Annotated in this window: 96 protein-coding genes, 1 tRNA gene and 1 pseudogene (1 of these 98 running past the window's edge); 52 read left to right on the forward strand and 46 right to left on the reverse strand. The window is 62.9% G+C overall.

Annotation, left to right across the window (positions count from 1 at the left end):
• Positions 1-145: 145 nt before the first annotated feature.
• A complete protein-coding gene (locus AC0L2Z_RS08125) occupies positions 146-973 on the reverse strand; it encodes a MurR/RpiR family transcriptional regulator (protein ID WP_473627455.1) in 828 nt (275 codons plus the stop codon).
• A gap of 135 nt (positions 974-1,108) precedes the next feature.
• Between AC0L2Z_RS08125 and AC0L2Z_RS08130 the strand changes: the two genes are divergently transcribed.
• From AC0L2Z_RS08130 to AC0L2Z_RS08195, 14 genes are all read left to right on the forward strand, one after another.
• A complete protein-coding gene (locus AC0L2Z_RS08130) occupies positions 1,109-1,939 on the forward strand; it encodes an N-formylglutamate amidohydrolase (RefSeq protein ID WP_473627456.1) in 831 nt (276 codons plus the stop codon).
• 18 nt (positions 1,940-1,957) lie between these two features.
• Complete coding sequence (locus tag AC0L2Z_RS08135; RefSeq protein ID WP_292410106.1) at positions 1,958-2,470, forward strand: TRAP transporter small permease subunit; 513 nt, start codon at positions 1,958-1,960, stop codon at positions 2,468-2,470.
• The gene (locus AC0L2Z_RS08140) at positions 2,467-3,792 is read left to right on the forward strand and encodes a TRAP transporter large permease (protein WP_473627458.1); all 1,326 of its coding nucleotides are present in this window, start codon (positions 2,467-2,469) and stop codon (positions 3,790-3,792) included. Before AC0L2Z_RS08135 ends, AC0L2Z_RS08140 begins: the two co-directional genes overlap by 4 nt.
• Before the next feature lie 112 nt (positions 3,793-3,904).
• Positions 3,905-4,972, forward strand: a complete 1,068-nt coding sequence (locus AC0L2Z_RS08145; RefSeq protein WP_473627459.1) for a TRAP transporter substrate-binding protein — start codon at positions 3,905-3,907, stop codon at positions 4,970-4,972.
• A gap of 67 nt (positions 4,973-5,039) precedes the next feature.
• Positions 5,040-6,410 carry a glutamine synthetase family protein gene (locus AC0L2Z_RS08150; RefSeq protein ID WP_473627461.1) on the forward strand — a complete coding sequence of 457 codons (1,371 nt, stop codon included), beginning with the start codon at positions 5,040-5,042 and terminating at the stop codon, positions 6,408-6,410.
• A gap of 87 nt (positions 6,411-6,497) precedes the next feature.
• Positions 6,498-7,886, forward strand: a complete 1,389-nt coding sequence (locus tag AC0L2Z_RS08155) for an aldehyde dehydrogenase family protein (RefSeq protein ID WP_473627462.1) — start codon at positions 6,498-6,500, stop codon at positions 7,884-7,886.
• 18 nt (positions 7,887-7,904) lie between these two features.
• The gene (locus tag AC0L2Z_RS08160) at positions 7,905-9,077 is read left to right on the forward strand and encodes an iron-containing alcohol dehydrogenase (RefSeq protein ID WP_473627463.1); all 1,173 of its coding nucleotides are present in this window, start codon (positions 7,905-7,907) and stop codon (positions 9,075-9,077) included.
• A gap of 243 nt (positions 9,078-9,320) precedes the next feature.
• A complete protein-coding gene (locus tag AC0L2Z_RS08165) occupies positions 9,321-10,427 on the forward strand; it encodes an ABC transporter substrate-binding protein (RefSeq protein WP_473627464.1) in 1,107 nt (368 codons plus the stop codon).
• A gap of 160 nt (positions 10,428-10,587) precedes the next feature.
• On the forward strand, positions 10,588-11,577 hold the full coding sequence (locus AC0L2Z_RS08170; RefSeq protein WP_027153284.1) for an ABC transporter permease: 990 nt from the start codon (positions 10,588-10,590) through the stop codon (positions 11,575-11,577).
• A complete protein-coding gene (locus AC0L2Z_RS08175; RefSeq protein WP_473627465.1) occupies positions 11,574-12,365 on the forward strand; it encodes an ABC transporter permease in 792 nt (263 codons plus the stop codon). Before AC0L2Z_RS08170 ends, AC0L2Z_RS08175 begins: the two co-directional genes overlap by 4 nt.
• A 29-nt stretch (positions 12,366-12,394) precedes the next feature.
• Positions 12,395-13,459, forward strand: a complete 1,065-nt coding sequence (locus AC0L2Z_RS08180) for an ABC transporter ATP-binding protein (protein ID WP_287176393.1) — start codon at positions 12,395-12,397, stop codon at positions 13,457-13,459.
• A gap of 201 nt (positions 13,460-13,660) precedes the next feature.
• Complete coding sequence (locus tag AC0L2Z_RS08185) at positions 13,661-15,211, forward strand: cation:proton antiporter (protein WP_473627467.1); 1,551 nt, start codon at positions 13,661-13,663, stop codon at positions 15,209-15,211.
• 121 nt (positions 15,212-15,332) lie between these two features.
• Complete coding sequence (locus AC0L2Z_RS08190; protein WP_473627468.1) at positions 15,333-16,247, forward strand: endonuclease/exonuclease/phosphatase family protein; 915 nt, start codon at positions 15,333-15,335, stop codon at positions 16,245-16,247.
• A gap of 7 nt (positions 16,248-16,254) precedes the next feature.
• A complete protein-coding gene (locus tag AC0L2Z_RS08195; RefSeq protein WP_473627469.1) occupies positions 16,255-17,100 on the forward strand; it encodes an EamA family transporter in 846 nt (281 codons plus the stop codon).
• Between the two features lie 104 nt (positions 17,101-17,204).
• On the opposite strand, the gene AC0L2Z_RS08200 is transcribed toward AC0L2Z_RS08195, so the two are convergent.
• The 14 genes from AC0L2Z_RS08200 to AC0L2Z_RS08265 form a co-directional block, all read right to left on the reverse strand.
• A complete protein-coding gene (locus AC0L2Z_RS08200) occupies positions 17,205-17,519 on the reverse strand; it encodes a Dabb family protein (protein WP_473627471.1) in 315 nt (104 codons plus the stop codon).
• Between the two features lie 10 nt (positions 17,520-17,529).
• Positions 17,530-19,158, reverse strand: a complete 1,629-nt coding sequence (locus AC0L2Z_RS08205) for a GMC family oxidoreductase (RefSeq protein WP_473627472.1) — start codon at positions 19,156-19,158, stop codon at positions 17,530-17,532.
• 12 nt (positions 19,159-19,170) lie between these two features.
• Positions 19,171-19,932, reverse strand: coding sequence for a 3-ketoacyl-ACP reductase (locus AC0L2Z_RS08210; protein ID WP_473627474.1), 762 nt, complete (start codon positions 19,930-19,932; stop codon positions 19,171-19,173).
• Entirely contained in the window at positions 19,929-21,431 is a 1,503-nt protein-coding gene (locus tag AC0L2Z_RS08215) for a GMC oxidoreductase (protein ID WP_473627475.1), read from the reverse strand. The genes AC0L2Z_RS08210 and AC0L2Z_RS08215 overlap by 4 nt, the downstream gene beginning before the upstream one ends.
• A 5-nt stretch (positions 21,432-21,436) precedes the next feature.
• Complete coding sequence (locus AC0L2Z_RS08220) at positions 21,437-22,552, reverse strand: ABC transporter ATP-binding protein (protein WP_287343843.1); 1,116 nt, start codon at positions 22,550-22,552, stop codon at positions 21,437-21,439.
• Between the two features lie 4 nt (positions 22,553-22,556).
• Positions 22,557-23,501 carry a carbohydrate ABC transporter permease gene (locus AC0L2Z_RS08225; RefSeq protein WP_091600410.1) on the reverse strand — a complete coding sequence of 315 codons (945 nt, stop codon included), beginning with the start codon at positions 23,499-23,501 and terminating at the stop codon, positions 22,557-22,559.
• Positions 23,498-24,454 (reverse strand): carbohydrate ABC transporter permease, encoded by a 957-nt coding sequence (locus AC0L2Z_RS08230; protein ID WP_236392586.1) that lies wholly within the window; start codon positions 24,452-24,454, stop codon positions 23,498-23,500. Before AC0L2Z_RS08230 ends, AC0L2Z_RS08225 begins: the two co-directional genes overlap by 4 nt.
• 164 nt (positions 24,455-24,618) lie before the next feature.
• Positions 24,619-25,872 carry an ABC transporter substrate-binding protein gene (locus AC0L2Z_RS08235; protein ID WP_473531556.1) on the reverse strand — a complete coding sequence of 418 codons (1,254 nt, stop codon included), beginning with the start codon at positions 25,870-25,872 and terminating at the stop codon, positions 24,619-24,621.
• 59 nt (positions 25,873-25,931) lie between these two features.
• Positions 25,932-27,443 (reverse strand): aldehyde dehydrogenase family protein, encoded by a 1,512-nt coding sequence (locus tag AC0L2Z_RS08240; protein WP_473627476.1) that lies wholly within the window; start codon positions 27,441-27,443, stop codon positions 25,932-25,934.
• An 18-nt stretch (positions 27,444-27,461) separates the two neighbouring features.
• Positions 27,462-28,238 carry an enoyl-CoA hydratase/isomerase family protein gene (locus AC0L2Z_RS08245; RefSeq protein ID WP_473627477.1) on the reverse strand — a complete coding sequence of 259 codons (777 nt, stop codon included), beginning with the start codon at positions 28,236-28,238 and terminating at the stop codon, positions 27,462-27,464.
• A complete protein-coding gene (locus AC0L2Z_RS08250) occupies positions 28,231-29,832 on the reverse strand; it encodes an acyl CoA:acetate/3-ketoacid CoA transferase (protein ID WP_473627478.1) in 1,602 nt (533 codons plus the stop codon). Before AC0L2Z_RS08250 ends, AC0L2Z_RS08245 begins: the two co-directional genes overlap by 8 nt.
• Entirely contained in the window at positions 29,829-30,845 is a 1,017-nt protein-coding gene (locus AC0L2Z_RS08255) for a Gfo/Idh/MocA family protein (protein WP_473627479.1), read from the reverse strand. Before AC0L2Z_RS08255 ends, AC0L2Z_RS08250 begins: the two co-directional genes overlap by 4 nt.
• Positions 30,842-31,885: a LacI family DNA-binding transcriptional regulator gene (locus AC0L2Z_RS08260; protein ID WP_473627481.1), complete on the reverse strand. Its 1,044-nt coding sequence runs from the start codon at positions 31,883-31,885 to the stop codon at positions 30,842-30,844. The genes AC0L2Z_RS08255 and AC0L2Z_RS08260 overlap by 4 nt, the downstream gene beginning before the upstream one ends.
• 68 nt (positions 31,886-31,953) lie before the next feature.
• Positions 31,954-32,133, reverse strand: a complete 180-nt coding sequence (locus tag AC0L2Z_RS08265; RefSeq protein WP_473627482.1) for a hypothetical protein — start codon at positions 32,131-32,133, stop codon at positions 31,954-31,956.
• Between AC0L2Z_RS08265 and AC0L2Z_RS08270 the strand changes: the two genes are divergently transcribed.
• Both AC0L2Z_RS08270 and fcl read left to right on the forward strand, forming a co-directional pair.
• A complete protein-coding gene (locus AC0L2Z_RS08270) occupies positions 32,126-33,280 on the forward strand; it encodes a dihydrodipicolinate synthase family protein (RefSeq protein WP_473627484.1) in 1,155 nt (384 codons plus the stop codon). The two genes, AC0L2Z_RS08265 and AC0L2Z_RS08270, sit on opposite strands and share 8 nt — an antisense overlap.
• Before the next feature lie 141 nt (positions 33,281-33,421).
• Entirely contained in the window at positions 33,422-34,384 is a 963-nt protein-coding gene (gene fcl / locus AC0L2Z_RS08275; protein ID WP_473627486.1) for a GDP-L-fucose synthase, read from the forward strand.
• 304 nt (positions 34,385-34,688) lie between these two features.
• Here the strand turns inward: fcl and AC0L2Z_RS08280 are convergent.
• Positions 34,689-34,763 (reverse strand) — tRNA-Val (locus AC0L2Z_RS08280).
• 118 nt (positions 34,764-34,881) lie between these two features.
• On the reverse strand, positions 34,882-35,244 hold the full coding sequence (cpdR, locus tag AC0L2Z_RS08285; protein WP_006199474.1) for a cell cycle two-component system response regulator CpdR: 363 nt from the start codon (positions 35,242-35,244) through the stop codon (positions 34,882-34,884).
• Between the two features lie 146 nt (positions 35,245-35,390).
• On the opposite strand from cpdR, the gene AC0L2Z_RS08290 reads away from it, so the two are divergent.
• The 3 genes from AC0L2Z_RS08290 (at position 35,391) to AC0L2Z_RS08300 (ending at position 38,272) form a co-directional block, all read left to right on the forward strand.
• Positions 35,391-36,347 (forward strand): N-formylglutamate amidohydrolase, encoded by a 957-nt coding sequence (locus tag AC0L2Z_RS08290; protein WP_287175681.1) that lies wholly within the window; start codon positions 35,391-35,393, stop codon positions 36,345-36,347.
• Positions 36,348-36,835: 488 nt separating this feature from the next.
• Positions 36,836-37,609 (forward strand): histidinol-phosphatase, encoded by a 774-nt coding sequence (gene hisN, locus AC0L2Z_RS08295; RefSeq protein ID WP_473627487.1) that lies wholly within the window; start codon positions 36,836-36,838, stop codon positions 37,607-37,609.
• A 120-nt stretch (positions 37,610-37,729) separates the two neighbouring features.
• Positions 37,730-38,272, forward strand: coding sequence for a DUF1579 domain-containing protein (locus AC0L2Z_RS08300; RefSeq protein ID WP_287175678.1), 543 nt, complete (start codon positions 37,730-37,732; stop codon positions 38,270-38,272).
• Positions 38,273-38,386: 114 nt separating this feature from the next.
• Here AC0L2Z_RS08300 and AC0L2Z_RS08305 read toward each other — a convergent pair whose 3' ends face one another.
• On the reverse strand, positions 38,387-39,361 hold the full coding sequence (locus AC0L2Z_RS08305) for an alpha/beta fold hydrolase (RefSeq protein WP_473627488.1): 975 nt from the start codon (positions 39,359-39,361) through the stop codon (positions 38,387-38,389).
• Between the two features lie 561 nt (positions 39,362-39,922).
• Between AC0L2Z_RS08305 and AC0L2Z_RS08310 the strand changes: the two genes are divergently transcribed.
• Positions 39,923-40,387, forward strand: a complete 465-nt coding sequence (locus tag AC0L2Z_RS08310; RefSeq protein ID WP_077380347.1) for an Hsp20 family protein — start codon at positions 39,923-39,925, stop codon at positions 40,385-40,387.
• 71 nt (positions 40,388-40,458) lie between these two features.
• Here the strand turns inward: AC0L2Z_RS08310 and AC0L2Z_RS08315 are convergent, their stop codons facing one another.
• Entirely contained in the window at positions 40,459-41,511 is a 1,053-nt protein-coding gene (locus AC0L2Z_RS08315) for a threonine aldolase family protein (protein ID WP_473627489.1), read from the reverse strand.
• A 576-nt stretch (positions 41,512-42,087) separates the two neighbouring features.
• Between AC0L2Z_RS08315 and gltB the strand changes: the two genes are divergently transcribed.
• Complete coding sequence (gltB, locus tag AC0L2Z_RS08320) at positions 42,088-46,836, forward strand: glutamate synthase large subunit (RefSeq protein WP_473627491.1); 4,749 nt, start codon at positions 42,088-42,090, stop codon at positions 46,834-46,836.
• Positions 46,837-46,979: 143 nt separating this feature from the next.
• A complete protein-coding gene (locus AC0L2Z_RS08325; RefSeq protein WP_023798073.1) occupies positions 46,980-48,434 on the forward strand; it encodes a glutamate synthase subunit beta in 1,455 nt (484 codons plus the stop codon).
• Between the two features lie 170 nt (positions 48,435-48,604).
• On the opposite strand, the gene AC0L2Z_RS08330 is transcribed toward AC0L2Z_RS08325, so the two are convergent.
• Together AC0L2Z_RS08330 and AC0L2Z_RS08335 are read right to left on the reverse strand one after the other, a co-directional pair.
• On the reverse strand, positions 48,605-49,840 hold the full coding sequence (locus AC0L2Z_RS08330) for an SGNH/GDSL hydrolase family protein (protein WP_419694634.1): 1,236 nt from the start codon (positions 49,838-49,840) through the stop codon (positions 48,605-48,607).
• A 110-nt stretch (positions 49,841-49,950) separates the two neighbouring features.
• Positions 49,951-51,174 carry a lytic murein transglycosylase gene (locus tag AC0L2Z_RS08335; RefSeq protein ID WP_128247070.1) on the reverse strand — a complete coding sequence of 408 codons (1,224 nt, stop codon included), beginning with the start codon at positions 51,172-51,174 and terminating at the stop codon, positions 49,951-49,953.
• A gap of 212 nt (positions 51,175-51,386) precedes the next feature.
• Between AC0L2Z_RS08335 and galU the strand changes: the two genes are divergently transcribed.
• A complete protein-coding gene (galU, locus tag AC0L2Z_RS08340) occupies positions 51,387-52,292 on the forward strand; it encodes a UTP--glucose-1-phosphate uridylyltransferase GalU (protein WP_023798070.1) in 906 nt (301 codons plus the stop codon).
• A 70-nt stretch (positions 52,293-52,362) separates the two neighbouring features.
• Here the strand turns inward: galU and AC0L2Z_RS08345 are convergent, their stop codons facing one another.
• A complete protein-coding gene (locus AC0L2Z_RS08345; RefSeq protein WP_128247071.1) occupies positions 52,363-54,093 on the reverse strand; it encodes an outer membrane beta-barrel protein in 1,731 nt (576 codons plus the stop codon).
• Positions 54,094-54,255: 162 nt separating this feature from the next.
• On the opposite strand from AC0L2Z_RS08345, the gene AC0L2Z_RS08350 reads away from it, so the two are divergent.
• Positions 54,256-55,257, forward strand: a complete 1,002-nt coding sequence (locus AC0L2Z_RS08350) for a KpsF/GutQ family sugar-phosphate isomerase (RefSeq protein ID WP_023798068.1) — start codon at positions 54,256-54,258, stop codon at positions 55,255-55,257.
• 76 nt (positions 55,258-55,333) lie between these two features.
• On the opposite strand, the gene AC0L2Z_RS08355 is transcribed toward AC0L2Z_RS08350, so the two are convergent.
• From AC0L2Z_RS08355 to AC0L2Z_RS08385, 7 genes are all read right to left on the reverse strand, one after another.
• On the reverse strand, positions 55,334-55,804 hold the full coding sequence (locus tag AC0L2Z_RS08355; RefSeq protein ID WP_023798067.1) for an NfeD family protein: 471 nt from the start codon (positions 55,802-55,804) through the stop codon (positions 55,334-55,336).
• A 4-nt stretch (positions 55,805-55,808) separates the two neighbouring features.
• Positions 55,809-56,759 carry an SPFH domain-containing protein gene (locus AC0L2Z_RS08360; RefSeq protein ID WP_023798066.1) on the reverse strand — a complete coding sequence of 317 codons (951 nt, stop codon included), beginning with the start codon at positions 56,757-56,759 and terminating at the stop codon, positions 55,809-55,811.
• Between the two features lie 149 nt (positions 56,760-56,908).
• Positions 56,909-57,973: a ferrochelatase gene (hemH, locus tag AC0L2Z_RS08365; RefSeq protein WP_473627493.1), complete on the reverse strand. Its 1,065-nt coding sequence runs from the start codon at positions 57,971-57,973 to the stop codon at positions 56,909-56,911.
• A gap of 136 nt (positions 57,974-58,109) precedes the next feature.
• Positions 58,110-60,137, reverse strand: coding sequence for a bifunctional metallophosphatase/5'-nucleotidase (locus AC0L2Z_RS08370; RefSeq protein WP_128170929.1), 2,028 nt, complete (start codon positions 60,135-60,137; stop codon positions 58,110-58,112).
• A gap of 176 nt (positions 60,138-60,313) precedes the next feature.
• On the reverse strand, positions 60,314-60,685 hold the full coding sequence (omp10, locus tag AC0L2Z_RS08375; RefSeq protein WP_473627577.1) for an outer membrane lipoprotein Omp10: 372 nt from the start codon (positions 60,683-60,685) through the stop codon (positions 60,314-60,316).
• Positions 60,686-60,883: 198 nt separating this feature from the next.
• Positions 60,884-62,329, reverse strand: a complete 1,446-nt coding sequence (locus AC0L2Z_RS08380; RefSeq protein ID WP_473627495.1) for a homospermidine synthase — start codon at positions 62,327-62,329, stop codon at positions 60,884-60,886.
• A 184-nt stretch (positions 62,330-62,513) separates the two neighbouring features.
• Positions 62,514-62,687 (reverse strand): hypothetical protein, encoded by a 174-nt coding sequence (locus AC0L2Z_RS08385; RefSeq protein ID WP_287227824.1) that lies wholly within the window; start codon positions 62,685-62,687, stop codon positions 62,514-62,516.
• A gap of 438 nt (positions 62,688-63,125) precedes the next feature.
• On the opposite strand from AC0L2Z_RS08385, the gene aztC reads away from it, so the two are divergent.
• The gene (aztC, locus tag AC0L2Z_RS08390; RefSeq protein ID WP_473627497.1) at positions 63,126-64,109 is read left to right on the forward strand and encodes a zinc ABC transporter substrate-binding protein AztC; all 984 of its coding nucleotides are present in this window, start codon (positions 63,126-63,128) and stop codon (positions 64,107-64,109) included.
• 83 nt (positions 64,110-64,192) lie between these two features.
• Entirely contained in the window at positions 64,193-65,404 is a 1,212-nt protein-coding gene (gene aztD, locus AC0L2Z_RS08395; RefSeq protein WP_306454936.1) for a zinc metallochaperone AztD, read from the forward strand.
• A gap of 110 nt (positions 65,405-65,514) precedes the next feature.
• Here the strand turns inward: aztD and AC0L2Z_RS08400 are convergent, their stop codons facing one another.
• The 4 genes from AC0L2Z_RS08400 to AC0L2Z_RS08415 form a co-directional block, all read right to left on the reverse strand.
• Positions 65,515-66,177: an aminotransferase class IV family protein gene (locus AC0L2Z_RS08400; RefSeq protein WP_031254538.1), complete on the reverse strand. Its 663-nt coding sequence runs from the start codon at positions 66,175-66,177 to the stop codon at positions 65,515-65,517.
• Positions 66,126-67,271, reverse strand: coding sequence for an aminodeoxychorismate synthase component I (locus AC0L2Z_RS08405; protein WP_473480220.1), 1,146 nt, complete (start codon positions 67,269-67,271; stop codon positions 66,126-66,128). The genes AC0L2Z_RS08400 and AC0L2Z_RS08405 overlap by 52 nt, the downstream gene beginning before the upstream one ends.
• Before the next feature lie 171 nt (positions 67,272-67,442).
• On the reverse strand, positions 67,443-68,264 hold the full coding sequence (locus AC0L2Z_RS08410) for a proton-conducting membrane transporter (protein ID WP_473627499.1): 822 nt from the start codon (positions 68,262-68,264) through the stop codon (positions 67,443-67,445).
• A 359-nt stretch (positions 68,265-68,623) separates the two neighbouring features.
• A complete protein-coding gene (locus AC0L2Z_RS08415; protein ID WP_473627501.1) occupies positions 68,624-70,462 on the reverse strand; it encodes a M3 family oligoendopeptidase in 1,839 nt (612 codons plus the stop codon).
• A gap of 470 nt (positions 70,463-70,932) precedes the next feature.
• On the opposite strand from AC0L2Z_RS08415, the gene AC0L2Z_RS08420 reads away from it, so the two are divergent.
• Positions 70,933-72,456, forward strand: coding sequence for a sigma-54-dependent transcriptional regulator (locus AC0L2Z_RS08420; RefSeq protein WP_027153233.1), 1,524 nt, complete (start codon positions 70,933-70,935; stop codon positions 72,454-72,456).
• A gap of 377 nt (positions 72,457-72,833) precedes the next feature.
• Positions 72,834-74,720 carry a peptidoglycan L,D-endopeptidase MepK gene (mepK, locus tag AC0L2Z_RS08425; protein ID WP_473627503.1) on the forward strand — a complete coding sequence of 629 codons (1,887 nt, stop codon included), beginning with the start codon at positions 72,834-72,836 and terminating at the stop codon, positions 74,718-74,720.
• Positions 74,721-74,873: 153 nt separating this feature from the next.
• Here mepK and AC0L2Z_RS08430 read toward each other — a convergent pair whose 3' ends face one another.
• Positions 74,874-75,512, reverse strand: a complete 639-nt coding sequence (locus AC0L2Z_RS08430) for a 2-dehydro-3-deoxy-phosphogluconate aldolase (RefSeq protein ID WP_287246109.1) — start codon at positions 75,510-75,512, stop codon at positions 74,874-74,876.
• Between the two features lie 191 nt (positions 75,513-75,703).
• On the opposite strand from AC0L2Z_RS08430, the gene trhO reads away from it, so the two are divergent.
• The 3 genes from trhO (at position 75,704) to AC0L2Z_RS08445 (ending at position 78,691) form a co-directional block, all read left to right on the forward strand.
• Entirely contained in the window at positions 75,704-76,627 is a 924-nt protein-coding gene (gene trhO / locus AC0L2Z_RS08435) for an oxygen-dependent tRNA uridine(34) hydroxylase TrhO (protein ID WP_473627505.1), read from the forward strand.
• A gap of 247 nt (positions 76,628-76,874) precedes the next feature.
• Positions 76,875-77,657, forward strand: a complete 783-nt coding sequence (locus AC0L2Z_RS08440; protein ID WP_473627506.1) for a tellurite resistance TerB family protein — start codon at positions 76,875-76,877, stop codon at positions 77,655-77,657.
• Positions 77,658-77,935: 278 nt separating this feature from the next.
• Positions 77,936-78,691: an SDR family oxidoreductase gene (locus tag AC0L2Z_RS08445; RefSeq protein WP_236378388.1), complete on the forward strand. Its 756-nt coding sequence runs from the start codon at positions 77,936-77,938 to the stop codon at positions 78,689-78,691.
• 192 nt (positions 78,692-78,883) lie between these two features.
• On the opposite strand, the gene AC0L2Z_RS08450 is transcribed toward AC0L2Z_RS08445, so the two are convergent.
• Complete coding sequence (locus AC0L2Z_RS08450; RefSeq protein ID WP_287246116.1) at positions 78,884-79,264, reverse strand: YciI family protein; 381 nt, start codon at positions 79,262-79,264, stop codon at positions 78,884-78,886.
• Positions 79,265-79,298: 34 nt separating this feature from the next.
• Positions 79,299-80,483: a pyridoxal phosphate-dependent aminotransferase gene (locus AC0L2Z_RS08455; RefSeq protein WP_473627508.1), complete on the reverse strand. Its 1,185-nt coding sequence runs from the start codon at positions 80,481-80,483 to the stop codon at positions 79,299-79,301.
• A gap of 83 nt (positions 80,484-80,566) precedes the next feature.
• On the opposite strand from AC0L2Z_RS08455, the gene AC0L2Z_RS08460 reads away from it, so the two are divergent.
• From AC0L2Z_RS08460 to denD, 4 genes are all read left to right on the forward strand, one after another.
• Positions 80,567-81,253, forward strand: coding sequence for a GNAT family N-acetyltransferase (locus AC0L2Z_RS08460; protein WP_473627509.1), 687 nt, complete (start codon positions 80,567-80,569; stop codon positions 81,251-81,253).
• A gap of 187 nt (positions 81,254-81,440) precedes the next feature.
• Positions 81,441-82,406 carry a cation diffusion facilitator family transporter gene (locus AC0L2Z_RS08465; RefSeq protein ID WP_473627511.1) on the forward strand — a complete coding sequence of 322 codons (966 nt, stop codon included), beginning with the start codon at positions 81,441-81,443 and terminating at the stop codon, positions 82,404-82,406.
• Positions 82,407-82,468: 62 nt separating this feature from the next.
• Positions 82,469-82,675 carry a hypothetical protein gene (locus AC0L2Z_RS08470; protein ID WP_027153224.1) on the forward strand — a complete coding sequence of 69 codons (207 nt, stop codon included), beginning with the start codon at positions 82,469-82,471 and terminating at the stop codon, positions 82,673-82,675.
• 1 nt (position 82,676) lies between these two features.
• Complete coding sequence (denD, locus tag AC0L2Z_RS08475; RefSeq protein WP_473627512.1) at positions 82,677-83,648, forward strand: D-erythronate dehydrogenase; 972 nt, start codon at positions 82,677-82,679, stop codon at positions 83,646-83,648.
• A gap of 143 nt (positions 83,649-83,791) precedes the next feature.
• Here denD and AC0L2Z_RS08480 read toward each other — a convergent pair whose 3' ends face one another.
• From AC0L2Z_RS08480 to AC0L2Z_RS08495, 4 genes are all read right to left on the reverse strand, one after another.
• Entirely contained in the window at positions 83,792-84,874 is a 1,083-nt protein-coding gene (locus AC0L2Z_RS08480) for a nickel/cobalt transporter (RefSeq protein WP_473627578.1), read from the reverse strand.
• A 58-nt stretch (positions 84,875-84,932) separates the two neighbouring features.
• A complete protein-coding gene (locus AC0L2Z_RS08485; protein WP_023798037.1) occupies positions 84,933-85,601 on the reverse strand; it encodes a DUF1007 family protein in 669 nt (222 codons plus the stop codon).
• Between the two features lie 84 nt (positions 85,602-85,685).
• Positions 85,686-86,585: a LysR family transcriptional regulator gene (locus AC0L2Z_RS08490; RefSeq protein WP_027153220.1), complete on the reverse strand. Its 900-nt coding sequence runs from the start codon at positions 86,583-86,585 to the stop codon at positions 85,686-85,688.
• A 1-nt stretch (position 86,586) separates the two neighbouring features.
• Positions 86,587-87,786: an amidase gene (locus AC0L2Z_RS08495; RefSeq protein ID WP_473627514.1), complete on the reverse strand. Its 1,200-nt coding sequence runs from the start codon at positions 87,784-87,786 to the stop codon at positions 86,587-86,589.
• Between the two features lie 544 nt (positions 87,787-88,330).
• Between AC0L2Z_RS08495 and odc2 the strand changes: the two genes are divergently transcribed.
• Both odc2 and AC0L2Z_RS08505 read left to right on the forward strand, forming a co-directional pair.
• Positions 88,331-89,464, forward strand: a complete 1,134-nt coding sequence (gene odc2 / locus AC0L2Z_RS08500) for an ornithine/lysine decarboxylase (RefSeq protein ID WP_473627516.1) — start codon at positions 88,331-88,333, stop codon at positions 89,462-89,464.
• Between the two features lie 161 nt (positions 89,465-89,625).
• A pseudogene (locus AC0L2Z_RS08505) lies at positions 89,626-90,273 on the forward strand (GNAT family N-acetyltransferase); the annotation flags it as partial.
• An 85-nt stretch (positions 90,274-90,358) separates the two neighbouring features.
• On the opposite strand, the gene AC0L2Z_RS08510 reads toward AC0L2Z_RS08505, so the two are convergent.
• Positions 90,359-90,643: an SCP2 sterol-binding domain-containing protein gene (locus AC0L2Z_RS08510; protein ID WP_473517363.1), complete on the reverse strand. Its 285-nt coding sequence runs from the start codon at positions 90,641-90,643 to the stop codon at positions 90,359-90,361.
• A 388-nt stretch (positions 90,644-91,031) separates the two neighbouring features.
• Here AC0L2Z_RS08510 and AC0L2Z_RS08515 point away from each other — a divergent pair, with 388 nt between their 5' ends.
• Positions 91,032-92,453, forward strand: coding sequence for a coiled-coil domain-containing protein (locus tag AC0L2Z_RS08515; protein ID WP_473627580.1), 1,422 nt, complete (start codon positions 91,032-91,034; stop codon positions 92,451-92,453).
• 193 nt (positions 92,454-92,646) lie between these two features.
• Here the strand turns inward: AC0L2Z_RS08515 and AC0L2Z_RS08520 are convergent, their stop codons facing one another.
• Both AC0L2Z_RS08520 and AC0L2Z_RS08525 read right to left on the reverse strand, forming a co-directional pair.
• Positions 92,647-93,513 (reverse strand): alpha/beta fold hydrolase, encoded by an 867-nt coding sequence (locus AC0L2Z_RS08520; protein ID WP_473627517.1) that lies wholly within the window; start codon positions 93,511-93,513, stop codon positions 92,647-92,649.
• Complete coding sequence (locus tag AC0L2Z_RS08525) at positions 93,510-94,112, reverse strand: TetR/AcrR family transcriptional regulator (RefSeq protein WP_091594828.1); 603 nt, start codon at positions 94,110-94,112, stop codon at positions 93,510-93,512. The genes AC0L2Z_RS08520 and AC0L2Z_RS08525 overlap by 4 nt, the downstream gene beginning before the upstream one ends.
• 108 nt (positions 94,113-94,220) lie before the next feature.
• On the opposite strand from AC0L2Z_RS08525, the gene AC0L2Z_RS08530 reads away from it, so the two are divergent.
• A complete protein-coding gene (locus tag AC0L2Z_RS08530) occupies positions 94,221-95,222 on the forward strand; it encodes an NADP-dependent oxidoreductase (protein ID WP_473627518.1) in 1,002 nt (333 codons plus the stop codon).
• Positions 95,223-95,323: 101 nt separating this feature from the next.
• Here AC0L2Z_RS08530 and AC0L2Z_RS08535 read toward each other — a convergent pair whose 3' ends face one another.
• A complete protein-coding gene (locus AC0L2Z_RS08535) occupies positions 95,324-96,967 on the reverse strand; it encodes an MFS transporter (protein ID WP_473627519.1) in 1,644 nt (547 codons plus the stop codon).
• A 409-nt stretch (positions 96,968-97,376) separates the two neighbouring features.
• On the opposite strand from AC0L2Z_RS08535, the gene AC0L2Z_RS08540 reads away from it, so the two are divergent.
• From AC0L2Z_RS08540 to AC0L2Z_RS08550, 3 genes are all read left to right on the forward strand, one after another.
• The gene (locus tag AC0L2Z_RS08540) at positions 97,377-97,721 is read left to right on the forward strand and encodes an ArsR/SmtB family transcription factor (protein ID WP_128183512.1); all 345 of its coding nucleotides are present in this window, start codon (positions 97,377-97,379) and stop codon (positions 97,719-97,721) included.
• On the forward strand, positions 97,718-98,644 hold the full coding sequence (locus AC0L2Z_RS08545) for an SRPBCC family protein (protein WP_473627521.1): 927 nt from the start codon (positions 97,718-97,720) through the stop codon (positions 98,642-98,644). The genes AC0L2Z_RS08540 and AC0L2Z_RS08545 overlap by 4 nt, the downstream gene beginning before the upstream one ends.
• Before the next feature lie 226 nt (positions 98,645-98,870).
• Positions 98,871-99,419, forward strand: a complete 549-nt coding sequence (locus AC0L2Z_RS08550; protein ID WP_473627522.1) for a dihydrofolate reductase family protein — start codon at positions 98,871-98,873, stop codon at positions 99,417-99,419.
• A gap of 155 nt (positions 99,420-99,574) precedes the next feature.
• On the opposite strand, the gene AC0L2Z_RS08555 is transcribed toward AC0L2Z_RS08550, so the two are convergent.
• Complete coding sequence (locus AC0L2Z_RS08555) at positions 99,575-100,606, reverse strand: histone deacetylase family protein (protein WP_473627523.1); 1,032 nt, start codon at positions 100,604-100,606, stop codon at positions 99,575-99,577.
• 169 nt (positions 100,607-100,775) lie between these two features.
• On the opposite strand from AC0L2Z_RS08555, the gene AC0L2Z_RS08560 reads away from it, so the two are divergent.
• The 8 genes from AC0L2Z_RS08560 to AC0L2Z_RS08595 all read left to right on the forward strand — a co-directional run bounded on the left by AC0L2Z_RS08560 (position 100,776) and on the right by AC0L2Z_RS08595 (position 111,633).
• Positions 100,776-102,443, forward strand: coding sequence for an amidohydrolase (locus AC0L2Z_RS08560; RefSeq protein ID WP_287064627.1), 1,668 nt, complete (start codon positions 100,776-100,778; stop codon positions 102,441-102,443).
• A gap of 125 nt (positions 102,444-102,568) precedes the next feature.
• Positions 102,569-103,663 (forward strand): ABC transporter ATP-binding protein, encoded by a 1,095-nt coding sequence (locus AC0L2Z_RS08565; protein WP_473627525.1) that lies wholly within the window; start codon positions 102,569-102,571, stop codon positions 103,661-103,663.
• The gene (locus AC0L2Z_RS08570) at positions 103,663-104,583 is read left to right on the forward strand and encodes an ABC transporter permease (protein ID WP_128173737.1); all 921 of its coding nucleotides are present in this window, start codon (positions 103,663-103,665) and stop codon (positions 104,581-104,583) included. Before AC0L2Z_RS08565 ends, AC0L2Z_RS08570 begins: the two co-directional genes overlap by 1 nt.
• A complete protein-coding gene (locus AC0L2Z_RS08575) occupies positions 104,576-105,382 on the forward strand; it encodes an ABC transporter permease (RefSeq protein WP_128173736.1) in 807 nt (268 codons plus the stop codon). Before AC0L2Z_RS08570 ends, AC0L2Z_RS08575 begins: the two co-directional genes overlap by 8 nt.
• A gap of 13 nt (positions 105,383-105,395) precedes the next feature.
• A complete protein-coding gene (locus AC0L2Z_RS08580; protein ID WP_128173735.1) occupies positions 105,396-106,430 on the forward strand; it encodes an ABC transporter substrate-binding protein in 1,035 nt (344 codons plus the stop codon).
• A 67-nt stretch (positions 106,431-106,497) separates the two neighbouring features.
• On the forward strand, positions 106,498-107,694 hold the full coding sequence (locus AC0L2Z_RS08585; RefSeq protein WP_128173734.1) for a serine hydrolase domain-containing protein: 1,197 nt from the start codon (positions 106,498-106,500) through the stop codon (positions 107,692-107,694).
• Positions 107,695-107,775: 81 nt separating this feature from the next.
• Complete coding sequence (locus tag AC0L2Z_RS08590) at positions 107,776-108,957, forward strand: serine hydrolase domain-containing protein (protein WP_473627526.1); 1,182 nt, start codon at positions 107,776-107,778, stop codon at positions 108,955-108,957.
• A gap of 369 nt (positions 108,958-109,326) precedes the next feature.
• Positions 109,327-111,633 (forward strand): Tex family protein, encoded by a 2,307-nt coding sequence (locus AC0L2Z_RS08595; RefSeq protein ID WP_473627528.1) that lies wholly within the window; start codon positions 109,327-109,329, stop codon positions 111,631-111,633.
• On the opposite strand, the gene AC0L2Z_RS08600 is transcribed toward AC0L2Z_RS08595, so the two are convergent.
• Positions 111,634-112,530 (reverse strand): LysR family transcriptional regulator, encoded by an 897-nt coding sequence (locus AC0L2Z_RS08600; RefSeq protein ID WP_473627529.1) that lies wholly within the window; start codon positions 112,528-112,530, stop codon positions 111,634-111,636.
• 182 nt (positions 112,531-112,712) lie between these two features.
• Here AC0L2Z_RS08600 and AC0L2Z_RS08605 point away from each other — a divergent pair, with 182 nt between their 5' ends.
• Positions 112,713-113,918, forward strand: a complete 1,206-nt coding sequence (locus tag AC0L2Z_RS08605; protein WP_473627531.1) for an acyl-CoA dehydrogenase — start codon at positions 112,713-112,715, stop codon at positions 113,916-113,918.
• Positions 113,919-114,041: 123 nt separating this feature from the next.
• On the forward strand, positions 114,042-115,343 hold the 5' portion of the coding sequence (locus AC0L2Z_RS08610) for a transglutaminase family protein (RefSeq protein WP_473627532.1). It continues 2,076 nt past the right edge of the window; only the first 1,302 of its 3,378 coding nucleotides appear in the window; the start codon lies at positions 114,042-114,044; its stop codon lies beyond the right edge, outside the window.

The following is a 115,343-nucleotide window of genomic DNA, read 5'->3' on the forward strand; positions in this document are numbered from 1 at the left end:
AGGTCACAGGTTCAAATCCTGTCCCCGCAACCAAATCCACAAAACGGCCCGCATCACGCGGGCCGTTTTGCGTTTGCGGCCTGCTGGCCGCCTTCTCCGGCATGGAAGCGATCATGCGGTCGAGTTCAGGCCGCGTCCCTATTCCCTACCGCAGGCTTTCCAGCTCGCGGATGCGTTTGGCGCCGTCGGCCTCGAGCTGCCGGGTGACGGCGCCGATCAGCGTTTCGGCCACGACGAAAAGGGCCGCCGAGGAGTCCCAGGCCGAGGGCACCGCAGTGCGCCCGGCTATGACATGGCGGGCGAAGCGGGCGATCGGCGACAGCCACTGGTCGGTGAACAGCACGATCTGCACGCCGCGCTGGTGCGCCGTCTCGGCGAAGCGGACCAGGCTGTCCTGGTAGCGCCTGATGTCGAAGATCACCAGCACGTCGCGCTTACCCATGTCGATCAGCCGGTCGCGCCAGACGCTTTCCTGTCCGGCGAGGTGAAAGACATTGGGCTGGATGATGGCGAGGTGAGCGGCCATGTAGCGCGCCAGCGGATCGGTGAAGCGGCCGCCGATCAGGAAGGTTTTGCCGCGTCGGTCGGCAAGCTTTGCGACGATGTCGGCAAGCTGCTTTTCAGACAAGTGCCTGAACGTCTCGCGCATGTTGTCGAGCGTCGCCTCCAGCATCGGCGACACCGTGCCGCCGTTCGGCGATGGCGGATTGAGCGTGCGCGACGCCGGCGACTGCAGTTGCGCCGCCAGTTCGTCCTGCAGCGCCGACTGGAACTCCGGGTAGTTCTGGAAACCGAGCCGGGCGACGAAACGCAGGATGGTCGGCGAGGAGACACCGGCGGCAGCTGAGAATTCGGCGACCGTCTTCAGACCGATCAGCGGATAGCTGGCGATCAGCGTCTGCGCTGCGCGGCGCTCGCCCGCCGGCATCGTGCCGATGCGGTCCGAGATCAGTTCGGCAATGCTCGAAATCATCTTTTCCCCACCCTTGGCCGCTTTGCCGAAATCGCGTTTGACAAAGCCTGACAAACTGTATGAAATCATCCACAGGGACGCAATGAGGCAAAATACGTAACATACGATACAGCGCTCCCCGGGGACGACAGGATAATGGAGACAGCACGGCCCGCCAGCCTTGCATCGCCTGAAACCGTAGGGGTGACGAACCCCGGCGGATCGAGCCCTTTCGTGTTGACCTGCGACCACGCCTCCAACTTCCTGCCGCCGGAATTCGGAACGCTCGGCCTTGCTGCCGAAGAGCTTTCCCGCCACATCGCCTGGGATCCCGGCGCGCTGCCGGTGGCCCGCCGCATGGCCGAGGCGCTTGACGCGACGCTGGTCGAGACTCGCATTTCGCGGCTTGTCATCGACTGCAATCGCCCGCTCGACGCACCCGATCTGGTGCCGCCGGTCAGCGAGAGCACGGCCATTCCGGGCAATGCCGGCCTGTCGCAGAAGCAGCGCACCGCGCGCATCGCTCTGTCCTGGCAACCCTTTCATGATGCGGTCGCTGACATCATCGACACAAGGCTGGCGCGCGGGCTCGAGACGCGGCTGGTTTCAATCCATTCCTTCAACCCGGTCTACAACGGCAAGAGCCGGCCCTGGCACATCGGCGTCATCCATGACGAGGATCGTCGGCTGGCAGCGCCGCTTGTCGCCGCGTTGCAGCGGCTCGCCGGCGTCACAGTCGGCGTCAACGAACCCTATTCGCCGGCCGACCGCGTCTATTTCACGCTGGAACGGCACGCGCGCCCGCGGGGGTTACCCTGCGCGATGATCGAAATCCGCAACGACGAAATATCCGACGGAGCCGGGCAGCGAAAATGGGCGGATCTGCTCGCGGGCATCTTCGTTGGCATTCACACGCCGGAACCATCAATGGGTCCCGATTCCCTGCCGCGGCGCGGCAGGCCGATCCCGGCCCATCCGATCCGATAATTCGACAGGAAGAGACCATTGCCCCAAGCCGCACAGCTTTTTGTCCGCTACGTTGACGCGATAAACTATCGCGTCGGACGCGTCGCCATGTACCTGCTGTTCGTCATGGGCGCGATCCTGCTCTACTCGACGCTGTCGCGGATCATTTTCGGCGTGCCGATCAACTGGGTGCTGGAAATGTCGCAGTTCCTGCTCTCCGCCTACTATCTGGTAGGTGGCGCCTATGCCCTGCAACTCGATCAACATGTGCGGATGGACCTCTTCTATAGCCGCCTCAATGCAAGGAAGCGTGCGATCACCGACGCCATCACCATCCTTTTTGTTATCTTCTTCCTGGTCGTGCTTCTCGGCGGTGGCCTGTCGAGCACAAACTACGCCATCCAATACAATCAGAAGAACTACTCGGCCTGGTCTCCCGTGCTCTGGCCGATCAAGGTGGTGATGACGACGGGCGTCTTCCTGATGTTGCTGCAGTGCATCTCGACCTTCATCAAAGACGTAGCCATTGCCCGCGGGAAGCCGATCGCATGAGTTCCGAGGCGATCACCCTTTTCATGTTCGGAACCATGATGGTGCTGCTCTTCACCGGACAGCGCGTCTTTGGCGTCATAGGCTTCGTCGGTTCGGCGGCGGCCCTGTGGCTGTGGGGGCAGGGATCCTTCGAGATGCCCTTCAACGCCTCCTTCCAGGTATTGAACTGGTACCCGCTGATCACCGTGCCCTTCTTCATCTTCATGGGCTACATGCTGTCGGAATCCGGCCTGGCGGGAGACCTCTACCGGATGTTCCACGTCTGGTTCGGGCCGGTGCGCGGTGGGCTGGCGCTGGGCACGATCGGCCTGATGGTGCTGGTTGCCGCGCTCAACGGCCTGTCGGTGGCCGGCATGGCGATCGGCGCGACGATCGCTCTGCCGCAGTTGCTGCGCCACGGCTACGACAAGTCGATGGTCACCGGTGTCATCCAGGCAGGTTCCTCGCTCGGTATCCTGATACCGCCGAGCGTCGTCCTGGTGCTCTACGCCATGATCGCCCGGCAGCCGGTGCTGGACCTTTGGCTGGCCGGGGTTGGCCCTGGCCTGCTGATGGCGCTGATCTTCGGCGTCTATGTCTATCTACGCTGTCTCATCCAGCCGGAAGCCGGCCCGGCGCTGCCGGCCGATGAGCGCGCGCTGATCACTCGCGCCGAAAAGTTCGCCCTGCTCAGGGAAGGTCTGCTGCCGATTGCCATTTTCGGCGTCATGATGGGCATGTTCATGACCGGAGTGACGAGCCTCGTGGAAAGCTCGGTCGTGGGGGCGGTGCTGGCAACGCTCGGCGCCTGGTGGGCGGGAAACCTGAACCGGAAATCCTTCGAGACGGCTACGCGTAACACGCTTGGCATCAGTTGCATGTTCCTCTGGATCATCCTCGGCGCGCTATGCTTCAGCTCGGTCTATGACGGGCTGGGCGCGGTAAAGGCGGTCAAGGCGCTGCTGATCGACACATGGGAGTTCAGCCCGTGGACCATCCTGGTGCTGATGCTCCTCTCCTTCATCGTCATGGGAATGTTTCTCGACGACACCGCGATGCTGGTCATCGTCGCGCCGCTCTACATCCCGCTGGTTATCAGCCTCGGCTTCAATCCGATCTGGTTCGGCATCCTCTACACGATCACCTGCCAGATCGCGTACATCACACCGCCCTTCGGCTATAATCTGTTCCTGATGCGCGCAATGGCGCCGCCCGAGATCACGTTGGCCGACATCTATCGCTCCATCGTGCCATTCTTCTTCCTGATGGTGCTGTCGCTGATCATCATCATGATTTTCCCGCAGATCGCGCTGTGGCTGCCAAGCCTCTATTCGGGACGATAGGCAACTGGAAATGGGTGATGCGTCGAGGAAAGAACCAAAAGAGGAAGAATGAGCTTCCCAGGAAATAGTGGACCTGCACGCATGCAGGAGTGTCGAAGAGGAGAACGGAACGATGACTGAGCAAACAAGAAAAATAAACAAACGCGATTTCCTGCGAAAAGCGGGATTGACGACCGCGGGCGCGGTCGGTGCGTCCACGCTGGCCATGCCCTACGTCAAGGCACAGAGCCCGATAACATGGCGCCTGCAGACCTATGCCGGTCCGGCCTTGGCCGAGCACGTCATCAAGAACTCGATCGACTGGTTCAACAAAGCCGCCAATGGCGAGATGGTGATCGAGCTCTACACCGCAGATCAACTCGTCCCGCATGGCGAGCTGTTTCGTGCTGTCCAGTCGGGCACGATCGATGCGGCCCAGAGCGACGACGATTCGGCCGCCGCTCCGGTCGACGTCAAGGTGTTCGGCGCTTATTTCCCGCTCGCCGCGCGTTATTCCCTCGATGTGCCGGCGCTGTGGCACTGGCACGGTCTGAAGGAGATCTGGGAAGAGGCCTATGCCGAGATTCCCGACGTGACATGGCTCTCCACCGGCGCCTGGGACCCCTGCAACTTCGGCACGACGAAGCCGATCAAGTCCCTCGCCGACCTGCAGGGCTTGCGCGTCTACACCTTCCCTACCGGCGGCCAGTTCCTGTCGCGCTTCGGAGTGGTGCCGGTGTCGCTTCCCTACGAGGACGTGCAACCCGCCATGCAGACCGGAGAACTCGACGGTGTGTGCTGGTGCGGCATCACAGAGATGCATACCGTGGGCTGGGCCGACGCGCTGAAATACTACCTAACGAACCCGCTGTCGGGCGCCTGGGCCGGCTCCTACTTCGTCAATACCGGGAAGTGGAAGGCTGTGCCCGAGCATCTGCAGCAGCTCTTCCGCCTGGCAATCGATGCCTCACACTACTATCGCCAGCATTGGTACTGGGCTGGCGAAGCCAACTACCGCAACACCGGCAAGCTTGAGCTCACCACCATTCCGGATGCGGAATGGTCGAAGGTCGAGGAAGAGGCAGTAAAGTTCTGGGACGAGATCGCCGCGCAGAGCGAGCGCAGCGCAAAGGTCGTCGACATCATCAAGAAGTACAACGAATCGATGAGGAAGGCCGGGGCGCCCTATCGCTACGGCTGATTGAGACTGCGAACAAGGCCGCCCGCTTCGGCGGGCGGCTTTGCGAACCTGGACGCTGGAGTTTTAAATGGCCGGAAATTTTTCGTTCGATCAGTTGAAGAAAGCGGTCTCCAGCGGCGAGGTCGACACCGTGCTGGCGTGCATTGTCGACATGCAGGGGCGGCTGGCGGGAAAGCGGTTCCTGGCACAGTATTTCGTCGATTCCGCCCATGACGAGACGCATGGCTGCAACTATCTCCTGGCCGCCGACATCGATATGGAACCGGTGCCCGGCTACAAGGCGGCGAGCTGGTCGAAAGGCTATGGCGACTTCGTCATGAAGCCGGATCTGTCGACGCTGCGGCGCATTCCATGGCTGGAAAAGACGGCGGTGGTGATCTGCGACGTGCTCGACCACCACACCCATGACGACCTGCCGCATTCGCCGCGCGCCATCCTGAAGAAGCAGGTCAAGCGGCTGACCGAGCGCGGCTATCTCGGCTATTTCGCCTCCGAGCTCGAATTCTATCTGTTCAGCGAAACCTACGATTCCGCCCGCAAGAAGCACTGGCAGGGCCTCGACACAGCCTCGCCCTATATCGGCGACTACCAGATCGGCATCACCACCAAGGAAGAAGGCGTCATGCGCCGGCTGCGCAACGAGATGCAGGCAGCCGGCATTCCGATCGAGAACTCCAAGGGCGAGTGGGGTCCGGGCCAGGAAGAAATCAATGTCCGCTATGCCGAGGCGCTCGAGATGGCCGACCGCCACGTCATCCTGAAGAACGGCGCCAAGGAAATCGCTGAGTCCGAAGGCAAGGCGATTTCGTTCATGGCCAAGTACAATTACGGGCTGGCCGGCAATTCCAGCCATATCCACAATTCGCTGTGGAGCGCCGACGGCGAGACGCCGCTTTTTTACGACAGAAAGGCCGAATGGACACTGTCGACGCTCGGCCAGCAATGGGCGGCGGGCCAGCTCAAATATGCCAGAGAATTCACCTGGTTCCTGGCGCCCTACGTCAACTCCTACAAGCGCTTCCAGGCCGGCACCTTCGCGCCGACCAAGATCATGTGGAGCGAGGACAACCGCACCGCCGGTTTCCGCCTGTGCGGCGAGGGCACCAAGGGCATCCGCATGGAATGCCGCATCGGCGGCGCCGATCTCAACCCCTATCTCGCCTTCGCCGCGCTGATCGCGGCCGGCCTGGCCGGCATCGACGAAAAGCTTGAACTGCAAAAACCCTTCGTCGGCGATGCCTATCAAGCCTCGCAGCTGCCGGAAATTCCGAAGACCCTGCGTGACGCCACCGAGACGCTGGCAAAATCGGAGATGCTGAAGCAGGCGCTCGGCGACGGCGTGCTCGAGCATTATGTCCATACGGCGCACTGGGAGCAGTTCGAATACGACCGCCGCATTACCGATTGGGAACTGCACAGGGGGTTTGAGCGGTACTAAACTACGCCAGCGTCGCCGTTCAGCTTTGCTGCCGGACGGGCGGGCGGCTCAAAACCGAGATTGTCGTAAATTGCGAGGACCCAAGGAATGACCGAAACGGTCAAGATAAAATCTCCCGTCGATGGTTCGATCTATGCCGAGCGGCCTGTGGCCACGGACCAGGCGATCAATGCGGCGGTCGAGCGTGCCAAGGCGGCGCAGGAGAAATGGGCTGAGACGCCGATCGTCGAGCGCGGCAAGTACATGCTCGGCATGCTGGAAGCGCTGGTCGCCATGACCGACGAGATCGTGCCGGAGATCGCCTGGCAGATGGGCCGCCCGGTGCGCTATGGCGGCGAGTTCGGCGGCGTCAGGGAACGCACCAGCTATATGGTCGAGATCGCCGAAGCGGCACTCAAGCCGGTGATGGCCTCCAATCCGAAGGACGGGTTTCGCCGCTATGTGAAGAAGGTGCCGCTCGGCGTGGTCATGGTGATCGCGCCGTGGAACTACCCCTATCTCACCGCCGTCAACACCATCGTGCCGGCGCTGATGGCCGGCAGCGCCGTCATCCTCAAGCATGCGGCGCAGACGCTGCTGGTCGGCGACCGCTTTCAACAGGCGTTCGACAAGGCAGGCCTGCCCAAGGGTCTGTTCCAGAACCTCGTCTTGAACCATGCGCAGACCGAAAGACTGCTCGGCTCGGGCAAGATCGACCATGTCAATTTCACCGGCTCGGTCGCCGGCGGCCGCGCCATCGAAAAGGCCGCAGCGGGCACCTTCATGACGCTCGGCCTTGAACTCGGCGGCAAGGATCCGGCCTATGTCCTGGCCGATGCCAAGATGGACCACGCCGTCGCCAACCTGGTCGACGGCGCCTTCTACAATTCCGGCCAGTGTTGCTGTGGCATCGAGCGCGTCTATATCCACGAGAAGGTCTATGACGAGTTCGTCGAAGGCTTCATCGCCGAAACCAGGAACTACGTCGTCGGTAACCCGCTCGACCAGGCGACGACGATGGGACCGATGGCACAGGCGCGCTTTGCCGACCTGATCCGCGAGCAGAAGGCCGAGGCGCTGCGCAAGGGTGCCAGGGCGCACATCAACATGAAGCTGGCCAATGACGAGCAAGGCTCGCCCTATCTGGCGCCTGAAGTGCTGACCGGGGTCGATCACCAGATGAGTGTCATGCGCGAGGAGAGCTTTGGGCCAATCGTCGGCATCATGAAGGTGCGCAACGACGAGGAGGCGATCGCGCTGATGAACGACAGCCCCTACGGGCTGACGGCCTCGATCTGGACGCGCGACACCGACCATGCGGCGGCGATCGGTGATCGCGTCGAGACCGGCTCCGTTTTCATGAACCGCTGCGACTATCTCGACCCGGCGCTGGTCTGGACCGGCGTCAAGGACACTGGCAAGGGCGCCGCACTCTCGGCCATCGGCTACGACAATCTGACGAGGCCGAAATCATATCATCTGCGTGAAGCCATCTGATTTTTTCGAAAGACAGAAATGACAAAATTGATTTCCAAATGGAACTATCCGACAACCGTGCGCTTCGGCGCGGGGCGCATCAAGGAATTGCCTGATGTGCTTGATGCCACCGGCATCAAGCGGCCGCTGTTCGTCACCGATCCAGGGCTGGCCAAGCTGCCGGTCGTCGCTTCTACGTTGAAGATCCTCGACGACGCCAAGGTGCCCTATGGCGTGTTTTCCGAGGTCAAGCCGAACCCGGTGGACTCCAACCTGACCGCCGGCATTGCCGTGTTCAAGAAAGGCAAGCATGACGGCGTCATCGCCTTCGGCGGCGGCTCGGCGCTCGACCTCGGCAAGCTGATCGCCTTCCAGGCCGGCCAGACGCGGCCGGTCTGGGATTTCGAGGATATCGGCGACTGGTGGACGCGCGCCAACTCCGACGCGATCGCACCGATCGTCGCGGTGCCGACCACGGCCGGCACCGGCTCGGAGGTCGGCCGCGCCGGCGTCATCACCAATGAAGCGAGCCACACCAAGAAGGTCATCTTCCATCCGAAACTTTTGCCGGCGATCGTCATCGCCGATCCGGAACTGTCGGTCGGCATGCCCGGCTTTATCACCGCCGGCACGGGCATGGATGCACTTGCTCACTGCCTCGAAGCATATTGCGCGCCGGGGTATCATCCGATGGCCGATGGCATCGCCGTCGAAGGCGTGCGGCTCGTCTTGGAAAACCTGCCGAAAGCCTATGCCAACGGCAAGGATCTCGTCGCCCGCGCCCACATGATGAGCGCGGCAGCGATGGGTGCTGCCGCCTTCCAGAAAGGGCTGGGCGCCATCCACTCGCTGTCGCATCCGATCGGCGCGCTCTACGACACTCATCACGGCATGACCAACGCCGTGTTCATGCCTTACGTGCTGGCCTTCAACCGCGATGCAATCGAGGCGCGCATCACCCGGCTCGCGGCTTATTGCGGCATCAAGGGCGGCTTCGACGGTTTCGCCAAGGCCGTCATCAAGCTGCGCAAAGAATTGAAGGTGCCGCACGCGCTGCCGAGCCTGATCAACGGGCTCGACATGGACAAGAAGCGCAGGGGCCTGATCGCCGACATGGCGGTGGTCGATCCGACCGCCGGCGGCAACCCGGTCAAGCTAACCAGGAAGGCGGCGCTGACGCTGCTCGACAACGCCATTGCCGGCACTGTCTGAGACAGTATTCGCGCCGGAGATCGATTTGGGAAACAAAGGCAAAGAAAGGGGGAAAGATGAAAGGCAAGACCGAAACTTATTAGCCGGAAAAATAGTCGTGAAGCGATTGCTACAGCCGGTTAAAAAGAGTTTACTTTTTCATACTGCAGGGCATCGCTTTCACAAACCATTCATCGGGCCGTCACACGAAAACGATACCGCATCGCAGGCGTCCAAACGGCGTCAGTTCAACGGAGAGAACACATGTTCAAATTCACGGGAAAAGTGCTTTCCCTTACGGCCGTCGCCCTGATGGCGACCTCTGCCATCTCGTCGGCGCAATCCATGGATGAACTGGTCGCCGCCGCCAAGGCGGAAGGCCAGCTCACCACCATAGCGCTGCCGCATGACTGGTGCGGCTATGGCGCGGTGATCGCCGGATTCAAGGCGAAATATCCGGAAATCACTGTAAACGAGCTCAACCCCGATGCCGGCTCCGGCGACGAGATCGAGGCGATCAAGGCCAACAAGGACAATAAGGGCCCGCAGGCGCCCGACGTCATCGACGTCGGCCTGTCCTTCGGCCCGACCGCCAAGGCCGACGGCCTGATTCAACCCTACAAGGTGTCGACCTGGGACACGATCCCCGACAGCGCCAAGGATCCCGAAGGCTACTGGACCGGCGACTATTACGGCGTGCTGGCGATGATGGTGAACAAGGATCTGGTCAAGGAAGTGCCGACTGATTGGGCCGATCTTCTTAAGCCGGAATACGCCAACGCCGTCGCGCTCGCCGGTGATCCACGCGCCTCGAATCAGGCAATCCAGGCGGTCTACGCCGCTGGTCTTTCAAGCGGCGCCGCGGCCGGTGAAGCCGCAGGTACTGCCGGCCTCGAGTTCTTCAAGAAGCTCAATGCCGCCGGCAATTTCGTTCCGGTCATCGGCAAGCCGGCGACGCTTGCACAGGGTCAGACACCGATCCTGATCAACTGGGACTACAACGCGCTTGCCGGCCGCGACACGCTGAAAGGCAATCCGCCGGTCGACGTCGTCGTGCCGAAGACCGGTGTCGTCGCGGGCGTCTACGTGCAGGCGATCAGCGCCTACGCGCCGCATCCGAACGCTGCCAAGCTCTGGCTGGAATATCTCTATTCCGACGAAGGCCAGATTGGCTGGCTGAAGGGCTATTGCCACCCGATCCGCTTCAACGATCTCGCCAAGAACGGCAAAATCCCGGAGGACGTGATGGCCAAGCTGCCGCCGGCCGCATCCTATGAGGCCGCGGTGTTCCCGTCGCTCGAAGAGCAGGGCAAGGCCAAGGAAGTCATCACCAAGAACTGGGACGCCGTCGTCGGCGCCAACGTTCAGTAAGGTTGAAAACCGCCGGGCGGCTTCACCGCCGCCCGGTATTCCCGCTAGAGCGACGCGCGTCGGACGCACAAAGTACGCTCTAGAACTCAAATTTCCGCATCGTGCTTTCCGAAAATCGAGTTCGATTTTCGGGCCGATGCGATTAGACGGTAGCCGGCGCATGACCGATCTCTCGCTTTCCGATCACGCGATTGCCGGGAAGACGGCGCCGCCCAGCGAGGCGCGCGCGTTTCGGCTGCCGACGCAATGGCTGGGCGTGGCGCCGTTCTTCATCTTCGCCATCATGTTCCTGGTCCTGCCCACACTCTATCTGGTGCTTGGCGCCTTCCAGAACGCTGCCGGCACGTTCACCTTCGACAACATTGTCGGTATCTTCGACCCACCCAATCTGTCGAACTACATACAGTGCCAATATGATTCCTGGATCTCCTGGGTCGACGGAAACTGCAGGCTGCCCACTATCCTTGCCGCCTACTGGATCTCGATCAAGATCAGCCTCGCTTCGTCGCTCATCGGGGCATTTGCCGGTTTGGCCATTGCCATTGCCATCGTGCGCGGCGGCCTGCCGAACTGGATACGTTCGGCGACGCTGACCTTTTCCGGCGTGGCTTCGAATTTCGCCGGCGTGCCGCTAGCCTTTGCGTTCCTCGCTACGCTCGGCCGGCTCGGCCTCGCGACGGTGATCCTGAACACCGTGTTCGGCCTCAACATTTACGCCCACGGCTTCAACATCCTGTCGTTCTGGGGCCTGACGCTGACCTATGTCTATTTCCAGATCCCGCTGATGGTGGTCATCATCACGCCGGCGATCGACGGACTGAAGAAGGAATGGGGCGAGGCGGCCGCGACGCTTGGCGCCACCACGGCGCAATACTGGCGCATGGTCGTCATCCCAGTGATATGGCCGAGTTTTCTCGGCACCGTCATCCTGCTGTTTGCCAACGCCTTCGGCGCTATCGCCACCGCCTATGCGCTGACCGGCTCGTCGCTCAACATCATTCCCATCGTGCTTTACGCACAGATCCGCGGCGACGTGCTGCACAACCCGCATCTCGGCTATGCCATTGCCTTCGGCATGATCGTCATCACCGGCCTCGCCAACGTCTTCTACATCTGGTTCCGGACGCGCAGCGAAAGGTGGCTCAAATGAAGAGCGGACGTTTCTGGGCCTGGGTCGTCTTCGCGCTGGGCGCGGCCTATTTCTTCATTCCGCTGATCGCGACCGTGGAATTCTCGATGCGCATGCGGCGCGGGGTCTATTCCTTCGACGCCTACGAGGTCGTGCTAGGCGACCCCCGCTTCCAGGCGACCTTCGGCTATTCGGTGCTTGCCGCCATCTTCACCATCATCCTCGGCGTGCTCATTGTTGTGCCCACCGCCTACTGGATCCGGCTACGGCTGCCGCAACTGAGACCGGTCGTCGAGTTCATCACTCTGCTGCCGCTGGTTATCCCCGCCATCGTCATCGTCTTCGGCTACATCAGAATGTACGGATCGAACTCGCCGCTGCCGTTCCTGGCGAGCGACACGGGCAGCAACGCCTTGCTGGTCATCGGCTATGCGACGCTGGCGCTGCCCTATATGTACCGCGCCGTCGACACCGGGCTTCGCACTATCGACGTGCGCACGCTGACGGAAGCGGCGCAGATCCTCGGCGCCGGCTGGGGCACGATCATCGCCCGTGTCATTCTGCCCAATGTGCTGATCGCGGTATTGTCGGGCGCCTTCCTTACCTTCGCTATCGTCCTCGGCGAATTCACCATGGCCAGCCTGCTCAATCGGCCGGCCTTCGGTCCCTACCTGCAGAACATCGGCGCCAATCGCGCCTATGAGCCGGCGGCACTTGCCATCATCGCCTTCGCCATTACCTGGGGCTGCATGTCGCTGATCCAGATCCTGTCGCGTTTTGCGCCGCGATCGGCGAACCGGCCAAACTGATCGAAAAAGTACTGACCGAAAGAAAAGCCATGGCCGAGCCATTCCTCTCCATCCAGCAGGTTCGAAAATCCTTCGGCGCCACCACCGTCGTCCAGGATTTCAACCTCGACGTCGAGCCGGGCGAATTCGTCTCCTTCCTCGGGCCGTCGGGCTGCGGCAAGACGACGGTGCTGCGTATGGTCGCCGGCTTCGAGGAGCCGAGCGCCGGCAAGATCGTCGTGGCCGGCAAGGATATCACCCGGCTCAAACCCAACCAGCGCAATGTCGGCATGGTGTTCCAGGCCTATGCTCTGTTTCCCAACCTGACCGTGGCGCAAAACATCGGCTTCGGGCTTAAGGTCGCGGGCATGCCAAAGGCCGATGCCGACAGGCGCGTTGCCGAGATGCTCGACCTCATCAAGCTGCCGCAGATGGGCGACCGTTATCCCTATCAGCTCTCCGGCGGCCAGCAGCAGCGTATCGCGCTGGCGCGGGCGATTGCGCCGAAGCCGAAGCTCCTGCTGCTCGACGAGCCGTTATCGGCGCTCGACGCCAAGGTGCGCGTGTCGCTGCGCGAGGAAATCCGCTCGATCCAGAAGAGGCTCGGCATCACCACAATCTTCGTCACCCACGACCAGGAAGAGGCGCTGTCGATCTCCGACCGCATCGCCGTCATGTATGGCGGCAAGGCCGAGCAGGTCGGCACGCCGTTCGAGATCTACAACCGGCCGGCAACCAAGTTCGTCGCCAATTTCGTCGGCACGCTGAACGTGCTCGAAGGCACCGTCACCGATGCAGCCTCGGGCAAGGTGCGCGTCAATTCGCAAGAGGTCTCGCTGCAGGGAAAGCTGAACGGCTCCAAGTCCGGCGACACGCTGTCGTTGGCGCTGCGGCCCGAGGCGATTTCGCTCGGCCGCCATCCCGGCCGCGACTCCAGTCTTTCGGGCGAGATCACCGAAGTGCACTTCCTCGGCTCGGTCATCCGGGTTCGCGTCGGCATCGGCGGCAGCACGGTGTCGCTCGACACGTTCAACAGCCCGGCCGCGCCGCCGCCCGCTGTCGGCGAGAAGGCCGAGATTTCGTTCTCGTCGGGCGACATGCTGGTGCTGCATTAGGGGAAGAGTGAATGGTGAAATGGTGTATAGTGAATAGTGAGTAGCAAGAAGGCACTTTACGCGGCGAAATTTCTTTGCAACCGACCATTCACCATTCACCATTCACCATTCACCATTCACCATTCACCATTCACCATTCACCAGCCGAGCCATCGCCGTTTTTGCAGTGCCAATCGCCCGGCTTCACCGCTACGATGAGGCATGGCGCTTTTCGAGCTGACCCTTGTTCTCCTGCTGATCGCCGTCGCGCTGACGGCGTTGTCGCGGCGTCTCCAGGTTCCCTATCCGTCGTTGCTGGCGCTGGCAGGCGCGGGCATCGCCTTCTTGCCGTTTGCGCCGACCATCGAGATCGATCCCGAACTGGCGCTCGCCTTGTTCATCGCGCCGGTGCTTCTCGACGCGGCCTACGACACGTCGCTGCGCGATCTCAATCGCTACAGGCTGCCGCTTGTCCTGCTGGCACTGGGCGCCGTCGTTTTCACCACCGCTGTCGTGGCGTTCGTCGGATGGACAATGGCAAGCCTGCCGATCGCTGCGGCCATTGCCCTTGGCGCGATCGTGGCGCCGCCCGATGCCGTGGCGGCGTCGGCCGTGCTTGGACAGTTCAAGGTGCCGCACCGCGTCACCACGATCCTGCAAGGCGAAAGCCTGCTCAACGACGCCACGGCACTGCTGATCTACCGCATGGCGGTTTCCGCAACTGCCGGCTCCATCCTGCTGAGCAGCGCGGTTCCGATGATCTTGCTGTCGACAGTCGGCAGCCTCGCCGCGGGCTATGTGCTCGGCCGATTGTCTCTCGTCACCCTCAGTCGCATCAGAGATCCTGCAAGTGGCACGGTGGTGCAATTTGCCGGGACGTTCGGCGTCTGGATCCTGGCCGACAGGATCGGGCTCTCCGCCATCATAACGATCGTCGTCTATGCCATGACCATCGCACGTACCGCGCCGCGCCGCATGCCGGCCAGAAATCGCGTCAGCTCCTACTCGGTCTGGGAGACGGCGGTGTTCGTGCTCAACGTGCTGGCCTTCGTCCTGATGGGACTTCAGGCACGGTCGATCGTCGGCCGGCTTGCCGAGCAGGGGAAGATCGAAGCGTTCGTCTTCGCCGCAGCCGTGCTGGCTGTCGTCGTCGTCTCGCGCCTCGTCTGGGTGCTGGGATGCGGTGCGATCATGAGGTGGCTTGCCAGCTTCGGTGACGCGGACCGGCAGGCCGAGGCGCCGTCGTTTCGCGGCGGCGTGCTGATCGGCTGGTGCGGCATGCGCGGTCTGGTTACGCTTGCGGCAGCGTTTGCCTTGCCGGCTGACTTTCCCGGCCGCGACCCGATTGTGCTCGCCGCTTTCTCAGTCGTGCTCGGCACCCTGGTGCTGCAAGGCATCAGCCTGAAGCCGCTGCTGCGCTTGCTTCGTCTCGATCCGGACGAAACTGTCGACCGCGAGGTCGCGCAGGCACGCGTCGCCATCATGCAGGCAGCGCTGGACGTGTTGAGCGGCAAGACATCGAATGCCGCGGCCGTGGTCCGCGAGCAATTTGCCGCGCAGCGCGTGATCGCCGAAAATCCTGACGACGCCCAGGCTGCAACCGAGTACGACAGGTTGCGCCTCTATGCCATCAAGAGCCAGCGTGACGCGCTGGAGCAATTGCGCATCGACGGAACGATCGGCGACGAAGCGTATCATCGCCTGGAGGAGGAAATCGACTGGTCGGAATTGGCCGCTTCTCCGCCCGGACGATTCCAGCCGTTGACGACTTAGAGCGGCGGGCTTTCAAATCGAATCGTACCGCCGCTCTATCTCTTCGTTTGAACATCCGGCTGCACATTGCAGCCGATCAGCCCAACGGCTACTGCTTTCAGGGAATTGAGCCGGGTAAGCAATGAAGCTGGTCAGCTACAACATCCAGTACGGGTTCGGCGGCGACGGTCGCTACGATCTCTCGCGCTGCGCCAGGATCGTCGCCGGCGCCGACATCATCGCCTTGCAGGAGGTGGAACGGCACTGGCTGCGCAGCAACGAGGACGACCAGCCGGAACTTCTTTCGCGACTGCTGCCCGAACATTATTGGGTTTATGGGCCGGCCTTCGACATGGACGCCAGCGAACGGCGTGACGGCCGCATCGTCAACCGTCGGCGGCAATTCGGCACCATGCTCCTGTCCAGGCTGCCGATCGTTTGGTCGCGCCTGCACACGCTGCCGCTGCGCCGCACCGTGCGTCCGCTCAACACCCGCAACGCAGCGCTCGAATGCATGATCCACACCCCTGCCGGTCCGGTGCGGGTGCTGTCGCTGCATCTGGCGCATATCGCCGCCGAAGAGCGGCTGGAGCAGATCGACTATCTGCTCGCCGAGCATCGCCGCGCGCCGTCCGAGGGCGGCCCGTGGAGCGGCGCCGACGATGAGCCCGTGCGCAACTGGAGCAATGGCGAGCCGGAGCCGGAAAACCCGCTGGCGGCGATCTGGATGGGCGATTTCAACATGGAGCCGGGCAGCGCCGAGTACCGGCGCATCGTCTGCAGCACGCCGTACCATCGCGGTGCTGCCTATCTCAACGGTTTTGTCGATGCCGCCGCCGTCGCCGGCGAACCGACGGCGGATTTCCACACCCATGTGAAAACCATCGACGGCAGGCTGGCAAAGCGACGGCTCGACCACTGCTTCGTCGGTGGCATGTTGGCGGGACGGGTGCGCTCGGCCAGTGCCGATATCGGCGAAATCGCCTCCGACCATTTTCCGCTGCGGGTCGACATCGACCTGGAAACGCCGTTCGCGACGGGGGCCGAAGGCGCATGAGCCGCCGATGACTTTGTCCGTCTTCTTCGCGGTGCTTGCTGCCGCCGCCATGCACGCGATCTGGAACGCGGTGGTCAAGGTCCATCTCGACCGCTTCCTGTCGATCACGCTGATGACGCTCGGCATGGGCGCCGTGGCGCTTCTGGCGCTGCCATTTGTCGAGGTGCCGAAAGCGGAAGTGTGGCCGTACATCATCGCCTCGGTGATCTTCCACATGGGTTACAGGACGTTCCTGATAGGCGCCTACAAGGCCGGCGATTTCGCCCAGACCTATCCGCTGGCGCGCGGCACGGCACCGCTGCTGGCTGCACTTGGCGGCATTGTGGTCGTCGCCGAAGTTCCGGCGCCGCTCGCCATTGTCGGCATTGTTCTCTTGTCGGCCGGGACGCTGGTGCTGTCGTTTCGCGGCGGCGCGCATCTGGAAAGGCTGAACCTGCGCGCCGTCGGCTTTGCGCTGGGCACCTCGATCTTCATTGCCGGCTATACGCTGTCCGACGGCAGCGGCGCGCGGCTGGCCGCGACGGCGTCGAGCTATGCCGCATGGCTGTTCGTCTGCGATGCGCTGTGGGCGCTGGTGCTGTGCCTGATCTTCCGCGGACCAAAGGCGCTGCCGGTCCTGGCGCGCGACTGGAAGGCGGGCGTGTACACCGGCGTGCTCAGCGGCGCTGCCTACTGGATCGTGATGTGGGCGATGACCAAGGCGCCGATCGCCTCGGTCGCGGCGCTGCGCGAAACCTCGATCCTGTTCGCCATGATGATCTCGGTGTTTGCGCTCGGCGAGAAGATGACGGCGTGGCGCGGTGCCGCCGTGCTCAGCATTGTTGCCGGCGTCGTCGCGCTGAGGCTTGGATAGGCTAAAGCGCGTCGCGTTCGACCGACCTCACGCGACGCGCTTTAGATTGTTGTTTTATGCATGCCGTTAACGCAAAACCGCTGCACACCTTTGCGCGACATGCATTAAGCGCCTATCTCGAGGTCGAACACCATCAGCCCGTCGGTTCCGCCTTCAAGCGCCGCGACCAGCCCAGCGCCGGCTCGGCTGTGAGCCTCATGCACCAGATAGGCGTCGCGTGCGGCGGCATCGCGGAAGTCGATGGTGAAGCCGTGCGTGAAGCCGCGCGCGAACGGTTCTGGGCTGACATTGGCGCTGAATTCGACCTTGCCCATACCGTCGATCACCCGCCGCAGCGCCTCAAGATCGGCATGGATTGCCGCGCGCTCTTCGTCGGTGATGTCATTGCGGAATCGAGCTAAAACACAATGCCTGATCATTCTTGGAATCTCATGCCGCTTGGTTGGTGGAAAACACGGCCGGCGGCAGCGGGACGCGGCCAAGGATCAGATCGGCGCCTTTTTCGCCGACCATGATGGTTGGCGCATTGGTGTTGGAGGATGGGATGCGCGGCATCACCGACGCGTCGCAGACGCGCAAGCCCTCGATACCACGCAGCCTGAGATCGGGCGTCACCACGCTCATCGCATCATGACCCATGCGGCAGGTGCCGACAGGGTGGTGGTCGGTCTTGGAACTGCGGCAGGCATAGTCGAACAGCTCGTCGTCACTGGTGAGTGTCGGTCCCGGCAGCACCTCGCGCAGCACGTAGGGGGCCAGCGCTTTCTGCCGCATGATCTCGCGTGCCAGCCTGAGGCCCTTGATCGACATGTCGCGGTCGTAGGGATCGGACCAGTAGTTCGGGTCGATCAGCGGGTGGTCGGCGGGGTCGGCGCTGTTCAGCCGGACCGTGCCGCGCGATCGAGGGCGCAGGAAGGCCGAGTTCAGCGTCACGCCCGGATTTTTCAGTTTTTCGACACCGGCCTCGATGCCGGAGCCGAGGCCGAGATGCAGCTGGATATCGGGCGAGGCGGCGGTCGGGTCGGCGTACCAGAAGCCGCCGGTCTCGAACAGGCTGGAGGCAACCGGACCATTTTTCAACAGCAGGTACTGCAGGCCGGCCCACACCGTCCGGTGCAGCTTGGCGTAGTTGTCGTAGGTGTGGTCGCCGGTGCATTCGGCAATGACGAACAGGTCGAGATGATCCTGCAGGTTGGAGCCGACGCCGGGCAGGTCGTGCACCGGCGTCACGCCGACCGACTTCAGATGGTCGGCCGGGCCGATGCCCGACTGCATCAGCAGCTTCGGCGAGCCGATGGCGCCGGACGAGACGATCACTTCGCGCTCGGCGCGCAGGGTTTTCTTCTCGCCGCCCGGCCTGTCGACGATCTCGACACCGACGGCGCGGCCCTTGTCGATGACGATGCGCGTGACCAGCACATCGGTCCTGACGGTCAGGTTTTTTCGTGCGCGGATCGGCCTGAGATAGGCGACCGAAGCAGAGGAGCGTCTCGCGTCCTTCTGGGTCAATTGATAATAACCGACGCCTTCCTGGGCTACCCCGTTGAAGTCCGGATTGAAGGGAATGCCCATCTCCTGTCCGGCGCGGAAATAAGCCTCGCAGATCGGCAGCGCCGCAATCGGGTTCGACACGCCGAGCGGACCCTGGTCGCCGTGAAAATCGTTGGCGTAGCGCTGGTTGTTCTCGGCCCGCTTAAAATAGGGCAGCACGTCGCGATAGCCCCAGCCGGCAAGGCCCTCTTGCTTCTCCCAGGCGTCGTAGTCGCGGGCATTGCCGCGCGTGTAGATCTGGGCGTTGATGGAGGAACCGCCGCCGATCACCTTGGCCTGCGTGTACCGGAAGACGCGGTCCTTCATGTGCTTTTGCGGCACGGTCGACCAGCCCCAGGCGGCGATGCCCTTGGTCATCTTGGCGAAGCCGGCCGGCATGTGGATCAGCGGATGCCAGTCCTTGCCGCCGGCCTCGAGCAGCAGCACCTGATGCGACGGATCTTCGCTCAGCCGGTTGGCCAGGACGCAGCCGGCCGGGCCGGCGCCGACGATGATGTAGTCGGTCATGGCGTCACCTGTTCACAGTCTCGGCACCGACAGCGCGCCGTCGACATTGATGATCGAGCCGGTCGAAAAGCCGAGCTTGCCGCCGGCGAGTGCGGCAACGGCGGCGCCGACATCGGCGGCTTCGCCCCAGCGCTTTGCCGGCACCAGCCCGCCGTCGATCAGCGCGTCGTATTTGGCCATTACCCCTGACGTCATGTCGGTGCGGATGATGCCCGGCCGCACCTCGAACACGCCGATGTTTTCGGCGGCGAGGCGCAGCGCCAGGGCTTTCACCCACATCGAAAGTCCGGCCTTGGAGATGCAGTAGTCGGCACGTTCCGGCGAGGCCATTTCGGCGCTGACTGAGGTGATGGTGATGATCGATTTCGGGTGATCAGCCGGCGCCGCAAGCATCGCCCTGGCAACGGCCTGGCTGAGGAAGACGGTGCCGCGCAGATTGATGGTGAGGATCCGGTCGAAATTTTCCGGTTTCAATTCCAGCAGGTCGCCGCGTACCACAGCGCCGATGCCGGCATTGTTGACCAGGCAGTCGATGCGGCCGAAGGCGCTTGTCGCGGCATCGACCAATGCTGCATGGCGGTCGAGATCGGCGATGTCGCCGCAATGGTAGGCGAATTTCGCACCGCGGGCGGTGATGTCAGCGGCAAGCCCGTCGCCGGCTTTCTCGGCAAGGTCCACGACAAGCATATCGAAGCCCGCATCGGCCAGCGCTTCGGCGCAGGCAAGGCCGATGCCGCGCGCGCCGCCGGTGATGATGGCTGCCGGACGGCTCATGCGACTAGCTCCGTCTTGCGGATGTGGTCGGCAACGCGCAGCGCTTGTGCGGCGATCGACAGCGCCGGATTGACCGCGGCCGAGTTCGGCAGGAAGCCAGCGTCGACGACAAACAGGTTCCTGTGGTCGAACGAGCGGCAGAACGGGTCGAGCGGCGAGGTTGCCGGATCGTCGCCCATCTTGACCGTGCCGCACTGGTGCGAAGGCGTGCGCTTGTCGAAAGGCCGCGACAGGACGATCGGATAGCCGCAGGCGCGGAAGTTTTCACGCATCACCTTGGTCAGCCCGTCGAGTGACTGCATGTTGGAGCGCCGCCACTGCATGACGATGTCCTTGCCGTCGACCATGATGCGGCTTTCGGGGTCTGGCAGGTCCTCGCACATCAGATACCAGTCGACGGCGTGGCCGGCCATGAAGTCCAGCGCGAATTTGGGTGCAAGCTTGACGTTGGCCCTCAGGATATGACCGTCGATCTTGCCGAGAAGCTGGACGTTGCCGAGCGGCTTGCCGCCCTTGCCGTCGGATAGATAGTAGTCGTTGAGCATCAGCGTCTTCTGGTAGACGGAGGTGTTCCTGCGGCGCGGATCGATCGCCAGCATGGCGCTCGAATTGTGGTTCATGAAGTTGCGGCCGACCTGGTCGGAGCGGTTGGCAAGGCCGTTTCCGTTCGGGGACGGCGAACGCAGCAGGATGGCGGCGGAATTGACCGCGCCGGCCGAGAGGATGACCAGTTTCGGCGTCACTTTCGTCAGTATGCCATTCTGGCGATAATGAATGGCGGCGATCGTCCTGGCTTCCGGTGAGGCTTCGAGGTATTCGACATGAGCACCGGTCTCGAGCCTGATGTTCGGGTCGGCAAGTGCCGCTGTCAGCGGCCCCGATTGGGCGTCGACCTTGCCGGTCCCGGTGTTGGGAAACGCGTCCCAGCCTGTCTTGCCGTCCTTTAGCCAGGCATCGATGTCGACGCCGAGCGGCAGCGATGCCGGATGCAGGCCGAGGCCCATGAGTTCGGCGCGGGCGCGGGCGATCGGCGGCTCGTCCGGCACCGGCCCGAAGGGGTAGGGGATCGAGTGGAACGGTTCGGTCGGGTCTTCGCCGAGTGCGCCGCGCACGCGAAAAAGCTGCTCGGCCCTGGAATACCAGGGCTCGAATTCCTCATAGGAGAACGGCCAGGCCGGCGAGACGCCGCCATAGTGTTCCATGACGGAAAAGTCTTCCCTGCGGTAGCGGATCAGCACCGCGCCATAGAATTTCGAATTGCCGCCGACATAGTAATAATTGCCGGGATTGAACGCAGCACCCCCGGCCTCGCGCCACATCTCCTTCGGCCGGTAGTGGCCGTCGACGAAGATGGCGCGCGTGTCGCGCGTGTGCGGCGTCGCCGGCAATAGTTCGCCGCGCTCCAGCATCAGGATCGAGGCGCCACTGCCGGCAAGGCCGGAAGCGATCGTGGCGCCGCCGATGCCGGAGCCGATAATGACGATGTCCGGGTTTGTCATGGCTGTCAGAGGATGCGGTTCTCGGTCGCCGGATCGAAGAACACCGCCTTGGTCAGATTGAAGGCAAGCGGCGTGACCGTGCCCGGCTGGATGTTGGCGTCGGCGCGCAGACGCGCCACCACCGCCTTGCCGCCGAGATTGGTGACGGCGAAGGTGTCGGAGCCGGCCGGTTCCACAACCTCGATGTGACAGTCGGCGGTGGCGATGTTCGATGCGTTGCGTTCGGCTCCTTCAGGATCGGTCAGGGCCTCGGGACGGACGCCAAAAATGATCGGCTTGTCGTGGAATGCCGACAGACCAGTCGGCGCATCGGCCAGCGGCAGCGAGATCGGCTCGCGCGCCTCGCGCTGCAGCACCACGGAAAGCGCATTGCCATTGCCGCCGATCGTCGCCGGGATCAGGTTCATCGCCGGCGAGCCCATGAAGTCGGCGACGAACAGGTTGGTCGGGTTGTTGTAGATTTCGGCAGGCGTGCCGAACTGCTGCACCTCGCCGTCGCGCATCACCGCAATCTTGGTGGCCAGCGTCATCGCTTCGATCTGGTCGTGGGTGACGTAGACGATCGTGGTGCCGGTGGTTGCGTGCAGCCGCTTGATCTCGATGCGCATGTCGACGCGCAGCTTGGCGTCGAGATTGGAGAGCGGCTCGTCGAAGAGAAACAGCTTGGGGTCGCGCACCAGCGCCCGGCCCATGGCGACGCGCTGACGCTGGCCGCCGGAAAGCTGGCTCGGCTTGCGCTGCAGGAGGTGGCCGATCTGCAGCACCTTCGCCACCTTGTCGATCGCCTTCTGGCGCTCCTGGGCCGGCACGCCGCGCATCTCCATGCCGAAGGCAATGTTTCCCGCAACGGTCATGTTCGGATAGAGCGCATAGCTCTGGAACACCATGGCGATGTCGCGCTTCGAGGGGTGGAGGTCGTTGATCGTGCGTCCGTCGACACGGATTTCGCCTTCGGTGATAGTTTCCAGGCCGGCGATGGTGTTGAGCAAGGTCGACTTGCCGCAGCCGGACGGGCCGACCAGGACGAGGAAGCCGCCCTTTTCGAGATCAACGTCGATGCCCTTCAGGATCTCGACCGATCCGAACCGCTTCCTCAGCCCATCAATTTCGAGAAAAGCCATTCGATTATCCTTTGACGGCGCCGGCCATCAGGCCGCGCACGAAATAGCGGCCAGCGACCACATAGACGAGAAGGGTCGGCAGTGCGGCGATCATCGCCGCCGCCATGTTGACGTTGTATTCGACGACACCGGTCGAGGTGTTGACGACGTTGTTCAGCGCCACGGTCATCGGCATCGCGTCGCCGGTGCCGGCATAGGCCGAGGCGAACAGGAAGTCGTTCCAGATGTTGGTGAACTGGTAGATGACGGTGACGACGAAGATCGGCATCGAATTCGGCAGCATGATGCGCCGGAAAATCTGGAAGAAGCTGGCTCCGTCGACCTGTGCCGCCTTGACCAGTTCGGTCGGGAACGCCTCGTAATAATTGCGGAAGAACAAAGTGGTGAAGCCGAGCCCGTAGACGACGTGGACAAAGACCAGGTTGACCGTCGGATTGCCCAAGCCGAATGAAAATCCCGTAGCGTTTCGCAGCGTCACGCCGAAACGGCCAAGGCTGCCGAGGATCGTCGCCATCGGCAACAGCACCGACTGGAACGGAATGAAGCAGGCAAACAGCATCAGTCCGAAGACCAGCGTGTGGCCGCGGAAGCGCCATTTGGTCAGTACATAGCCGTTGAGTGCGCCGAGCAGCGTCGAGATCAGCACCGCTGGAACCACCATCTTGATGGAATTCCAGAAATAGCCCTTGATCCCGGCGCAGGTCAGGCCGACGCAGGTCTCGCCCCACGCCTTCAGCCACGGCTCGAAGGTCGGCGCCTGCGGCAGCGCCAGCATGTTGCCGTTCTGGATCTCGTCCATGGTCTTGAACGAGGTCACCAGCATGACGAACAGCGGCATCAGGTAGAACAGCGCGAACAGCGCCAGCAGGCCGTAGATGACGATGCGGTTGACGGTCCTGGCGCTGATGCCGCCAGTGCTCTGGCGAGTGGGCGTGGCAATGACGCTCATCGCGGCCGCTCCCTGAGCTCGGAATAGAGATAGGGCACGATGATCGCGGTGATGGTCATCAGCATGATCACGGCGCTGGCCGAGCCGACGGCCATTTCGTTGCGCTTGAAAGTGTACTCATACATGAAGTTCGACGGCAGCCAGGCCGAGCCGCCCGGCCCGCCGCTGGTCAGTGCTACGACCAGATCGTAGGACTTGATGGCGAGGTGAGCGAGCACGATGAAGGCCGAGAGGAAGACCGGCCGCAGCAGCGGGATGACGATCCGGCGATAGAGCTGGAACGTGGTGGCGCCGTCGATCTGCGCCGCCTTCATGATCTCGCCGTCGATGCCGCGCAGGCCGGCGAGGAACATCGCCATGATGAAGCCCGAGGCCTGCCAGACGCCGGCGATCACCACGGTGTAGATGACGAAATCCTTGTTCTTGATCCAGTCGAAATGGAAGCTCGTCCAGCCCCATTGATGCAGCGTCTGCTCGAGGCCGAGGCCGGGATCGAGGAACCATTTCCAGGCGACGCCGGTGACGATGAAGGACAGCGCCATCGGGTAGAGATAGATCGGCCGCAACATGCCTTCGCCACGGATCTTCTGGTCGAGCAGGATGGCCAGGAAAAGGCCGAGCGCCAGGCAAATGAAGATGTAGAGAAAGCCGAAAATGCCCATATTGGTGATCGACGTGTACCAGCTCGACGGCGGGTCGCTCTCGAAGGTCCAGCGCCACAGCCTCTGATAGGCACGCGGCCCAGTCAGCGCATAGGACGGGAAGGTCTTGGAGTTGGTGAAGGACAGATAGACCGTCCACAGGATGAAGCCGTAGACGAAGACGATGGTGATCGCAAAGCTTGGCGCCAGCACGATCTTCGGCAGCGCGTCCTGCAGGCGCGAACGCACCGACGCGCCCGGGCGCGCATTATGCTCCGGCGTCAGCTTGATCTGGGTCGCGACCGTTGTCATGGGCTCCTCCCTCGCGGGTCCCTTCACCGCCAGGCGGGGAAGGATAGCCCCGTCGAGACGGGGCGTGTTGGTTGATCGCCGGCGCCATTCCGACCAGAAGCCGACCATCCTGGCTTGGTGGAACCTTCCCCACCGGAGCGGGGAAGGTCCTTTCATGCCGGTTCTTATTTGGCGTCTTCGATTGCGTTGACCAATTGGGTCACGGCCTCGTCCGAGGTCTTGATCTGGCCGTGGACGAATTTCGAGACGACGTCCTTGTAGGCATTGGCGACGGCCGGCGGCGCGCCATAGCCTTGCGCCAGCGAACCGAACAGCGTGCCGCCTTCGTTGGCGGCCTTCAGGTCGGCCATGCCCTTCTTGCCGCAAGCGTCGAAGTCGGTGTCGGGCACGTCGGTGCGGGCCGGGACGGAGCCCTTGACGACGTTGAAGGCCGACTGGAAGCTCTTCGACAAAGTTGCGGTGGCCAAGGCGACCTGCGCGGCCTTTCGGTCCTCCGGAACGTCGAACATGCCGAACATGTCGGAGTTGTAGACCACGCTGCCGTCGGTGCCCGGGAAGCGATAGCACAGGAAGTCGGTGCCCGGGGTCTTCTTGGCGGCGTTGAATTCGCCCTTGGCCCAGTCGCCCATCACCTGCACCAGCGCATCGCCCTTGATGACCATGGCGGTGGCGAGATTCCAGTCGCGGCCGGAGAAGTTCGGGTCGACATAGGTGACGAGCTTGGCAAGGTTGTCGAACGACTTCTTCATCGTGTCGGATTTCAGCTGCTCTTCGTCGAGGTCGTTGAAGGCCTTTTTGTAGAACTCAGGTCCGCCGGTCGACAGCACGACCGAATCGAACATGGTGGCTTCCTGCCAGTTCTGGCCGCCAAGCGCGAGCGGGATGACGCCCGCAGCCTTGGCCTTGTCGAGCAGCGCGATGAATTCGTCGAAGGTCTTGGGCTCGGTGCCGCCGATCTTGTCCATCACCGCCTTGTTGATCCACAGCCAGTTGACGGAGTGGACGTTGACCGGAGCCGCGACCCACTTGCCGTCATAGACCGAGAATTTCTGCAGGGCGGCCGGCACGGATTTGTCCCAGCCTTCCCTAACCGCCGCCTCGGTCAGGTCGCCCATCACGCCGGCTGCGGCGTAATCGAGCACGGTATAGCCGAGCATCTGCGAGGCGGTCGGGTAGTTGCCCGCCGCGACCATCGCCTTCAGCGCGGTCATGGCGGCGTCGCCGCCGCCGCCGGCCACGGGCACGTCCTTCCAGGCAAAGCCTTGCTTGGCCAGATCCTCCTTGAGCACGTTCAAGGCAGCCGCTTCGCCGCCAGACGTCCACCAATGCAGCATCTCGACTTCCTTGACGTCCTGGGCATGGGCCGCGAACGCAAGACCCGAGCCGAGAGCCGTTCCGATAAGCAATTTGCGCAACATGTACTTCCTCCCTTGTTGCAGCTACACGACCGGCGGCTGTCCGCCGGGTTCTTCACAGCTCAGCCGACCCACCATCCGGTGCGCTGGCCGCGATGAAACTGGATTGTCTTTTCCTCGGTATAATCCTCGACGGCGCGCTTGCCGAGTTCGCGTCCGAGACCGGATTGCTTGTAGCCTCCGAAAGGCAGCTCGGGATAACCTTCCATGAACGTGTTCACCCAAACGGTTCCCGAACGCACACTCCGCGCCACCGACATGCAGGTGTCGATGCTGGCGCTCCACACACCCGCCGATAGACCATAGGGCGTGTTGTTGGCGATGCGCAACGCCTCTTCAATCGATCCAAACGTCAGTACCGACAGCACCGGGCCGAACACTTCCTCACGTGCAATGGCCATGTCTTCGGTGACGCCGCGAAGGATGGTCGGATCGAGATACTGACCGGCACTGGAGGCGATCTGCTTGCCGCCGCTATAGACGCTGCTGCCGTCGTTTGCCGCCGCCGCCACGTAGCCGGTGACCTTGGAAAGGTGCTCGGAAGAGATCATCGCGCCGACCTTGGTGCTGTTGTCGAGCGGATCGCCGACGGTGACCCTGGCGGTGAGCGCCTTCACTGCGCCGAGGAAGTCGTCGGCGATCGCCTCATGGACGATCAGCCGGCTGCCGGCGTTGCAGCATTCGCCGGCGTTGAAGAAGCCGCCGAACACCGCCGCGTCGGCGGCGGCTTCGAGGTCGGCATCTGGAAAGACGATCTGGCCGTTCTTGCCGCCGAGCTCCATCGAGACCTTCTTCAGCGCGTTCGCAGCCGACGCCATGGTCATCTTGCCGACCCGGGTGGAGCCGGTGAACGACACCATCTCGACCAGCGGATGGCTGACCATCGGCGCACCGACATCGGCGCCCAGTCCAGCGAGGATGTTGACGACGCCGTCCGGCAAGCCGGCCTGCATCAGGATGCCGCCGAGCACGAAGGTCGAGGCCGAGGTCATCTCGCTCGGCTTGACCACTGCTGTGCAGCCGGCGGCGAGCGCGAACGGCAGTTTCTGGCTGACGATGAGGAACGGAAAATTCCATGGCGTGATGATCGAGACGACGCCGATCGGTTCACGCAGCACAACGCCCAGCATGGCGTCGCCGAGATTGGCGTAGCTCTCGCCATGGAGCGTGCGGGCAAGCGCCGCGGCATAGCGCCAGATGTCGACGCCGCCGCCGATCTCGCCGCGCGCCTGGGCGATCGGCTTGCCGGATTCCAGCGCGTCGAGCCGGGCAATCTCCTCGAGCCGCGCCTCGATCAGGTCCGCCGCCTTGAGCAGGATCGCGGCGCGCTCGCCGGCCTTCATGCGCGGCCAGGGGCCAGTCTCGAAAGCCTTGTGCGCGGCCTGTACCGCCGCCCCGACTTCCGCCGCGCCGGCTTGCGCATAGCGCGAAACGGTGAAGCCGTGGCCGGGGCTGTTGCGCTCCAGCGTGCGGCCGTCGCGGGCATCGACGAACTTGCCGTCGATCAGCAGCCGGTAGGTCTTCGGTGCCGCGGATGCCTCGGCGGGCATGGCGATCTCGAGGGGCAAGTTCATGTGGGCTTCCGTTTGCAACTACGATCTTGAAAACGTTGGTTTCTGCTTGGTCTTGAAGGCGTCGATGCCCGCCTTGAGGTCGCCGGTCAACGCGATGAAGCCGCTGGCCAACGCCTCTGTCGCGGCAGCACTGTCCTCGCCCTCGGCGATCGCGATCATCAGCTTGGCGGCCTCGGTTGCCAGCGGGCCGCGCTCGGCGATCTTGCAGGCCCAGGCCCTGGCCTCGGTGAATGCGTTGCCCGTTTCGACCACCCGGTCGACGATGCCCAGAACGAGTGCTTCGGCAGCCACGAACAGTTCTCCGCCAAGCGCCATGCGCCGCACCGTCTGGGCGCCGAAGCGGCGCACCGCGCGCTGCGTGCCGGACCAGCCGGGCACCACGCCGATCGAGGTTTCCGGAAAACCTAATTTCACCTGCGCCTCGGCGACGCGGAAGTCGCAGGCGACCGCCAGTTCCAGCCCGCCACCCAGTGCATGGCCGGACAGAACGGCGATCGTCGGCTGCCGCAACCGCGCCAGCCGATCGAAGACGCGGTGGCCGTAGCGAACCCATTGCACCTGGAAATCGGCGGCGCTCATTTGCGACCAGGCTCCGACGTCGCCGCCGGCGCAAAAGCCCTTCCCTTCGCCGCACAGCAGCACGACACGAACGCTGTCCGCAGCTTCCGCCGTATCGAGCGCGGCTTCCAGCGCGCGCAGCATCGGGATGTCGAGCGCGTTGAATTTTTCCGGCCGGCGCAGCGTGACGATGCCGAGGTCGCCGTCGGTTTCAAAGGTGACGAGACGCTCAGCCATGCGCGCCTCCAAGCGAGGCGCGGCCATTGAGCGACAGTCCGATCGGCCGGTCACGATAGAGAACGTCCGGCGTGACCTTCAGGTCGTTAGCGACGGCGAGCGGGAACTCGGCCTGCGCCAGCACGTCGCGCTCGAGGTTGATGCCGGGTGCCAGCTCCGTCACCATCAGCCCTGCAGGCGTCAGCTTCATGACGCAGCGCTCGGTGACATAGGTGATGTCCTGTCCTTGCGCGACTGCGCGCTTGCCGGAGAAGGAGATGTGCTCGACCTCGCCGACCACCTTCTTGACCTTGCCTTCCCCGTCGATACGGATGCCGCCATCGGCCAGCGACAGTTTGGCGCCGGCATTGAAGAAACCGGAAAAGACGATCTTCTTGGCCCGCGCGGTGATGTCGACAAAACCGCCGGCGCCGGCGGTGACATGCGGTCTGGCCGAAAGCTTCGACACATTGACCGAGCCATGGCGGTCGATCTGCAGGAAGGACAGCAGCGAGGCGTCGAAACCGCCGCCCTGGAAATAGATGAACTGGTGTGGCGAAGGCATGAACGCGTCGGCGTTCGACGAGCAGCCGAACTTGAAGTCGAGCAGCGGCACGCCGCCGACCGCGCCCTGTTCGATCACCCAGGTGACCTTGCCGTGCTGGCCTTCCTCGATAAGGATGCGCGGCACGTTGGCCGAGATGCCGAAACCGATATTGACGGCCATGCCGTCGGCAAGCTCCATGGCGACGCGGCGCGCGATGACCTTCTGGACGCTCATCTCGGCGTTGCGGAAAGTCGACAGCGGCCGGAAGATCTCACCCGAGATTGCCGGGTCGTAGGGTGTCAGCGTCGTCTGCAGCTGGTCGGGCGCCGCCACGATATGGTCGACCAGCACACCGGGCACGCGCACGTCATGCGGCTTCAGCGTGCCGTTCTCGACGACGCGCTTGACCTGCGCGATGACGATGCCGCCATTGTTGCGGGCGGCGAGCGCCTGCTCCAGCCCGCCGAGATAAGCGCCCTCGTGCTCGTAGGTGAGGTTGCCGCGCTCGTCGGCGGTGGTGGCGCGGATGATGGAGACATCAGGCACGATCGAGCGGAAATAGAGCCATTCCTCGCCGTCGAACTGCTGCACCGAAACGATCGGCTCGCTGGCCGCCGCATTCATGGCGCAGCCCTGATGACGCGGGTCGGCGAAGGTGTCGAGGCCGACCTTGGTCAGCACGCCGGGGCGCTTGGCAGCGGCCTCGCGATGCATGTCGAACAGGATGCCTGAGGGCACGTTGTAGGCGGCGACCGAATTGTCACCGATCATCTTCCAGATCTGCGGCGGTTCAGAGGATGAAGGGCCGGACGGATAGGAGCCGCACAGCGTGCGCTTCAACAGGCCGGGCTTGGCCAGATGGTCGATACCCCTGATGCCGTACATGTCGCCGGCGGCGATCGGGTGCAGCGTTGTGATGTTCTTCGGATGGCCTTCCGCGTCGAAGCGCTCGCCGATCGCGGCGAGCACCGCATCCGGGCAGCCGAGACCGCTCGACGACGACACCGAAACGACCATGCCGTCCATGATCAGGCTGGCGGCTTGCGCTGCGGAGACGAGTTTGCTCACGCTACGCCCCCGAGATTCGGATCGATCGCGACCGATTTTCCGGACTTCGCGGATTGCAACGCGGCTTCGGCTGATGTCAGCGACCAGACGCCGTCCTCGCCGGTGGCCGACGGCTGGCCTTCGCCACCGATCGCCGCATGGAACTGGCGCAGGGAACGGACATAGAGATCTTCGCGGTCGAAGCTCAATTCCTCCTCGCCCTTTGCCGTGCGCAGCAGCACAGAGCCGATCGGCTTCTGCGTCATCACATCTTTCGCGATCAGGGAGCCTTCGCTGCCATGCACCTCGAAGCCGGTGCCGGCGAATTTGGTGGTGAAGCCTTCATGCGACTGGGCGATGATGCCCGATCTGAAGCGCCAGATGCACATGGCGCCATCTTCCAGCCCGCCGCTGGCCATGCCTGCGGCCTGGGTGAACGCCGAAACTTCGAGCGGATCGTCGCCGAGCACGAAGCGCAGCGTGTCGGCATCGTGCACGGTGATATCGAGCACCACGCCGCCACCGGCTTCCGGCCTGGTTATGCGCCAGCCCTGCAGATTTTCGGGCAGATAGACCGAGTGGAAGACGCGCGCAGCAATCGGCTTGCCGATGCGGCCGTCGGCAATGGCTTCGCGCATCGCCCGGTGCGAGCCGGCATTGCGCAGATGATGGTTGGTGCCGAGCACGATGCCGGCCGCCTTGGCGGCGGCGACCATCTTCCGTGCATCGGCGCTGGTCAGAGCCAGCGGCTTTTCGCACAACACATGTTTTCCCGCGGTGATGGCGGCTAGTGCCTGTTCGAGATGCAATTCGTTGGTGGTCGAGATGTAGACGGCGTCGATGTCGGAGCTGAGCAATGCATCGAGCGTCGAGACGGCGAGCGCAATGCCGTTCTCCTTGGCATAGGTCGTAGCGCGTTCCGGGTTGGAACTCATCACCGCCGCGATTTCCCCGTCGGCCTGAGCGCGGGTGGCGTTGATCATGAATTGCCTGGCGATCGTGCTTGCGCCGATCAGTCCCCATCTGACGGTCATGCCGCGTCTCCCATTCCGGCACGGCGATCAGGACCGCAACTGTCCCTGACGACGAGGTTGACGGCGCCGATATGATCCTCGGCGCGCGTGGTGCGCGACTGGATCATCTTCAGCATGACATGGGCGGCGCGCTCGCCGAGGCCCGCCGAATCCACTGCGACACTGGTCAGCGCCGGCATGTAGTGCTGGGCTTCGATCACGTCGTCGAAGCCGACAATGGCGAAATCCGCGCCGGGCTCGAGGCCGCGCTTGCGCAGCGCCAGCATGACTCCGAAGGCGACCGCATCGTTGAAGCACAGCGCCGCGCTCGGCGGCTCGGCCATGGCGAGGGCCGTCTCCAGGCAGGCAATGCCGCCCTTGCGGCTGGTTTCGCCTTCGACGACCAGTGTATCGCGCTTGGCGATGCCGAGCCCCTCGCAGGCCTCGCGAAAACCGCCCAGCCGCTCGTGATAGACCACCAGATCCGATGAGCCGCCGAAGAACGCCAGCCGGCGATGCCCTTTGCCGATCAGATGGGCGGTGGCGAGCCAGGCGCCGCGATGATTGTCGGGCGCTATCACCGGGATGCGGCTTTCAGGAAGCCGGCGCATCGTGAAGACGATCGGAAGGCCCGCCATCTCGATGCGACGGAACGCACCGGGAGTCGTGCCGCGCGCCGGCGACACGATCAGCCCGGCGACACCTTGCTCCATCAGCGATTTCAGCACCTCTTCCTGGCGCACCGGGTTTTCCGCCGTGTTGGCGATGAACGGCACGATGCCCGCCGACTGGAACACACGCTCCATGCCGACCGCCATTTCGGCGAAGAACGGGTTGGTAAGGTCGTTGATGACCATGCCGATGACGTTGGAATGGGCCTTGCGCAGATTGGCGGCGCCGCGGTTGTAGACATAGCCGACATCCTCGATCGCCTTGCGAACCTTCAGCGCAGTCTCAGGTCGGATCAGCCCGCTGCCCTGCAGCACCAGCGACACCGTCGACTTGGACACGCCCGCCTCACGGGCAATGTCGAGTATCGTCGCCTTGGGCCTGCTGGCCATTCAGATACGTCCTCCGGTGTTTTCCGGCCGAATTTATTGGAACGTTCTAATTCTGAGCTGGATTTGAGTCAATCAGGATTTTTCCAGAATTCGAAAATCTGGCAATCGGCGCGCTTAAATGCCGCTGTTGAACGGCCTTCTTCGCTGCGATGCAGCATTCTGGGGTATAGATCGAGAATCCACAAAGGTCCTTGATTTGTTGGAACGTTCCATTTAATAGCGCGACGAAGGGAGAGATCGATGGACATTGCCTTGCCCGGGGAGGGCGGTCGCAGCACTCGCTACCGCCTTGTCGGCCAGCCGGCACAGCCGGTGATCGGCGCGCGGTTTTCGCGCATCGCCTATGCCGCCGCCCATGTCGTTGCCGATCCCCTCGCGATGACCGATCCGTGGTCTCATCCTGCGGTCGACTGGGAGCGCACGATGGCGTTCCGCCATCATCTGTGGCGGCTCGGCTTCCGCATCGCCGAGGCGATGGATACCGCGCAGCGCGGCATGGGTTTCGACTGGACAAACGCCAGGGAATTGATCCGCCGCTCGATCGCCGAGGCGCGAACCGTCGAGGGCGCCGACCTCGCCTCAGGTGCCGGAACAGATCATCTGGCGCCAGGCGCCGCCAGGACGCTTGACGATGTCGTCGCGGCCTATGAGGAGCAGTTCGATTTCATCGAAGGTCTGGGCGGCAAGGCGATCATGATGGCCAGCCGCGCGCTGGCGGCGGTAGCAAAGGGTCCGGAAGACTATGCCAGCGTCTATGACCGCATCCTTCGCCAAGCCTCCGGCAAGGTCATCCTGCACTGGCTGGGCGACATGTTCGATCCGGCGCTGAAGAACTATTGGGGCAGCCATGATTTCGACACTGCGCTCGATACGGTCGTCGCCATCATCGAACGCCACCCCGGCAAGGTCGAGGGGATCAAGATATCGCTGCTCGATGCCGGCAAAGAGGTTGCCCTGCGCAACCGGCTGCCGGAAGGGGTGGTCATGTTCACCGGCGACGACTTCAACTATCCCGAGCTGATCGCCGGCGACGGCGAAAGACACTCGCATGCGCTGCTCGGGATTTTCGACGCCATCGCGCCGGTCGCCAATGCCGCGCTGGCGAAACTGGCCGCTGGCGACCGCTCAGGCTATGACGCGCTGATGGCGCCGACGGTACCTCTGTCGCGGAAAATCTTCGAGGCGCCGACCGAATACTACAAGGCCGGTATCGTCTTGCTGGCGTGGTTGAACGGCCACCAGGACCATTTTTTGATGATCGGCGGCATGCAATCGGCACGCGGCATTTGCCACTATGCCGATGTGTTCCGCCTTGCCGACCAAGCCGGATTGCTGGTCGACCCGGCGCTTGCCATCGCCAGAATGGAGAACCTGTGCGCCGTGGCGGGTGTCTGACCGCCACCACAAGAAGAGCTCGCCCGAATCTCCGATTTGCCTTGTCTCGGCAAATCTGTATGCGCTATGCGTCCGACGCAGGACCATCCGGCACGCCGACGCAAGATGGTCATAGCGGCCGTTCTGCATAGGGATACGCCAATGGATTTCGACCTAAGGGGCAAGCGCGTTTTCGTGGCCGGGCATCGCGGCATGGTCGGCTCGGCCATATTGCGCAGGCTGGCGGACGAGGACTGCGAGGTCCTGACCGCATCCCGCGATGAACTCGACCTGATGGACCAGGCCGGCGTGCGGCGCTGGATGGCTGGCCACAGGCCGGACGCGGTGGTGATGGCAGCGGCCAAGGTCGGCGGTATCCTGGCAAACAACAGGTTGCCGGTCGATTTTCTGCAGGACAATCTCATCATGCAGACCAATGTCATCGAGAGCGCCTTCCGCAACGAAGTGCAGAAATTGCTGTTTCTCGGTTCGTCCTGCATCTATCCGAAGTTTGCGGCGCAGCCGATCTCCGAGGATGCCTTGCTGACCGGTCCGCTCGAACCGACCAACGAATGGTATGCGATCGCCAAGATCGCTGGGCTGAAACTGTGCCAGGCCTATCGGCGCCAATACGGTGTCGAGTACATCTCGGCGATGCCGACCAATCTCTATGGCCCCGGCGACAATTTCGACCTCTCCATCAGCCATGTCGTGCCAGCCCTGATGCGCAAGGCGCACAAGGCCAAGCGCGCCGGCGACAAAACCCTGGAGGTCTGGGGATCGGGCACGCCGATGCGCGAGTTCCTGCATGTCGACGACGCCGCCGACGCTCTGGTCTGGCTGCTGAAAAACTATGCCGGCGACAGCCACGTCAATGTCGGCTCGGGCGAAGACATCACCATTGCCGAACTGGCCCGCACCATGCTCTCCGTCGTCGGCGCCGAGGCGGTGCTCACATTCGATGCGACGAAGCCGGACGGCACGCCGCGCAAGCTGATGGACGTGTCGCGCCTGTTTGCCACGGGTTGGCGCCCGCGGTACTCGCTTCAGAGTGGCTTGGAGCAGACCTATGCCTGGTTTCTCCAGCATATCGAGACGGGCGATCTCCGCCTCGGTGCGGCCTGATCTCAATCGACGCTGATTGCTGCCACCAGACATGACGGCTTGGGCGGCCGTCTGTTGGCCGTGTCCAATGCAAAGCCGCTCGCCGACATGTTAAATGCCGTTTCGGATGCACCTGGAAGAGCGATGCCTCCAACGGACACCAGATTTCATATCGTCGATGTAGCCGAAAAGATATTCTCAGCCGACTTGAATTGAGAAGCTTGGCTGGGGCCCAGCTTGGCATTCTCAAAAATACGGCATTCACGCGGTCCAGCCTGGACGCACCCGTAAATCTGCGGGTACGAGAGACGGCGGATTGTCTGGATGGTGGGCGTGACAGGGATTGAACCTGTGACCCCTGCAATGTCAATGCAGTGCTCTCCCGCTGAGCTACACGCCCATCCGAAGCCGCGCATACACCATTTTTGCCACGGCGCGTCAATAGCAGGAAAAGGGAAAGAAAGCTTCGTCTTGCCGCACCGTCGAAGGCGCGCCGGAAGCCGGCGGCGGAAAACGTGTCAGGCTGCCTGCAGCATCTTTTCGACCTCGTTGACGAGGTCGCGCAGATGGAACGGCTTCGACAGCACCTTGGCGTCTTTCGGCGCCTTGGAATCCGGATTGAGCGCAACGGCGGCGAAGCCGGTGATGAACATGACCTTGAGGTCGGGATCGATCTCGGTGGCGCGTCTAGCGAGTTCTATGCCGTCCATCTCCGGCATCACGATGTCGGTCAAGAGCAGCGAGAAAGGCTCTTCGCGCAGCCGCTCATAGGCGCTGGCGCCATTGTCGAAATCGCTGACCTGGTAGCCGGCACGCTCCAGCGCCTTGACGAGGAACCGGCGCATGTCGTCGTCGTCTTCCGCCAGCAGAATGCGTGCCATCTTATCCCGTCCGAATCACCCGCCCGAGACTGCCGTGCGGCAGCCCGTTAACCATCCTGTATATGAGGAGGCGAGGGTAAACATCAAGTGAACGATAAAGGCCCGACCGGCCTTAACAAAGCGGTCCGGACGCCGAAACGCTGGACATGCGGCCGGCGAGGTGGCACCTTTCCAACCATGATGCATTGGTGTTTCCGGATTCGTTCAAATTGAAAACGGCAGCCGAGGATTTTTCGGTCGTTCCCCCCTTCGAAATCCGGTCGGGCGCCGAACAGCGCGTCCCCTTCCTCTTCAACTCACCGCATAGCGGCCGTCACTATCCGGACCGGTTCCTGGCGATGGCAAGGCTGGACCGAAACGCCATCCGCCGCTCCGAAGATTGCTATGTCGACGAATTGTTCGGCGGCGCCGTCGCGCTCGGCGCGCCGATGCTGGCGGCAAACTTCCCGCGCGCCTATCTCGACGTCAACCGGGAGCCGTGGGAACTCGATCCGCGCATGTTCGCCGAACCCGTGCCGTCGTTCTGCAACATCCGCTCGGCGCGCGTCGCCGGCGGGCTTGGCACCGTGCCCAAGCTGGTGGGAGAGGGGCTCGAAATCTATGCCGGCCGCTTGCCGCTGGCGGAAGCCGTCGGGCGCATCGAGGCCGTCTACAAACCTTATCACGAGACGCTGAAACGGCTTTTGACCAGGACCCATGCGCGGTTCGGCTTTGCCGTGCTGATCGATTGCCACTCGATGCCGGCGAGCATCAGGGTCGGCGACAGCGGTGTCAGGCCCGACTTCATCGTCGGCGACCGTTTCGGCATCTCCGCTGCGGCAGCGTTGACCGAGACGGCGATCGGCCTGCTTATCGGCATGGGCTATACCGTCGCCCATAACAAGCCTTATGCCGGAGGCTTTATCACCGAGCATTATGGCCGCCCGGTGCGCCACCTCCATGCACTGCAGATCGAGGTCAATCGCGGGCTTTACATGAACGAGCGGACGTTCCAGAAATCCGCCGGCTTCGATGCGCTCGCCGACGATCTGGCGCAATTCTCGGCCGACCTGATGGCGATGCCCGACCACAATTTTATCGATCTGCCGCTCGCCGCCGAATGATGCCGAAAATCGAAAATGAGGTTTTGCGCCGGATATGAGATCTTGCGCCAGATGAAGGCGTCGGGGTGCGGGTCGGGGACGCGCAATCGGCTGAGTGCCGCGCCGAAAAAAAGACCGCATCGTTTGCACGACACGGTCGAAGTCTAGGGAGGAAACGCCCAAGGAGGGCATGGACAGGAGAACCTGTCCGAGAACAAATCTATTGTGCGATGCACAAATGTCAAGCCGCCGTGCGGCGTTTTTAATTCACTATGATGTGGAAACTGCGTTTCGAGGGCGTCAGCGTTGCATTCGAGCAACAGTTGTCGATGCGCAAAAGTCCCGCACGCCCTTGTTTTGGCGGAAATCCACAGGCAAGCGATGGTTCCAGCACGCTAAAGCGGGTCGCGTTTGACCGGACGACGCGCTTTAGGTTGTTGTTTTATGCACGTCGTTATCGCAAAACCGCTGCACACTTTTGCGCGACATGCATTACGCGGGAGAATCAGTTGGACATCAGCATCGATTTCATGCGGCGCATTGCGGATGCCGCCGCAGCCGAAACCTTGCCGCGCTTCCGCAGCCAGGGCGCAGTCGCCAACAAGGAGCAAGGCAGCTTCGACCCGGTCACCGAGGCCGACCGCGAGGCTGAGCGGGTTATCCGCGCGCTCATATCAGCGGAATATCCCGATCACGGCATTCTCGGCGAGGAGCATGGCAGCGAGAACATGTCCAGCAGGCATGTCTGGGTGATCGATCCGATCGACGGCACCCGCGCCTTCATTTCCGGCCTGCCGGTGTGGGGAACGTTGGTCGGGCTGACTGTCGACGGCGATGCCGTTGCCGGCATGATGTCGCAGCCCTTCACCGGCGAGCTTTTCTACGCCAACGCGTCCGGCGCCCATTATGAAGGCCCGGGCGGACCGCGACGGCTGACGACACGCAAGACGACTAGCCTCGCCGAGGCGACGCTGTTCACCACCACGCCGGCACTGTTCAAGGGAGACGCGCGCCTGCGCTACGACGTGTTCGAGCGGCAGGTCCAGCTCGCCCGCTACGGCACCGACTGCTATGCCTTCGCCATGGTCGCGGCGGGAAGCGTCGACATCGTCGCCGACCCCGGTCTGAAACCCTACGATATCGTCGCGCTGATCCCGATCATCGAGAAGGCAGGCGGCGTCGTCACCACCTTCGAGGGCGGACCGGCGGAAAGGGGCGGCGACATCCTGGCTGCGGCGACGCCGGAGCTTCATGCTGCCGCGATGGCGGCGTTGCGTGGCTGAACAGGGTGGGCAGCTGACCATTGCGGACTGAGGGGCTCACGGCGACGACAACCCAATGCTCCTGACGGCAGGGTGTCAGCAGCTCTCGGCTATGGAGACAATGCCACGGGAGGGAGTCTCATGCCGACGCAATCAACAACCAGCCGTTCCGAAGATGCTCCAGTAGAAAATGCGCCGGCAGAAAATGCCCTGGGAGATGGGCGGGCCGATTTCGATTTCTTCTTCGGCCGCTGGAACGTCAGCCATCGAAGGTTGCAGGAGCGCCTGCAAGGCGACACGAACTGGGACGTGTTTGGCGGGACATGCGAGGTGCGCCCGATCCTTGGCGGGCTCGGCAATGTCGACGACAATGTGATTGAATTGCCCGGCGGCGCCTATCGCGCCGCCACACTGCGGACCTTCGATCCGGCGACGAGACAATGGTCGATCTGGTGGATCGACGGCCGCAATCCGGCGACCATCGATATTCCGATGCGCGGCGCCTTCCAAGCAGGCGTCGGCACGTTCCTATGTGAAGACGTTTTTGACGGACGCGCTATCCAGGTTCGCTTCCTGTGGTCGCGGATCACTGAAAAATCGGCGCGCTGGGAGCAGGCTTTTTCAGCGGATGGCGGCAAGACCTGGGAGACCAACTGGATCATGGATTTCACCCGGCAAGTGTAGCCGACGATCGACCTGGCAGGCATTTGTTCAAGCCAAGTCATTCTTTCAAGCCAAGTCATGGATTTCAATGATTTGGAGCGGTCTTTTGCGCGTCCGGAGGAGCACGGCACTCAATCAGGAGTTGTCATCGCTTCCCGGAATGAAGGCATCGAAGGCGGCAAAGAACTGCTCGCGATAGAAGTCGGCTTCCTGCAATATTTCATGGCGTGCACCATCGATCATCAGCAGTGAACCGAGACGCAGGCGTCTGGTGTAGGTTTCCACCGCTTTAGTCGAGACGACCTGGTCGGCGCCGGCGGCGACCACCAGCAAGGGAACCCGGATCCTGGCCATGAAGTCGGGATCGCTGATGACCTCGGAGGCCTGCGCCGCCGCTTTCAGCCAGCGGATCGTCGGGCCGCCGAGCGCCAGCTGCGGGTAGGTTTCGTAGAGCAGCGTGTTGCGCCGATACCGCTCGGGATCCGATGTCACCTTGTTGACGGCAAAGGGTATGGTTTTTCTGGGCCGCGGACCCCAGGCGGCGTAAAGCTTGCCAAGGCCCAGCAGACAGAACAGCGAGCAGAGGCGGCGAACGGTGGCTGTCGAGACCGGCAGGTCGGGCACCGCCAGGAAGGGCGCGATCAGCACCATGCGCCGTACGCGGTTCACCATCGACGGCCCGGCAAGCAGCGTGATCACCGCCCCGGCCGAATGGGCCAATATGTAATACGGCCCCCGGCAGTCGGGCAACACGATCTCCTCGAAGAACTGTTCCAGGTCGCCGGTGTAGTCGAAGAAACTGCGGACATAGCCGCGCTCGCGATCGCTGATCAGCCGGTCGGAACCGCCCTGGCCGCGCCAGTCAAAGGTGGCGACGCCAAAGCCGCGGTCGGCGAGGTTGCGGATGGTCTCGAAATATTTTTCGATGCACTCGTTGCGGCCGGTCAAGAGGACCACGGTGCCCTTCATCGGGCGGGCAACGGCGGCAAAGAGGCCATAACGGATCTTCTTGCCGTCGCGCGTGGTGAAGAAACCACCGGCCGCATTTTCCGGCAGCGGATTGCCCGGAATTTCGCGGAAGAGGGGAATTTTGTCGAGGAGGTCCGTCATTCGGCGCTGCGTTTTATGTGTCGCTGCCTGCATGGCGCAAGCTGTGGTAGGCATAGACGCCCCATGCAGCAAAAGCAAAGGGCAGCAAAAGCAAAGGAATTCCGGACGCGTTGGAAAGGCTGAACGAGCCAGCCGGCGAGTGAGGCCGAAAGCAGCTTGCGGCATGCTTCCGGCCCCCCGTCGATCCGGGAGGAAGGGACGTTACACCCGGTCGGCCCCGTTGCGGCATCTCGCGCATAACCGCGAAAACCGCAGCCGATTTCGCCGTGAATCATGCGCAATCAAAGTGTTACAGCTTCCTTTTGCATGTCCGAGAGGACGCGCGACGCCGTAACCGCCGCCTGTTCCTTGATCCTGGAAGCAGTCTAGCGCGACTTAGCTGAACGTCCGCCGAAGTCGCGGTTCATCTGCCGTTCACCGAGGCGGCAGAATCTTGAAATGCCTTCTCGTGCTCCCCAAATGTCTGTTGCGGCCGCCAATGTCGGGGCCGCTGGCCCATCCGGAACGCCGTCACGGGTTTCGCACCGGCCACACGTTTGTTGCTCAACAGGAGAACACACTATGCGTCACGTTGATTTTTCCCCGCTTTATCGTTCGACCGTCGGTTTCGACCGGCTATTCACCATGCTCGATTCGCTTGCGCAGCCCGAAGGTGCACAGACCTATCCGCCCTACAACATCGAGCGCACCGGTGAGGATTCCTATCGCATCTCGATGGCGGTCGCCGGCTTCTCGGACGATGAGCTCTCGATCGAGGCTCACCGCAACGTTCTGACAGTCAAGGGTGAGCGCAAGGAGGGCAATGGCGAAGGCTCCGAACTGCTCTATCGCGGTATCGCCAGCCGGGCCTTTGAGCGCCGCTTCCAGCTTGCCGACCATGTTGACGTCGTCGGCGCCTCGCTGAAGAACGGCCTGCTCTTCGTCGACCTCAAGCGCAATATTCCCGAGGAGCTGAAGCCGCGCAAGATCGCGATCTCCGCGTCTTCGGCGAAGGCCAAGCAGATCGAGGCCAAGACCGCCGCGTAAGCTGCGTCACAAAGACGACCTAACAGACGAGGGCGGCGCCTGGCGCCGCCCTTTTTTATGGATAGGTGCCGCTATCCAGCAATTAGCTCGCCAAAGCGGTTGACCTCTTCGGCCGTGGTCGCAAAGCTGGTGACGAAACGATAGAGCGCTTCGTCCTCGCCGATATGGCCAGCAAAGTCGTGCGGCTTGTGCCAGTCGTAGAAGGCGGCACCGGCCAAAAGCACCCGTTCCGCCTTGGCCTTTTTCATCACCGCGAACACTTCGTTGGCTTGCGGCAGCCAGGCCAGACGCGCCGACGCGGAATCCTCGATCAGTGCTGCGAGGCGTGCTGCCATGGCGTTGGCATGCCGCGCCGTGTCGAGCCACAGGTCGTCCTTGAAATAGGCTTCGAACTGCGCTGCGATGAAGCGCGATTTCGAGAACAATTGCGCCGCGCGCTTGCGCAGGAAGGCCAGTTCCCTGGCGCGGTCGAGGTCGAACAGCACGATAGCCTCGGCGCACCAGCAGCCGTTCTTGGTGGCGCCGAAAGAGAGGATGTCGACGCCGCCCTTCCAGGTCATCTGCGCCGGTGTTGTCTCGAGCGCGACCAGCGCATTGGCGAAGCGGGCACCATCCATGTGCAGCGGCAGTTTGTGATGCTTGGCGATCGCCGAAATCCTGGCAATTTCGTTCAGTGTGTAGATGGTGCCGACCTCGGTCGACTGGGTGATCGACACCGCCATCGGGCGCCCGGAATGGACGATTTCAGCCGCGAACCGGCCGACCGCCCTGTCCAGGTCGTTCGGATCGATCTTGCCCAGCGCACCGTCGACGGCATGGAGCCGTGAGCCGCCGGTAAAGTATTCCGGGGCGCCGCATTCATCCTCGATGACATGCGACTCTCGATGGCAGAAGGAAATGCCGCCCGATTTGTTGTAGGCGGTCAGCGACAGGGAATTGGCGGCGGTGCCGGTGGCCACGAAAAACACCGCGACCTCGCGCTCGAAGATTTCGTTGAAGCGCTGGTATGCGGCCTCGTCGAGGGCGCCGTCGCCATAGGCGGTGGAAAAGCCGCCGGCATGGGCCGACAGGCCCGCGGCGATGCTGGGATGGGCGCCTGCCCAATTGTCGGAAGCGAAATTCATGCGTTTGCCTGTGCTGGGGAAAATCAAGGCGACCTTGGCCGCTTTCGCATGCCGCTCGCAAGTGCCAAGCGCCGGAAAAGCGGTAAAGCCAGCGAGAGGCCGGACCTAAAGCGCGTCGCGTTCGGCCGGCCTCATGCGACGCGCTTTAGGTTTTTGTTTTCATGCATGTCGTTATCGCAAAACCGCTGCACACTTTTGCGCGACATGCATTAAGGCGGACGACTGAAGGTTGCGTTTTGACGGGGTGGCGCGTAATTTTCTATCTCTGGATGCTCACAATTGTTGTGAATCGGTCTTGTGCGCATCCGCAATTTCTGTCATAAAAATTTAGGACAGTAGTGCTGTCTTATTTTGTCGCACAAAACAGGCTGGATTGGCGTATCATTGGGCCTCTCCGGCCGTTGCCGCGAGCGACAGGTAGACAGCCTGGCTCTGGCCTGTACGATTGCCGGATGCGAACCAGGCCGCCTGGTTCTGCAAGGATTTTCGCAAGACGTGCCGCAAGGATGAGAGGGAAGCTCATGCGCTTCCCAACGGAAACCAGCGCCCTAAGGGCTGGGGATGGAGGACAGGACGATGACGGAAGTGACGCCATCTGCGACGAACGGCCCGGCCGCGCAGACGAAAGCGCCAGCCGTCAAAAATCCGTCCATCGCCACTGGCCTGACCAAGATCGGGCGGACCCCTACCGGGTTCGCCGCCCACGGCCTTTACGATCCGCGCAACGAGCACGATGCCTGCGGCGTCGGCTTCATCGTCAATATGAAGGGCGTCAAGTCGCATCAGATCGTCACGGACGGCCTGGCGGTGCTCGAAAATCTGACGCATCGCGGCGCCGTCGGCGCCGACCCACTGATGGGCGACGGCGCCGGCGTGCTGGTGCAGCTTCCCGACCGCTTCTTCCGCGAGGAGATGGCCAGCCAGGGCGTCGAACTGCCCAAGCCTGGCCATTACGCCGTCGGCCATGTGTTCATGCCGCGCGATCCTGAGCTTCAGGCGCATATCGAAGGCATCATCGCCGAGGTCGCGCAGCTCGAAGGCCAGCCGCTACTCGGCTATCGCGACGTGCCGGTCGACAATTCATCGCTGTCAAAGGCGCCTGATATCGCTGCTTCCGAACCGGTCCAGCGGCAGGTGTTCCTCGGCCGTGGCGCCGAGATCGAGAGCGACGACGATTATGAGCGGCGGCTCTACATCCTGCGCAAGGTGATTTCCGGTCGTATCCATGAAGAGACCAAGGGCGTCGACAATGGTTTTTACGTCGTGTCGATGTCATCGCGGACCATCGTCTACAAGGGCATGTTCCTGGCCTATCAGGTCGGCGCCTACTACAAGGATCTGACCGATCCGCGTTTCGAGACGGCGCTGATCCTCGTCCACCAGCGTTTCTCGACCAACACCTTCCCGTCGTGGAAGCTGGCGCATCCCTATCGCATGGTCGCCCACAATGGCGAGATCAACACGCTGCGCGGCAACGTCAACTGGATGGCGGCGCGGCAGGCCTCGGTCGATTCCGAACTGTTCGGCAACGACATCTCCAAGCTGTGGCCGATCTCCTATGAGGGGCAGTCGGACACCGCCTGTTTCGACAATGCGCTCGAATTCCTGACGCAGGGCGGCTACTCGCTCGCTCACGCAATGATGATGCTGATCCCTGAGGCCTGGGCCGGCAACAAGCTGATGGATCAAGATCGCAAGGCCTTTTATGAATACCACGCCGCCCTGATGGAGCCGTGGGACGGGCCGGCGGCGGTGGCCTTCACCGACGGCCGCCAGATCGGCGCCACGCTCGACCGCAACGGGCTGCGCCCGGCGCGCTATATCGTCACCGACGACGATCGCGTCATCATGGCCTCGGAAGCCGGCGTGCTGCCGGTGCCGGAGGAAAGGATCGTCAAGAAGTGGCGGCTGCAGCCCGGCCGCATGCTTTTGATCGACCTGGAGAAGGGCCGCATCGTTTCCGACGAGGAGATCAAGTCGGAGATCGCGACCAGGCATCCCTACAAGAGCTGGCTCGCCAACACCCAGCTCATCCTCGAAGACCTGAAGCCGGTCGAGCCGCGGGCGCTGCGCAGGGACGTCAGCCTGCTCGATCGCCAGCAGGCGTTCGGCTTTACCCAGGAAGACACCAAGCTGTTGATGTCGCCGATGGCGACCACCGGCCAGGAAGCGGTCGGCTCGATGGGCACCGACACGCCGATTTCGGCGATGTCGGACAGATCCAAGCTGCTCTACACCTATTTCAAGCAGAACTTCGCCCAGGTCACCAACCCGCCGATCGACCCGATCCGCGAGGAACTGGTGATGAGCCTGGTGTCGTTCATCGGGCCAAGGCCTAACATCTTCGACCTCGTCGGCAATTCGCGTCGCAAGCGGCTCGAAGTGCGCCAGCCGATCCTGACCAATGGCGATCTTGAGAAGATCCGCTCCATCGGTCACACCGAGGACCGTTTCGACACCAAGACGATCGACATCACCTATGCTTCGAACGAAGGCGCGGCCGGCATGCAGGGCGCCATAGACCGGCTGTGCGAGCGCGCCGAGGCGGCGGTCGCCGGCGGCTACAACATCATCATCCTGTCCGACCGTCAGCTCGGGCCGGACCGCATCGCCATCCCGGCATTGCTGGCGACGGCGGCGGTCCACCATCATTTGATCCGCAAGGGATTGCGCACGTCGGTGGGGCTGGTGGTCGAGTCCGGCGAACCGCGCGAGGTGCATCATTTCTGCTGCCTTGCGGGCTATGGCGCCGAGGCGATCAATCCCTATCTCGCCTTCGACACGCTGCTCGACATGCATAAGCGCGGCGAGCTGCCGGCCGAAGTCGACGCCAATGAGGTCGTCTCCCGCTACATCAAGTCGATCGGCAAGGGCATTCTCAAGGTGATGTCGAAGATGGGCATCTCGACCTACCAGTCCTATTGCGGCGCGCAGATCTTCGACGCCATCGGGCTGAAGACCGATTTCGTGCAAAAATATTTTACCGGCACCGCGACGCTGATCGAAGGCGTCGGGCTGGAAGAGATCGCGGCCGAAACGGTCAGCCGCCACGCCGACGGCTTCGGCAACGACCCGGTGCTGCGCAACAGCCTCGAGGTCGGCGGCGAATACATGTTCCGCATGCGCGGCGAAGCGCATATCTGGTCGCCCGATGCGGTGGCCACCCTGCAGCACGCCGTGCGCCAGGGATCGTGGCAGACGTTCAAGGACTATTCCGCTCAGATCGACAGCGAGACGGCGCGGGCGCAGAGCATTCGCGGCCTGTTCAAGATCAGGCTGGCCGAAGAAACCGGGCGCAAGAAGGTCGCGCTCGACGAGGTCATGTCGGCGGCCGATATCGTCAAGCGGTTCTCGACCGGAGCGATGTCCTTCGGCTCGATCTCCAGGGAAGCGCACACCACGCTGGCGCGCGCCATGAACACGATCGGCGGCAAGTCGAACACCGGCGAGGGCGGCGAAGAGGCCGACCGTTACCTGCCGCTGCCGGACGGCGGCAAGAACCCCGAGCGTTCGGCGATCAAGCAGGTCGCTTCCGGGCGTTTTGGCGTCACGGCGGAGTATCTAGTGAACTCCGATGTGATGCAGATCAAGGTCGCGCAAGGCGCGAAGCCCGGCGAGGGCGGGCAGCTGCCCGGCCACAAGGTCGATGCCACCATTGCCAAGGTCAGGCATTCGACGCCCGGCGTCGGCCTGATCTCGCCGCCGCCGCATCACGACATCTACTCGATCGAGGATCTGGCGCAGCTCATCTACGACCTCAAGAACGTCAACCCGGCGGCTGATGTCTCGGTCAAGCTGGTCTCGGAAGTCGGTGTCGGCACGGTTGCGGCCGGCGTCGCCAAGGCGCGCGCCGATCACATCACCATTTCCGGCTATGACGGCGGCACCGGCGCATCGCCGCTGACCTCGCTCAAGCACGCCGGCAGCCCGTGGGAAATGGGCCTTGCCGAGACGCACCAGACGCTGGTGCTCAACGGCCTCAGGTCGCGCGTCGCGCTGCAGGTCGATGGCGGCCTGCGCACCGGCCGCGACGTCGTCATCGGCGCGCTGCTTGGCGCCGACGAATTCGGCTTCTCGACCGCACCGCTGATCGCGGCCGGCTGCATCATGATGCGCAAGTGCCATCTCAACACCTGCCCGGTCGGCGTCGCGACGCAGGATCCGGTGTTGCGCAAGCGCTTCAAGGGCACGCCGGAACACGTCATCAACTTCTTCTTCTATGTGGCGGAAGAGGTCCGGGCGCTGCTCGCCGAGATGGGCTACACCCATCTCGACCAGATCATCGGCGACACCGAACTCCTGGAGAAGCGGGCGCTGATCCAGCACTGGAAGGCGCGCGGGCTCGATTTCAGCAAGATGTTCTTCAAGCCGGATGCGCCGCATGAGGCGGTGCACTGGACCGAGCGGCAGAAGCATCCGATCGACGACGTGCTCGACCGCAAGCTGATCGAGTTGGCCAAGCCGGCGCTCGAAGCCAGGCAGCCGGTCAGCATCGAGCTGCCGATCCGCAATGTCGACCGTTCGACCGGCGCCATGCTGTCGGGCGAAGTGGCAAAGCGCTTCAGGCACAAGGGCCTGCGCGAGGACACGATCTCGGTCAAGCTCAACGGCACCGCCGGCCAGTCCTTCGGCGCCTTCCTGGCGCGTGGGGTTTCGTTCGAGCTGGTCGGTGCGGCCAACGACTACGTCGGCAAGGGCCTGTCGGGCGGACGCATCGTCATCCGCCCGCCTGAGAACACGAAGATCGTCGCCGCGGATTCGATCATCGTCGGCAACACGGTGCTTTACGGCGCGACCGAGGGCGAGGCCTATTTCTGCGGCGTCGCCGGCGAGCGTTTTGCGGTTCGCAATTCGGGCGTCGCCGCCGTCGTCGAAGGTGTTGGCGACCATGGCTGCGAGTACATGACCGGCGGCATTGTCGTCGTCATCGGGCAGACCGGCCGCAACTTTGCCGCCGGCATGTCGGGCGGCGTCGCCTATGTGCTCGACGAGGTGGGTGATTTCGCCGAGCGCTGCAACATGGCGATGGTCGAACTGGAACCCGTTCCCGAAGAAGACGACCTGATGGAGAAACTGCTCCATCATGGCGGCGACCTCGATCACAAAGGCCGCGTCGACGTGTCCGGCGACATGACCAGCCATGATGAGGAGCGGCTCTATCAGCTGATCTCGAACCACGTCCATTACACGGGTTCGGTGCGCGGCCGCGAGATCCTCGACAACTGGGCGACTTTCCGGCCGAAATTCCGGAAGATCATGCCGGTCGAATACCGCCGCGCGCTGATCGAAATGGAACGCATGCGCATGGGCGTTGCGGCGGAATAGGTATTGGGATTGCCGGGAAGCAAAGCTTCCCGGTCGATGCCTTCATCAACGATCCTGGCCTCGGACTGAAGGTTGCCATGGCTGCCTTATGAGGTTAACGGGTGCGTCGTCGAGCGCGCCATCTGGACAGCAGGGACTGGACTATGGGCAAGGTAACAGGGTTTCTCGAGATCGACCGGCAGGTGCACAAGTACCAGCCGGCTTCCGACCGCATCCGGCATTTTCGCGAGTTCACGCTGCCGATGTCGGACAAGGAGGTCGAGAAACAGGCCGCGCGCTGCATGGATTGCGGCATTCCGTACTGTCACGGGCCGACCGGCTGCCCGGTCCACAACCAGATCCCGGACTGGAACGATCTCGTCTACAATGGCGACTGGGACAATGCGATCCGCAACCTGCATTCGACCAATAACTTCCCGGAATTCACCGGCCGCATCTGTCCGGCACCTTGCGAGGAAGCCTGCACGCTGAACCTCGAGGACATTCCGGTCGCCATCAAGACGATCGAGCAGGCGATCGCCGACAAGGCCTATGAAACCGGTCATATCCGGCCCTATCCGCCGGAAAGGAAGACCGGCAGGCGCGTCGCAATCATTGGCTCGGGGCCGGCCGGCATGGCGGCCGCCCAGCAGCTTGGCCGCGCCGGCCACGACGTTCACGTCTACGAGCGCGAGAGCCGGCCGGGCGGGCTGATGCGCTACGGCATCCCCGACTTCAAAATCGAGAAGCACTATATCGACCGGCGCATCGAGCAGATGCAAGGCGAGGGCGTGAGTTTTCATTGCGGGATCAATGTCGGCGTCGACAAGCCGGTGGCGGAGCTGCTCGCAGAATATGATGCGGTGCTCTATTGCGGCGGTTCGGAAACGCCGCGCCCGGCCAACATTCCCGGCGACGATCTCGACGGCGTGCATGACGCGATGCCTTACCTGGTGCAGCAGAACAAGCGCATCGGCGGCGAGCCGATCCAGTCGGTGGCGTGGCCCTCGCCGCCGATCGTCGCCGGCGGCCAGCATGTCGTCGTCGTCGGCGGCGGCGACACCGCGTCCGACTGCGTCGGCACTGCCTTCCGCCAGGGCGCCGTGCGTGTCACCCAGCTCGACATCCGGCCGCAGCCGCCGGAAAAGGAGGACAAGCTTTCGGTCTGGCCCTACTGGGCGACGAAGATGCGCACCTCGTCCTCGCAGGCGGAAGGCGCCGAGCGCGAGTTCCAGGTGGCGACGCTCGAATTCATCGGCGAGGACGGCGCGTTGACCGGCGTCAAATGCTGCGAGGTCGATGAAAAGCGCAAGCCGATCGCCGGCACGGAATTCGTCATCCGTGCGGATCTCGCCTTCATCGCTATCGGCTTTGCCGGGCCGGCCGCCGTCGGGCCGGTGTCGGAACTGGCTGGCCAGATGAAGATCGCCATCGACAGCCGCCGCTCGAACAACGTCGAGGCCAATGATCGCGACTACAAGACCAGCGTCGAAAAGCTCTATGCGGCGGGCGATGTGCGCCGCGGTCAATCGCTGGTCGTCTGGGCGATCCGCGAGGGCCGTCAGGCAGCGCGTTCGATCGACGAGGCGCTGATGGGATCGAGCGTGCTGCCGCGCTGAGACCGTTTGGAAACGCTACTCCCGCGGCCATCTGAGGGCGTTTTCTGCGCTTCCGGTGCCCGGAGCAGGTTTAATGCATGTCGCGCAAAAGTGTGCAGCGGTTTGCGATAACGACATGCTTAAAAAACAACCTGAAGCGCGTCGCATGGGGCCGGCCACAGCGACGCGCGTTAGGGAGTGATCGCCGTGGTCGTTTCGGGCACGGCCGCCGCCGCAGGCCGCTTCCTTGGCGGCCAGGAAAAATCGTCGGCGCGGCCGGGCGAAGCAGCTGATACCTTGCCCTCGACGAAGAGTTTTTCGCCAAGCCCGTCCGCCTTTGCCGGCGCTGCGGCGCCGAGAAGTTCCGTACCGCCGTCGAGTGCCGGATCGCTGAGCAGCATCGGCACGGTGCGATCGACGGCCATGGGTGTCGGCGCCGGCGCCTCGACCGGAGCGCCGGCTGGCGCATAAGCTGCCAGTGTGCCCGGGGGCGCGGTCATTCCAAGGATCTTCATCAAGGGTTTTTCAGCATAGAAGGCGAGCTTGCGTTTGCCGGCTTTCGACACACGGATGCCGTCGTCGGTGCGCAGGCGCACCGGCTGGCCGTTGATATCAGGCCCGCTGGTGACAAAGGCGCCTTCCTCGTCGACGAAACCGTCCCAGATGTCGACGAATTCGCCGCCATGGCTTTCGGCCGTCGAGCGGTAGATGTCGTTGAAAGCCAGCATGTCGGAGGTCATCTTCGGCGCCTTGAAGGCCGGCATGCCGACCCACAGATACGGCACCTTGGCCGATGCGATGGCCCTGCCGAACGCTTCGGTACGGCGTTCGTATTCCTTGGTCCACGCTTCGGTCCGTGGCTGTTCGCGTTCACCGTTCACGCGCATCTGCTGCCGATCGTTGGAACCCAGCATGACGATCACGGCCGCGGGCTTTTCGGTCTCGATCAGCGACTTGATCTGTTCGGGCCAGTTGTAGAAATCGTCACGCACGAAACCGGACGAACCATTGCTGCGAACGACGATCCTGACCTTGTTGTTTTCGGCAAAGGCGGTGTCAAGACCCTCGGCGAGGCCGGTCGCCATGAAATCGCCGACCACCAGAACGGTGCGGGCATCCGGCGCCTTCTCGACAATGGGGGCTGCCGGCTCAGCCGGCCGGCGCGGCGCGGCACGCGACTTTCTGACTTTTGGCTTCCGTGGCCCGATCCTCTGAATCCGTCGCGGCTCAATCAGTCGCGGCGGTTCCACCCGCTCGCTTCGGCGCAGAAACAACAAGTCGCGCAGCGACCAGCCACGCCTTTGTTCTTCCTGCGCCACGGCCGGCGTGTGAAAGACGGCGGCAGTGCCGACGGCCAGGACGGCAATAGCCAGAATCAGGATCGGCACGCGACGAAGGATCACACGGATACGCGCAGCCGAAACCAATTACCGTCTCCATCCCTAAAGAGCGCCGGACTCTGATACAACCGTGCCGCCGCTCTACCTTAAGTTGAGCATCGGATTTGTCCGATGCTCCAGGTCTGCCCTATGCGAAGCTAGTTCTGCCTGAGCCATTTGAGCACTTCCATGCTCGGATGTCCGTCCTGGGTCAAGCCAGCCTTCGCCTGGAAGGCCATGATGGCGGCTTTCGATCCCTCGCCGATCTTGCCGTCGAACTTGCCGTCATAGTAGCCGTACTGGGAAAGCCGTTGCTGAAGCTCCTGCCTCTCCTCGAAGGAGAGCTTCGTGAAAGGCCGCTTCCAGTCCTGCACAAGCCCACCATAACCTGCGATTTCGTCGGCAAGAAGGCCAACGGCAACCGCATATTTGTCGGCATTGTTGTAACGCTTGATGACCGAAAAATTCTTGACCATCAGGAAAGCCGGGCCGCCACGGCCGCCTGGCACCTTCAGCGTGGCCTTCTCCCCACTCTTGAACGGCTTGCCGTTGGCACGCGTGACACCCAGCGCTTGCCATTGCGACAACGACTTCGATCCGGCCGGGAACTTCTTTCCGTCGGGAAGGCTGACTTCATAGCCCCAGGTCTTGCCGGCCTGCCAGCCGTTCTTCCTGAGCAGATTGGCGGCCGTTGCCAATGCATCGGGAATCGAATTCCAGATGTCGCGCTTGCCGTCGCCGTCCATGTCGACCGCATAGGCCTGGTAGCTGGTGGGAATGAACTGGGTATGGCCCATGGCGCCGGCCCATGAGCCACTGAGGTGGCTTTTATCGATGTCGCCCCTTTGCAGGATTTTCAGCGCCGCGATCAACTGTGTGCGGGCAAACTTCGATCGTCTCGAATCAGCATAGCCAAGCGTTGCCAGTGAACGCACGACATTGCGCATGACATCGTCGCGCTTGAGGATTTCGCCGTAGTTCGATTCCATCGACCAGATCGCCAGCAGGATGTGACGGTCGACGCCGTATCTTGCCTCGATCCTGTCCAGCCACGGCTTCCACTTCCTGGCCATCTGCTTGCCAACAGCGACCGACTGGTCATGGACGCGGTTATCGAAATAGTCCCAGGCGGGCGCGGTGAATTCGGGTTGATAACGCGCTTTTTCCAGCACGACCGGGTCGGCATCGCTGATGCCCTCGAATGCGCGGTCGTAAACGGCGCCGGAAACGCCGCTCCGCACCGCGGTGGCGCGGAAGCTCGCCACCCATTGCCGGAAACCGGTGTCGGCAAAAGCCGATCCGGTGGGCATCAGCAAGGCAAGCGAAAGGCTGGCGGCCGCAACGATGCTGGTGAAGCGCTTTGCGGCGTCGCGAACGGACATCTTTTCCTCCTTCTTCATCACAGGAAGATCATTCATCGCCTAACCCGGTTAGCATTTAGTTTACCATAGGTGCCGTTGGGAACGAAAAGGCGGGTTGGTGCTTTACGGACTACAGATTTTTTCTGACCAGCCGTTCCATAATCCCAGATTCCGGCACGAAAATGTCTTGAAGCGGGATTGCCGAACAGCCTTAGAAGCGGATATTTGACAGCATGAAGAGAGTTCGCAAGGCAGTTTTCCCGGTCGCTGGCCTCGGCACGCGTTTCCTCCCGGCCACCAAGGCCATACCCAAGGAAATGCTGACCGTCGTCGACAGGCCTGTCATCCAGTATGTGGTCGACGAGGCACGCGAAGCCGGCATCGAGCATTTCATCTTCGTGACCGGACGCAACAAGGCGGTCATCGAGGACCATTTCGACGTTCAGTTCGAACTCTATGACACGCTTGCCCAACGCGGCAAGGACGACGAGCTCGCCCGCCTGCAGCGGCTGCAACCTTCGCCAGGGCAGACCAGCTTCACCCGCCAGCAGGTGCCGCTTGGCCTTGGCCATGCCGTCTGGTGTGCCCGCGAGCTGGTCGGCGACGAGCCCTTCGCGCTGCTTTTGCCCGATATGATCATGCAGTCCGAAAAAAGCTGCATGAAGGAGATGGTCGAGCTTTATGCCGAGACCGGCAACAACATCGTCGCGGTTCAGGAATGCGACCCCGCCGAGGCCCATAAATACGGCATCGTCGGCCGCGGCGAGGATACGCATCACGGTTTCCGCATTACCGGCATGGTGGAAAAGCCGAAGACCGGCACGGCACCCTCCAACCTATACATCAACGGGCGCTACATCCTGCAGCCGGAGATATTTGGGATACTCGAAGGCCAGGAGAAGGGCGCCGGCAACGAGATACAACTCACCGATGCGATGCTGAAGCTGGAGAAGCAGCAGCCCTTCTATGGCTGCCACTACCGAGGGCGCACCTTCGATTGCGGATCGCCGGAAGGCTTTGTCGAGGCCAACGTCGCCTTCGCGCTGTGGCGCAGCGACATGAACGGACGCATGGCGGGCGTTATCAGCAAGCTTCTCGACGAGATGAAACCGTCAGAGCAGCGGGGCGCGGCGTTCTAACCCCCGGGCTAATGCATGCGGCGCAAAAGCATGCCCTCGGGCCTGAACCGAGGGTGCGCGGCGGCTTGGTTTACGGCTGCAGCGTCACCCCGACAAAGATGCTGTGGGCGGTGTAGTCGCGGCCCTCGATGTTGCTGGTCTGTTTTTCAGTTCTGGCGCGGGTGGTCAGTCCGGCATATCGGTTCAGCCACCATGTCAGTCCGGCCTCGGCGCTCAGCGTCAGATCCTGGCCGTCCGACCCGATGTAGTCGCGCCAGTCTACGCCGAGAGCTGCGTTGCCGATCAGGTTGGCACGGATTTCCCGCTCGGCGGTGAGGAGGCCGGAGTAAAGGATGGTGCCGCTTTCGTCGGCGGTTGTCGTGCCCTCGACGATCGTCTGCCCGGTGAGGCCGATCGTGGTGCCGCGTTGCGGCGACCATCTGAGGTCGGCGTTCACCGTGGCGCCCGAAATTGCCGGCAGGCGGTCATCGTCGATCGCCTCGCGCAGCCAGCCGGCCGAGAACTCGCCGGCAAGCTTCTCGCCGAGGTCGAGCTCGGCGCCGGCCCGAACCCCAAGCCGCGTCGAGGATCGTTCGAAACCATTGCTGTCGACCCGCAAATCATAGACCCGGCGGCCGATTTCGACCTCGGTGAAAGGGGTGATGGCGGGCGAAATCTCATAGCCGGTGCGCAAGGTGGCGGTATAGAGCGTCGAATCGCGGTCTTTCTGCGACAGCGTTCCGCCCGTCGAAAGCCTGGCGTCGCCGTAGATGTCGTGTTCGACTGCGCCGGTCAGGGCGAAGCGCATCTTGCCGGCATCCTTCTCGACCGCCAGGCTGCCATCAATGGTCTGGCGCACCGGCTGCTCGGCGGTGCCTTCGATGACGACCGGCGAGGAAGCCGATTCCGGCGCCGCCTCGTAACCGAGCTTGGCGATAGCGCGCAGATCGTTGTCGAAGTCGACATTGAGCGTGCCTTCGACACGGCCGCGCGCCTCCTCAACCTCGTCGCCCGATAGGGTCTTGAGAAAGGTCCCGTAGCCGTCGACGATAGCCGAATTCTCCCGCCAGTCGGAGATCGCGTTGAAGCGCAGCGTCGTTTCCGACAGCAGGGCCGGCTTTCCTTCGCTGCTTGAATCGGCATTCGATGAGGCCTTCAGGCCTTGCTCGAGCGTCGGCCTGATCACGAAGGAGCCGAGTTTGATACCGGTGGCGGCGAACGGATCGTCCTCGGCCCTCCTGTCCCGGCCTTCGATGGCTTCGGCGCGCTCGGCGCCCGGATCGAGTTGCTGCCTGTCGGCGGAATCGATAGTCACGGCACGGGAATTGATTGGGTCCGTCTCGGCGGTGTCCTCGTCATCCGTCGGGGCCGTCGCCGCGGTGGCGGCCTGTGTCTCGGCGGCTTCGTCCTGATCGGCTGCGCCCTGGGTTGCGCTCGATGGCCGGCGCGGCGGGACGGGAACGGGGGCGTCCGCAAACGGATCGTCGGTTGCTTCCGGCGGATCAAAAATGCTGCCGGTCGCGGGTGCCGCGTCGTCGTCCTGCACGGCGCCCGGGCTGGCCGGCTGATAGGCGGGCGTCGGCGCAGTGCTCTGGGTGGTTGCACCGGCCTGCGCCGTCTGATCCTGGGCGATGCTCAATTGCCTGGTTTTGCGCTGCTGGTCGTCCAGAATCGCCGATTCCGAAACCTCGCCGCGCAGCTCGGTTACCTGGGCATAGGGCTGCGCAGGCCGCAGCAAGGCGAAGACGCTGGTCGCCAGCAGCAAGGCGCAGACCGCCTTGCCGTTTCGTCTTCTTTTCTTTTCAGGCGGGGCCCCGGACATCGCTACCACTGCTTGCGCGGCGCACGCGCGCCATACTTACCGAACCGTAAACGGGGATGGTTAACGTCGGGTTGAGGCGGCGGTCGATCAAAGCCCACTTGACGGCTGACGGATGGCAATTCCGTTGGACAGGCGCGCAGCAAAGCGCTAATCGCATCAGCCATGCATGCGGGATCCCCAGACAAGAAGCGGCTCGATGGGCAGGCTTCGATCGCCTCGGCGCTTAGAACGGTAGCGACCGAGCAGGCCGGTGTCGCGGCGCTGGCGGCCGCGCTCGAAAACGGATTGACCGAACCGTTCGCGCGCGCCGTCGATATTGTGTCGCATATCGCTGGCCGCGTCATCGTCACCGGCGTCGGCAAGAGCGGCCATATCGGCTCAAAGATCGCGGCGACGCTCGCCTCGACCGGCACGCCGGCTTTCTTCGTCCATTCTGCCGAAGCCAATCATGGCGACCTCGGCATGATCGCCAGGGACGACGCCATCATCGCCATATCGTGGTCGGGCGAGAGCCGCGAGCTCAAGGGCATCATCGCCTATTCCAGGCGCTTCTCGATTCCGCTGATCGCAGTCACTGCCGGAGAGCGATCGGCGCTGGCGCGGGCGGCCGATGTGGTGCTTTTGCTGCCGCGTGCGTCGGAAGCCTGCCCGCACGGCCTGGCGCCGACGACATCGACGCTGCTGCAACTGGTGATCGGCGATGCACTGGCCATCGCGCTGCTCGAAGCGCGCGGCTTCACGCCGGATCATTTCCGCACCTTCCATCCCGGTGGGCAACTTGGCGCCAATCTGACGCAGATCCGCGAGATCATGCATGTCGGCGACAGGCTGCCGCTGGTGCCTTCCGGCACTGGAATGCAAGAAGCGATCCTCGAATTGTCGCGCAAGGGGTTTGGCTGTGTGGCGATAACCGCTGCGGATGGTGCGCTGATCGGCATCATCACCGACGGCGACATCAGGCGCCACATCGGCAGCAATCTTCTGGCGATGAGCGTCGATCAGGTCATGACCAAGGAGCCGAAGACGGCCGGACCGGATACGCTGGTGGCGACCGCGCTGCAGACGATCAACAGTTCGACCATCTCCAGCCTGATGGTTGTCGAAGGCAGACGGCCGGTCGGACTTGTCCATCTGCACGATCTGCTGCGCATCGGCGCGGCCTGAGCTCGCCAGAGCGAATCGAAACAGTCTCTGAGAGACATCAGGCCTGTTTGAAAAGTCGCCCGCCGAGATGGTCGGATCAGTCCAGGACCGCCTCGACCGTCAGTTCCAGATCGGCGTCGGCCGCGCCCGTCACGCGCACCTGCGTGCCGGCCGGCAGGTCGGGGCCGGAGATGCGCCATAGCGTGTCGCCCAGCTTTATGCGGCCGCGGCCGTCCCTGATCGGCTCGTCCAGGGTGGCCATCCTGCCGATCATCTGTGCGCCGCGGCGGTTGAGCAGTGGCTGATCGGTGCCATCATCGCGCCCACCCACCAGTCTCTTGCCGACATAGGTTGAAACCAGCGACATCGCCAGGAAGGCGAGAACCTGGATCTGCCAGGTCCAGAAGTCCGCGTCCCAGATGAGCAGGGACACCACGCCGATCAGCAGCGCGGCGATGCCGATCCACAGCATGAATATGCCCGGTGCGATGACCTCCATCACCAGGAGGACGAAGCCGAGAACCATCCAAACCCAGGGGCCGAGTTCGGAAATGATGCGTTCGAACATGGCCTCAGGTCTCGCTGGGACGAACCACGGGCGGGCGTGCAGCCTGCCGCGTGCTGCCGGCAGTGCCCTCGCTGCCGAAAACTTCCTTGGCGATCGCGCCGATGCCGCCGAGCGTGCCGATCAATGACGAAGCTTCCATAGGCATCAGCACGACCTTACTGTTTGTGGCGGAGCCGATCCTGGTCAGTGCTTCGGTGTATTTCAGCGCAACGAAGTAGTTGAGCGCCTGCACGTCGCCCTTGGCGATCGCTTCCGACACCACTTGCGTGGCGCGGGCCTCGGCCTCGGCCGAGCGTTCGCGCGCCTCGGCGTCGCGGAAGGCGGCTTCCTTGCGGCCCTCGGCTTCCAGGATCTGTGACTGCTTGAGGCCTTCGGCGTCGAGGATCTGCGCGCGCTTGTTGCGCTCGGCCATCATCTGGCGCCCCATCGATTCGACGAGATTGGCCGGTGGATTGATGTCCTTAATCTCGACGCGGGTGATCTTGATGCCCCAGGGATGCGCCGCCTCGTCGACGACGCGCAGCAGGCGTTCGTTGATGGCGTCGCGGTTCGACAGCAGCTCGTCGAGGTCCATCGACCCCATCACGGTACGGATGTTGGTCATCGTCAGGTTGAGGATGGCGTTCTCCAGACCGGCGACCTGGTAGGCGGCCTGCGCCGCGTTGAGCACCTGGTAGAAGGCGACGCCGTCGACGGCGACGGTGGCGTTGTCGCGGGTGATGATCTCCTGCGTCGGGACGTCGAGCACCTGCTCCATCATGTTCAATTTGGAGCCGATGCGGTCAACGAACGGCACGATGAGGTTGAGGCCGGGGCTCAATGTCCTGGTATAACGGCCAAAGCGTTCGACGGTGTAATTGTAGCCTTGCGGGATTGTCCGGATGCCTTTGAAAAGCACGAGCACGACAAGAGCGACAAGAACAAGAAGCGCGATATCGAAACCACTGAAATCCATTTGGCTCTCCCTCAGATGCCGGTCACGGAAATGTTTCAACGCGACCGACTTCACCAAACACTTAAGTGTGTTTCAGGGACGTTACAATCAGGTGTTAGTGGATAACCGGTTCATAGAAAGCCGGTTGGCGGCGCTCGATTGTATCGGCTTCACACCCAACCCGACAGTTCGCGCCGCACCATCGCCTCGATCACCGCCATGCCCTCGGCACTGTCGTTGAGGCAGGGAATATGCGCGAACTTTTCGCCGCCGGCATGATGGAAGGTCTCGGCCGCCTCCCTGCCGATCTCGTCCAGCGTCTCGATGCAGTCGACAGAAAAGCCCGGATTGACGATGGCGATCGATCTCACGCCTTCTCCGGGCAGTTTTTCGACCGTCTTGTCGGTGTAGGGCTGCAGCCACTCCTGCGCGCCGAAGCGCGACTGGAACGTGGTGATCAGCTTCTTCTCATCCCAGCCGAGCTTTTCCCGCAGCAGCCGGGTCGTCTCAAGGCAATGGGCCTGATAGGGGTCACCCTTGTCGGAATAGGGTTTCGGAATGCCGTGATAGGAGGCGATGACCATTTCCGGCTCGAAATCGAGGCTCGCCAGATGGCGCTCAATCGACGCGGCGAGCGCTTCGATATAGACCGGTTCGGCATAGTAGGGCGGCACGCTGCGGATCGCCGGAGCGCGGCGCATCTTCATCAGCGCGCGAAACAGCTGGTCGTTGGCGGTCGCGGTCGTGGTCGCGGAATATTGCGGATAAAGCGGAAAAGTCAGAATGCGGTCGCAGCCCTGCGCGACCAGCCCTTTGGCGACGCTCTCGGTCGAAGGATTGCCGTAACGCATTGCCCAGTCGACGCTGACGCCGGGCAGGTCGCGCAGCGCCTCGGTCAGCTTTTCGCTCTGAGCGCGGGTGTAGGTGCGCAGCGGCGACTCGTTGCGCTGCCGATTCCAGATTCTCGCATAGTTGGCGCCCGACTTCTTCGGCCGCGTGGTGAGTACCAGCCCGTAGAGGATCGGATACCAGATCGCCTTGTTGAGCTCGATGACGCGCGGATCGGACAGGAATTCCCTGAGATAGCGCCACATCGGCTTGAATTCGGTGCCGTCGGGCGTGCCGAGATTAACCAGCATGACGCCGATCCTGCCCGCCCCGACCGGCGGCTGTCCTGCCGGCAGTGGGCCGACGACCTTCGCGGCTTTTCGATCGGCAGGGTTAGAAAGCGTCATAACGGGTCTCCGGACACTGCGCGAAACTAGCGATGCCGCGCCGGTTTTCAATGCAGCGTCTGGCCGCACCTTATCAGCGAAAGCAGAAAAACCCGCCCAGTTAGCCGGACGGGTTTTCCAACGATGACCGAAGAATTCAGTTTGCGGCCGGGATGGTCAAGGTTGCGCCGACGGGAAGGCGGCGCGGCTCGTAGTCCTTGTTGGCATCGGAGATCGTTTTCCACCTGGCGCCATCGCCATAGGCCTTTTCCGCCAGGTCCCAATAGGTATCGCCGGCAACGATCACATGGCTGCTTTCGGCCGGCGTTGCCTCGGCCGGCTTTGCCGGTTCCGCCGCAGGCGCCGGTGCCGCCTCGGCTGGCTTGGCCGGCTCGGCAGGCGCCGGCGTTGCCGGGGCGGGTTCCGCCGGCACGGCTGGCGGTGTCGTGGCTATATCGTCCGAACCCGCCGGCGGTTCGGGCATCGCCGGGTCCGCAGCTGCGGCTGGAGCCGTTTCTGCTGGTTTTGCGGGCTCGGCCGGAGCGGGAGCCTCGGCCGGTTCCGCGGCGGCGGCGGCCGTGATTTCGGTGATGCGGCCATCGAGCTTCGGCGTATAGGGCCGATGCGCGCCGAGATAATCGGCGACCACCTGTTCGAGGCCCGGACCGTAATCGTAGGCGTTCTTGGCCTTGTCGGCGAAGACCCTATAGCCGTCGCCGCCCTGGCGCACAAAGTTGTTGGTGGCGACCAGGTAATCCTTATCCGGATTGATCGTGGTCCACGCGCCGCCTTGCATGACTTCGACCGACTTGACGCGCCCGGCATTCGGGGCGGCCGATTTGTCGAATGAATACTTCAGGCCGGCAACCTGCGGGAAGCGTCCGGCGCCGTCCTCGATCTGGCTGAGACCGTTCTCCAGCCCGGCAACCAGATCCCTGCCGGAAATCTGGAAGGTCGCCACTGTGTTCTGGAACGGCAGCACGTTCAGCACCTCGCCCATAGTGACGGTGCCCTGGTCGATCGAAGCGCGCAGGCCGCCGCCATTCGTGACGACGATCTGCACACCCTGGTCCTTGACGCGGTCGAGGACGGCATCGGAGACAAGATTGCCTATCTCGCACTCGCGGGTGCGGCAGTTCTCACGGCTGCCGTCGATCGCCTTCGTGGTCTCGGCGACCTCCTTGTTCTTCAACGCCTCGATCGGCGCGCCAAGCTCCTTGATGCGGGCAAGCACGGCGGAATCCGGCGTGATCGACTTGTCGAGGTAGATCGGGTCTCCGCTGGCTTGCTTGACGACGCCGTTGTCGTCGAACACGACCTTGAACTCGCCGAGATATTTCGAAAAGGACGCCGCCTGGACGACCGGCACCTTGTAGCCGTCCGGATTGTCGACCATCGTCGGGTAGGGGCCTTCAGCCTTGGGGTCGGTGTTGGACAGCAGCGAATGGCTGTGGCCGCCGACCACCACGTCGACACCCGGGATCTTGGCGATGACGTCGCGCTCGCGCTTGTAGCCGATATGGGTGACCGCGATGATCTTGTTGACGCCTTCTCCCTTCAGCTTCTCGACCTCTGACGTGATCAACTTGACGTCGTCCTCGATCGTGACGTTAGGGCCTGGCGAAGTGAGTTCCGGCGTGTCGTTGGTGACCGCGCCGACGACGCCGATCTTCTGGCCGCCGACCTCGATCACAACAGACGGTTTCACGCGGTCACCGAGCTTGGATTGCGCGTTGGCCTTCACGTTGGCGCCGAGCACCGGAAACTTGATCATGTCCAGGAACGGCGCCAGCGCCGCCTCGCCGTCGTCGAACTCGTGATTGCCGACCGCCATGGCGTCGAATTTCATCTGGTTGAGGAATTCGCCTTCGGTCTTGCCCTTGTAGGTCGTGTAGAAGAGCGAACCCTGGAAATTGTCGCCGGCACTGAGCAACAGCACGTTCTGGCCTTCCAGCTTCTTGCGCTCCTGGATGATCGCGGTGATCAGCCGCGCCGCGCCGCCGATGCACTCGCCCTTGGTCTCCTCTTCGGCCGAGCAGGTCGATTCATATTTGTTGTTGCTTTCGATGCGGCTGTGCCAGTCGTTGATGTGCAGGATGTTCAGCGTGTAGTCGGCAAAGGACATGCCGGTCGAAAGGCCAAGCGTAGACGCCGACAGGGCGGCAATGGCGGCGGTCTTCTTCATCTTCGTCTCCCGGATGACCTGTTTATGCCCTTGCTCGACTGGAACATAACAGCCGGCTTTTCGCCAATGTTCACATCGCGTTTTAGCCGATGCAAGCGGAATCGGGCCCAGCTTTGCCGGCACAAAAAGACGGCGGCCTCAAGCCGCCGTCCTTTGCAAAAGCATTCAGTATGGGCTCAGGTGCGTCGCGTCAGCACAAAGTTCTGCCCGCTCACGCTGGTGCAATTAAGCTGCGAGGTGGAGATCAACAAGCAGTTGAAGCTGATCGGCGTCTGGCGGATCAGCGAAGTGCCCTGGATTTGGACCGAGGTGCCGCCGGTCATGGCGTAGCTGCCGTCGGCAAGCTTCTGGCCGGTGTCGGTGGCGACGGTCTTGAAGCTGCCGCCGGTGAAGGTCGACAGGCCCGTGCCCTGCGCGTCGATCCATGAGCCTTCGACCGGACTCCGCGTGGCCGATGGTGGCCCGCCCGGGCCGGCGGTGGTGCACGCCGCCAAGGCGGCAGCGGCCGCGACAATGCCGGCCGAAAGCAATTTGCGCGCAATCGTCATCATCAAGATCCTCTCCTCTCGCATTGGCCCGAAAATCGATGCGATTTTTCGGAAAGCACGATGCGTACACTCGAACCACCAGAGCGTACTTTGTGCGTCCAAATGGATGCACGTCGCTCCAGGCCGCCTTCCTTCAATCGCCCGATTTCCAGACGATTGCAAGGCAGTGAGACATTGCTTTCGAACGAGGATGTTGAACTATCGAACGAGGATGTTGCGGAATTGCCATGGGTCGTTTTTGTCGAGGTCTTCCGGGAACAGCCCAGGGCGGTTGTCGAGCGGCGTCCAGTCGGTGTAATAGCCCTTGATCGGCCCGAGATAGGGCGACTGCACTTCCAGGCAGCGCCTGTAGTCCATCTCGTCCGCCTCGACGATGCCGGCCTCGGGATTTTCCAGCGCCCAGACCATGCCCGCCAGCACTGCCGAGGTGACCTGCATGCCCGTCGCGTTCTGATAAGGCGCCAGCTTGCGCGCCTCCACCAGCGACAGCTGCGAGCCGTACCAATAGGCGTTCTTGTCGTGGCCGTAGAGCAGCACGCCGAGCTCGTCGACACCGTCGACCAGTTCGTTTTCATCGAGCACGTGATGCACCGGTTGTGCGTTGCCGGCAGCGCCGAACATTTCGTGCAGCGACAGCACGGCGTCATTGCAGGGATGGTAGGCGTAGTGGCAGGTCGGGCGATATTGGACCTTGCCCTTCTTGCCGCGCAGGGTGAAGAAGTCGGCGATCGAGATCGACTCGTTGTGCGTCACCAGGAAGCCGTATTGCGGGCCCGGCGTCGGGCACCAGCTGCGCACACGCGTGTTGGCGCCCGGCTGCTCCAGATAGATTGCGGCCTTCGAGCCATGCTTGTGCTTCTTGCCGTTCTTCGGCATCCACGTCTCATGCGTGCCCCAGCCGAGCTCGGCCGGTTGAAGCCCTTCCGAGATGAAGCCTTCGACCGACCAGGTATTCCAGAACACGTTCATCGGCTTTGGCTTCTTGGTGCGCTGTGTGTCGCGCTCGGCGATGTGGATACCCTTGACGCCGGCCTTCTTCATCAGCCTGGCCCAAGCTTCGCGATCGTGCTGCGCGGGCTCCGAGAATTGGAGGCCAAGATCGGTGGCGAGATTGACCAGCGCCTGCTTGACGAACCACGAGACCATGCCTGGGTTGGCGCCGCAGGTGGAGATTGCGGTCGCCCCGCCGGGGTGCGCGCGCTTTTCTTCGATCATGGATTCGCGCAGCGCGTAATTGGTGCGGCTGCCGGTGTCGGCCTTGGTGTCGAAATAGAAGCCGAGCCATGGCTCGACGACGGTGTCGATGTAAAGCACACCCAGCTTGCGACAGAGCCGCATCAAATCCACCGAGCCGGTGTCGACCGACAGGTTGACGCAAAAGCCCTGGCCACCGCCTTTGGTCAGCAGCGGCGTCAAAAGCTTCTTGTAGTTCTTGCTGGTCACCGCATCCTGCATGAAGGTGATGTCGCGCTCGTCGAGCAGCTTGCGATCGGTATCGCGTGGGTCGATGACCGTCATGCGCGACTTGTCGAACTTGAAATGGCGCTCGATCAGCGGCAGCGTTCCCCGTCCGATCGAGCCGAAGCCGATCATCACGACAGGGCCGGTGATCTCACCGTAAACGGGCCAGTTTTCATTCGCCATTTTATCGATTACTCCCTCAGATAGGCTGAAAAGCCGGGCAAACAGACGCAAAGCGGAGCATTTTTTTTGCCCGACCGCCACGCGCTACAACCACAGATCATTGTCATAAACCAGCGAAAAGCCGCGAGCTACGCCGCATTCGTCATGTGGTTAAGGAGGACGACCAGTCGCTGACGGTCGGCGGTCATTTCCCGAGTTGGCCCTTGTAGTCGAGTTGGGCGAAGTCGGCCGCCCGCAATGGCGCGGCGAAAGATGCGGCGAGCACCAGCTCTCGTCGATGGTTCCCGATCTCGGTCACATTCCGGTGACACTCGGTAAGCGCAACAGCTTCGGTCGAGAGGCCGAACACTCTGCGCATGTCCGATCCATTCACCCTCGCGGCAGATCGCGCGAGGTCACATCGGCGACTGCCTTGCGAAGCCGGATCGTCTCGATTTTCTCGCCGGGACGCAATATGCCGGCAGTTTTGAGCACAATGGCGAGCGTCAGTTATAGTATAACATTTTGGATTGACGAACGTGATAACATAACATAACGGATCGTCAAGAGCGGGGCTGACTTCGATGGCTCCCGCGGTGATGGATCGAATGGCTGCTTGTGTGATCTTTCAAGACCTGACGCATCAAGACCTGCCGCTGGGCCGCAACAGCGCGCCTCGATGGGATCGTACGGCCCGGCGATCATTTGTCGGCGGGCACGATCCACATTGCCTTCTAATCTCTGCCGGGACGCGCGGCTGCTCGCGACGCGTCCGGCGCATCTCCCCCCGAACCGCTTGAACAAAGGAGTCGATCGAATGTCCAAGACGCTAAAACTCGCCGCCGTGATAGGCGCTATAACATCGATGCCAATCGCTCCGTCGGTGGCCGCTGCCGAGAACCTCAGGGTTGTCGCCAGTTTCTCGATCATCGCCGATTTCGCCAAGAATGTCGGCGGCGATCGTGTCGACATCGTCACGCTGGTCGGCCCGAATGGTGACGCCCATGTCTACGAACCAAAGCCGGCCGACGCGGCAACTGTCGGTTCGGCCGACGTGGTGCTGGTCAACGGCCTCCAGTTCGAGGGCTTCCTCCAGCGTCTCGTCGAGGCGAGCGCGACGAAGGCGCCGATCGTGGAATTGACCAAAGGCGGCGAGGTGTTGCGCAAGACCGAGGAAGAAGGTCACCACGATCAGGATCAAGCCGCCGAGGGCGGGGAAAAACACGCCGCGGCGGATGAGGGCCATGAGGAAGGGCGCCATCATCACGGCGAGTCCGATCCCCATGCATGGCAGTCCGTGCACAATGCCGAACTCTATGTGAAGAACATCGCCGACGCCTTCTGTGCCGCCGATGCAGCTGGCTGCGACACTTATCGGGCCAATGCCGAATCATACGGCCAGCAGCTCGAGGCACTGGAAGCGGAGATCAAAGCTGCCGTAGCTGAGATCCCCGAGGACAAGCGCACGATCATCACCTCCCACGACGCCTATGGCTATTTCGAACACGAATACGGCATAAAATTCCTGGCACCGGAGGGCGTCTCCACCGAATCCGAGGCGTCAGCCTCCGACGTCGCGGCCCTGATCAAACAGATCAGGCAAGACAAGGCTTCGGCAATCTTCGTGGAGAACGTCACCAATCCGCGCCTGATCGAGCAGATCGCCAGCGAGACGGGCCTGAAAGTCGGCGGTGAGCTCTACTCCGACGCCCTGTCGGATAAGAACGGTCCGGCTGCGACCTATCTCGAGATGATGCGGCACAACATCACGACGATCAAAGGCGCGATCCTCGGAAGCTGACCGCCAGCCCTGTGATGGAAAGGCGGTGCAATCCGCCTCTTCATCGATCACCAAGAGTATGTAATAACATTAAGGAGAATACTGTGACGATAAATTGGGCGTCAGCCACGGCTATCGCGCTGCTTGTGTCCCTATCAACAAGTGCTGCCCATGCCGAGGAGGTGACCGCATGGCGCCTCTTCATCTCGGATCACGCGGACCCGAAGGTGACCGTAGTCGATGCGATCGATGGCGAAAAGCTCGACACGCTTGAGATCAAAGGGCCGGCGTCCCTCCATCGCAGCGAAAGCGGCAGGACCGTGTTTGCCGTGCAGGGCTCGGCCGGCGTCGTTGCCGGGATCGCGAGCGGCATTTCCTTCGAGGACCACGGCGAGCACGGCGACATCGACGTCGAAGCGCCAAAACTTGCCGGCGTCGAGATCACAGGCAAGAAGCCGTCGCATTTCGTCGAGCATGACGGAGACTTCGCCGTTTTTTTCGACGGCGAGGGTGTCGCGCGCATCATCTCCGAGAAGTCGGTCCTGGAAGGCAAGCCGGATTTCAGGGAAGTGAAGACCGACGCGCCGCAGCATGGCGTCGCAGTCGCCTATGGCTCCCATGTCCTGCTTTCGGAGCCGAACCGGGAGAAGCCGGACGAACTCCCGGTCGGCATCAGGGTCGCTGACAAGGCCGGCGCGCCGATCGGCGGCATCCACGCCTGCCCAGACCTCCACGGCGAGGCGTCTTCCGGCAATATCCTGGCTTTCGCCTGCGCGACCGGCCTGCTTGTCGTCAGCCATGGCGACGGCAGCCCGGCGATCCGTCATCTGCCCTATGCCGACAGCCTGCCGGATGGCAAAACGACGACGCTGATCGGCGGCCGAGGCCTGCAATATTTCCTCGGCAACTACGGCGCCGACAAGGTGGTGCTGATCGATCCGACGATCGACAGCGACGCATTCCGGCTGATCAACCTTCCGACGCGCCGCGTGCATTTCGCGATCGACCCCGTTCGTGCAAAATTCGCCTACGTCTTCACCGAGGACGGCCAGCTTCACCAACTCGACGTGGTGAAGGGGGAGATCGCAAACTCGCTCAAGCTGACCGACCCCTATTCGATGGACGGTCACTGGAGCGATCCGAGGCCGCGTGTCGCGGTCGCCGGCGACAAGATCGTGGTCACTGATCCCCTGCAAGGCGTGCTGCATGTCGTTGACGCGACGTCGTTCGAGAAAACCGGCGACATTGCCGTCGAAGGCAAGCCCTTCAACATCGTTTCCGTCGGCGGCTCCGGTCAGACCCACGAAGGCGAATAGTCGCTCCTCCCAAGCGGCTGCCGCGCGTCCGGCCCATTCCTTCTCGGGCCGGACGCATCTTCTCCAACTCGCAAGGGAAACCATGGTTGAGACACAGCAATGGGTGAATTTCAGCCAAGCCGTGCCGGGATCAGTTCGCGCAGTGAATTGCCGACGAACAGCGCTTTGGCCGACTTCAGATCATCCAGGCTGTAGATTGCTTCGCGGGCGCGGCCTTCGTCCAGCAATTCGCCGCGCAACACACCAGGCAGCAAGCCGCAATCGAGCCGCGGTGTTGCCAGCGCGCCGTCGCCGAAATCGGCAAACAGATTGGTGATCGTGCCCTCACAGAGTTCGCCACGCTCGTTGGCCAAGAGAACCTCGTCGGCCCGGCTGATCAGATATTCGGCGCGCGCCCGCTGATAGATGTCCCGGCGGCTCGTCTTGTGGCGCAGCAGCGTGTCGCTTGAATCAAGCCGCACCCGCGCCAGTTGCAGCCTCCAGACCTTGTCGGCTGCGTGCGGCTCATAAGGCAGCGCCGAGACCGTCACCTTGCCGCTGCGCGACAGGACCAGGCGTGTACGCAAGACTATGTCCGGCCGGTCGACGGCGTTCTTGAGCATCTCGCCGACCTTCTGCGGATCGCAGGCAAAACCCAGTTCTGCCGCCGAGCCATAAAGGCGTGCCAAATGGCGGTCGAAACGGAGGAAGCCCTGGCCCGGCTGCCAGCGCATGGTTTCGATCAGCTCGAAATCGGCGGTGTTCCCGTCGCGTAGCGCGCTTTCAGCAGGCACTCCTGATACTCCTCCTCGGCCGTCGAATCGAAGACGACGCCGCCGCCGACATTGTAGACGGCCTCGCCGCTGGAAAAGAGCGATATGGTGCGGATCGCCACCGAAAAGCGCATCGTGCCGCCGGGCGCGATCCAGCCGATGGCGCCGCAATAGACGTCGCGCGGCGTGGCTTCCAGATCGTGCAGGATTTCCATGGCGCGGATTTTCGGGGCGCCGGTGATCGATCCGCATGGAAACAGCGCAGCGAATATCCGGCGGATGGTGAGGTCGGGCAACAGCTTGGCCCGCACGCGGCTCACCATCTGGTGGACGGTCGGGTAGCTCTCGATGCGAAAAAGCTCCGGCACCTCCAGCGTGCCGACTTCGCTGATCAGCGAAATGTCGTTGCGCAGGAGATCGACGATCATCCGGTTCTCAGCCTGGTTCTTCTCGTCATTGAGCAAGAACGCCTTCAGCCGCTTGTCCTCCGCCTTGGTCGCGCCGCGCGGGGCGGTGCCCTTCATCGGATGCGTCTCGATCATGCCTGCGGCGTCGATCTCGAAGAACAGTTCCGGCGAACGCGACAAGACGACCGGATCGCCGAGTGCGATCAGCGCGCCGTATTTCACCGGCTGGCGCTCCGTCAGCGCATCGAAGGCGGCCAGCGGATCGCCCGACCAGTGCGCATGAACCGGAAAGGTCAAATTGCCCTGATAGCAATCACCTTTGCGAATGTGATTGTGGAGCCGCGCAAAGCGTTTTGCATAGTCTTCCGAAGTCCAGGCGGCCCTCGCATTGAAGATCGGGCCGTTGGTCGACGGCGCGTCGCCGGGCACGACCGGCTGTTCGACAGGCGCGTCGAAGATCCCCAGGCAGACAAGCGGGGCGCGGCGTCCTCCCGGCAGCAGCGGAACGAGCTTCGGCTCGAGCAGGTAGCCGGCCTCGTAGGAGAAATAGCCGGCCAGCCATTTGCCGGCGTCATGCGCGGCCTGCGCAATGTCCAGCGCCGGCAGGAAATCCTCTGCCTCATGCGCCACGATGATGTCGGCCGGCTGGTCGAAGACGAGCTGATGAGCGCGCTCGTCATTTCGAAAAATTGCAGAGGGCAGGGGCATGGGACTCGGATGCTGCGATCGATGACGCCAGCTATCGCTCTATATGGCGGCTCGATCGCGCGCAATCGAGAGACCGGCGTCTCAAGACGCAAACGCAGCTAGTGCAAAAGCAAACCGGCGGCACCTCGCGGGCGTCGCCGGTCCCTTATGTGCTCGATGCCGGCAGGCAATTCAGGTGTTGCTCCCGATCCCCGCGTTCGGGAAGCGGCGCGCGAATTCCTCCTCATCGCCGGCGGCAAGCAGTTTCGCCTGCTCGATCCAGCGCTCACGCTCGATGCGGCCGTCGAAGTTCAACGTCTCCTCGATCCGCTTGACGTCGGCGGCCGTCCAGGCGGCGATTTGCGCGTAGGTCGTCACTCCGAGCCCGTGGAGCAATCGCTCGTTGGCCGGACCGATGCCGATCAGGCGGCGCAGATTGCTGGCTTTGCCCACCGCCGCCTTTGTTGTCGCGGCTTTCTTTGCCGCTGGCGCAGCGCTCTTTGGTGCAGCACTGGTTTTCGATGCGGGAGGTTTTGGCGCACTTGCCGGCGACGCACTTGCCTGCGACGCACTCGTTTTCGATGCACTGGCCTTCGGCGCGGCTGCCGCCTTCGCGGCCGCCGGTTTCTTGGAAGTGGTCTTTGCTGGCCCGGACTTTGCTGGCGCGGTCTTTGCTGACCCGGTCTTGGCGGGCGTCGTTTTGGCCGGCGTCGTATTGGCCGGCGCGGATGTCGCCATCAATGCCGGCGGTGCCGGGATTGCTGCCTTTGTCGCGCCGGTCTTGGTGCCTTGTGCCTCTCCCAACTGGCGCTCCAGGTCGGCGCGGGCGCCGCGGCATACTTCCAGCTCACGGGTGAGGCGGTCGGCGTCGGCGCGTACCCTGTCGCGCTCGCTGCGGGTGCGGTCCATGTCACCGCGCAGGCTGTCGAGATCGCCACGCGGGCGTCCCCAGATGAACCAGCCAACCAACACACCTGCCAGGAACGCCAGGAGCATGTAGAAAAAAGTGCCCATTGTCTCTCTCCAGTCCGATCCATCTGCCGTGGCCTGGGACCTTGGCACAAGGACCATTCAATGGTGGCTCCGCTGCTCGCGGAACAGCCGGCTTAAATCGCGCTGTCGGCGACCGGCTTTCCTGCCATGGCCAACGGCGCTGTCGCAAATCGTCGAATCCCCGTGACCGGCCGAAGATTGGCCTAAGCCCGCGCCCGACTGAGCTTGAGGCGGGACGCTATCATACGGCTTCCGGAAAGCTAACGGAAAAATTCCACGGAGAGTTATTCAAGAACAGATATTTAGAGCAAGAATAGAATGGCCCCAATATGCATTGCGGCTAAACTGTTCTGTCGAACCTGGATGTTCAGCGCTGTGTGTCAATTGTCCAAAGCTTCGAGCTCGTCGATCAGCCCGCCGATCACGCCAAGTCCAATCTGCCAGAAGGCAGGATCGGTGGCATCAAGACCGAAGGGTGCCAGGAGCTCGGAATGATGCTTGGTGCCGCCGGCGCGCAGCATGGCAAAATACTTGTCCTGAAAGCCACGCTCTGCATTCTGATAGACCGCATAGAGCGAATTCACCAGGCAGTCGCCGAACGCATAGGCGTAGACGTAGAAAGGCGAATGGATGAAGTGTGGAATATAGCTCCAGAAGACCTCGTAACCCTCGCGCAGCTTGATCGCCGGCCCGAGGCTTTCCGCCTGCACCTCCAGCCAGAACTGGCCGAGTCTGTCCGATGTCAACTCGCCGTTTTTGCGCTCGGCATGCACCTTGCGCTCGAACTCGTAGAAAGCGATCTGGCGCACGACCGTGTTGATCATGTCCTCGACCTTCTGGGCAAGCATGGCCTTGCGCTCGCGCCTGTCGGTGGTCTGGTCCAGCAGCGAGCGGAAGGTGAGCATCTCGCCGAAGACGGACGCCGTCTCGGCCAGTGTCAGCGGCGTCGAGGCCATCAGCGCGCCCTGGCCTGCGGCGAGCACCTGATGTACGCCGTGGCCAAGCTCATGCGCCAGCGTCATCACGTCGCGCGGCTTGCCCATGTAGTTGAGCAGAACATAGGGATGCGCCGACGGCACGGTCGGATGCGCGAAGGCGCCAGGCGACTTGCCAGGCCTTACTGGCGCGTCGATCCAGTTGCGGTCGAAGAAAACCCGGGCAATCTCCGCCATGTCAGGTGAAAAGCGCTGGTAGGCGGAAAGCACCGTGTTCTTGGCCTCGTCCCAGCCGATGATCGCTTGCGGGGTCTCCGGCAACGGCGCGTTGCGGTCCCAGTGGTTCATCACTTCCATGCCGAGCCAGCGCGCCTTCATCGCGTAGTAGCGGTGTGACAGGCGCGGGTAAGCGTCACGAACGGCTGAGGCCAGCGCATCCACCACGCTGCGCTCGACGCGATTGGCGAGATGACGCGAATCGGCGATGTCGGCGAAGCCGCGCCAGCGGTCGGAAATCTCCTTGTCCTTGGCCAGCGTGTTGGTGATCAGCGTGAACGTGCGCAGATTCTTGCGGAAGGTTGCGGCCAGCGCTTCAGAAGCCCGGCGGCGCACCTCGCCATCGGGATGCTGGAGGCGGTTCAGCGCCGGCTCCAGGGTCAGCTCTTCGCCATCGATGTCGAAGCGCAGATCGGTCATCGTCTCGTCGAACAAGCGGTTCCAGGCGCCGCGTCCGGTAATCGACTTCTCGTGGAGAAGCTGCTCGACCCGATCTTCGAGCTGGTAGGGTTTGTCCATGCGCAGATCAAGCACCCACGGCCGGTAGTGAGCGAAGGCAGGATCGGCAGCAAGCGCGGTTTCGATCGCGGCATCGTCGACAAGATTCAGTTCGAGCGCGAAAAACAGAAGATGCGCGCTGGCGTCGGTCATCTTCTCCTGAACGTCGCCATAGAGCTTGGCGCGCTGCGGATCCGCGGTGTTGCCGGCGTAGATCAGTCCGGCATAGGAGACGATCCGGCCAATCAGTTCCTCCAGCGCCTCATAGGCGGCAAGCGCCTCGCCCAGCCTGCCGCTGTCGGCACGCTCCGCCTCGGCGGCGAGCGTGCCTTTCCAGCGGCTCTCGAAGCTGATGGCATCGGCGAGCGCCTTGGCGATGTCGCGTTTCAGCTCGGGGGTGTCCATGCCGGAATAGAGATCGGCGAGATCCCATTCCGGCAGATCACCAAGCTCCGCCGCGCCCTGACCGGACGCCGCCGCCGCAAGCTGCCGACCAAAAACCATGCTCATTGCCGACACTTTCCAGATTGCAAGACCTGAGAGACCGTTTGGAAACTCTACTCTGGCGGCCATCTGATGGCGTTTTCTGCGCTTCCGGTGCTCACGGACCAGCGCATGACCCTGGAAACCGATTTCGGTTTCCGGAAAGGATCATGCGCCAACCAAAGTGTTAGAGCGTCCTTTGCGCGTCCAATGGACGCGCGGCGCTCTAATGTCCGCTGCGCGCCGGTTCTCGAAACCACCACCATATGCCTCGCCAGAGCGAATTTCGAAACAGTCTCTAAGCGGTCAGCCCCAAAGATTCAAAGGGCCAAAGATTCAAAGAGGATGAGAAAGCCGGTCAAATCCTAAGGAATTCGTTCACCGGGTTTTTTGAAAGCTTATTTAGAACCCTGTGCCAGGATGATCCATAGGGTTGGATTCCCCATTGGGAAGACACAGTGGGGTGGGCATATTGGGCGAGCATCGTTGAACCAGTCATGACAGGTTCCATACTCATAGTCGATGACGATCCCGTGCAGCGCAGGCTGCTCGAGGCGGCGGTGACGAAATTCGGCCACAGCGCGATCATCACGGATGGCGGCGAGGCCGGTCTCGATGCGCTCGACGGGCCCAAGGCGCGCGACGTATCGGTGGTCATCCTCGACCTCGTCATGCCGGGCCTCGACGGCATCGGCGTGCTGAAGGCGATGCGTGAGCGCGGCATCCAGGTTCCGGTCATCGTACAAACCGCCCAGGGCGGCATCGAAACCGTCGTTTCGGCCATGCGTCACGGTGCTTTCGATTTCGTCGTCAAGCCGGCATCTCCCGACAGGCTGCAGGCATCGATCGGCAACGCGCTCAAAGTCGAGGCGGTCGAGGGGGAAGTGAAGCGCACGTCGCGGCGGCGCGGCGGCCATCTGACCTTCAAGGACATGATCACGCACAGCCCGGCGATGGACCGGGTGATCCGTCTCGGCCAGAAGGCGGCCGCGTCCAACATCCCGATCCTTATCGAAGGCGAATCCGGGGTCGGCAAGGAGCTGGTGGCGCGCGCCATCCAGGGCAGCGGCGATCGCCGCTCAAAACCGTTCGTCACCGTCAATTGCGGCGCCATCCCCGACAATCTGGTCGAATCGATCCTGTTCGGCCACGAGAAGGGCTCGTTCACCGGCGCCACCGAAAAACACACCGGCAAGTTCGTCGAGGCGCATTCGGGCACGCTCTTCCTCGACGAGATCGGCGACCTGCCGCTCGACGTGCAGGTCAAGCTGCTGCGCGCCGTGCAGGACGGTGAGGTCGATCCGGTCGGCGGGCGTTCGACCGTCAGGGTCGACATCAGGCTGATCTCGGCGACACACCGCAATCTTCTGCAGCAGGTCAAGGACGGCAAGTTCCGCGAAGATCTGTTCTACCGCCTGAACGTCTATCCGATCTTCGTCCCGCCGCTGCGCGACCGTCGCGACGACATTCCGTATTTGGTCGAGCATTTTCTGGAGAAGGTCGCGCCCACCGGTCCACGTCATCGCCTGCACGGCATTTCGGCCGCGGCGCTCGCCATGCTGCAGGCCTACGACTGGCCGGGAAATATCCGCCAGCTAGAAAACGCCGTCTTCCGGGCCTCGGTGCTTTGTGAAGGCGATCTGCTGACCGAAGAGGAGTTTCCGCAGATCCGGGCGCAGGTCGAGGGCACCGTCAACCTCGATGCGCATGGCGCGCTGCCCGCGTTGCCTTTGGTCACCGAGCCGCTTGGCGAGGATAACGGCATCGCTGTAGCCGAGCTCGATCCGCCAGCCAGGCCGCAGCCTCGCTTCGGCACGCTGCGGGCGCTGGACGAACGCGGCAATGTGCGGGCGCTGGCCGATGTCGAACTCGAAATGATCAAGCTCGCCATCGACCATTATAGCGGCCAGATGAGCGAAGTTGCCCGCCGCCTCGGCATCGGCCGCTCGACGCTCTACAGGAAGCTCAAGGAATATGGCATCGATCCGGAAACGGGCCGTATCGACCGGCTTGCTTCCTGACAGGCAAGCCCGGACCAGCTTGCCAACCTGGCATCAGGACAATCGACAGTCGTCGAATCGGGCGTGACGCGGTCGGGCGACGCGCTTGCCGGCAGTGTTCACGCATTGAAGCGTCTGGTAACAGATCGTGTTCAGGCAAAGCCCAAAACATGATCTAAACCAGCAGTTTACCAAGAAACCCCGTGCAATATTTTTGACGGGATATCGCCACGGTGTTACCGCATTTCGGCTTCAATAAGCGATGATTAACCATTAGGATCGATATTCGGATGTGAACACCACCGCATCCGTTGGTCAAATCCGGGGACAAACGGCAGCCTGCAAGGCCTTTTGATTTGAACAAAGTCGAACGACACACAAACGGGCGGCACTATCACATGAGCGCCTGGCCGAGATGGCTGGCAGCGGTGATTCTCGCCTTTGGCTTCCTTACAGCGGCTGCGACCGGCGCCAGCGCCCAGACACGTTCGCTGAAACTCTACAACCTGCACACCAAAGAGAAGGCGGAGATCGTCTTCAAGCGCGGCGGCCGCTACGATCAGGCGGGTCTGAAAAAGATCAACGTCATCCTGCGCGACTGGCGCCGCAACGAGCCGACCAAGATGGATCCGCGCCTGCTCGACCTGGTCTGGGAGGCTTACCGGCAGAGCGGCGCCCGCGACTATATCCAGGTCGTGTGCGGTTATCGCTCGTCGTCCACCAACTCGATGCTGCGCAGCCGCAGCAGGGGCGTTGCCAAGAAAAGCCAGCATACGCTCGGCAAGGCCATGGACTTCTACATTCCCGGCGTGCCGCTGAAGAAACTGCGCGACATCGGTCTGCGGATGCAGGGTGGCGGCGTCGGTTATTATCCGAGGTCCGGCTCGCCCTTTGTCCACATGGATGTCGGCAATGTGCGGCACTGGCCTGGCATCAGCCGCCAGGAACTGGCGCGCGTGTTCCCCAACGGCAAGACGCTGCATGTGCCGAGCGACGGCAAGCCGTTGCCCGGCTATTCACAGGCGCTCGCCTCGTACAAGGCGCGCAAGGGCGCCGGCTCTCCCGCCATCGAAATGGCCAGCGCAGGTGGCGGTGCCAAAAGATCCGGCGGTCTGCTGGCGGCTTTCTTTGGCGGCGGTGAAGACGAGGCCGATGACAGCGCCGATGTGGTGGCCGCGCCAACGCCGAAGTCAACCAATGTGAAGCCGGCGAACGTGAAGCTGGCGAATGCCAAGCCGGCACCGGCCGCCAGGAACAGCAAGCTTCCGGGCATTGCCATCGTGTCGCCTGAGGATGCGCAGCGCGCCGAGATTCCGCAAATCGCCGATGCGCCCGCTCCGGAACCGGAGGAGGACACGCCGGAAACGATCATCGCGGCGCTGCCGGCGCGCAGCGTGCCGCTGCCCGATTTCGCCCCGCGTCCGAAGGCCGATGTCGCTCAGCCGCCCGAAAACGTTCCGTTCGGCGTGGCGGATGCCACCGCCACCACCGAACAGGCGGTGACGACCGCGCAAGCGCCGGCGAACGCTCCCTTCGGCATGGCCGAACCGTCCGTTGTCGCCGATGCGGCGCAGGTTGCGGCCAACAACATTCCGTTGCCGACCTGGCGCCCCAATCACTCGTTGCCGGCCGACCTTGCAGCGGCCGACCTTGCGCCGCAGGACAAGGCTGTGCTTCTGGCGCTGGCGGATACCGCCGGGCACGGCAAGACCGCTACCGATGTGTTCTCGGTGCTGCCGTCGGCTCGGCCCGATCTGGCCCAGCCCGAACTGGCCCAGCCTGACCAGGTCCAGTCTGCCGCAGTCCAGTCTGCCGCGGTCAAAGCCGTCCTCGAACGGGTCAGCGCAACCGACGAATACCAGGTCGCTTCGCTCTCCCAGCCAAGCGCGGTCCTCGGTGAGATGGTGAAGGGCAATGCCGCATCGCCGCGTGAGGCTGTCTTTGCCCGCCCGGCTGGCTCCGATCCGGCCGCGGCGATCGGCACGGGTGTGAAGACCACCCGCAAGGCAGCCAGGGCAACCGCCCGTGACCTGAAGCCTGGTCCCAAGTCCGTGGTAGTCGCCGCTGAGCCGACGGCGGCGCGCTGGGCGTTGAACAGCGGCGAGAATGTCGCCACCGTCTCCAGCGCGACGACGGCCCAGCGCTACGCCTACAATATCGTGCACACGCCGCCAACCGAAGTCTATACCGTGGGCTTCCAGGCGGACGATCAGTTGGCCGACGCCAACCGGTTCACCGGCAATGCCGTCAAGTTCCTGTCGGTCGCCCGCTTCAGGACCGAGTAGCGGATCGACCAACCAATAAAAAAGCCGCGCCAGTAACCCGCGCGGCTTTTTTTATGCATGTCGTTATCGCAAAACCGCTGCACGCCCTCGGGTCAGGCCCGAGGGCATGCTTTTGCGCGGCATGCATTGGTCTGCTTGGGGTGAGAGTTGTCTCTATCGCCCGAGCTTGCTCGCGGCGCGCGCCAGGGCTTCGATTTCGTCCCATTTGCCGGCCTTGACCAAATCGTCCGGCGCCACCCAGGAGCCGCCGACGCAGATGACGTTGGGCAGGCTCAGATAGTCGCTGGCGTTCTTGTCGGTGATGCCGCCGGTCGGGCAGAATTGCACATCGGCGAGCGGCGAGGCGAATGCCTTGAGCGAGGCGATGCCGCCCGACTGTTCTGCCGGGAAGAATTTCAGGAAGCGCAGGCCTGCCTCGCGGGCGGCCATGATCTCACCGGGCGTGATGGCGCCGGGCAGCAACGGAACGTCGCTGTCCTTCGCCGCCGCCAGAAGCTCGCGGGTGATGCCGGGGCTGACGATGAACTTCGATCCGGCTGCCGCCGCCTCGTCGAACTGGCGGGCGTCCAGAATGGTGCCGGCGCCGACGATGGCGTCCTCGACCTCGCTTGCCACGAGCCGGATCGCCTTGAGCGCATCAGCGGTCCGCAGCGTGATCTCGATCGCCGGCAGGCCGCCGCGCGCCAGCGCGCGCGCCAGCGGCACGGCATCAGCGAGATTGGCGATCTTCAGCACCGGGATAACCGGTTGGCCGTTGAGGAGCGACAGGAGCTTTTCGGTCTTGCTGGGCATTTGTCGTCTCTCCGGTATTGATCCGTTCAATCGGTTAGCAGAAGGCCGGTTTTCTGTCCACGAAGCGAAGCGTGTCGCGATGTCACGCGCTGCCGGCAAGTCCGTCAGACCGGCCGTCAAGGCCACCAAGGAGAGGCTGCTCCGCGCGCCGGCCTTGAATCGGCTTTCATGAGCGTTTAGTGGCTTCGGCGATGACACTGCCCAATCAACCCGTGCGCGTTGCCGCGCTCTACAGGTTTGCCCCGCTCGACGACTTCGAGGCGTTGCGCGCGCCGCTCGCCGCCTTTTGCTGCGGACGCGGTATCAAGGGCACGCTGCTGCTGGCGCATGAGGGCATCAACGGCACGGTCGCCGGCAGCGAAGCTGACATCGCCGCGCTCATCGATCATCTCGAATCCATCGAAGGTCTCGCCGGTCTCGAGGTCAAGTACAGCAGCGCCGCGCAGATGCCGTTTCACCGCATGAAGGTGCGGCTGAAGCGCGAGATCGTCACCATGGGTGTTGGGGATCTCGATCCGGCGGCAAGCGCCGGCACCTACGTCGCACCGGCCGACTGGAACGCGCTGATCTCGGATGTGGACACGATCGTCATCGACACGCGCAACGCCTACGAGGTATCGATCGGCACGTTCAAGGGAGCGGTCGACCCCGCGACAACGAGCTTTCGCGAATTCCCGGCCTGGGTCGAGCAGCATCGGGCCGAACTCGTCGGCCGCAAGGTGGCCATGTTCTGCACTGGCGGCATACGCTGCGAGAAGGCAACGGCCTATGTGAAGTCGCTCGGCTTCGAGGATGTGTTCCATCTCAAGGGCGGTATCCTGAAATATCTCGAAGAGGTGCCCGCCGAGCAAAGCCTCTGGCAGGGCGAGTGCTTCGTCTTCGACGAACGCGTCTCGGTGTCGCACGGCTTGGTCGAGGGTGAGGCCGAACTTTGCCGCGCCTGCCGGTATCCGCTGACCGGGCAGGACCTGCTGTCGTCGAAATACGCCGCCGGCATCTCATGCCCGCATTGCTACGATGCCCGTTCCGACGAGGATCGCGCCCGCTACGCCGAGCGTCAACGCCAGGTCGAGCTTGCAGAAGCGCAAGGCAGGGCTCCGCACATTGGACGTTAAAGCGACGTGCGTCGGCTTGGACGCACAAAGTGCGCTCTAACATTTTGAATCCATAAATCGTGCTTTCCGAAAATCGATTCCGATCTTCGGCCCAACGCGTTGGACAAGGCGGATCCTGAGATCATCTCGTTTGTGCCATCATCGGCAAAGCGCCCATCCGTCATTGTAATGTCCATATGCGGGGCCTACCTGTTCAACGTCCGAAAACCTGCCCGGCGCTTTCGGCCGGCTAATTCTGGAGGCATTGATGTTCGATCCCAAGAAGCTCCTCAACGATCTGCTCGGCTCGCAAATTCCCGGAACCGGATCGACCGTGCGCGACAAAGGGGGTCAGGCGGTGCAAATGGCCAAGGACAATCCGCTGGCCGCCGGCGCGCTGGCCGCGGTGCTGCTCGGAACCGGCGCCGGCCGTCAGGTCGCCGGCACGGCGGTGAAGCTCGGCGGCCTGGCCGTCGTCGGCGGCCTCGCCTACAAGGCCTACCAGAACTACAAGAACGGCAAGGCGCCGGCTGAAACGCAAGTTGCCGGTGAACCGGAATTGCTGCCGCCGCCGGCCGACACCAGCTTTCATCCCTCGCAAGCGCCCCAAGGCGAGGACGAATTCACGCTGACGCTGGTGCGCGCGATGATTTCGGCGGCGAAGGCCGACGGCCATATCGATGACGACGAACGGCAAAAGATCGCCGGCAAGCTCAGTCTCGCGGGCATCGACTCCGACGCGGAGAAATTCCTGTTGTCGGAACTGGAAAGGCCGCTCGACCTGGATACGCTGGTCGCCGGCGCCCAAACCGACGCCCAGAAGCTCGAGCTCTACACCGCCTCGCGCCTCGCCATCGATCCGAATACACGTGCCGAACGCGGCTATCTCGATCTGCTCGCCGGCCGCCTCAGCTTGCCCGATGCACTGCTCGACCATGTCGAGGCGACGGTGTCGGCGGCAAAAGTGCCGGCGCCAAAGGTGCCGGAGTCTGGGGTGCCGGAGTCAGGGGTGCCGGGGTCGGGCAAGGCAACCGCCAATTCGCGCTGGTAGGTTTCAGGGCCGCGGAGAGCGGGAATCCGGCGTCCTTTCGCGTTAATGTCTCGTTTACCCAGGAAGCGCATGATTTTAAGCAGTCGGATCGGCTTTCCTCCTCCCAGCCGGTTCAGATTAGGGCGGCCGCCAATGGCCGCCCTTTTTGTCGGAGCCGGTTAGCGCATGAGCCGAAATCGGAATCGATTTTTGCAGGCGATCATGCGCAAATTCAAAATTGCTCAAAATCATGGTGCTATAGCGTCCTTGCGGGCATGCGGCGCTGTAGGAGGACAGTTATGACAGACTACAAAACAGCCATCGTCACTGGCGCCGGCACGGGCATCGGCAAGAGCGTCGCCACGGCGCTGCTCAGAGCCGGCTGGAATACGGTGTTCTGCGGACGCCGCAAGCCGGTGCTGGACAAGGCAATCGCTGGGGCCGGATCGACACAAGCCAAGGCGCTGGCGGTCGCCTGCGACATCAGCAAGGCCGACCAGGTCGACGATCTGTTCGAGACGGTGGCGGCGGCTTTCGGTCGTGTCGATCTGCTCTTCAACAATGCCGGCACGGGCTACAAGTCGACATTGATCGACGAGATTCCCGTCGAGGTGTGGAACGACATCGTCGGGGTCAATCTCACCGGCTCGTTCCTGTGTGCCCGCGCCGCCTTCGGCGCCATGCGCAGGCAGCAGCCGATGGGTGGCCGCATCATCAACAACGGCTCGGTGTCTGCCTATGCGCCGCGTCCGGGCTCAGTGCCCTATACCGCGACCAAGCACGCCATTACCGGGCTGACCAAGACACTGGCGCTGGACGGCCGGCCTTTTGACATCGCCTGCGGCCAGATCGACATCGGTAACGCCTTGACCGACATGGCGCAGGCGATGACGGTCGGAGTACCGCAAGCCAATGGCTCCATCGCCGCCGAAGCGGTGATGGATGTCCAGCAGGTCGCCAATGCCGTCCTCCATATGGCCAGCCTGCCGCTCGACGCCAATGTGCTGTTCATGACCGTGATGGCGACGAAGATGCCGTATGTCGGGCGAGGGTGAGCGGCCGGTTCGCGTAAGCGAATTCATCGTGCCACTGGCACGATGAAAGGCCGGCGAACGCCGAGGGGACCCGGCCGGACGGCGTTCAATTTTGGCTAATGCATGTCGCGCAAAAGTGCGCAGCGGTTTTGCGACAACGACATGCATAAAACAAGAACTACAGCGCGTCGCATCCTTCAAACGCGATGCGCTTTAGGACTGCGTCACCGAAAGCGGCACGCCCGGAAGATATAGCGAAATAGGGCGGATTTCGTAGACGGCGGTCGGATTGACACGGCGAAAGTCGCGCGCAATCGCGATCGCGGCGTCGCGCGTGGCGCAGTCGACGACGTATAGTCCCAACAATTGCTCCTTGGTCTCGGCGAAGGGTCCGTCAATGACCATTCCGGCGCCCGGCCCGCGCAAGGTGCACGCGTCTTGGGTCGCCCCGAGCCGCGCCGCCGGGCCGAGGCTGCCATCCCGGTAAAGCCGTTCGTGGATATTGAGCAGGTCGGTCATCAGCGCCGCGTCCTCCTCCGGCGTCAGTGCCGTGATCACTTCTTCCACGTGATAAGCAAGGATGGCATAGAACATCTGACATCTCCTTTCGTCGGTCGCGTACCCGCCCTCACTTGCCCAGAAACGCCTTGATCCGTTCCAGCGCGCGCAGGATGTTCTCTTCGGAATTGGCGTAGGACAGCCTGATATAGCCTTCACCGAGAACGCCGAAATCAGGTCCGCCGATCAGCGCCACGCTGGCATCCTCAAGCAAAGCCGAGGCGAGTTTCTTGGCCTTCCAACCAGTTTTTGAGACATTAGGGAAGGCATAGAAAGCGCCTTTCGGCGTGATGCAGGAAACGCCTGGTAAGGCGTTCAAGCCTTCGACCACGACCTTCCTGCGGCGGTCGAAGGCGCGCATCATCTTGTCGACGTCGTCCTGCGGACCGTCGATGGCCGCGATGCCGGCATACTGGCTCGGCGCATTGACACAGGACCAGCAATTGACCGCCAGCTTGCGCACCTTGTCGTAGAGGTGGGCGCCCTTGTCGCCGTTCGGCCAGATCGACCAGCCCATGCGCCAGCCGGTCATCGCCCAGGTCTTCGACCAGCCGTTGAGCACGATCAGTCGGTCGCGGATTTCGGGGAAATTGAGCAGCGAGAAGTGCGTCTCGCCGTCATAGGTCATCACGTCGTAGATCTCGTCGGAGAGGATGGCGACGTCCGGGTGCGCTTCCAGCCCCTTGACCAGCTTCTCGATCTCGGCGCGCGGGGTGACCCCGCCGGTCGGGTTGGCCGGCGAGTTGAGGATGAGCAGCCTGGTCTTCGGCGTGATCAGCGCCAGCGTCTCCTGCGCCGAGAAGGCAAAGCCGTTCTCCTCGCGCATCGGCACCGGTATCGGAGCAGCACCGGTGAACTCGATCATCGAGCGATAGATGGGAAAGCCGGGATCGGGATAGAGGATCTCGGCGCCCGGTTCGCCGAACATCAGGATAGCGGCGAACATGGTCGGCTTGCCGCCGGGCAGGATCATCACCGCCTCGGGCGACACCTCGACGCCGGTTGTGGTCAGCGTGCGGCGCACCACCGCCTCGCGTGTCGCCAGCAGGCCGTTGGCCGGCGTATAGCCGTGGTGGCCGTCACGCAGCGCCTTGATCGCGGCCTCGACGATGTGCTGCGGCGTCTTGAAGTCGGGCTGGCCGATGCCGAGATTGACGATATCGCGGCCCTGATAGGCGAGCGCGGTGGCACGAGCCAGCACCGCAAAGGCGTTTTCCTCGCCGAGACGATCGAAGGCCGAAATCGTGTGGAGCATTTTTCCCGTCCCTGTGGTTCTTTCACCGAGCGAGCGTTTTTGTGAGCGTCCTTTCGCAAAAGTCAAACGGATTGGAGCTTTGGGTGTCGGAAAATCTCAAGAATTGGCAACCGCGCCCGCGGCCAGAACGCAATGTGCTGGAAGGGCGCACTGTCAGGCTTGAGCCGCTGACCTCCGAAAAGCATGGCGACGGCCTGTTCGAGGCGTCGTCGGTGCCTGATGTCGACGGCCGCTTCGCTTGGCTGCCCGATTATCCGCCGCAGACCCGCGCTGCCTTCCAGCCGTGGCTGGACAAGGCCGAAGCCAGCGAGGACCCGCTGTTCTTCACCGTCATCGACAAGGCCAGCGGCAAGGTCGCCGGACGCCAGACGCTGATGCGCATCGACCCTGCCTATGGCGTGATCGAGATCGGCAACATCTATTGGGGTCCGCTGATCTCGCGCAAGCCGGCGGCGACGGAAGCGCAATTCCTGTTCATGAAATACATCTTCGACGAGCTTGGCTATCGCCGCTACGAATGGAAATGCAACAACCGCAACGAGCCGTCGAAGCGCGCGGCAGAGCGTTTCGGCTTCAAGTTCGAGGGCATTTTCCGCCAGCATCTTGTGGTCAAGGGCGAAAACCGCGATACCGCGTGGTACTCGATCATTGACAAGGAGTGGCCGGCACTGCGCAGAGCCTATGAGGCATGGCTCGATCCGGGCAATTTCGACGGCGACGGCCAGCAGAAGCGACGGCTCGAGGATTTCCGCGCTGAGTTCGGCGCCTGACCATGATCCAGGACCACGATCCCGAAAAGTGAAGGCCGAGTTTTCGGGCAAGATCGTGGTCAAATCAGAAGGACCATTATCCCGAAAAGTGGAAGCCGGTTCTCGGGCAAAGATCATGGTCAAACAAGAACACAGAGCCTCCCTCCCGATTCTGCTGGGATGGATCAGCTCTGACAGGAGTTCGCAGATGGCGCATGGTTCACAAGGGCATGGTCACAGCCACGGCGCCGGTCATGTGCACGGCTCGACCGACAAGAAACGCGTGCTGATCGCCGCCTGCCTGACCGCCGGCTTCATGATCGTAGAGGTGCTTGGCGGTCTCTTGACGGGATCGCTGGCGCTGCTGGCGGATGCCGGCCACATGCTTGCCGACAGTATCGCGCTCGGCCTTGCCTGGTATGCTTTTCATCTGGCCGGCCGGCCGGCCACCGTTCGCCTCACCTACGGTTTCGGCCGGGTCAAGACGCTGGTCGCCTATACCAACGGCATCGCCATCTTCGCCATTGCGCTGTGGATCATCTATGAGGCATGGGAACGCCTGCTGACACCTGCGCCCGTGCTCGGTGGGCCGATGCTGGTCGTTGCGATCGCCGGCCTGCTGGTCAATATCGGCTGCTTCCTCGTGCTGCATGGCGGCGACCGCGACAGCCTGAATATGCGCGGCGCCATCCTGCACGTGCTCGGCGATCTGCTTGGCTCGGCGGCGGCGATCATAGCTGCGCTGATCATCCTGGCGACCGGCTGGACGCCTATCGATCCGATCCTGTCCGTCCTTGTCTCGCTGCTGATCCTGTCCACCGCCTGGTCGCTTATGCGTGAAGCGGCCCATGTCCTGCTCGAAGGCGTGCCGGCGAGCCTCGATCGCGACCTGATCGCCAGGGACATAGAAGGGACGGTGAACGGCGTGCGCGAGGTGCATCACATGCATGTCTGGTCGCTTGACGGGTCAAGCAACATGGCGACCTTGCATGCTTGCCTCAACGATGGTGTCGATGCCCACAAAGCGGTCAGCGCCATCAAGAAGCGGCTTGCCGCGCATGGCATTGCCCACGCCACCGTAGAACCGGAATTCGGCCATTGCGCCGATGATAAGCACGATGGCGAGCACGGCCACGCGCATGATGCGGCTCCGCATCATCGCCACTATCACTGATCCCAGGAGTTCCATGGCATGGTAACGAAGTTGACGAATTCCCGCCGTGTCCGGGCCGCGTGATGGATCGCGACACGCGCAATGCGGCGATAGGCGCACTCTGGGTGCTGCTGCTGTTCGGCATCGCCGCCTACTATTTGCCAACCGTGATGCTGGCGGTCGGCCGCGTGTCGACCATTCTTGCCGCTATTATTGCCGCTGTCTTCATGGTGGCCATTTTCGTCGTGTTTTGGTTGCGTGGCCGCAGCCAGCGCAAAAAGGATCATTGATATGCGTGTTTTGATTACCGGCGCGGCAGGCATGGTCGGCCGCAAGCTCATCGCCCGGCTGGCGAAGGATGGAACGCTCAGCGGCCGGAAGGTCGCCGCGCTCGACCTTCACGACATCGTGCTGCCGCAGGCGCCGACACTGGATGGCGTCGACGTCACCATCCATACAGGCGATCTCGCCGCGGCGAGCGCGATGGAACGGCTGGTCGCGTCGCGCCCAGACGTGATCTTTCATCTCGCCGGCGTCGTGTCGGGCGAGGCGGAGGCCAATTTCGATCTCGGCTATCGCGTCAATCTCGACGGCACAAGGGCGCTGTTCGATGCCGTAAGACTGGCGGGGTTTGCGCCGCGCGTCGTCTTCACCTCGTCGATCGCTGTGTTCGGCGCACCGTTTCCGGACATCATCCCCGACGAATTCCACCCGACGCCGTTGACGTCCTACGGCACGCAGAAGCTGATGGGCGAAGCGCTGCTCGCCGATTATACGCGGCGCGGCTTCTTCGATGGCATCGGCATCAGGCTGCCGACCATCTGCGTCAGGCCGGGCAAGCCCAACAAGGCCGCGTCAGGCTTTTTCTCCGGCATCATCCGCGAGCCGTTGAGCGGCCAGCAAGCAACATTGCCGGTGCCGCGCTCTGTCGTGCACACCCACGCCAGCCCGCGCTCGGCGGTGAATTTTTTGATCCACGCAGCAGGGATCGACGGCAGCGCCGTAGGGCCGCGCCGCAATCTGACGATGCCCGGTGTCGCCGTCACGGTCGGCGAGCAGATCGAGGCCCTGGAACGCATGGCCGGCGCCAAGGCGATGAACCTGATCCGCGAGGAGCCCGACGATACGATCTGGGCGATCGTCAAGGGCTGGCCGACACGGTTCGAGGCGCGGCGGTCGAGGGAGCTTGGCTTTGCCGCCGAAACCAGCTTCGACGACATCATCCGCGCGCATATCGAGGACGAGTTGGGCGGGAAGATCTAACTTGCGTTGATATTCAGGTCACGGTGGGCTGCCGCCTTCCGGCACTACGCCAATTGTCGACCTCGGCGCTGCCCCGTTTTTTACCGGGGAGAGGGTAAGGGTGAGGGGCAGCGCCGACGCCCGGTAAGGGTGAAGGGACTGCTTCATCCGCCAGTCAGGCTCGCCGACAACAACAGCAACCCAAACAAAAAGACGAAGGCTGCGCCGCCGATCTCGACGATCGAGTGGATGCGGTTGCCCATGCGGCCGTCGCCAGCGAAATACACCGCCCAGTTCTTGGCCGTCACCGCCAGCGTCGCCAGGATCGAGACGGTGATCGCGGTGCCGAGTGCCATCGCCAGCACCGACAGAATGCCGCCGAACCACAGCCCGTTGAGCATGGCAAAGCTCAGCACGATCAGCGCGCCCGAGCAGGGGCGGATACCGACCGCAGCCACCGCCGACCAGGCGGTGCGCCAGTCGAAGCGGTCGCCGGAAAGCAGCGCCGGGTCGGGCGCGTGTGAATGTCCGCATGTCTCGCAGACTTCGCCCGCCGCATGGTGATGGTGCCCGCCATGGTGATGGTGCCCGCCATGGTCATGGTCGTGTGCGCCATGATCATGGCTATCGTGGCCGTTATGGCCATGTGCGTGAGGCGCATGCACTGAATGTGCATGTGCAGGATGGCCTGTTTGCGAATGGCCGGCATGGGCCGCCGAGAGGCTGTAGGCAGGGTTCGCGCCGAACAGGCGAAGGATGGCAGGGCCGGCCTTGCGCCACAAAAGCCAGGCGCCGAACAGGGTGATAAAGACAAAACTCGTGACTTCGAGGAACCATGCCGCGTCGGTCATCGATATGGTGGTGCCGCGCAGGACGAAGTAGGCGAGCATCATCACCAGGATCGCCGTCAGCGCCTGCAACAGGGCCGAGACGAAGGACAGCATGATGCCGCGTTTGAGCGCGACTTCGTTCGCGACCATGTAGGACGAGATCACCGCCTTGCCGTGACCGGGGCCGGCGGCATGGAAAATGCCGTAGGCGAAGGACAGGCCGATAAGCAGCCACAGCTTGCTGCCGTCCTCACGCATCGCCTTCATCGCACCGGCAAGCGCGCGGTAGAATTCCTGCTGACGCAAATTGATCCACATCAGGATCTGGGCGAACGGGCCGGTGGTGGGGGCCATCCCGTCATTGGTGCCGATGCCGAGCGAGCTCTGGGCGTGGGCTGAGCCGAGGACGTGCGTCATGACAAGGGCGGCGGCCAAGAGGCCGAAAGCCAAACGCAGGGACGGTTTCGTCACCGGATTATCCTTTTGGCTGACAGTTCAGTTCAAGCTTGGTCGCAAATATCTTGCTCATATCGGTGCCTGTCGGATCATTGAAGAAGGCATCCGTCAGGTTCTTCTGGTTCGCGGCGATCGCCTCGTCGGGGTTCGGACGAACGACCTTGCTCGTGCATGTCGACGGCAAGTCGGCGACCTGCATATTGGCATCCTCGGTGAAGTCGATCGCCGTGTAGAAGGTCGGGTCATAGACGCCGATATCGATCTTGCCGGCCAGCCTGGTCGGCGCCTTGGGTTCGGATTCGAACAGGATAATGAGCTGGTCGTTGTCGAAATTCGCCATCAGCTGCGGCGGCGGGCTCATCGCCTCATCCTTGCCGTCGACGGTGACGAGCTGGAAGTAGTTGAACTCCGCCAGCGAAGCATGGACGGTGTCGGCGACTTCCTTCAGCTCCTTGTCGTCGAGCTTCAGGTCGGAATTCTTGTCGAACTCCATCATCACCGTGCTCGAAAACAAATCGTCGAAGCGCCAGACATGGCGCAAGGCCTTCACACTTTGGTGATCCGGGCTGAGGATCACTTCGAGGCGAGCCTCGGCGAAGACGTGGGGATGCACGTCGGCTGGCCCGACCGTGGCAAATGTCGCCGCCATGGCCGAAGCCATCATGATTGCTTGCCGCTTCAGGTTCATTCTGGGTGGTGATTCCATCGACTTCGGTGACTGTCGAGAGTTACCAGAAAGCGGGCGAAAATGGGACCCCGGGCGGCTAAAAGCTCATGCATTGTCAATCGACTTGAACCACTGCACCAGGAAATCGACAAAGACGCGAACTTTCGCAGGCAAATAGCGCCGGTGCGGATAGACGGCGAAAATGCCGCCACCCGGCAGGATGCGGTCATCCAACGCGGTCACCAGCCGGCCACTTTCGATATCGGGCGCGGCGATGAAATCCGGCAGGACGGAAAATCCCAATCCCGCCACGGCGGCCGCCCTTGCCGCCATCGGACTGTTGACCTCGATCGGACCGGAGACCGAAACGGTCACCGTGTCGCCGCTGTCGCCCTTGAACGGCCAGTTGGTCAGCCAGCGGCCATTGGTGTCGATGATGCAGGGCATGCGGCCAAGGTCCTGCGGCCGCGCCGGCATGCCGTGCCTGGCGATCAGCTCGGGAGATGCGCACAGCCGCACCGAGAACGGCGCCAGGCGCCTGGCAATCAGCGAGGAGCTTTCCAGCCGCGAAATGCGCACGGCGAGATCGAAACCTTCCTCGACCAGATCGACGAAGCGGTCATCGAGATGAATGTCGAGCACGATGTCGGGATGCTGCTTGGCGAAGTCGATCAGCGATAGGCCGATCGGCGCATCGGCGAAGGTGCGCGGCGCCGACAGCTTGATCCTGCCGCGCACGTCGCCGGAGGATTCGCGCACCGCATCGGCCAGGCTGTCGACCTCGCGGACGATTTCCGAGGCGCGGCGGTAATAGGTGTGGCCGGCCTCGGTCAGCGAGAACTGCCTGGTGGTGCGGTTGAGCAGCAGCGCGCCGAGCTCGTCCTCCAACTCGCGCACATATTTCGACAGCAGCGCCTTGGAGCGGCCGATCTTGCGAGCCGCTGCCGAAAATCCTTCGGCCTCGACAACGTCGATGAAGGCGCGCATGCGGGTCAGCGTATCCATGTCATGCGCTCCTCTGGTGGGCTGAAAGGATGCGCGCGGCAAGCGCCATCAGCTGCCGGTCGCTGTTTTTCGGTCCGAGCAGCGAGAGGCCGAACGGGGCGCCGTCAACCAAGCCCAGCGGCAGGGTGATCTGCGGAAAGCCGGACAGACCGGAGAGACACAACAGTCTCAGCGCGCGTTCGCGATAGGTCTGCAAATCGTCGAATGAGGCGGCCTTGAGCGGGGCGGCACCTGGAGCGGTCGGCAGCACAAGAACGCCGTCCTCGCCAAGCAGGTCGGCAAGCTCAAGACGAAACGAAACGCGACGTTCCGTTTCGATTTGCGCGGTTGCCGCGTCGATGGCTGCGCCATGCTCGAAGCGCTCCTTAACGCCGGGGCCGAGCATCCGATCGCCGCCGGCGATCCAGGCACCATGATTTTGCCACGCCTCGTACCCCTGCAGTTTGCGGAAGCACCAATAGAGATCGTCGGTGGAATGCGACAGTGGGGCAACGGTACGCGGTGCGCCCAGCACCGATGCGACAGCGCGGACCATGGCGCGATACTCGTTAGCTTCCCGCGGGCCGAGCACGAGCCCGTCCAGCGCATCCAGCGCGAGGGGGCGCTGCAATTCGTGGTTGTGCAGATCGTCGCCGAGCAGCACCGCGCCGACCTTGTCATAGGTGGCCGTGTCCCTGGCGAACCAGCCGAACGTATCAAGTGAAGGGGCCAGCGGCATGGCGCCTTCGAGCGAGATGCGGCCATGCGTGGTCCTCAGACCGATCAGCCCACAAAAGCTTGCCGGGGCGCGAATCGAGCCGCCGGTATCGGATCCGGCGGCGATATCGGCCAGCCCGCCGGCGACCGCGGCGGCGGAACCGGAGGACGAGCCGCCGGTGACGCGATCAGGTGCTGCCGGATTGACCGGCGACGGGAAATGCGCGTTCAGCCCCATCAGCGAGAAGGCCAGTTCGTCGGTCTGCGTCTTGCCGACGAAGCGCGCGCCCGAATCAAGCAGCGCCTGGACGGCCGGCGCCGTCGCCGAGGCGGGTGAAACCTGCTGGTATTTCTGCGGATTGCCGCAGCCGGTGCGGTAGCCGGCGACGTCGTAAATATCCTTGACGGCCAGTCGCAGGCCGGCAAGCGGGCCGGATTGCGCATTGGATACAGGTATACCATCGAGGTCGAGAAAAGCGTTCAGAGGGCCGCGAGTGCCTGCCATGCGTTCGATATCCGGATACAGTTGTTGCAACATTGTTCGACGCCAGGAATTTTACAACCTGGCGTACGATTTTTATTGATTGTGAAATCCATCGACCTTATATCGCGCTTGCCCAAAGTCGCACGTGCCTGTGGGTGTCCGCCGATCCTCAAAATGGTGAGGGATATCGGTAAGGTAACTGGAGCTAACCCCTCCAGTCGGTTTAGCGGCCAACCGCCAGACCGAGGACACCTTGAAGCAACGACGGTGCGGGCCTTTCTGGTGTTCTGCCGGTCGTCCAAAGACCGGGGTTACTGAAGAGGCACACCTTCATTGCCGGCAGTGCGGAACGGGTTCTCCCAATCCAAGCCAAGGCAGACAAAGCGAACCGAGGCCGGGCAAGGCCAAGGTTCACCGCCGCGAGACGGCGCTTCATGGTTCCGGGGTCTCCACCGGCTGGTTCCATGGATCGACGTCCCGCCTTTGTCCACCGCGTGTTCGTGAGGTCGATGACCCGCGTCCCGCAGCCTTTGTGCGCGCCGAAAGGCGCTATGGAGAGACCCCGATGGCTACCCAGCGCATCCTTGACTTCCTCGCCACCCGACGTCCGAACGGCCCTTGCCTCGTCGTCGATCTCGATGTCGTGCGCGACAATTTCCGCGCCTTCGAGAAGGCGCTTCCCGATTCGAAAATCTACTATGCGGTGAAAGCAAATCCGGCGCCGGAAATCCTGCGCCTGCTTGCTGCGATGGGCTCGTCCTTCGACACCGCTTCCGTTGCCGAAGTCGAGATGGCGATGGACGCCGGCGCGCCGGCGGACCGCATCTCCTTCGGCAACACCATCAAGAAGGAGCGCGACATCCAGCGCGCCTATCAGCTCGGCATCCGGCTGTTCGCGGTGGACTGCGTCGAGGAGGTCGAGAAGATCGCCCGCGTTGCACCCGGCGCCCGTGTGTTCTGCCGCGTGCTGACCGATGGCGAAGGCGCCGAATGGCCGCTGTCGCGCAAGTTCGGCTGCGTGCCGGCGATGGCCGTCGACGTGCTGCGCCATGCGAAGGCGCTAGGGCTCGACGCCTATGGCGTGTCGTTCCATGTCGGCTCGCAGCAGACCGACCTGACCGCCTGGGACCGCGCGCTCGGCGACGCCAAAAAGGTGTTCGCTACGCTCGCTGACGAAGGCATTGTGCTCAAGATGGTCAATATGGGCGGCGGTTTCCCGACCCGTTACCTCAGGGACGTGCCGGTGGCACAGGCCTATGGCCAGGCGATCTTCTCGGCGCTGCGCAAGCATTTCGGCAACGCGATTCCCGAGACCATCATCGAACCGGGCCGCGGCATGGTCGGCAATGCCGGCGTCATCAAGTCGGAAGTCGTGCTGATCTCGAAGAAGGCCGACAACGACAATGTGCGTTGGGTCTTCCTCGACATCGGCAAGTTCGGCGGGCTCGCCGAGACGATGGACGAGGCGATCCGCTACCCGATCGTCACCGCGCATGACGGCACCGAGACCGCGCCGTGCGTGCTCGCCGGCCCGACCTGCGATTCGGCCGACGTGATGTACGAGAAGACGCCGTATCCGCTGCCCCTGTCGCTGACCATCGGCGACGAGGTGCTGATCGAGGGCACCGGCGCCTACACGACGACCTACGCCTCGGTCGCCTTCAACGGCTTCGAGCCTCTCCGATCCTACGTGATCTGACGGCTCGCAAGAGCCGGTCAGATCATCCCGAGGTGGGCGCCTGTCGCCCGCCCGGGCTCGCCTGTGGAACAATCCGCTCGTGAAGGATCGCGGAAATGGAAATTGTGGATTTCATCGTTGATGGCGCTGTGAGCCGGCAAATCTCCCCCCTTGAGGGGGAGATGGCCGGCAGGCCAGAGGGGGTCGGCTCAGCTGTCGCGACCTCTCTTGGACTGTGTGGCGCCGGCGCTTCACGCGCGGCGCCCCCCTCTGTCGGCTTCGGCGACATCTCCCCCTCTAGGAGGGAGATTGCTGGCGCTTTCGTCATCACCGCCGAAACCGCTGCCGACGTCCCGGCACGCGAGGTCTTGCTCGATCGCGCCATGGGGCCGAAGCGCCGGAGAAAATCGTCGGAAAAGCTGCGGCGCGGCCGCCGGCCTTCGGAAGGCCTGGCCTTTGTCGCACGCGACGCGTCGGGCGCTGTCACCGGCACCGTGCGGCTCTGGGATGTCGTGCTGGGCGAGGGCGGTAGGTCCGCCCTTCTGCTTGGCCCGCTCGCCGTCGATCCCACAATCAAGAATGCCGGCATCGGCTCGGCGCTGATGCGCCATGCAATCGCTGAAGCCGCGCGCCTCGGCCATGCGGCGATCCTGCTGGTCGGCGATGCGCCCTATTACGAGCGCTTCGGGTTCTCGGCCGATAAAACCGGCTCGCTGGCCATGCCGGGACCTTATGAGCGGCACCGCCTGCTGGCGCGGGAGCTGGTGGAAGGCGTGCTCGCCGGCGCGCAGGGCACGCTGAAGGCGGCCGGGCGCAAGCTGAAGGCACAGCGGGGCTGTCGCTCGCTGCCTGACGGATCGGAAACAAGCCGCTGCCATCGGGCGGCGGCTTGTTTCCATCCAGGATTGGAATGGGTCAGCCGATCAACTGGCTCAGCGCCATGGCGACGCTCATGTCGCCTTCGACCTTTATCTTGCCGGACATGAACGCCATGGTCGGGTTGAGATCGCCTGATATCAGCGATTCCAGATCGTCGAGCGAAAGCTTTATCGTGCAGTCGGCCGGCGCGTCGGTGGTCGAGACTTGAGCGCCGTCGATGACGATGACGCCGTCGCCTCCAGTGTCGAATTTCACGGAACGATCGAACCCGGCACTCGCCACGCGCGCGCTGATCTTGTCGGCAATTTCCTGAACGCCCATGGCCGTTCTCCTCGTCTCGTTGCGTTTGTCGCACCCCATTGCACTTCGGTCTGGGGCACTTCGGTCTGGGGCACTTTGATCCGGCCCGAAGTCGCCGTCTTGCGCATTTCGCGATCAAGGTCGCCGGCGCATATAGCTTCGGGTTGACGTTTACGTCAACGCGGTTCCCGATATGATGATGGGTTTTATCGCCGCAGTGAAGCTGCGCTGTCCACACTGGCAGTTACAAGGTCTGCATCATTCAAACAGACGAGGACAGTGGCCAGGCCTGTCCCTAGCGTGGGCTCGCCTCATGCGCCACCGCGCGATCAGGGGGAAGGGGATGAACCCGTATCCGGGAGGCGAGGATCAAGACCCCAGATGGCGTTACAGTAGGGGATGTTCAGTCATGAAAATCAGAAGTCTGATCAAGCGTGCCGAGACGGTGGACAGGGCATTCAAGGAACTCGAAGCCGATTTGGCGGATGCGTTCGATGAGTGTCTCAACCTGGACGACCAATCGCCGTTGGACAACGTTCCGGATGAGAACCTCGCGGCAAGGAATGACAACTCTCAGCCCGAGGACGATGCCGACGCTCCCGAGATCGCACGGCGGCTGACCTCCCACACACAAACCCGCCTGGCTGCGCTAGATGCCGTTGAGGGGCTGTTTGACGATGCGCGCGAGTATCTGGAGGAGATCAACACGAAACTGTCGGAGATCACGACCTCGCATCACCTGACAGGCGAATTCCTGAAGCTGCTTCACGGGGACATTCTTCGCGCCAACGAACTGGAACTGGCAAATGGCAGCCTGACCACGCAGCAAAGAGTGCTATCGGAGCAGTTCCACGATGCGACCAGAAAGCAGCGCGAGCGTGAAAGCGTCGTCGAGGCCCTGCAGCAGCGCGAGATAAGCCTGGCAGAGGACAAGGAGGCACTTCGCAGTGCGCTGGCTGCAGCAAAGCTGGAACTCGTCGTGGCAGGCAATGCGAGCGCAGAACGCGAAGCGGAGTTCGGCGACCTCGTCAAAACGCTTTCGGCCAGAACGGCCGAGGCCAACCGATGCGCGCGCGAGAACGAGATATTGCGGGAAAAGCATGTCAGCCTGTCGATCGACTTCGACAAGGCGCTGAAGCGGGAAGCTGAGGCGCGGCACCGGCTGGACGAGCTCTCGACGATTCATGCCAGTGACGCGGCGCGACTTTCGGAACTGCTGTCTGCGCTCGGCAAGAGCGAACAAGAGGAGATGCGGCTGCAGAAATCGCTCGATATCGCGCAAGCGAAGCTGTCGGAAATGACGGAAGCGGCCCGTATCATGGAAGGTGACAGGGAAGCCGAGCGTGCGCGTAGTTTCGCTGAGATCGGCGGCCTGCGTTCTGAAATTCGCAACCTCCAATCACGATTTGAAGTCGCCTCGAACGAGAACAATCAAGCCGCGAGCGAGATCGCCAATCTCAAGGCTCAATGGAGCGACGCTGTCGCCGAAAAGCAAATTGCGGAGGAAAGGTTGTCGGTTCTCAGAAAGGAGAACGAAAACGACAAGATGCACCTCTCGACCGTGAGCGCGAATTTTTCGCAGCTTTCCCTGCAGCAGGCATCCGAACAGATACAGCTCGATGTCCAGAGGCAGGAATGCGAGGACCTGCGAGCCGAAGTCGCGGTGCTCGACGCCCGGGTCAAGGAATTATTGCCCTATGAGCGTCTCCACAAGGTCACAAACGCCAAACCGCATGAGAACGGCGTGGTCGAGATCACCGGTGTCGTGGCGGAGAAGTCCCGCGCCACAAGCAGGCGGCGCGTCCGTACGAGCCTGCGCGCCGCATCCTGACGCACGGGTGTCACTTGGCTTTACGGGAACAGACTGAAGGTCCGTTGTCGAAGCAACGCAGATTCGGCGAATTAGCTTGCGTGCGCTTCCGTCCTCAGGGCTTCCCCGATCTAGTGTACGGTGTTGCCCGTCAGGTTAGCGCATGGATCGAAGCGTCATTTGCCCACCAACTGGCCACACCGGCACGGCCGGATTAGGCCTCGAGGAAGTCCAGGGCCTTTTCCACGAAGGCGCCGTGATACTGGAAAATGGCCGTATGCCCGCCGTCCTCGTACAGGACCAGCTCGGCATTGGGGAAGCGTCGTGCCAGGTCGACGGAATTGCTGGTGGGCACCATTCTGTCGTGATCGCCATTCACCACGAGCACCGGGTGCCGGACACGCGATAGGTCGGCAGGGCGCTCAAGGCCAAAGGCACGGACTGCCTTGAGCTGCTGGCTGAAAGCGCCGAGGGCGATGGGCTTGTCGCGGTCATTGATCCGTTCCTTCAAGCGCTGCAGAAACTCGCGCGCCGCCTTCTTGCCGTTGGGGCTTTGGGTGAAGAAGAGGTAGTTCTTTGGGTCCCTGATGGTCAGCGCGGCGCGGATCATGTCGAAGATGGTGACTGATGTCACCCTGTCGATGCCGGTACCACCGGCTGGGCCGGTTCCCGCGAGGATGATCTTGCGAACCAGATCAGGCTCGAGCTGAACAATCGCCTGGGCGATGAAGCCGCCAAGAGAGAGGCCGAGCAGGTCGACCTGCTCGAAGCCGAGCGCCCGGACGAAGGCGATCGCGTCGCGGGCCATCGCCTCCACCGTGTTGGGAGTGGACCCGCCTGATGCGCCAACACCACGGTTATCGAAGGTGATAACGCGCCGTTTTGCGGCAATGCCATCGACGACCCGAGGATCCCAATTGTCGAGAACTGCACTCAGATGGGTAAGGAAGATTACCGGTACCCCTGACTTGGGGCCGAGCTCGCGGTAGGCGAATTTCGTGCCGCCGACGTCGACCGTTTTTGTCGGCACGTCCTCGTGCTTGATGATCGCGGCAGGTCGCGACAGCTGATGCACGTTCATGATGGTTTCCTTTCTTCCGGCTTGTCGTTGTCGCGGGGCTGGAGCAGCGCCTTCGCCGCTGCCGCGCCAGCCGCAAGGATGCGATCGGACAGTTCGGTCCCGTTCACCGCGCGCGATAGCTCAAGCGTGCCGATCAGGGTCGCGAAGACGCCGAACGCGACATCTTCGGGGTCGCGGGCGTCGGGTGTCAGTTCGGCCGCCACCGGGCGTACGAGCTTGAGCAGGTGCTCGGCGTAAACCTGGCGCGTCTCGACCGGCTCACGCGCAATTTCGGGCAACAGCGCGGCTGAAGCGCAACCGTGGCCTGGATTGTCTCGGTGTTCCGCCGACAGATACGCGTCGATTGCCATTGGCAGGCCACCGGCAGCCACCGCCTCCTGAATCTGGGTCGCCTGAACCTCCAGGGCCGCCGCCACGCTCTCACGCACGAGCGCCGCCTTGGATGGAAAATGCGGATAGAACGCGCCGTTGGTCAGTCCCGCCTCGCCCATGATGCCGGCGATACCTGATGCAGCGATGCCGTCGGAGCGAAACCGTTCGGTCGCCACATCCATGATCCGCTGCCGCGATGCGTCCTTCCTGCCCTTCTCGTAGCGCATGTTGCTTTCTCCTTCGATCAGCTATTGCATTATGAGCATAATATCAGTAAATGGGCGTAATGCAATAGGGGCGCGTCACTCCGGGTCCCTCAATTTGGGAAAGCTGCCATGAAGGCCTTCATCATCGATCGATACGCAAAGAACGCTCCCCTGCGGCTCGGAGACGTTCCGGAGCCGGAAGTCGGGGAGAAGGACGTGCTGGTGCAGATCCATGCCGCCAGTCTCAATCAGCTGGACTCCAAGATCAGGGACGGAGAATTCAAACTAATCCTGCCCTATCGCCGGCCTTTCGTTGCAGGCCATGACGTGGCCGGAACGGTCATTCGCGTCGGCTCGAAGGTCCGACAGTTCAAACCGGGCGACGAGGTCTATGCGCGACCGCGCGACGGTCGGATCGGGGCTTTCGCCGAGTACATCGCGATTGATGATGCGGACGTGGCGCTGAAGCCAAAAAACCTCAGCATGGAAGAGGCCGCGTCGATTCCCCTGGTGGGGCTGACTGCCTGGCAGGCGCTGGTCGAAAGAGCGAGCCTGAAGAAAGGACAGAAGGTTTTCATTCAGGCCGGCTCCGGCGGAGTGGGGACATTCGCCATTCAATTGGCAAAGCACCTCGGCGCGACGGTCGCCACGACAACAAGCTCCTCGAACACGGATATGGTCAGGAAGCTGGGCGCCGATGTCATTGTCGACTACAAGAAGGATGACTTCGAGAAAGTCCTTTCGGGCTACGATGTCGTCCTGAATAGCCAGGACAACAAGACCCTCGAAAAGTCCCTGCGTGTGTTGAAGCCAGGTGGCGTCGCCGTTTCGATCTCCGGTCCGCCCGATCCCGGGTTTGCCAGGGAGAAAGGGCTGAACTGGGTGCTGAACCTGGTCATGCGCGTTTTGAGCGCAGGCATCAGGCGACGGGCGAAACGCGCAGATGTCCGATATTCGTTCCTGTTCATGGCGGCCAATGGCGGGCAGTTGACAAAAATCACGTCGCTCATCGAAACGGGCGTCATCCGCCCGGTCGTAGATCGTGTCTTTCCGCTTGAGCAGACAAACGAGGCATTGGCATACATTGAACAGGGCCGGGCCAAGGGCAAGGTTGTCATCAAGGTGAAATGAAATAGCATTTGCAATGCTTCAGGCGACAACGTCCGCTTCTGGGCGCAATGCGGGCCCAGCGAATGAGCTTGCGCGTGCTTCTTCCACAGCGCTACGTCAACCTAATGCTCGATCGGTCCTTTCGGCATGACGATTGTCGTGCCGGCGGTTGTCGGACGCTCGATCATGCGGCGGACGCGCGGCGGCTCGTCGCCGCTGTGCAGCGCCCGCACGCGCTCGCCGACAACGGCGTCGGCATGGGTGGCCCGCTTGTTGTGGCGGATGTATTCGAGCCATGTCGGCGTGTGATAGTGCTCGATCCATATTGCGGGATTTTCGAGATCGCGCGCCAGCGTCCAGTTGCGGGCGCCGTCACGGCGGCGGATGCGGCCGCGTTCGGCCATGGTGGCCAGGAATTCCGGCACGTCCTCCTCGCGGATGATGTACTCGATCATGATGGCGATCGGCCCGCTGCGCAGTTTCAGGTCGAGTGCAAGATGCGGCTCCTTGAAACGGTTCAGCGGATCGAGGTTGAGCACCGCCTGCTGCGGCAAAGGCAGCAACAGGCCGATCGCGCCGCCCGCCAGCATCGCGACGGCGGCCGCGATCAGCGCGAACTCGGCGCCATGCGAATCAGCGACGACGCCCCAAATCCAGCTGCCGAGGGCGATGCCGCCGAAAGTCGCCGTCTGATAGACCGAGAGCACCCGGCCGACCACCCAGCGCGGCGTCGACATCTGCACCGTGACGTTGAAATGCGCCAGCGCGGCCACCCAGCAGGCGCCGCCGATGAGCAGCCCGAGCGACGTTTGCCAGGCCTGATCGCTGACGGCGGCATTGAAGGCGCAGAGCGCGAAGCCGGCGAATGCCATGCGAACCATCGTCTCGCTTGACAGAATCTGCCTCAGCCTGACGCTGATCAGCGCGCCGCCGACGGCGCCGATGCCGAAAGCACCGAGCATGATGCCGTAGGTCAAGGCATCGCCCTTGACGACATTGCGCGCCACCAGCGGCAGCAGCGCCAGGACCGCGCCGGCGCTGAAGCCGAAAGCCGCACCCCTTACCAGCACCTTGCCGATATTGGGCGACATGGCGACGTAGCGCAGGCCAGCACCCATCGCCGCGCCCAGCGTCTCGCGCGGCAGTGTCGAGGCCGGCAATTCCGGCTTCCAGCGGGCCAGCACGATGATCAGCCCGACATAGCTCAATGCGTTAGCGGCAAAGGCCGCTGCGGCACCTGCGGCGGCAACGATGATGCCGCCGATCGCCGGGCCGACGCTGCGCGTCAGGTTGAAGCCCAACGAATTGAGCGCGACGGCAGCCGGCAGCTTGGCGCGCGGCACCATGTCGCCGACAGAAGCTTGCCATGACGGGTTGTAAAGCGCCGTGCCGCTGTTGATCAGGAAGGCGAAGGCGAGCAGCGTCCACGGCGTCATCAAGCCAAGATAGGTGAACACGGTCAGCAGAACCGAGACGACCAGCATGAAGATCTGGGCAATCAGCATGACCTTGCGCCGGTTGAAGCTGTCGGCGATGGCCCCGGCAACGAGCGCAAACAGCATGATCGGCAAGGTGGTCGAAGCCTGGACCAGCGCAACCTGATAGGACGAGGTGGCGATCGTGGTCATCATCCAGGCGGCGCCGACGCCCTGGATCAAGCCACCGAAATTCGAAACCAGACTGGCGGACCATACGGCGCGGAAAATGCCGTGTCGGAACGGCGCCAGCGCCGAGACGCGTTCGCTGTCCGGCTCGTCGTCGATCATCGATGCTTCCCCGACTTCAAATGCTGCGTTCTTCCAGAATCGGTGCCCTCATGCCGTCCCCTAGAAGTAGAGCATGACCTCGCAAAGGGCGAACGCCTTTTCAAATAAGATCATGGTCCAACAACAAGATAGCGGTGGCGGGAGCAGGTCCGCGGCCATTCTTGCAGGCCGCGTGAAGCGCTTCGGTGAGGTGTCCGACCTTCCGTCCGGGAAGCGGACTGGCGGCTTCAGGATTTTGTCTTCGACTGCAGGCATCGGCCTGTGCGAGCATCGCTGGGAACGACTTTCTCCAGCAAGCCAGCAACAGAATCCGCCTGCTCCAACAACTCGGCGCGTTGCGCAAAAAATACTTAGCAACTTGACGAAGTTTTCGCTTGCGCCACCGGCAAATTGGGCGATAGTTAGCGATATGGCTAAGCATGATCCTGATCTCTCGCTGCTCTTCCACGCGCTCGCTGATCCGACCCGCCGGTCGATCCTGACCCGGCTCGCCGAAACACCTGCGCGGGTAACGGATCTGGCTGGGCCCACGGGACTGCGGCTGCCCACGGTGATGCGGCACCTTTCCGTGCTGGAGGAGGCAGGGTTGATCACCACGTCCAAGGACGGGCGGATACGCACCTGCGCCATCGTACCCGAGGCTCTGGATCCAGCGCGAACATGGCTCGATGAACAGCGGGCCATCTGGGAAGCTCGGCTCGACCGGTTGGACGCATTTGTGATGAATGTGATGAAGAAGGAGCGCGCAGAATGACACAGAACCTCGCTACAAACAGTGCGACCCGTGCGGTGCCCGATGATAGGAAGGGCCGTTTTGCGACGCTGACCTTCGAACGGGACGTGGCCGCGCCATTGGCCGTGCTGTGGGAGGCTTGGACGGCCCCAGCCGCGCGGGCGATCTGGGCTGCGCCATCGCCCTCGGTCACCGTGGAGTTTTTGGAGGCCGACACCAGGGTGGGTGGACGCGAGGTCTCGCTCTGCAAGGCAGAGGGCCGTCCGGACATCCACTGCGAGTGCGGCTGGCTGGCGTTGCAGCCGGCGGTGTGCAGCGTGAACTACGAGGTGGTCTCGTGCGAAGGCGTGACGCAATCAGCAGCGCTGGTGACGGCAGATCTCTCAGGCACGCACGAGCGCAGCCGGCTGGTCGTGACGGTGCAACTTTGCTCACTGGCGCAGGACATGGAAGCAGGCTACCGGGCGGGCTTCGGTGCCGGCCTGGACAACCTCGCGGGCGCGGCCGAACGAACCATGGTGCTGCAGCGCGTGATTCAGGCGCCGCGGTCCATCGTCTGGGGCGCGTGGATGAACCGTGAAACGCTGCCGCAATGGTGGGGGCCGGAAGGCTTCTCCTGTCGAACGAAGAGGATCGACTTGCGAGCGGGCGGCGAGTGGGTATTCGACATGATCGCGTCTGACGGCACGGTTTTCCCGAACCACCATCTCTATAACGAGGTCCGGCCCGAGGAGAGGATCGGCTATACGCTGCATTGGGGCGAGAACGGGCCGAAACATGCCGACGCCTGGGCCTCGTTCGAGGATCAGGACGGGGCAACGAAGGTAACGCTGGGCATGGTATTCAGCACGGCTGCCGAGTTCCAGGAGGCGAAGGGCTTCGGTGCCGTGGAACTGGGACTGCAAACTCTCGGCAAACTGGAACGCTTCGTCGCATCCCGCTGAAATGCTGCGACTTCCCGTCGGCCCGAATCAGGGCTTGTCGACGAGGTCTCCATGTCGCGCCAGACCTCATCGGCGACGGCATCCGCCGCTTCAGCCAGAACGGCATGGAGCCGGTCAGGCTGGAGAAGACCGAGGGCTCGGGAAGCGGGGCAGATCACCAACATGCGCTTCCGCTTCACGGGATAGGCCGAGAATTCACAAAGGGATACACGAAGAGGAGGGTTCTATGAGAAAGCTGATCATATGGGACATGGTGAGTGTCGACGGCTTCTTCGAAGGTCCGGACAGGGACATCAGCTGGTTCGTCTTTGAAGAAGAACTCGAGAACTACATTCGTGAGACCCAGGAAAAGGCCGACACGCTGATCTTCGGCCGCGTGACCTACGAGCTCATGGCAGCCTATTGGCCGTCCGAGCAAGGCTGGATCGCGGATTTCATGAACAAGATCGAGAAGGTGGTCTTCTCGCGCACGCTGAAAAGCGCCGACTGGAACAACACGAAGCTCTTCAACAGCAATGTCGCGGAAGAAGTCTCCAAGCTGAAGACCAGGGACGGCGGAGACATCTTCGTGTTCGGCAGCGCCGACCTCACGGCGACCCTGATGGAGCACGGCCTGATCGACGAGTATCACCTCGGGATCAACCCCGTTATTCTGGGGAGAGGCACGCCGCTCTTCAAGGGCGGCGCGAACCGGATACGCCTGAAGCATCTCGAGACGAGGACGCTCAAGTCAGGTGTTGTCATCCTCCATTACGCGCCGGAGAGCAGACAATGACGATCGATCCGCTGTTTCCCGTCAACCAGGCTTGTCGAATTGGGAGGGCCCGGGGAAGTGGCGCGCTCCAGACGATCGGCGGCCAAGTGGCGTAGCTGCCATCACCGCTGCGCTCTCTCGGGTCTAACGCCTGGGCAGCCCTTTGGGCGCATGCATTACCGATCCTCGAATCCGGTCAGCACGCCGACGGCGTTGATGCCGATTTCCTCGACGGCGTAGCCGCCTTCCATGACGAACAGCGTCGGCAGGCCAAGCTGGGCGATGCGGCGGCCAATCTTGGGATAGTCGGCGCTTTTCAGCTTGAACCTGCTGATCGGGTCCTTCTCGAACGTGTCGACGCCGAGCGAGACGACTACGACCTCGGGAGCGTAAGCCGCAAGTTTTGCGCAGGCGTCCTCCAGCGAAGCATTCCAGGCATCCCATGCGGTGCCGAACGGCATGGGGTAGTTGACATTGAAGCCTTCGCCGGGCCCGGCGCCGCGCTCGTCGGCATGGCCGAGGAAAAACGGATATTCGGTCATCGGGTCGCCATGCAGGTTCAGCACCTGCACGTCGCTGCGGCTGTAGAAGATCTCCTGCGTGCCGTTGCCGTGATGGTAATCGACATCGAGGATCGAGACGCGCCTGGCGCCCTGGTCGCGGAACCATTGCGCGGCAACCGCGGCGTTGTTGATGTAGCAATAGCCGCCCATGAACGCAGCACCGGCATGATGGCCAGGCGGGCGGCAGAGCGCGAAGGCTGATATCTCGCCGCCCTTGACTAGAGCGGCTGCGGTCAGCGCCACGTCGTAGGACGACTTGATCGCCTCCCAGGTGCCTTTGACGAAGCTGGCGCCGCCGTCGAAGGAGTAAAAGCCAAGCAGCGCATCGATGGTTTGGGGGCGCACATCGCCGCGCAGGCCGCGCGTCGGCCAGGTGAAGGGGAGGGCCGAGCCGGTCCGGCCCGACGCTTCCCAGAGCGGCCATACGGTCGGCAGGAAATCGATGTAGTCGCTGGTATGCACCTGCTTGGCGGCAGCGAGGTCGTGGGTCTCGGATGGCAGGATCGGGCCGAGATTTTCGCTCTCAACCCTCGCCTTGATGAACTCGGCGCGCGAGGGCTTCTCGAAGGCCGGTACGATGGCGCCCGAAATGAGCTCGAAATTGCCGGCATGACCGGCGTGAAGAGGGGAAAAAACAGTCTTCATTTTGGCGGCCGGCTCGCTCTTCGGGTTGCGTATCCGTCATTGACGAATTGCTTTGTGGCAGAGAGTTTCAGCCCCGCCAAGAGGCTTTCCCGGATCGTTGTTGCGAGCGGCAGCGGCGGCTTGCCAGACGCCAATACTCTGCTAGCCTTAGCTCAAACGGGAGAAAATTATGCCGCCATCGGCCGATCTGATCGTCGAGAACGCCAGCATATTGACGATGGATCCCGATACTCCCCGCGCCGAAGCCATAGCGATCAAGGGCGGCGAAATCATTGCGATCGCAGATCGCGCGACCGTGCTGGAGCACAAGGGATCCGGCACGCGCGTCATAGACGCCGAGCGCGGCTCCGTCGTTCCCGGCTTCATCGAAGCGCATATGCATCTTTTCGGCGGCGCGGCCGAACTCGATCATCTCCAACTGATGGGCGTCCACGGTTTCGATGCGCTTTGCGATGCTGTGCGCAACTATGCCGCAAAGCGGCCGGATCTATCCGTCCTGCAGGCGCAAGGCGCCGACTATACCATCCTGTCGGCGACGGAACGGGTCAGCCGCCATCACCTCGACCGCATCCTTCCGGATAGGCCCTTCGTCATGGCGGCGCCCGACCACCACACAATGTGGGCGAACACCAAGGCACTGGAATTGGCCGGCCTGCTTGGAGGCAAGCGGCTTGGTCCCGGCAACGAGATCGTCATGGGCGACGACGGGTTGGCCGGTGGCGAATTGCGCGAGGGCGAGGCCTTTGGGCCGCTGATCGCGCTGGCCGGCGAGGAGCGTGTGCGGCTCGGCCTGGCCACCGGCGGCGAGCCGGACCCGAAGCCGACGCCGGCGGAGCAGGCCTCCGACCGGGCGATCATGCGCCGCGGGCTGGAATGGTGCGCCAGGCACGGCATCACCTCGATCCAGAACATGGACGGCAATTTGCACCAGCTCGAACTCCTGTCCGAGATCGAGGCCGAGGGCGACTTGCTGTGCCGGGTGCAGGTGCCGTTCCACTACAAGAACTTCATGACGCTCGACATGCTCGACAAAGCCTCTGATATGGCTGAGCGATACGCGGGCGAATGGCTGTCGTCCGGCATGGTCAAGATGTTTTACGACGGCGTGCTGGAAGGCTGGACCGCGGTGATGGTCGACGACTATGCCGACCGGCCGGGCTGGCGCGGTGAGCCGCTGTTTACGCCGGAGCATCTCGCCGAGGTGGCGGTGGAGGCCGACCGGCGCGGGCTGCAGGTCGCCGTGCATTCGATCGGCGACGGCGCGGTGCGTGCGGTCCTCGATGGTTATGAGGCGGCGCGGCGGAAGAACGGCAGGCGCGACAGCCGGCACCGGGTCGAGCATATCGAGGTGGTCACTGCCGCCGACATACCGCGCTTCGCAGAGCTTGCCGTCATCGCCTCGATGCAGCCGCCGCACCCGCCCGGCGCCATGGACTTCCCGCTGGAGCCGACGCTTTCGCGCATCGGCCGCGAAAGATGGCCGCTGAGCTATGCCTGGCGGACGCTGAAGCAGGCGGGCGCGCATGTCGTCTTCGCTTCCGACTGGCCGGTGTCGCCGATCGATCCGATCCTGGGCATTCAGGCGGCGGTGCTGCGCAAACCTTGGGCAGAGGGCGATCCCGACCAGAGCTTTTCGCTGCATGAATCACTAGCGGGCTACACGGTGGAAGGCGCCTATGCCGAGTTCATGGAGCACCGCAAGGGCCGCCTCAAGGCAGGCTTTATGGCCGATCTCGTGGTGCTCTCAGCCGACATCGAGGCGACCGCGCCGGAAGCGCTGCATACGGTGCGGCCGGTGACGACGATCTGCGGCGGCAAGATCACCTACCAGGCCTGACGGTGGCACGGGAATTGCGTTCTGGATCGACATTCAGATGTGTGCTTGCCAAGCCATGCGCCGTGTGCTGACAATCGAGTGGGAACTGGATCCGCCAGAAGAGCGGACACAAGAATGGGGTAATCGTGCCGGAACAACCGGGTAAAAGTGCAATTGAAGTTCGTGGCGTCCGCAAGGTCTTCGGTAGCGGGGAGTCACAGGTCGCCGCCCTCGACACGGTTTCGGTGTCGATCCGCGAAAATGAGTTTTTTACGCTGCTTGGCCCGTCCGGCTGCGGGAAGACGACGCTGCTGCGGCTGATCGCCGGCTTCGACTTCCCGAGCGCCGGCGAGATCTTGCTGCACGGCCAGGACATAGCGCCGCTGCCGCCGTTCAAGCGGCCGGTCAATACCGTGTTCCAGAACTATGCGCTGTTCCCGCATATGACGGTGGCCGAGAACATCGGCTTCGGCCTCGAAATGCTCGGCAAGCGCAAGGCCGAAGTCAGGGCGCGGGTCGCCGAGATGCTGAAGCTGGTCAAGATGGAGGCGCTGAGCAACCGCCGCACCAGCCAGATTTCCGGCGGCCAGCAGCAGCGCGTGGCGCTGGCGCGCGCTCTCGCGCCGCAGCCAAAAGTGCTGCTGCTCGACGAGCCGCTGTCGGCGCTCGACTTCAAGCTGCGCAAGGAGATGCAGATCGAGCTGAAGCGGCTGCAGCACGAGACCGGCATCACCTTCATCTTCGTCACCCACGACCAGGAAGAAGCGCTGACCATGTCGGACCGCATCGCGGTGATGTCGTCGGGCAAGATCCTGCAGGTCGGCACGCCCTGGGACATCTACGACAAGCCGGCGGAGCGCTTCGTCGCCGACTTCATCGGCGAAACCAATTTCCTGACGGCGGCCATATCTGGCATGGGCAACGGCAAGGCACGCGCAACGCTCAAATCCGGCGCGACGATCGACGCGACCGTGGCTGAGGGCTTCCTGCCGAAGGACAATGCCACCGTGGTGGTCAGGCCCGAACATGCCAAGCTGACCAGCGGCAAGGGCGACCTGTCGGGCACGGTCGAAAACATCGTCTATTTGGGCACCGACACGCACATCCATGTTCGCCTGGACAGCAGCGAGAGCTTCACCGTGCGCCAGCAGAACTCGCGCAGCGCCGGCTGCGGTTTCGAGCGGGGCGACAAGGTCGGCATTTCGATCGGCAACGACGCCGCGCAAGTGCTGAGGGACTGATGGCGAGCGCAGAACAAGTCGCGGAGGAAGCCGAGCGGCGAGAGATCCGCGATCGCTGGCTGCTGTCGGCGCCGGCACTGATCATCATCTTTCTCGCCGCGACCGGCCCGCTGCTGATCGTCGTGATCTATTCCTTCCTGACGCCTGGGCCGTATGGCGACGTGGTGTGGAAATTCTCGACCGACGGCTGGCTGTCGGTGCTGATGCAGCGTGACATCTTCGACGATACGCTGGCCTTCGCCGACGCGCATCTGTCGATCTTCTGGCGCTCGGCCAAGCTGTCGTTTTTGACAACGATCCTGACGCTGCTGTTTGGCTTCCCGACCGCCTATTTCATCGCCACACGGCCGCCGCGCCAGCGCGACATCTGGCTGTTCCTGATCACCATCCCGTTCTGGACCAATCTCTTGATCCGCACCTTCGCCATCCAGGAGGTGATCCGCAATGAGGGCCTCGTCAACACGGTGCTGGTCAAGCTCGGCATCATCAGCCAGCCGATCCAGATGATGTTCACCGATTTCGCGCTGATGGTCGGCATGACCTATGTCTATCTGCCGCTGATGGTGCTGCCGCTCTATGCCAGCATGGAAAAGATCGACTTCCGGCTGGTCGAGGCGGGTTACGACCTCTATGCCAACCGTTTCCAGGTGCTGAGGCGCGTCATCATCCCGCTGGTCAAGCCCGGCATCATCGCCGGCTCGATCCTGGTCTTCATCCCGGCGCTGGGCGCCTATGTCACCCCGCGCGTGCTCGGCGGGTCGAAGAATATGATGCTCGGCAATCTGATCGAGCTGCAGTTCGGGCAAGGCCGTAACTGGCCGCTCGGCTCGGCGCTGTCGCTGTCGCTGATGGCGATCGTGATGGTCGCGATGCTGTTGTATGTCCGCTCCGTCGGGCGCCGGGGTGGTGCGCATGGCTAGCCGCTTCGACATCCGCCGGCAGACCGGCTTCACCACCATCGCCATGATCTGCTTCTTCGCGCTGTACCTGCCGATCGTCACGCTTGTCGTCTATGCCTTTAACGCCGGCAATTCGATCGCGATCTGGGAAGGCGTGTCGCTGCGCTGGTTCTACCAGGCCTGGAACAACAACCAGGTCGTCGATGCCGCCATCCGGTCGCTGCAAATCGCTTTGGTCGCCGCGACTGTCGCCACCATCGTCGCCACCATGGCTGCACTCGCCACGACCCGAACCAAACCCTATCCCGGCCTCGGCTTCAAATACGCCTTCATCAACCAGCCGCTGATGGTGCCGGAGATCGTCACTGCGGTGGCGCTGCTGATCTTCTTCTCGCGCATCAAGATCTGGACCGGCTATTCGGGGCTGGGCTACCTGATGGCGGCGCATACCGCTTTTTGCATTCCCTTTGCCTATCTGCCGATCCGGGCGCGGCTCGAGAGCATGGACCTGTCGCTGGAGACCGCGGCGGCCGACCTCTACGCGACACCCTGGAAGGCATTTAGGCGCGTCACCTTTCCGCTGCTGTGGCCAGGCATCCTTGCCGGGTTGATGCTGGCCTTCGTCATCTCGCTGGATGACGTCGTCATCACCGAGTTCGTCAAGTCCGGCGGCCAGGACACGTTGCCGACCTACATGCTCGGCCAGTTCCGGCGCTTTATCACGCCGGAAATCAACGCAATTTCGACGGTGTTCCTGCTGATCTCGATCTTGATCGTCACCGTCTTCTTTTTCATCAGCAGGAAAAAGGATCACGAGTGACAGGAGAGATACGATGAAGTGGAAACTGACTGCGACGGCGCTCAGCGCCGCGCTGTTCGCCTCGGCGGGTCTCGCCCGCGCCGACGGCGAACTCAACATCTACAATTGGGGCAACTACACCAGCCCCGAGCTCGTCAAGAAATTCGAGGAGACATACAAGGTCAAGGTGACAGTCACCGACTACGATTCCAACGACACCGCGCTGGCCAAGATCAGGCAGGGCGGCAGCGGCTTCGATGTCGTGGTGCCCTCGGCGAGCTTCGTGCCGATCTGGATCCAGGAAGGGCTGCTCCTGGAGACAGAGCCGGACAAGATGGAGAACTTCAAGAACATGGATCCGAAATGGGTCGATGTTCCCTTCGATCCGGGCCGCAAATACACCGTGCCGTGGCAGTGGGGCACGACTGGCGTCACGGTCAACACCGCAGTCTACAAGGGCGATCCCAACACCTCGGCCATCTTCCTGGATCCGCCGCCGGAACTGGTCGGCAAGATCAACGTCGTTCCCGAAATGGCCGACGTCATGCATCTCGCCATCAGATATGTCGGCGGCGAGCCGTGCACCGGCGACAAGGAGGTGCTGAAGAAGGTGCGCGATGTGCTGGTGGCGGCAAAGCCGAAATGGATTTCCATGGACTACGGCACGGTCGAGAAGTTCGCCAAGGGCGACTTCGCCGCCAGCGTCGACTGGAACGGCGCGTCGTTTCGCTCCCGCCTGCAGAACAAAGATATCGTCTTTGGCTATCCGAAGGAGGGCTATCCAATCTTCATGGACAATCTCGCGGTGCTGAAGGACGCCAAGAACGTCGAGAACGCCAAGCTGTTCCAGAACTTCGTCATGGCTCCCGAGAACGCCGCGATGATCTCGTCTTTCGCGCGCTACGCCAACGGCATCAAAGGATCGGAAGCCTTCATGCCTGAGGACATGAAAACGGCGCCGGAGGTCAACATCCCCGCCGAGTTCGCCGACAAGGGCACGTTCATGCTGACCTGCGCGCCCGACGTGCAGGCACTCTACACCAGGATCTGGACCGAACTGCAGAAGTGATCGCATCGTTGACGGACCCGGCGGCGGGCGCCGCCGGGTCCGTTTTCATATTGCCGGGACGCATCTCATGACTTCCTACCGCAATAGTGAACCGGCGCCGCCGATCATGCAGGGCTCACCGCCCAAGATGGTGCCGCCGAAGCTCGACTGGGACAGGGGACCCTGGAATCGGTGGGCATTCCAGCACATCCGCGAAATTCTGCCGACCGTCGAAGTCTGGCGCGGCAATGGCCATCGCCGCCGCTTCGAGCGGACCGAGGTCGATCTCGACGCGCTGCCGGTGGGCGGCAGCACGGGGCAGCCTTCGACGCTGGCCGGGCTGCTGGACGAAACCTATACGGATGGGTTCCTCGTGCTCAAGGATGGCAAGATCGCCTATGAGCGCTATTGCAACGGCATGACCGAGCGCACGCTGCATTTGTCGCAGTCGATGGCCAAGTCGGTCACGGGCTCGGTGTTCGGCATACTCGCCGGGCGCGGCCTGATCGATCCCGCCATGCCGGTGACGACCTATCTGCCGGAGCTGGAAGCTACCGGCTGGGCCGGCGCCAGCGTGCAGCATGTGCTCGATATGACGACCGGCGTGCGTTTTTCGGAGGAATACACCGACCGCTATTCCGATATCGGCCAGGTCGATGTCGCCAGCAGCTGGAAGCCGGTGCCGCCGGACAGCGACCCGGCCTTCGAGTGGCCATCGCATATGTTCGAATTGATCCTGCGGCTCAAGAAGACAAGCCGGCCGCATGGCGCTGCGTTCGAGTATCGTTCGATAGAGACCGACGTGCTCGCCTTCATCATGGAACGGGTGACCGGCAAGCGGCTGGCGCAACTGGTTTCGGAAGAACTCTGGCAAAAGCTCGGCGCGGATGAAAGCGCCTGCTTCACCGTCGACAGCGCCGGCTACGCCATCGCCGATGGCGGCTTCAACGCCACGCTGCGCGACTATGGCCGTTTCGGCCAGCTGATCCTCGACCATGGCGGCGGTGTCGTGCCGGCCGACTGGATCGAGGCGACGCGCACCGGCAGGCACGGACCGGACTTCAATCCCAGCCTGCCGCAAGGCAGCTACCGCAACCAGTTCTGGATCGAGGACCCGCGTTCGCGCGCGCTGATGTGCCGGGGGGTGTTCGGGCAGCTGATCCATATCGACTGGAACAGGAGAATGGTCGTGGTGAAGCTTTCGAGCTACCCCGATTTCACCAGCATCGCCTTTTCGGTGGCGACGATGAAAGCCGTCCACGTGATCGCCGCCGCGCTTGGCTAAGTGACGGTTTGGAAACTCTACTCTGGCGGCCATCTGATTTCGAAACAGTCTCTAAGTTCCTAAAAACCGGAAGGAAAAGCCATGACCGGTAAGACCGCGTTCGAGACCAGACATGGCTTTGCCCGCAACAAGGTGCTGCTCGGCAACTGGCGCGAAAGCCCGCTCAGCCGGTGGTCGTTCCAGAATGTCGGCGAGTTGGTGCCGAGCGCACGTGTCGCTGCAGCGTCAAGCGGCAGTGAGGCGCCGGCACAAGATCTTGACGGGCTGCTTGACGAAAAGGTCGCGCTGACCGGCGGTGCCGAGACTGTTGCGGCCTTTCTCGCGCGCTCCGACACCGACGCGCTGACGATCACGAAAGCCGGCAAATTCGTCGGCGACTGGTTCGCACCGCATATGGAGTTCGGCGCGCGCCACATCATCTTCTCGATCAGCAAGTCGCTGACCGCCATTCTGGCCGGCATATTGGAAGGCGAGGGAGTTTTCGATCCGCAGGCGCCGGTGACCCGCTATCTGCCGGAAGCTGCCGGCTCGGCCTATGGCGATGCCAGCGTGCGGCATGTGCTCGACATGAGCGTCAGCCTCGACTTCGAAGAAGCCTATCTCGATCCGGAAAGCGCCTTTGCCCGCTATCGCCGCGCGACGCTGTGGAATCCGGGCGGCGGCATGGAAAGCCTGGCCGACTTCATGCTGACGCTGCAGCGCCTTGACGAGCCGCATGGCCGGACGTTCCGCTACCGCTCGCCCAATTCCGACCTGCTCGGCATCCTGCTCGAACGCGCGTCCGGCCAGCGCTTCGCCGAGTTGATGCACGAGAAATTGTGGCTGCCGCTTGGTGCAATGACCGAAGCCTCGGTGACAGTCGACATGGCCGGCACTGCGCGCACGGCCGGCGGCATTTCGGTGACGCCGCGCGATCTGGCCCGGGTCGGCGAGATGATGCGGCAGGGCGGCATCGCCCATGGCCGCCGCATCGTGCCGGAAGCCTGGGTGCGCGACACTGTCAGCACAGGCGGAGACACGGACGCCTGGCAGCGTGGCGCGATGGCGTTCCGCTTCCCGCAAGGCCGCTACCGCAACAAATGGTACCAGACCGGCGCGGCCAGCGGCGCTTTTTGCGGTATCGGCATCCACGGCCAGTGGCTCTACGTCAATCCCAAGGCGGAGGTGGTTATCGCCAAGATGTCGTCGCAGCCTGAGCCGGTCGACGAGCCGCTCAGTATCGATATGGTCACCTTCTTCGATGCGCTGAGCCGGATGGTCTAGCAGGGCAATCGTATCCGACTGGCAATGTCAGCGCTGCCCCGCTGCCGGCACCTTCTCCCCGTATAGTGACGGGGAGAAGGGGGCTGGCCGCACCGCGGCGCTATTTTTTGCAACGCTGGTCGTTGGCGAAACCCATTGCGAAGGCGTCTTTCTCCCCGTCACTATACGGGGAGAAATGCCCGGCAGGGCAATGAGGGGCAGCGCGCACGTCTGAAGGGCACGGGCAAATCCAGGCGTGGGCGCATTCTGCCATGCGAATTTCCACGTACTTTCCTGTGGAACTATCCGGCGGTTGAAAACGCCGCGGTTGGCGGAGCGACGCTCTGCGCCTATGGTCGCCGCTCTTTTCGACAGGACAGCAGGAACGACATGGCATCCGAGCGCATCGCAACAATCATCGCAGCCGAGATCGCGGCCCGGCCCGAACAGGCCGCGGCGGCGATCGGACTGCTGGACGAAGGCGCGACAGTGCCGTTCGTGGCGCGCTACCGCAAGGAGGTCACCGGCGGTCTGGACGACACGCAGCTGCGCCTGCTGGCCGAGCGCCTAGCCTATCTGCGCGAGCTCGATGCGCGCCGCGACACCATTCTCGGTTCCATCCGCGAGCAGGGCAAGCTGACCGAAGAGCTTGAAACCAAGATCGCGGCGGCCGTCACCAAGGCGGAACTCGAAGACATCTATCTGCCCTACAAGCCGAAGCGCCGGACCAAGGCCGAGATCGCGCGCGAGCGTGGGCTGGGACCGCTGGCCGAGGCCATCCTTGCCGACCGCGCGGCGGCGCCCAGCGAACTGGCGCTGGCCTACATCACTGAAGAGGTGGCCGACGCCAAGGCGGCGCTCGAGGGCGCGCGCGACATCCTATCCGAGCAGTTCACCGAGAATGCCGATCTGGTCGGCAGGCTGCGGAGCTACATGAAGGAACGCGCCTTCATGCGGTCGCGCGTCGTCGACGGCAAGCAGGAAGCCGGCGCGAAATTCTCCGACTATTTCGAGCATGTCGAGCGCTGGGCCAATGTGCCGAGCCATCGCGCCCTGGCGATGCTGCGCGGCCGCAACGAAGAGGTGCTGTCGCTTGATATCGAAGTCGATGCCGACGACGCGTCGCCGGTGAAGCCGGTCGAGCGGATGATCGCCGATGCCTACGCCATTGGCCGCCAGTTGCCGGGCGACCGCTGGCTGATGGAGGTGGCGGGCTGGACCTGGCGCGTAAAGCTGTCGCTGCATCTGACGCTCGATTTGATGCGGGATCTGCGCGAGCGGGCCGAGGAGGAGGCGATCCATGTCTTCGCCCGCAATCTGAAGGACTTGCTGCTCGCTGCCCCGGCCGGCTCGCGCGCCACGATGGGGCTCGACCCCGGCATCCGCACCGGCGTCAAGGTGGCGGTGGTGGACGGCACCGGCAAGCTGCTGGCGACGACGACGGTCTATCCGTTTCCGCCAAGGAATGACGTGCGCGGCACGCAGGCCGAACTGGCAAAACTCATCCGCCTGCACAAGGTCGAGTTGATTTCCATCGGCAACGGCACCGGCAGCCGCGAGACGGAAAGGCTGGTCGCAGACATGCTGGCCGACATGCCTGCCGAGTCCGGGCCGAAGCCGCTCAAGGTGATCGTCAGCGAGGCGGGCGCCTCGGTCTATTCCGCCTCGGCAACAGCAGCGGCGGAATTCCCCGGCCTCGACGTGTCACTGCGCGGCGCGGTGTCGATCGCGCGGCGGCTGCAGGATCCGCTGGCCGAACTGGTCAAGATCGAGCCGAAGTCGATCGGCGTCGGCCAATACCAGCACGACGTCGACCAGTACCGGCTCGGCCGCTCGCTGGAAGCGGTGGTCGAGGACGCGGTCAATGCCGTCGGCGTCGACCTCAACACCGCCTCGGCGCCGCTTTTGGCGCGGGTTTCGGGTCTTGGCGCATCGCTGGCCGAGGCGATCATTGCGCACCGTGACGCGGCGGGTCCCTTCGCCAGCCGACGTGACCTGTTGAAGGTCTCGCGCCTTGGACCCCGGGCCTTCGAGCAATGCGCCGGCTTCCTGCGCATTGCCAACGGCACCGAACCGCTCGATGCCTCGGCCGTGCATCCGGAAGCCTATGGCGTGGCGAAAAAAATCGTTGCGGCCTGCGGACGCGACCTCCGCTCGCTGATGGGCGACAGTGCCGCTCTCAAGGCGCTCGATCCGCGTGTGTTCGTCGATGAGCGGTTCGGCCTGCCGACGGTGCGCGATATCCTGGCGGAACTGGAAAAGCCCGGCCGCGATCCGCGCCCCGGCTTCAAGACCGCGACCTTCGCCGACGGCGTCGACGACATCAAGGATTTGAAGCCAGGCATGCTGCTGGAAGGCACCGTCACCAATGTCGCCGCGTTCGGCGCCTTCGTCGATATCGGCGTGCACCAGGATGGACTTGTGCACGTGTCGCAACTGGCCGACCGTTTCGTCAAGGATGCGCATGAGGTGGTGAAAGCCGGCGACGTGGTCAAGGTGCGTGTCGTCGAGGTCGACATCAAGCGCAAGCGCATCGGCCTGTCGATGCGCAGGGAAGGTGACGGCGGTACACCGAAGCCGCGCGACAATGGCAACAGACCGGCGCCCCGAGCGCCGGCGCCGCAGCGCCAGCCGGAGCGCCCGGTGCAACAAGGGGCGTTCGGCGCCGCGTTGGCCGATGCGTTGAAGCGTAAGTAGCTACTTCTCCGGCGGCACATGGCGCAGCAGCCAGTCGCGAAAACTGGCGACCGGCGGATGGCCGCGCTTGTCATGCGGCACGACGAGGTAATAGGCGCTGCGGCTCTGCATCGGCCGGCCCGGCGCCGGCACCAACTGGCCCCGTTGCAATTCGCCTGAGATGAGGACCTGCGGCAGCAGCGCCACGCCGAGCCCGGCCATGCAGGCCTGGGCGGCGGTGCCGAATTGCTCGAACTGCATGCCGGGCCCGGTCGGTACGCTCAATCCCTGATGCTCGAACCACTCGGTCCATGCGCCGGGCCGCGTCGCCATATGCAGCAGTGGCAGGCGGCCGATATCGGCAGGCGTGGCAATGGCGCGGCCGGCCAGAAATTCGGGCGAGACAACCGGCGCCACTGTCTCGCGCACCAGCAGCGTCGAGTCGGCACCGGGCCAGTCGGGCAGGCCGTAATGGATGGCGGCGTCGAGCCTCTCGCGGGCGAAGTCGAAACGGCCGATGCGGGTGACGAAATTGATGGTGATATCAGGGTTGCTTTCGACGAAATCCGGGATGAGCGGCATCAGCCAGCGTGTGCCGAAGGTCGGCAGGATCGCAAGGTTCAAGATGCCACTATGCCGATTGCTCATCAATCCAAGCGCTGCGTCGCGCAATTGACCCAAGGCGGCGCGCACGGCTTCGGCATAGATCTCACCGGCCGTCGACAGCCTGACATTGCGGCTGTCGCGTTCGAACAGCTGGCGGCCGAACTGGTCCTCCAAAAGTCTGATCTGGCGGCTGACGGCGCCCTGGGTCAGATCGAGCTCCCTTGCGGCGGCGGTGAAGCTGCCCAGCCGGGCCACCGCCTCGAAGGCGGCAAGGGCGCTGATACCAGGCAAAAGGCGGCGCTGCACGTTCATGATTCATTACTAACGCTCATTGGTTGGCGAAGCAATTTCGTTTGATTTTTTCGAACCGGAAGCCGATAAGCCGCCCAATTCATGTTGTTTGTGCATGTCGTTATCCCAAACCGCCGGACACCTTCGGGTAAGGCCCGAGGGCAAGCTTTTGGGCGACATGCAAGAGTTGGGAGACCGAGGCCATGGCCGCCGACAAGAGCGCATTCGTCTGGGATGATCCTTTCCTGATCGAGGACCAGCTGTCGGAAGACGAGCGGATGGTGCGCGATGGCGCAGCGGCATTCGCCGCCGACAAGCTCGCCCCCAGGATCGAGGAAGCCTATCTCGAGGAAAAGACCGATGCCGGGATCTTTCGCGAGATGGGCGAAGCGGGTCTGCTCGGCATCACCATTCCGGAAGAATATGGCGGGCTCGGCGCCAACTACGTCACCTATGGCCTGGTGGCGCGCGAAGTCGAGCGCATCGATTCTGGCTATCGCTCGATGATGAGCGTGCAGTCGTCGCTGGTGATGTATCCGATCCATGCCTATGGCTCGGAGGCGCAGCGCAAAAAATACCTGCCGAAGCTGGCGTCAGGCGAATGGATCGGCTGCTTCGGGCTGACCGAGCCGGATGCCGGTTCCGACCCTGGCGGCATGAAGACGCGGGCCGAGAAGACGGCGAACGGCTACAGGATCTCCGGCTCGAAAATGTGGATATCGAACGCGCCGATCGCCGACGTGTTCGTCGTCTGGGCAAAGTTGTCCGACAAGAGTGGGGGCGCGCATGACGGCGAGATTCGCGGCTTCGTGCTGGAAAAAGGCATGAAGGGGCTGTCGGCGCCAAAGATCGACGGCAAACTCAGTCTCCGCGCGTCGATCACCGGCGAAGTGGTGATGGAATGCGTCGAGGTCGGTGAGGACGCGCTGCTGCCTGACGTGTCGGGCCTGAAGGGGCCGTTCGGCTGCCTCAACCGGGCGCGCTACGGCATTTCCTGGGGGGCGATGGGCGCGGCGGAAGATTGCTGGCACCGGGCCCGCCAATATGGCCTCGACCGCAAGCAGTTCGGCAAGCCGCTGGCCGGCACGCAGCTGTTCCAGAAGAAGCTCGCCGATATGCAGACCGAGATCGCGCTGGGGCTGCAGGGCAGCTTGCGGGTCGGGCGGCTGATGGATGAGGGCAAGATGGCGCCCGAGATGATCTCGATCGTCAAGCGCAACAATTGCGGCAAGGCGCTCGACATCGCCCGCCAGGCCCGCGACATGCATGGCGGCAACGGCATCCAGATCGGCTACCACGTCATGCGCCATGCGCAGAACCTGGAAACGGTCAACACCTATGAGGGCACGCATGACGTGCATGCGCTGATCCTCGGACGGGCGCAGACCGAATTGCAGGCGTTTTTCTAAGCCGGCCCCGAGGCCAGCAACGCTGCTTAAATTAGTTGCACCGCAACATCTCTGCTTGGAGAATGGCCAGCATTTGTGTCAGGGTTCGGCGAGTTCGTTTGAAACGCCGACTTTCGGGGTCCCATGGCAATTCTGGCAGCCGTCTACCACCTGACCCATTACATATATGACCGGCCGGTCGTCCTCGGCCCGCAGATCATCAGGCTGCAGCCGGCGCCGCATTCCCGCACCAAGGTGCTCAGCCATTCGTTGAAGGTCGGGCCGGCGAACCACTTCGTCAATCTGCAGCAGGATCCCTACGGCAATTTCCTGGCGCGCTTCGTGTTTCCGGAACCGGTGACGGAACTGAAGATCGAGGTCGACCTCGTCGCCGACATGACGGTCTACAACCCATTCGATTTTTTCGTCGAGCCGGCGGCCGAGACCTTGCCGTTCGAATACCCGGAAGAGATCAGCGACGATCTCGCCATCTACCGGACGCCGGAACCGGCTGGACCGCTGCTGTCGGCGTTCCTGCAAACCATCGATCGCCACCCAACCAATACCGTCAATTTCGTCGTCGACCTCAATGCCCGCCTGCAGCGCGAGGTCGCCTATATCGTGCGCATGGAAACCGGCGTTTTTTCGCCGGAGGAAACGCTGGCCGCCAAGAAAGGCTCGTGCCGCGATACGAGCTGGCTGCTGGTACAGATCCTGAGGAACCTCGGCATCGCCGCGCGCTTCGTTTCCGGCTACCTGATCCAGTTGAAGCCCGACCTCGTCGCGCTTGACGGACCGCCCGGCACCGCCGTCGACTTCACCGATCTTCATGCCTGGTGCGAGGTCTATCTGCCGGGGGCCGGCTGGATCGGCTTCGACCCGACCTCCGGCCTGCTCACCGGCGAAAGCCATGTGCCGCTGGCGGCCACGCCGCATTTCCGCAACGCCGCGCCTATTTCCGGCATGGCGAGCTTCGCCAATGTCGAGTTCGGCTTCGACATGCGGGTCGACCGCATCGCCGAGCACCCCCGCATCACCAAGCCATTCTCCGACGAAAGCTGGCAGGCGCTTGACGCATTGGGCAGGCAGGTCGACGCCGCGCTCGAAGCCGGGGACGTGCGGCTGACCATGGGTGGCGAGCCGACCTTCGTGTCGATCGATGATTTCGAGGCGGAGGAGTGGAACACCGCCGCCGTCGGCCCGACAAAACGCGAAAAGGCCGATGCGCTGATCCGCCGGCTGCGTGAGCGTTTCGCGCCGGGCGGCTTCCTGCACTACGGGCAGGGCAAGTGGTATCCGGGCGAAAGCCTGCCGCGCTGGACCTTCTCGCTGTACTGGCGCGCCGACGGCGAGCCGGTGTGGAGCGACCCGTCGCTGATCGCGCGGGAGAACAGCGAAGCAGATGTCGGGCCGAAGCAGGCTGAAAGCCTGCTGACGGCGATTGCC

The organism is Mesorhizobium sp. WSM4850, assembly GCF_055811735.1.

Bases quoted from the DNA above. Each gene is read 5' to 3' on its own strand.
- AC0L2Z_RS08125 (WP_473627455.1), bottom strand. From the start codon at position 973: ATGATTTCGAGCATTGCCGAACTGATCTCGGACCGCATCGGCACGATG.
- AC0L2Z_RS08130 (WP_473627456.1), top strand. From the start codon at position 1,109: ATGGAGACAGCACGGCCCGCCAGCCTTGCATCGCCTGAAACCGTAGGG.
- AC0L2Z_RS08140 (WP_473627458.1), top strand. From the start codon at position 2,467: ATGAGTTCCGAGGCGATCACCCTTTTCATGTTCGGAACCATGATGGTG.
- AC0L2Z_RS08145 (WP_473627459.1), top strand. From the start codon at position 3,905: ATGACTGAGCAAACAAGAAAAATAAACAAACGCGATTTCCTGCGAAAA.
- AC0L2Z_RS08150 (WP_473627461.1), top strand. From the start codon at position 5,040: ATGGCCGGAAATTTTTCGTTCGATCAGTTGAAGAAAGCGGTCTCCAGC.
- AC0L2Z_RS08155 (WP_473627462.1), top strand. From the start codon at position 6,498: ATGACCGAAACGGTCAAGATAAAATCTCCCGTCGATGGTTCGATCTAT.
- AC0L2Z_RS08160 (WP_473627463.1), top strand. From the start codon at position 7,905: ATGACAAAATTGATTTCCAAATGGAACTATCCGACAACCGTGCGCTTC.
- AC0L2Z_RS08165 (WP_473627464.1), top strand. From the start codon at position 9,321: ATGTTCAAATTCACGGGAAAAGTGCTTTCCCTTACGGCCGTCGCCCTG.
- AC0L2Z_RS08170 (WP_027153284.1), top strand. From the start codon at position 10,588: ATGACCGATCTCTCGCTTTCCGATCACGCGATTGCCGGGAAGACGGCG.
- AC0L2Z_RS08175 (WP_473627465.1), top strand. From the start codon at position 11,574: ATGAAGAGCGGACGTTTCTGGGCCTGGGTCGTCTTCGCGCTGGGCGCG.
- AC0L2Z_RS08180 (WP_287176393.1), top strand. From the start codon at position 12,395: ATGGCCGAGCCATTCCTCTCCATCCAGCAGGTTCGAAAATCCTTCGGC.
- AC0L2Z_RS08185 (WP_473627467.1), top strand. From the start codon at position 13,661: ATGGCGCTTTTCGAGCTGACCCTTGTTCTCCTGCTGATCGCCGTCGCG.
- AC0L2Z_RS08190 (WP_473627468.1), top strand. From the start codon at position 15,333: ATGAAGCTGGTCAGCTACAACATCCAGTACGGGTTCGGCGGCGACGGT.
- AC0L2Z_RS08195 (WP_473627469.1), top strand. From the start codon at position 16,255: ATGACTTTGTCCGTCTTCTTCGCGGTGCTTGCTGCCGCCGCCATGCAC.
- AC0L2Z_RS08200 (WP_473627471.1), bottom strand. From the start codon at position 17,519: ATGATCAGGCATTGTGTTTTAGCTCGATTCCGCAATGACATCACCGAC.
- AC0L2Z_RS08205 (WP_473627472.1), bottom strand. From the start codon at position 19,158: ATGACCGACTACATCATCGTCGGCGCCGGCCCGGCCGGCTGCGTCCTG.
- AC0L2Z_RS08210 (WP_473627474.1), bottom strand. From the start codon at position 19,932: ATGAGCCGTCCGGCAGCCATCATCACCGGCGGCGCGCGCGGCATCGGC.
- AC0L2Z_RS08215 (WP_473627475.1), bottom strand. From the start codon at position 21,431: ATGACAAACCCGGACATCGTCATTATCGGCTCCGGCATCGGCGGCGCC.
- AC0L2Z_RS08220 (WP_287343843.1), bottom strand. From the start codon at position 22,552: ATGGCTTTTCTCGAAATTGATGGGCTGAGGAAGCGGTTCGGATCGGTC.
- AC0L2Z_RS08225 (WP_091600410.1), bottom strand. From the start codon at position 23,501: ATGAGCGTCATTGCCACGCCCACTCGCCAGAGCACTGGCGGCATCAGC.
- AC0L2Z_RS08230 (WP_236392586.1), bottom strand. From the start codon at position 24,454: ATGACAACGGTCGCGACCCAGATCAAGCTGACGCCGGAGCATAATGCG.
- AC0L2Z_RS08235 (WP_473531556.1), bottom strand. From the start codon at position 25,872: ATGTTGCGCAAATTGCTTATCGGAACGGCTCTCGGCTCGGGTCTTGCG.
- AC0L2Z_RS08240 (WP_473627476.1), bottom strand. From the start codon at position 27,443: ATGAACTTGCCCCTCGAGATCGCCATGCCCGCCGAGGCATCCGCGGCA.
- AC0L2Z_RS08245 (WP_473627477.1), bottom strand. From the start codon at position 28,238: ATGGCTGAGCGTCTCGTCACCTTTGAAACCGACGGCGACCTCGGCATC.
- AC0L2Z_RS08255 (WP_473627479.1), bottom strand. From the start codon at position 30,845: ATGACCGTCAGATGGGGACTGATCGGCGCAAGCACGATCGCCAGGCAA.
- AC0L2Z_RS08260 (WP_473627481.1), bottom strand. From the start codon at position 31,885: ATGGCCAGCAGGCCCAAGGCGACGATACTCGACATTGCCCGTGAGGCG.
- AC0L2Z_RS08270 (WP_473627484.1), top strand. From the start codon at position 32,126: ATGGACATTGCCTTGCCCGGGGAGGGCGGTCGCAGCACTCGCTACCGC.
- AC0L2Z_RS08265 (WP_473627482.1), bottom strand. From the start codon at position 32,133: ATGTCCATCGATCTCTCCCTTCGTCGCGCTATTAAATGGAACGTTCCA.
- fcl (WP_473627486.1), top strand. From the start codon at position 33,422: ATGGATTTCGACCTAAGGGGCAAGCGCGTTTTCGTGGCCGGGCATCGC.
- cpdR (WP_006199474.1), bottom strand. From the start codon at position 35,244: ATGGCACGCATTCTGCTGGCGGAAGACGACGACGACATGCGCCGGTTC.
- AC0L2Z_RS08290 (WP_287175681.1), top strand. From the start codon at position 35,391: ATGCGGCCGGCGAGGTGGCACCTTTCCAACCATGATGCATTGGTGTTT.
- AC0L2Z_RS08300 (WP_287175678.1), top strand. From the start codon at position 37,730: ATGCCGACGCAATCAACAACCAGCCGTTCCGAAGATGCTCCAGTAGAA.
- AC0L2Z_RS08305 (WP_473627488.1), bottom strand. From the start codon at position 39,361: ATGACGGACCTCCTCGACAAAATTCCCCTCTTCCGCGAAATTCCGGGC.
- AC0L2Z_RS08310 (WP_077380347.1), top strand. From the start codon at position 39,923: ATGCGTCACGTTGATTTTTCCCCGCTTTATCGTTCGACCGTCGGTTTC.
- AC0L2Z_RS08315 (WP_473627489.1), bottom strand. From the start codon at position 41,511: ATGAATTTCGCTTCCGACAATTGGGCAGGCGCCCATCCCAGCATCGCC.
- gltB (WP_473627491.1), top strand. From the start codon at position 42,088: ATGACGGAAGTGACGCCATCTGCGACGAACGGCCCGGCCGCGCAGACG.
- AC0L2Z_RS08325 (WP_023798073.1), top strand. From the start codon at position 46,980: ATGGGCAAGGTAACAGGGTTTCTCGAGATCGACCGGCAGGTGCACAAG.
- AC0L2Z_RS08335 (WP_128247070.1), bottom strand. From the start codon at position 51,174: ATGTCCGTTCGCGACGCCGCAAAGCGCTTCACCAGCATCGTTGCGGCC.
- galU (WP_023798070.1), top strand. From the start codon at position 51,387: ATGAAGAGAGTTCGCAAGGCAGTTTTCCCGGTCGCTGGCCTCGGCACG.
- AC0L2Z_RS08345 (WP_128247071.1), bottom strand. From the start codon at position 54,093: ATGTCCGGGGCCCCGCCTGAAAAGAAAAGAAGACGAAACGGCAAGGCG.
- AC0L2Z_RS08350 (WP_023798068.1), top strand. From the start codon at position 54,256: ATGCATGCGGGATCCCCAGACAAGAAGCGGCTCGATGGGCAGGCTTCG.
- AC0L2Z_RS08355 (WP_023798067.1), bottom strand. From the start codon at position 55,804: ATGTTCGAACGCATCATTTCCGAACTCGGCCCCTGGGTTTGGATGGTT.
- AC0L2Z_RS08360 (WP_023798066.1), bottom strand. From the start codon at position 56,759: ATGGATTTCAGTGGTTTCGATATCGCGCTTCTTGTTCTTGTCGCTCTT.
- hemH (WP_473627493.1), bottom strand. From the start codon at position 57,973: ATGACGCTTTCTAACCCTGCCGATCGAAAAGCCGCGAAGGTCGTCGGC.
- AC0L2Z_RS08370 (WP_128170929.1), bottom strand. From the start codon at position 60,137: ATGAAGAAGACCGCCGCCATTGCCGCCCTGTCGGCGTCTACGCTTGGC.
- omp10 (WP_473627577.1), bottom strand. From the start codon at position 60,685: ATGACGATTGCGCGCAAATTGCTTTCGGCCGGCATTGTCGCGGCCGCT.
- AC0L2Z_RS08380 (WP_473627495.1), bottom strand. From the start codon at position 62,329: ATGGCGAATGAAAACTGGCCCGTTTACGGTGAGATCACCGGCCCTGTC.
- AC0L2Z_RS08385 (WP_287227824.1), bottom strand. From the start codon at position 62,687: ATGCGCAGAGTGTTCGGCCTCTCGACCGAAGCTGTTGCGCTTACCGAG.
- aztC (WP_473627497.1), top strand. From the start codon at position 63,126: ATGTCCAAGACGCTAAAACTCGCCGCCGTGATAGGCGCTATAACATCG.
- AC0L2Z_RS08405 (WP_473480220.1), bottom strand. From the start codon at position 67,271: ATGCCCCTGCCCTCTGCAATTTTTCGAAATGACGAGCGCGCTCATCAG.
- AC0L2Z_RS08410 (WP_473627499.1), bottom strand. From the start codon at position 68,264: ATGGGCACTTTTTTCTACATGCTCCTGGCGTTCCTGGCAGGTGTGTTG.
- AC0L2Z_RS08415 (WP_473627501.1), bottom strand. From the start codon at position 70,462: ATGAGCATGGTTTTTGGTCGGCAGCTTGCGGCGGCGGCGTCCGGTCAG.
- AC0L2Z_RS08420 (WP_027153233.1), top strand. From the start codon at position 70,933: ATGACAGGTTCCATACTCATAGTCGATGACGATCCCGTGCAGCGCAGG.
- mepK (WP_473627503.1), top strand. From the start codon at position 72,834: ATGAGCGCCTGGCCGAGATGGCTGGCAGCGGTGATTCTCGCCTTTGGC.
- AC0L2Z_RS08430 (WP_287246109.1), bottom strand. From the start codon at position 75,512: ATGCCCAGCAAGACCGAAAAGCTCCTGTCGCTCCTCAACGGCCAACCG.
- trhO (WP_473627505.1), top strand. From the start codon at position 75,704: ATGACACTGCCCAATCAACCCGTGCGCGTTGCCGCGCTCTACAGGTTT.
- AC0L2Z_RS08440 (WP_473627506.1), top strand. From the start codon at position 76,875: ATGTTCGATCCCAAGAAGCTCCTCAACGATCTGCTCGGCTCGCAAATT.
- AC0L2Z_RS08445 (WP_236378388.1), top strand. From the start codon at position 77,936: ATGACAGACTACAAAACAGCCATCGTCACTGGCGCCGGCACGGGCATC.
- AC0L2Z_RS08450 (WP_287246116.1), bottom strand. From the start codon at position 79,264: ATGTTCTATGCCATCCTTGCTTATCACGTGGAAGAAGTGATCACGGCA.
- AC0L2Z_RS08455 (WP_473627508.1), bottom strand. From the start codon at position 80,483: ATGCTCCACACGATTTCGGCCTTCGATCGTCTCGGCGAGGAAAACGCC.
- AC0L2Z_RS08465 (WP_473627511.1), top strand. From the start codon at position 81,441: ATGGCGCATGGTTCACAAGGGCATGGTCACAGCCACGGCGCCGGTCAT.
- AC0L2Z_RS08470 (WP_027153224.1), top strand. From the start codon at position 82,469: ATGGATCGCGACACGCGCAATGCGGCGATAGGCGCACTCTGGGTGCTG.
- denD (WP_473627512.1), top strand. From the start codon at position 82,677: ATGCGTGTTTTGATTACCGGCGCGGCAGGCATGGTCGGCCGCAAGCTC.
- AC0L2Z_RS08480 (WP_473627578.1), bottom strand. From the start codon at position 84,874: ATGACGCACGTCCTCGGCTCAGCCCACGCCCAGAGCTCGCTCGGCATC.
- AC0L2Z_RS08485 (WP_023798037.1), bottom strand. From the start codon at position 85,601: ATGAACCTGAAGCGGCAAGCAATCATGATGGCTTCGGCCATGGCGGCG.
- AC0L2Z_RS08490 (WP_027153220.1), bottom strand. From the start codon at position 86,585: ATGGATACGCTGACCCGCATGCGCGCCTTCATCGACGTTGTCGAGGCC.
- AC0L2Z_RS08495 (WP_473627514.1), bottom strand. From the start codon at position 87,786: ATGGCAGGCACTCGCGGCCCTCTGAACGCTTTTCTCGACCTCGATGGT.
- odc2 (WP_473627516.1), top strand. From the start codon at position 88,331: ATGGCTACCCAGCGCATCCTTGACTTCCTCGCCACCCGACGTCCGAAC.
- AC0L2Z_RS08510 (WP_473517363.1), bottom strand. From the start codon at position 90,643: ATGGGCGTTCAGGAAATTGCCGACAAGATCAGCGCGCGCGTGGCGAGT.
- AC0L2Z_RS08515 (WP_473627580.1), top strand. From the start codon at position 91,032: ATGAAAATCAGAAGTCTGATCAAGCGTGCCGAGACGGTGGACAGGGCA.
- AC0L2Z_RS08520 (WP_473627517.1), bottom strand. From the start codon at position 93,513: ATGAACGTGCATCAGCTGTCGCGACCTGCCGCGATCATCAAGCACGAG.
- AC0L2Z_RS08525 (WP_091594828.1), bottom strand. From the start codon at position 94,112: ATGCGCTACGAGAAGGGCAGGAAGGACGCATCGCGGCAGCGGATCATG.
- AC0L2Z_RS08530 (WP_473627518.1), top strand. From the start codon at position 94,221: ATGAAGGCCTTCATCATCGATCGATACGCAAAGAACGCTCCCCTGCGG.
- AC0L2Z_RS08535 (WP_473627519.1), bottom strand. From the start codon at position 96,967: ATGATCGACGACGAGCCGGACAGCGAACGCGTCTCGGCGCTGGCGCCG.
- AC0L2Z_RS08540 (WP_128183512.1), top strand. From the start codon at position 97,377: ATGGCTAAGCATGATCCTGATCTCTCGCTGCTCTTCCACGCGCTCGCT.
- AC0L2Z_RS08545 (WP_473627521.1), top strand. From the start codon at position 97,718: ATGACACAGAACCTCGCTACAAACAGTGCGACCCGTGCGGTGCCCGAT.
- AC0L2Z_RS08550 (WP_473627522.1), top strand. From the start codon at position 98,871: ATGAGAAAGCTGATCATATGGGACATGGTGAGTGTCGACGGCTTCTTC.
- AC0L2Z_RS08555 (WP_473627523.1), bottom strand. From the start codon at position 100,606: ATGAAGACTGTTTTTTCCCCTCTTCACGCCGGTCATGCCGGCAATTTC.
- AC0L2Z_RS08560 (WP_287064627.1), top strand. From the start codon at position 100,776: ATGCCGCCATCGGCCGATCTGATCGTCGAGAACGCCAGCATATTGACG.
- AC0L2Z_RS08570 (WP_128173737.1), top strand. From the start codon at position 103,663: ATGGCGAGCGCAGAACAAGTCGCGGAGGAAGCCGAGCGGCGAGAGATC.
- AC0L2Z_RS08575 (WP_128173736.1), top strand. From the start codon at position 104,576: ATGGCTAGCCGCTTCGACATCCGCCGGCAGACCGGCTTCACCACCATC.
- AC0L2Z_RS08580 (WP_128173735.1), top strand. From the start codon at position 105,396: ATGAAGTGGAAACTGACTGCGACGGCGCTCAGCGCCGCGCTGTTCGCC.
- AC0L2Z_RS08585 (WP_128173734.1), top strand. From the start codon at position 106,498: ATGACTTCCTACCGCAATAGTGAACCGGCGCCGCCGATCATGCAGGGC.
- AC0L2Z_RS08590 (WP_473627526.1), top strand. From the start codon at position 107,776: ATGACCGGTAAGACCGCGTTCGAGACCAGACATGGCTTTGCCCGCAAC.
- AC0L2Z_RS08595 (WP_473627528.1), top strand. From the start codon at position 109,327: ATGGCATCCGAGCGCATCGCAACAATCATCGCAGCCGAGATCGCGGCC.
- AC0L2Z_RS08600 (WP_473627529.1), bottom strand. From the start codon at position 112,530: ATGAACGTGCAGCGCCGCCTTTTGCCTGGTATCAGCGCCCTTGCCGCC.
- AC0L2Z_RS08605 (WP_473627531.1), top strand. From the start codon at position 112,713: ATGGCCGCCGACAAGAGCGCATTCGTCTGGGATGATCCTTTCCTGATC.